Below are 115343 nucleotides of genomic sequence, written 5' to 3'. Positions count from 1 at the left end.
CTGAGGCGGCCTCGCGCCGCCCGCCCGATCCTCACGAGGGGTCCGGCACCCGGGGGCACCGGGTGGCGGGCCCCTCGTCGCGTCCGCGAGGCATGCACGCACCCGTGCGATCGACCGCTCCGGGGGCAGAAGTGTCTCCTCTTCTGCCCACGGAACGCCGGGGGCCACCGCGAGGTGCCGGTTCTGCCCACTGACCCCGCCGCCGCGGTCGGGCCGCGGGGTTCCGCCGCGGGCGCACGGCCCCGACCCGCCGGCGCACCGGTCCGTAGGCTGGGCCCATGCGCACACACCACGGCGAGTACAAGGTGGTCGGCGGCAAGCTGGTGGCCGCTGACCTGACCATCGAGGACGGCCGGATCGTCGCGGCCAGCGTCAACGGCGACTTCTTCCTGGAGCCCGACGAGGCCCTCGAGGACCTCAACGCGGCCGTCACCGGCCTGTCCACGGACGCCGAGCACCGGGCGATCCGCGACGCCGTCCAGCAGGGCCTGCGTCCCGAGGCCGAGCTGTTCGGCGTGGATGCCTTCGCGATCGCCTCCGCCGTGCGCCGCGCCCTCGGCAAGGCGACGACGTGGGAGGACCACGCGTGGGAGATCCTGCCGCCGCAGCCGCTGCCCATCACGCTGACGGTGGCCCTGGACGAGGTCCTCACCCGTCAGGTGGCCGAGGGGCGCCGCAGTCCCACCCTGCGCCTGTGGCAGTGGACCGAGCCGGCCGTGGTGATCGGGGCGTTCCAGTCCCTCGCCAACGAAGTGGACCCCGCCGGCGCCGAACGGCACGGGATCACCGTGGTGCGCCGCATCTCCGGCGGCGGGGCCATGTTCATGGAGGCGGACAACTGCGTCACCTACTCCCTGCACGCGCCCGCGTCCCTGGCGGACGGCCTCGAGACCGCGGAGACCTACCCGTTCCTGGACGAGTGGGTGATGGACGCGCTCTCCCGGATGGGCGTGCAGGCGTTCTACCAGCCGCTCAACGACATCGCCACACCCGAGGGCAAGATCGGCGGCGCCGCGCAGAAGCGGGTGGGCGCGGACGGCCTCCTGCACCACGTGACCATGAGCTATGACATCGACGCGGAAAAGATGCTCGAGGTCCTGCGGATCGGCCGCGAGAAGCTCAAGGGCAAGGGGGTCGCCTCCGCGAAGAAGCGCGTGGACCCGCTGCGCCGCCAGACCGGCCTCTCCCGGCCGGAGATCTGGGAGACCCTGATGGCCGTCTTCGAGGAGGGCCACGGTGCCCGCCGTGCAGAGCTCGACGAGGCCACCCTCGAAGAGGCCCGCGAGCTGGCCCGCACCAAGTTCGGCACCCAGGAGTGGCTCCACCGGGTGCCGTGACGCCCCGTACCGCGACGACGCCGAGGGGCCAGGTCCGTCCAGGACCGGGCCCCTCCGTGTGCGCCGCCGGGCGCGGCCGGGCCCGTCAGCCCCGCGGCTGGGCGGCCTGCACCCGCAGGGACCGCCGCAGCTGGTCGGTGTGCTCCACGACGAGCCTGCGCAGCGCCCCCGGGGCCTCGGGATGGCCGTCGAGCCAGCCCTGGGCCGCGGCGAGCACCGGGTGCCGCTCCTGGGCGTCGACGTCGCCGGCCACGGCGTCCTGGTGCAGCGGGAACAGCCCCGCGATGGCCCGTGAGGCCAGTCCGTTGGACCTGGAGGACCACACGCGTTCCAGCTCCGGGAACAGCCGCGCGGCGTACGGGGCGGTGAGGGCGGCGTCGCCGGCGGCGAAGCCCTCGGCGGTGGCGGAGAGCAGGTCGTTCGAGAGTTCCCCGCCCTCGCCGTCGCGTCCGGCCAGCACGGCGTCCCAGGCCGCGGCCTTCACCGCCGGGTCCGGGAGGGCGTGCACGGCCAGCCGGTGGCCCACCACAGTCCGGGCCGTGCGCCGCTCCGCGAGCGCGGCGTCCAGGGCGGCGCGGTCGACCCGGCCGGTGGCCGCCTGTGCCTGGAGCACCAGCCAGCGGATCTCATCGTCGACGGCCAGGCCGGGGGCGGCGGTCGGGACGTCCGTCAGCAGGGCCTGCTCCGCGCGCGCCGCGAGCGTCGCGTCCCGGCGTGCGACCAGGCCCAGCACGCGCGCGGCGGCACGCTGCCGGTCCGACCCGGCCTCGAGCCCGGCCACGTGCCGCAGGAGGAGGTCCCCGAGGCGTCCGCGCAGGGCCGCCCGCTCCCCGGCCGCCGCGTAGAGCCCCACGGCGGAGCCCGCCTGCGAGAGCACCTGGGTGTACACGCCCACGGGCGCGATGGTGTCCGCAAGCCTCTCGACGGCGGCCACGAACGTGCGCACGGGCAGGTCGCCGGCGCGCACCATGGCCCACAGGGCGGCCCACACGGTCGCCTGCGCGAGCGGGTCCGCCACCCGGTGGGCCAGCACCGCGTCCAGGGACGCCTCGTCGAGGGCAACGGCGGCGTAGGTCAGGTCCTCGTCGTTGGGCAGCACGAGGCGCACGCCGTCGCTCGGCACGGTGAGCCCCACGAGCGGGGTGCGCTCGACGCCGGCCGCCACGTCCGCCCGCACGCTCGAGGTGCGCACGAGGGCGCCGGAGGCGTCCGGCTCGTACAGGCCGACCTGCACCACGTGGGGGCGGCGGATGGGCTCGCCGGTGGTCGGGTCCTCACCCGACTGGACGAGCGCGGCGGCCCCGTCCGGATCGACCTCGACGCGCAGGTGGGGGACGCCCGCCGTGTGGAGCCAGGCCTGCGCCCACGCGGCCATGTCCCGTCCGGAGGCCTCGGAGAGCACCGCGAGGAAGTCCGCGAGCTCCGCGTTGCCCCAGGCGTGGCGGCGGAAGTACATGCGGGCCGCGGCCTCGAACGCGTCCCGGCCCACGAACGCCGCGAGCTGCTTGAGCACCGAGGCGCCCTTCGCGTAGGTGATGCCGTCGAAGTTCTGGCGCGCGGCCTCCAGGTCCACGATGTCCGCGACGATCGGGTGGGTGGTCGGGTACTGGTCCTGCACGTAGGCCCACGCCTTGCGCCGCGACGCGAAGGACGTCCACGCCTCGGTGAAGCCGGCCGACTCGTCCGAGGCCAGCGTGCCCATGTAGTCGGCGAAGGACTCCTTCAGCCACAGGTCGTCCCACCAGCGCATCGTCACGAGGTCTCCGAACCACATGTGCGCCATCTCGTGGAGGATCGTGTTCGCCCGGCCCTCGAGCTGTGCGCGGGTGGGCGCCGTGTCGTGGATGTAGTGCTCGGTGAACATCACCAGCCCCGGGTTCTCCATGGCGCCCAGGTTGTACTCGGGCACGAACGCCTGGTCGTACTTGCCCCACTCGTAGGGGGCGCCGAACAGGTCGTGGAAGAAGTCCAGGCCGTCCTTCGTGACGCGGAACAGGGCGTCCGCGTCCAGGTGCTCCGCCAGCGTCCGGCGGCAGAGCAGACGCAGGTCGACGGCCGCCGCCCCGGTGGGCGAGTGGCCGTCCCAGCGGTCCTCGACCACCGCGTACGGGCCCGCCAGCAGGGCGGTGATGTAGGTGGACTGCGGCCGGGTGGGGGCGAAGGCCACGGTGACCGAGCCGTCGTCGTGGGCCTGCCGGGAGGTCTCCACGCCGTTCGAGGCGAGCACCCAGTCCGCGGGGCCCGTGAGAGAGAAGGAGAACGAGGTCTTCAGGTCCGGCTGCTCGAGGGTGGGGAACACCCGGCGCGCGTCCGCCGGCTCGTACTGCGTGTACAGGTAGACCTCGCCGTCCGCGGGGTCGACGTACCGGTGCAGGCCCTCGCCGGAGCGGGAGTAGAAGGCCCGGCCCGCGATCCGCACCTCGTGGGCGCCGGCGCTGAGGGACGGCAGCACGATGCGGGCGCGGCCGGCGACCCGTGCCGGATCCAGGTGCCGCCCGTCCACGGACACGGCCGTGACGGCGTCGTTGAGGAAGTCCACTCGCAGGTCGGCGCCCTCGGTGAGGACGTCCGCGCTGAGCTCGGTGGTCACGGCGAAGGTGCGCGCGTCCTCGTCGCGGACGCCTGCGAGGTCCACGTGGACGGTCTGGGCGGTGAGCCGGACGGCCGCGGCGCGGGCGCGGGCGTCCTCGCGGGTGAGGGTGGCGTCGTCGAGGGCGGCGGGGGTGGCGGGCGCGGACGAGGGGGGAGTGTGGGGGGTGTCGGACATGGCGCCCATCACATCACACCGGCCCCGCCCTCGGATCGAGGACGGGGTCGGCGGGCGCGGTCCGGCGCGGCGGACGGCGCGCTGGGGTCAGCGCGGGTCGGGCACCCTCTGGCCCTTGGACAGGACGGTCAGGCCGGACTCGGTGACGGTGTAGCCGTTGGCCTCGTCCTCGGCCCGGTCGAAGCCGATGCGGGCCCCCGCCGGGACCACCACGTTCTTGTCCAGGATGGCGTTGCGCACGTGGGCGCCCTCGCCGACGACGACGGAGTCCAGCAGCACGGACTGCTCCACCCACGCCTCGTTCTGGACGCGGACGTCCGTCGAGAGCACGGACTGCGCCACGGTGCCGCCGGAGACGACCACGCCCTGGGACAGGATCGAGTCGCCGGCCGTGCCGGGGCGGCGGGAGGCCGAGCGCACGAGCTTGGCGGGCGGGGACACGGACTGGCGCGTGTACAGCGGCCAGTCCCGGTTGTAGAGGTTGAACTCGGGCCACGGCTGCACGAGGTCCATGTGCGCGTCGTAGTACGAGTCGAGCGTGCCGACGTCGCGCCAGTAGTGCTTGCCGGGCGTGCCGCCCGGGACATCGTTGGTGGTGAAGTCGTACACGCCGGCCTCGCCGCGGGCCACGAAGGCCGGGATGATGTCCCCGCCCATGTCGTTGTCCGAGTCCGGGTCGGCGGCGTCCCGGTTGAGGGCCTCCACGAGGGCGTCCGTGTCGAAGACGTAGTTGCCCATCGAGGCCAGGAACTGGCCCGGGTCGTCCGGCAGCCCCGGGGTGGTCTCCGGCTTCTCCACGAACGCCTTGATGCGCTGCGGGGAGGCGGGGTCGGTCTCGATCACGCCGAAGGAGGGGGCGAGCTCGAGCGGCTGGCGCACCGCCGCCACCGTGGCCTTGGCGCCGGAGGCGACGTGCTGGTCCACCATCTGCTGGAAGTCCATGTGGTAGACGTGGTCCGCGCCGATGACCACGACGATGTCCGGGCGCGCGTCCGAGATCAGGTTCATGGACTGGAAGATGGCGTTCGCGCTGCCCGTGAACCAGTCCTTGCCGCGGCGCTGCTGCGCGGGGACGGTGGCCACGTAGTTGTTGAGCATCGTGGACATGCGCCAGGTCTCGGAGATGTGGCGGTCCAGCGAGTGCGACTTGTACTGGGTCAGGACCACGATCTCCCGGTACCGGGAGTTGACCAGGTTGGACAGGGCGAAGTCGATGAGCCGGTACGTGCCGCCGAACGGGACGGCGGGCTTGGCGCGGTCCGCGGTGAGCGGCATGAGGCGCTTGCCCTCACCACCCGCGAGCACCACCGAGAGGACCTTCTTCTGCACCATCGTGGGACCACTTCCTCGTGACTGGGCGTCGTCGTCGGGCCCGGCCGGACCTGCGCGGACCGGGCCCCGCCAGACTATCGGCCCCCCGGGGCGGGGACTAGGTTGGAGGCGTGCGCATCGACATCGTGACCAAAGAGTTCCCCCCGTCCGTCTACGGCGGCGCCGGCGTCCACGTGGCCGAGCTGACCCGCGTCCTGGCCTCCCGGGCCGACGTCCGCGTCCACGCCTTCGGCGGGCCCCGCGAGGCCGACTACCACGGCGCCACCGTCCACACCTACGGACAGCCGGCCGGGTTCGAGTCCGCCAACGGCGCGGTGCAGACCCTCGCCACGGACCTCTCGATCCTGGAGCCCCTCGAGGGCGCGGACGTGATCCACTCCCATACCTGGTACGCCAACCTCGCCGGGCACCTGGGCGGGCTCATGCACGACACCCCGCACGTGCTCTCCGCCCACTCCCTCGAGCCGCTGCGCCCCTGGAAGGCCGAGCAGCTCGGCGGCGGCTACGCCCTGTCCTCCTGGGCGGAGTCCACCGCCTACCACGGCGCCGCCGCCGTGATCGCGGTGTCCGAGGGCATGCGCAGGGACATCCTGCGCTGCTACCCGGACGTGGACCCGGCGAGGGTCCACACCGTGCACAACGGCATCGACACGCGCCTGTGGGCCCCCCGGACCGGGACCTCGGCCCTCGAGAAGCACGGCATCGACCCGTCCCGCCCGTCCGTGGCGTTCGTCGGACGCATCACCCGCCAGAAGGGCGTCCCGCACCTGCTGCGCGCGGCCCTGCGCCTGCCCGAGGACGTCCAGCTCGTGCTGTGCGTCGGCGCCCCGGACACCAAGGAGCTGGCCCATGAGGTCAACGGCCTGATCGCCCGCCTGCGCGAGGAGCGTGACGGCGTCGTGGTGGTGGAGGGCATGATCCCGCGGGCCGAGGTCATGGAGATCCTCTCCGCGGCCACCGTGTTCGCGTGCCCGTCCGTGTACGAGCCTCTGGGCATCGTCAACCTCGAGGCCATGGCGTGCGGCACCGCCGTCGTCGCCTCCGCCGTGGGCGGCATCCCGGAGGTCGTGGAGGACGGTGTGACCGGCCTGCTCGTGCCCGTGGACCAGGTCGACGACGGCACCGGCACCCCCGTGGACGAGGAGGCCTTCGCCGCCGACCTCGCCGACGCGCTCATGCGGGTCCTGGAGGACCCGGCGCGGGCCGAGGAGATGGGCCGCGCCGGCCGCGAGCGGGCCATCGAGCACTTCTCGTGGGAGTCGATCGCCGACCGGACCCTGGAGGTCTACCGCTCCGTGGCCGCCTGATCCGCCGGCCGGGACGCCGGCGACGACGAGGGCCCCCGCCGCGTGCTGCGGCGGGGGCCCTCGTGCACCGGTGTGTCGGCACAGGCCGACCCGGCGGATCAGCGGCGGGCGGCCTTCTCCCGGTCCCGGAGGACCTTCTCGTCCACCGGGGCCTCGCCCGAGGCGCGCAGGGCCTCGTAGTGGGCGGCGGCCTCGTCCTGGCGCATGCGCTCGGCGTCCGTGGCGATCTCCATCCGCAGGTGCTCCGGCTTCAGCCCGTAAGCGCGGGTCAGCTCCAGGGCGAACGGACGCAGGCGCTCGGCCAGACGGTTGACGTACCCGCGCAGGGCGCGGCCCCGCTGGCTGGACACGCGGCCGTGGGCCACGAACCAGCCCAGGTCGTCCTCGATCAGGCGCAGGGCGAACAGGTCGCGCAGCCACGTCAGCACCGTGCGGGTCTGCTCGTCCTCGAGCGCCTCGACCGCGCGGGTGAAGGCCTCCCACTGGAGCAGCTCGGCGTGCATGCGGGCCACCTCGATCAGCTCGTGCTGGCGGGTGTTGAACGCCGCCGCCTGCTCCGCACGGGAGCGCGACCGCGCGTCCGCCAGGGTGCCGGCGATGTCGGCCACCCGGGTGCGGACCCGGTCGGTGAGGAGGGAGCGCTGGACCTCGGGGTCCTTGAACCAGTTCGCGGAGCGTCGCTCGTCGCCGCGGTCCTGCACGGACTGCACGGCCTTGTGCAGGCCCACCCGATGCAGGGCGTCCGAGGCCTCGGCGACCACGTAGCGGGACACGGCGCCGACCTTGAGGCGGCCGAACTCCCGGGAGTAGTCCGTGAGCAGACGCTTGCCCACGAGCTGCAGCAGGACGTTGTTGTCCCCCTCGAAGGTCACGTAGATGTCCAGGTCGGCGCGCAGCTGGGTGATGCGGTTGCGGGCCATGAAGCCCATGCCGCCGGTGGCCTCGCGGCACTCCTGGAGGGTGTCCAGGGCGTGCCACGTGGTCAGCGGCTTGAACGCCGCCGCGAGCGTCTCCAGCTCCTGCCGGTCATCGTCCGAGGCCTCCTTCGCGGAGAAGACCTGGTCGAACTTCTCCAGCAGCTCGTTCGCGGAGAACTGGTCGGCGTACGTGCGGGCCAGACGGTCGATCAGCCGGCGCTGGTGGTTCTGGTAGTCCATCAGCAGCTCCTCGCGCTCGGGGTCGGTCGCGTTGAACTGCCGGCGCTGCTCGGCGTAGGTGATCGCGCCCTGCAGGCCCAGGAAGGACGCGCCGGTCGCGGACTGCGCGAGCGAGACGCGCCCCTGCACGAGCGTGCCGAGCATGGTGAAGAAGCGGCGCCCGGGGGACGCGATGGGGGAGGTGTACGTGCCGTCCTCGGCGACGTCCCCGTAGCGGTTCAGCAGGTTTGTGCGGGGCACGCGCACGTGGGTGAAGTGCAGCCGACCGTTGTCGATGCCGTTGAGGCCGCCCTTGAGGCCGTCGTCCTCGCCGCCGACGCCGGGCAGGAAGTTCCCGTCCTCGTCACGGATCGGCACGTAGAAGCAGTGGACGCCGTGGTTCACGCCGCCCGTGATCAGCTGGGCGAACACCGTGGCCGCGCGGCCGTGCAGGGCGGCGTTGCCGAGGTAGTCCTTCCAGGCCGCCTTGAACGGCGTGTGGATGACGAACTCCTGGGCGTCCACGTCGTAGGTGGCCGTCGTGGCGATCGAGGCGACGTCCGAGCCGTGTCCGATCTCCGTCATGGCGAACGCGCCGGGGGTGCTGAGGTCCATGGCGCTGGGCAGCCACGCGCGGTGGTGCTCGGCGGTCCCGAGGTGCAGGATCGCGGAGGAGAACAGGCCCCACTGCACGCCGGCCTTGATCTGCAGGGAGGGGTCCGCGAACACGAGGTCCGCGAACGCGGCGATGTTGCCGCCGTGGTCGTCCTCGCCGCCGAACTCGGCCGGGAAGGCCCGGTGCACGGTCTTCTCCTCCACGAGGATGCGGAGCTGGCCCAGGACGCGCTCCCGATGCTCGTCCATGCCGAGCAGCGGGTCGCGGTGCAGCCGCGGGGCGCGGATGATCTCGCGCACGGAGCGGCGGGTGTCGGCCCAGCGCCCCAGGAGGGCGTCCTCCAGGGCCGCCGCGTCGAGCGCGCCCGGCGTGGGGTGCTCGGGGGCGATCTCGTCCACATCGCGGGGGAGGGTCTCCGCCGAGCGGGCGGTGGTGCGGGTGTCGTCCGTGTCGGGACGGGTGGTGGTGGTCATGTCAGTGCTCCTTGATCAGGGGGGGAAATCAGGGCGGGGGCGTGCAGGCCGTCCAGCAGCCAGCGCGTGACGGCGTCGGCGGTCTCGTCACGGCCGGGGCGGTCGTCCGCGGGGACGGCGAGCCAGGCCTCGACGACGGCGCGCACCATGCCGACGGCGCCGCGCGGCCACAGTGACAGCGGCGAGGCCGGCCACAGGCCCTCGCCCGGCAGGGCCCGGGCGAGGCCGTCGGCCAGGACGTGGGACACGCGCTCGAAGAAGGGGCCGAGCACCGGGGCGCCGTCCGCGTCCGGCTCCGCCTCCGTGATGGCGAAGGCGTACACGGCGGGGGAGGAGGAGGCCACGGCGAGGCACTCCGCCACCATGCGGTGCAGGGCGGAGGGGCCGTCCGGCGAGCTGTCCGCGGCCTCGCGCAGGCGCTGCTCGACCCGCTCGGTGACCCGCTCGGCGACGGCCCGGCGCAGGCCGGCACGGTCGCCGAAGTACCGGTAGAAGACGGACTTGGAGGTGCCGGCGTGCGCCGCGATCTCCTCCATGGAGACGCCGGGGCCGAGCTCGTGCACCGCCTCGCGGGCGGCTCGCACCAGCTCGCGGCGGCGCCGAGCGCGGTGCCGGTCCCAACGGGAGCTGCGCCCGTCGCGGACCGCGGGGTCCACTGTGTCTTGTTTCACAAGACCCAATGTATCAGGTACGCTCGGTATCAGTCTTCAGGGCGTGACGATGCGCCCCAGCCGATCCCGGGCGCCGCCCGACGGAAGGACCGCCATGAGCACCGAACCCCGCACCCCCGCCACCGACCGCCCCGCCCTCGCCGGGGGCGCGCTGCGACCCGCCGTCGTGGTGGGCTCCAACCGCATCCCCTTCGCCCGCGCGCACACCGCGTACCGCGAGGTCACCAACCAGGAGATGCTGACCGCCGCGATCGACGGCCTCGTCGCCCGCTTCGGCCTCCAGGGGGAGCGCCTCGGCCAGGTCACCGCCGGTGCCGTGCTCAAGCACCCCCGTGACTTCAACCTCACCCGCGAGTGCGTGATGGGTTCCGCCCTGTCCTCCGAGACGCCCGCCGCGGACGTGCAGGTGGCCTGCGCCACCGGCATGGAGGCCATCGGCACGCTCGCGGACAAGATCCGCCTGGGCCGGATCGACTCCGCCATCGGTGGCGGCGTGGACTCCATCTCCGACTCCCCGGTGAGCTACACCGACGGCGCCCGCCGGGTCCTGTTCGACCTCAACGCCGCCAAGACCCTCAAGGACCGCGTCCGCGCCGTCTCCCGGCTGCGCCCGGGGCACCTGGTGCCCCAGCCCGCCGGCGCCGGCGAGCCCCGCACCGGCATGTCCATGGGCGAGCACCAGGCCCTCACCACCCACGAGTGGGGCATCACCCGCCAGGCCCAGGACGAGCTGGCCGCCGCCAGCCACCAGCGCCTCGCCGCGGCCTACGACGCCGGCGTCATGGACGACCTCGTCACCCCCTTCCGCGGCTTGACCCGGGACAACAACCTCCGCCCGGACTCCTCGGTGGAGAAGCTGGCGAAGCTCAAGCCCGCCTTCGGCCGCCACCTCGGGGACGAGGCCACCATGACCGCGGGCAACTCCACCCCCCTCACCGACGGCGCGTCCGCCGTGCTGCTCTCCTCCGAGGGCTGGGCGGCCGAGCGCGGCCTGCCCGTGCTCGCCGAGGTGGTGGACGTGGAGAACGCCGCCGTGGACTTCGTGGACGGCCGGGACGGCCTGCTCATGGCGCCGGTGTACGCCGTGCCGCGCCTGCTGGACCGCCACGGCCTGACGCTTCAGGACCTCGACTTCGTCGAGATCCACGAGGCCTTCGCCGGCACCGTGCTGGCCACGCTGGCCGCATGGGAGGACGAGTCCTTCTGCCGCGAGCGCCTGGGCCTGTCCGGCGCGCTCGGCTCCGTGGACCGCGCCAAGCTCAACGTGCACGGCTCCTCGCTGGCGGCCGGCCACCCGTTCGCCGCCACCGGCGGCCGCGTCGTGGGCCTGCTCTCCCAGACCCTGCACCAGGCAGGCGAGGGCTCCCTCGGCCTGGTCTCGGTCTGCGCCGCCGGCGGCCAGGGGATCGTCGCCCTGCTCCGCGGGCGCTGAGCGACCCCGCCCCGCCCTCTCCCCTCCCGACCCTGGCCGGCGCGGTCCCCCGCTGGCACTGAAAGGACTGCCATGCCCTCCTCCGACCCCTACGGAGACCTCGTCCGCAGCCCCCTGGGCCGCCGGCTCACCGGTGCCCTCGGTCTGCCCCGCCCCGCGCAGCTGCGCCGCCTCGAGGCGGGCACGCCGGAGTTCGCCGGGGACGTCCTCGTCCTCGGGGAGGGGCCCGGCGCCGAGCAGGCGCGCGCCCTGGTGAGTGCCGTCGGCGCCCGCCCTGTGGGCGACGCGCCCGCTGAGGGCGGCCTGACCGGCGTCGTCGCGTGCTTCGACGCCGTCACCCACCCCGGGGAGCTGTCCGCCACCGCACTGGCCCTGGGCGGGGCGTTGCGCTCGCTCGGTGCCAGCGCCCACGTGGTGACCGTGGTGCGGGATCCCGAGCAGGCGGAGGACGCGGCCGAGCAGGCCGCCCGCGCCGGCGTGATCGGCCTGACCCGCTCGCTGGCGCACGAGATGCGCCGCGGCGGCACCGCCAACGCGCTGCTGCTGCGCGACGGGGCCGCGCTCTCCGACGCCGGCCCCGCCGGGGCGCTGGCGTTCCTGCTCTCGCCGCGGTCGGCGTTCGTCTCCGGGCAGCCGCTGCCGGTGGGCCCGGGCACCCCGGCGCCCTCGTCGCCAGAGGGGGAGTCCGAGGCCCCGCTGGCGGGGCGGGTCGCCGTCGTCACGGGCGCGGCCCGGGGCATCGGCGCGGCCATCCTGCGGACGCTGGCCCGGGACGGGGCCACCGTGATCGGCGTGGACCTGCCCGCGGCGGGCGAGGACCTGATGCGCCTGGTCAATGAGCTGGGCGGCACCGCCCTGGCCCTCGACATCACCGCCCCCGACGCCGGGCGGCGCCTGCTCGAGCACGCGCGGGCCCGCCACGGCCGTCTGGACGTGGTCGTGCACAATGCCGGCATCACCAAGGACCGCATGCTGGCGAACATGGACGCTGCCCGATGGGACGCCGTCCTGGCGGTCAACACCGCCTCCCAGCTGGCGATCAACGAGGTCCTGCTCGCCGAGGACGCCCGCGACACCGTGGCCCGGGACCTGAGGATCGTGGGCCTGGCGTCCATCTCCGGCATCGCGGGCAACCGCGGCCAGACCAACTACGCCGCCTCCAAGGCCGGCGTCATGGGCCTGACCGCCGCCACCGCCCCGGTGCTCGCCGCCCGCGGCGGCGGCATCACCGCGGTGGCGCCCGGTTTCATCGAGACCGAGATGACCGCGCGCATCCCGCTGCTCACCCGTGAGCTCGGCCGCCGCCTGAGCTCCCTGCAGCAGGGCGGCCGGCCGGAGGACGTGGCCGAGGCCGTGGCCTTCCTCGCCTCGCCCGGCGCCTCCGGCGTCAACGGCACCACGCTGCGCGTGTGCGGCCAGGCGATGATGGGAGCATGAGCGTGCAGACCCGCACCCGGGACGCCATGCCCGCGCTGGCCCCGCTGTATGCCGGCGCCGCCGCCCAGGCTGGCCGCGACGCCCTGTCCCGCCGGTCCCGGCCCGCGGAGCTGCCCGGCCTCCGCCTGGTGGTGGCCGACCATCGGATCGATGAGGATGCGCTGCGGCGGTGGCGCGAGGGCGTCGGCCCCGTGGACCCGGACGCCCTGCCCTCCGTGCTGGTGCACACCCAGGTGTTCGGCGCGGCCATGGCGCTCATGGCGGATCCGGAGTTCCCCCTGCCCCTGCCGGGCATGGTGCACCTCACCAACACGGTGACGCACCGCCGCCCCGTGGCCGCCGGACGCCCGTTGACCGTGAGCGCCGAGGCGGTGGGCCTGGTCCCGCATCACGCCGGCACCGCGGTGGACCTGCTGGTGCAGGTGCGGGAGGCGGATGCGGCCGACGACGTCGCGCCGGCCTGGGAGGGCGTCTCCCGGTATCTGGCGCGTGGCGTGCACGTGTCTCCGCTGCGCCCGGAGCGGCCCGCCCGGGACGAGTGGACGGCTCCGGCCCCCACGGCCCAGTGGACCCTCAGCGGCGGGGCGGGGCGGTCCTACGCCCGCGTCTCGGGGGACTGGAACCCGATCCACCTCTCCGGCCCCACGGCGAAGGCCTTCGGCCAGCGCGGGGCGATCGCCCACGGGATGCTGCTGGCGGCCCGCATGCTCCAGAGCCGGGAGCCGGCCGAGGCCGGGTTCCGTTGGGAGATCGGGTTCGAGGCGCCCGTGGTCCTGCCGGCGCGCGTGGCCGTCCGCTACGCCGAAGAGGCCGCGGGGGCCACCGCCGTGACCGGGTGGGACCCCCGCCGCGGCCGGCGGCACTTCACCGGCTCGATCGCACCGATCGGCGGCTGACCCCCACAGCCGGGATCAGCCGCGCGGCAGCTCCCCGAGCGACGTCAGCAGGGACTCCGCCCAGTCGTCCCAGGAGTGGCCGCGGGCGTGGCGGACCGCCGCGGGGGACATGGCGACCCAGGCGGGGCGGTCCCCGCGGACGCGCTCGAGCGCGTCCGCCCACGCCTTGGCGGTGTTCGGGTGCACGAGCACGCCGGAGACGCCGTGCTGGACGGCATGCACGAGCCCGCCCACGCGGTGGGCGAGGACCGGGGTGCCGCACGCCTGCGCCTCCACCGCCACGAGTCCGTAGGTCTCGGAGGCGCTGGGGAGGGCGACGGCGTCGGCGCCCCGCATCTGCTCGGCCAGCCGCGCCGGCGGGACGGGCGCGGACGCGCTGACCAGGTCGGACACGCCGCGCCGGCCGGCCAGGGCGATCACGTCCAGCGTCTCGGGACCGGAGGCCTCCCCGTTGACGTGCACGCGCACGCCGGGGTCCCCGCCTCCGGCCCGGGCGCGCAGCTCGGCGAGCGCCTCGACCAGCAGGTGCGGGCCCTTGTGCCGCTGGACGCGACCGGCGAACAGGACCCGCAGCGGGGACGCCTCGGGGCCGTCCGCATCGCCCTGGGCGTCCGGCCCCGGCCAGGCGGCGGGACCCTCGGGGGTGAACACCTGCAGGTCGACGCCGGGGGGCAGCACCCGCAGCCGCCGGCGGTCCACGCCGAAGGCGCCCTGCAGCTCGCGCGCCTCGGCGGGGGAGTTCACCATCAGGAGGTCGGCTGCGTGCACGAGCGCGGCCTCGGCCTCGAGGCGCTCGCGCGGCTCGGCGTGCCCCTCGTCCTCGACGACCTTGACGGCGCCCGTCGTGTGCATGGTCTGCAGCAGCGGGGCGGCGAGATCCACGGCCAGAGCCTGGGCCGTGGCCGCGGACAGCCAGTAGTGCCCGTGGACGAAGGCCACGCGGCGCGACCGGGCGCGAGCCCCGCCGTCGTCGCCCAGCAGGGCCCCGCCGGGGACGGCGTCCGAGGACAGCCAGGCGCGGGCGGCCGCGGTGAACGCGCCCCGGTGGCCGGCGAGCTCCTCCTTGGCGACCGGCGCGGCGGGACCGGCGGCCAGCTCCACGACGGTGACCGCCGGTGCCCCGTCCTCGGCGGGCAGCTCGGTGACGCGGGCGCCGTCCACCGGCTCCTCCGCCCGGGTCAGCAGGAGCATGCGCAGGCCGCGGCGGGCCAGGGCACGGGCCGACTGCCGCACGTACACGTTCATGCCGCCGGCGTCACCGCGCCCGGGCTGCGCGAGCGGGGAGGTGTGCAGGGACACCACCACGCCGACCGGGACGGCCTCGCGGAGCTCGGCCTCCACGGCGTCGTAGAGACGCGCCACGGACGGGGTGCGCGGCAGGTCCTCGACGGTGAGCGTGCGCCCCTCGGGATCGCCCAGCGGGACCGTCCAGTTCGGATACTGCTCCTGCCGGGTGCCGGGCTGGTTCTGGATGCGCCGCTCGCCCACCGCGTCCACGAGGGACACGCAGTGCAGCGCGGAGGGTGCCTGCGCGAGCAGACGGTGCAGTCCCACCACCTGGTCCTCGCGGGTCTCCGCGCCGTCCGGGCCGGTGGTCTCCAGCAGCCCCCGCTCCCGCGCCGCCGTCAGGAACGCCTCCACCTCGGCTGCGGAGCGCCGGCGCTCCTGGGCGACGTCCACCGTGTAGAGGCCCAGCCGCTCCCGCAGATCCAGGTGGACGCCCTCGAGGTACCCGGCCGTGGGCGGCAGGTCGTGGGTGTTCACGGCGGCCAGGCAGAGCCGGCGGTAGCGCTCCGGCGGAGTGGGCACCCCGTCCTGCTGCTCGAACCAGAGGATGGACGTGCCCAGGATCCCCGCCTCGGCGAGGCGGCGCTGCACCCACGGCTCGAAGGTGCCGAGGTCCTCGCCGATCACCACGACCCCGGCGCGCTCGGCCTCCAGGGTCAGCACGGCCAGCAGGACCTCGTGGTCGTACTCCACGTACGCGCCGTCGGGCGCACCCATGCCCTCCGGGATCCACCACAGGCGGAACAGTCCGAGGACGTGGTCCATGCGCAGCCCGCCCGCGTGGGCGATCACGGTGCGCACCATGTCCCGGAAGGCCGCGTAGCCGGTCTCGGCCAGGCGGACCGGGTGCCACGGGTGCTGGGACCAGTCCTGGCCCAGCTGGTTGAACACCTCGGGAGGGGCGCCCACGGACATGTCGGGCACGAGCACGTCGCCGAGCATCCACGCGTCGGCGGAGCCGCGCGTCGCGCCCACCGCCAGGTCGAGCATGACGCCCAGGCGCATCCCCGCCGCGCGGGCCCGGTGCTGGGCGGCGGCCAACTGGCCGTCGGCGACCCACTGCACCCAGCGGTGGAAGTCGATGTCGTCGGCCCGCTCGGCACGCACGGTCTCGGCCTCGGGCCCGCCGGGGGCCTGCTCCGGGTCCTGCGGGTGCGGGGCGGCGGAGTCGGCGGCCTGGGCCTCGAGCCGCAGGACGGACCACAGGGCGAAGTCGTCCAGGCCCGGGCCCTGACCGCGGCGGAACGCCGCGTAATCGGCCTCCCGCTCCGGGGTGCGGGGCACCTGCCACACGCGCCGCAGGGCCGGCCACAGGGCCGCCGCCGCGGCGGAGCGGTCCACGCGGCCGCCCTCGAGCAGCGCCGCCTGGGCGCGGGCGCCCGCCGCGCGCAGCTCCGCCTGCTCGTGGGCGGGCAGGGCGGCGAACTCGGGGATCCCGGTCACCCGGATCAGCAGGGCGGAGAGGAAGCGCCGGGACACGGGGGAGTAGGGCGAGTCGGTGGGATGCGGCCCCGGCTCGATCGCGTGCAGGGGGTGCAGCAGGACGAAGTCCGCCCCGTGGGCAGCCGCGTGCTCGGCCACCGCGGCGGCGTCCGCGATGTCGCCCATGCCCCACGAGCCCTCGGAGGTCACGGAGTACCCCTGGGCGGCCACGCCCCAGCCGCGGCGGGCCAGGAAGGGGGCCGCCGTGGTGAGCCGGTCCGGGGCGCAGATCAGCGTGGCGGTGTGGACGGACCCGCGGCCGCTGCGGACCTCGATCCGGTGCCAGCCGAGCGGCAGGTCGTCCGGGACCTCCAGGTCGAGGCGCACACGCTCCTGGCCGTCCACGAGCCGGGGCTGCCCGAGGGGGGTCGTCGCCGACAGGCCGCGCTCGCCGCCGTCTTCCAGCCGGACGACCGCGGTGATGTCCGCCCCGGGCGCCACGTGCACCGGGACGGTGGCGCGGTGGCCGCGGCGTACGGCCACGGTGGGCGGCAGCGTGCGGCGCCACGGTGCGAGCTCGGCGTCCTCGAGGGCCGTCGTGAGGCCGGCCACCCCTCGCGCGTCGACGCCCACGCCGAGCGCGGCCAGCACGCGGATGAGCGTCTCGTCCCCCACCGACTGCTCCGAGCCGTCCTGGCCCGTGTACCGGGTCTGCACTCCGTGCGCGCGGGCCAGCCGATGCAGGAGCGTGCGTGCGTTCTCCGCCATGTCCGTGATGTCCTCCGTCGCCGTCGCCGAGTGAGCGCGGTCCCGGGGGCGGCGCACACATGCCTCCACTCTAGGCGGATCCGAGCGCCGCGGCGGGGCTGTCCACCAGGTGCACGACCACGGCCGCGGTTCCGTCGCGACGCGTCGGGAGCCCCGGCGGGCGCGCCCGGGAACGACGACGGCCCCGATCCGCTGGGGACCGGGGCCGTCGTGCTGGTGAGCAGTGCGCGAGGGGGGACTTGAACCCCCACGTCCTTGTGGGACACAGCGACCTCAACGCTGCGCGTCTACCAATTCCGCCACTCGCGCTCATCCGTGTACCGCCGTCGGAACGGCGATCCGAGCGCCTCCGTCCGGCCCCGATCTCTCGGCGTCCTCGGGAAGGCAACTCGAGAACAGTAGCACGGTCCCGGCGGTAGGCTCAAATCCATGGTCGACCACGCCCCCGAGTCCCCGTCCACCCCCGACGCCGACGTCGTGCAGATCTGCCGGGACCTGATCCGGATCGACACGACCAACCGCGGCGGCAACGTCTCCGTCGGCGAGCCCGAGGCCGCCGAGCTCTGCGCGGACCTGATGCGCCGCGCAGGCATGGAGCCACGGCTGTTCGAGTCCTCGCCCGGCCGCGTCTCCGTGGTGGGGCACCTCCCGGGCTGGGACCCGGAGGCCCCGGGTCTCGTGGTGCACGGCCACACGGACGTCGTCCCGGCCGAGGCGGAGGAGTGGTCCGTGGACCCCTTCGGCGCCGAGCTCAAGGACGGCATGGTGTGGGGTCGCGGCGCCGTGGACATGAAGGGCATGGACGCGATGGTCCTCTCGGTCCTGCTCCACCTGGCCCGCACGGGCCGCCGCCCGCGCCGGCCGCTCACCGTGGCCTTCTTCGGCGACGAGGAGGCCGGCGGCGTGTACGGGGCCCGGTGGATCGTGGACCACCACCCGGAGGTGTTCGCCGGCTGCACCGAGGCGATCAGCGAGGTCGGCGGCTTCTCCACGGAGGTGGCCGGCACCCGTGCCTATCTCGTGCAGACCGCGGAGAAGGGCCTGGCCTGGCTGAACCTGCGCGCCGAGGGCGCCCCGGGCCACGGCTCCGCGCCGCACCCGGACAACGCGGTGACCCGCCTGGCCGGAGCGTTGGACCGGATCGGCCGGCACGAATGGCCCCTCTCCTACACCAAGACCACCCGCCAGCTGCTCGAGGCGGTCGCGGAGATCACCGGCACGACGTTCGACGAGGCGGACCCCACGCCGCAGCTCGAGGCCCTCGGCCACGCGCGCACCTGGGTGGCCGGCACCCTGCGCACCTCGTCCAACCCCACGGGCATGAGCGCCGGGTACAAGCACAACGTGATCCCGTCCTCGGCCACCGGCACCGTGGACGTCCGGCTCATCCCGGGCGAAGAGGAGCAGACGATGCGCCGGCTCGCCGAGCTGGCGGGGGAGGGCGTGACGTTCTCCCCCGAGCACCAGGACATCGGGCTGGAGGTGCCCTTCTCCGGCGACCTCGTGGAGCTCATGGTGGACGCCCTCCAGGCCGAGGACCCCGGCGCGGAAGTGCTGCCGTTCATGCTCGGCGGGGGCACGGACAACAAGTCCCTGGCCCGGCTCGGCATCACCGGCTACGGGTTCAGCCCGCTGCGCCTGCCCCCCGACCTCGCGTTCACGTCCCTGTTCCACGGCATCGACGAACGGGTCCCCGTGGACGCCCTGCGCTTCGGCTGCCGGGTCCTCGAGCGGATGCTCGAGCCGCGCTGAGCACAGGACGACGACGTCGCGCCCCGGCGTCGTCGTCCTCCGCCCGTGCTCAGCGCGGGTCCAGCGTGGACGCCACGCGCATGACCCGTCGGCGCATCCAGTGCTGGCGGGCGCCGCCCCGGTAGTGCACGGAGCGCTGGAGCTCCCATCCGCCGTACTCGGCGTGGTCGACGAGGCGGCGGCGGGCATCGCCGAGGGACTCGTGCGGGGCCACGGTGAGGACGAGGTACTCCCACTTCTGGCCGCGGGTGATCGAGTCCAGGGTCGAGGACATGAGCTGCTCACGCATGGCGTCCATGCTGGCAGACGCAGCCCCGTCCGCCGCACCGGCACGGCCGCCCTGGCAGGGGAGCGGAGGGCGGGATACGGTGCCCCCATGAGCTCTGACGCCCGCACCGCCCTCGAGGCCCTCACATCCGCCCTCAACGAGCACCTCGTCGCCGCCCAGAACCGCCGCGGGGAGGACGATCCGGCCGTCGAGGCCGCGTTCTTCGCCGTCGCGGACGCGTTCGAGGCCTATGAGGACGCCCTCTACGCCGAGACCGAGGAGGTCACCCCGCTGGACCTCTTCGACGACGAGGACCAGGACCTCTCCGGCGGCGCCTGACCGCCGCCTCGGGCCACGACGCAGCGGCCCGGCGGCCATGTCCGAGACGCGCGTCACGGCCCCCGGGGGAGCCCGGGGCCATGACGTACAGTGACCCCTCGTGACGTGGATCGAAGCAATCATCCTGGGCCTCGTGCAGGGCCTGACCGAGTTCCTGCCCGTCTCCTCCTCCGCGCATCTGCGGATCGTGGGCGAGTTCCTGCCCTCGGCGGCCGACCCCGGGGCGGCGTTCACCGCCATCACCCAGCTCGGCACCGAGCTGGCGGTCCTCATCTACTTCTGGAAGGACATCACCCGGATCATCGGGCGGTGGTTCCAGGCGGTGGCGGGCCGGATCCCGCACTCCGACCCGGATGTGCGGATGGGCTGGCTGATCATCATCGGCTCCGTGCCGATCGGTGTGCTCGGCCTGCTCCTCGAGGACTGGATCGACACTGAGTTCCGCTCGCTGTGGATCACGGCCACCATGCTGATCGTGTTCGGCGTGCTCCTGGCCCTGGCCGACCGCCTCGGCCGCCAGACGAAGCCGCTGACCCGTCTGACGGTGAAGGACGGCCTCATCTTCGGGTTCGCCCAGGCCCTCGCCCTCATCCCCGGCGTGTCCCGCTCCGGCGGCACCATCACCGCGGGTCTGGCCATGGGCTACACCCGCGAGGCCGCGGCCCGCTACGCCTTCCTGCTGGCCGTGCCCGCGGTCTTCGCCTCCGGCCTCTACAAGCTGGCCCAGGTGATCGTGGAGCCCGGCCAGGACGGCCCCTACGGGATGGGGGAGACCGCCGTGGCCACGGTGATCGCGTTCGTGGTGGGCCTCGCCGTGATCGCGTGGCTGATGAAGTTCATCACCACCAACTCGTACATGCCGTTCGTCTGGTACCGGATCGCCCTCGGCCTGGGCCTCTACGCCCTGCTCGGCGCCGGCCTCATCTCCGCCTGACCCCCGCAGTCGCAGCGACCGCCCGCCCCACCGACGCCCAGAACAGGAGCACCGTGAAGACCTGGTCCACCCCCGCGCCCGCCGCCCTGCCCGTGCAGCCGGACCGCCTGCGGGTCTTCGACACGGCCTCCCAGTCCCTCCGGCATCCCGGCAACGACGCCGAGCGGGCCTCCCTGTACGTCTGCGGGATCACCCCCTACGACGCCACGCACCTGGGCCATGCCACCACGTACGTGTCGTTCGACCTGCTCCAGCGCTACTGGCGGGCGGCGGGCCTCGAGGTGGCCTACACCCAGAACGTCACGGACGTGGACGACCCGCTGCTGGAACGGGCGGAGGCCACCGGCGTGGACTGGCGCGCCCTTGCGGAGGACCAGACCGAGCTGTTCCGCACGGACATGGCCGCGTTGAACGTGCTCGCGCCGGACCACTACGTGGGCGCCACCGAGGCGATCGGCCTCGTGGTGGACGCGGTGCAGGCGATGCTCGCGGACGGCACCGCGTACCGGGTCCCCGGCTGCGACGGGGAGCCCGACGGAGACGTGTACTTCGACGTGCGCGCGGCCGAGGCCCGAGGCGGCTGGCGCCTCGGGGCGATCGGCGCCCTGAGCCCGGCCGAGATGGCCGCGGTGTTCCCCGAGCGCGGCGGCGACCCCGACCGGCCGGGCAAGCGCGACCCGCTCGACCCGCTGCTGTGGCGCGTCCACCGGGACGGCGAGCCCGCCTGGGACGGCCGCACCCTTGGTCAAGGCCGACCGGGCTGGCACATCGAGTGCTCGGTGATCGCGCGTGAGCACCTCCCCGCCCCCCTCACCGTGCAGGGCGGCGGATCCGACCTGCGCTTCCCGCACCACGAGTTCTCCGCCGCGCACGCCACGGCCGTCGACGGGCGTCCCCTGGCCCGCACCTACCTGCACTCGGGCATGGTCGCCCTGGACGGGCAGAAGATGTCCAAGTCCCTCGGGAACCTCGAGCTCGTCTCCCGGCTGCGCGCCCGCGGCGTCGAGCCGGTGGCCATCCGCGCCGCGATCCTGGACCGCCACTACCGCTCCGACTGGGAGTGGTCCGAGGACCTGCTGGCCGCCGCCCAGGAGCGTGTGGCCCGCTGGCGCGCCGCCCTCGACGGGCCGCACGCGGGCGCCGGCCGCACCGTCCTCGCGGCGGCGCACGCGGCCCTGTCCGAGGACCTCGACGCCCCCGCCGCCCTCCGCGTGCTCGACGCGTGGGCTTCGGGCGAGCCGGTCGGCGCGGCGGACGGGGCCGGCGAGGACCCGCTCGACGTCGCCGTGGTGGCCGACGCCCTGCTGGGCTTGGTCCTGCGCTGAGCCGGTCCGCCGGAGGTCGGCCCTGCCCTCCCGGGCGGCGTCAGCGCCCGCCTCGGCCCCGCAGGTAGCGCTCGAACTCCCGAGCGATCTCCTCGCCCGACGCCGCGGGGAGCCCCTCCGCGTCCTGGCTGCGCTCCAGCTGCCGCACGTAGGCGGCCACCTCCGGGTCCTCGCGGGCGAGCTCGTCCACGCCGCGCTGCCATGCCCGCGCGTCGTCAGCCAGCTCGTGCGTCATGACGGGCACGTGCAGCAGGTCCTCGACCGCCTCCACGAGACCCAGCAGGGTCTTGGGCGACGGCGCCTGCGCCACGTAGTGGGGGACCGCGCCCCACAGGGAGATCGAGGCGAACCCTCGGCGCGCCGCCTCGTCCGCCACGACCCCCACGATCCCGGTGGGCCCCTCGTACTCAGGCCGGCCGGCGTCGACCGCGACGCGCACGTCCACCAGTGGCGACGTGGGCCGCGCGCGCAGCGGCCGGGTGTGCGGCACGTCCGCCAGCAGCGCGCCGAGGGTGAGCACGGCGTCGACGTCCTCGCCGGCGGCCATGGTCAGCAGCTCGTCCACGAAGGGCCGCCAGCGCACGTTCGGCTCGACGCCCGAGGCCAGCAGGACGCGCAGGCCGTCCGCGGGAGCGGGCTCATCCAGGAGGGGCCGGCCGCGGGCGTCGAGGTGCGTCTCGTGCAGGTCCAGCGCCGGCCACTGCAACGCGCCCAGTCCGTCCGGATCCCGCCGGACCACGGGCCGGGTCACCTGGTAGTCGTAGTACTCGCCGTCGCACACCCGGCCGGCGTCGGAGGCGTCCCACTGGGCGCGCAGGGCGGCGAGCGCGCCCGTGGCGGCCTCACCGGCATCGTTCCATCCCTCGAAGGCCACCAGCAGGACCGTGGGTGGCCGACGGCCCGCCTCGAGGTCGGGCACCGTGGCCGTCAGGTGCGCGCGAAGGGCGCCGAGGCGGTCCTCGACGTCGTCGGCCGGGAGCCCCTCGAGGGGCTCCCGCGGATCCGGGGCGGGTGCATCGGTCATGCCCGTCACCCTAGGCGGGCCACGCCGCCGGGTCAGCCCCGGCGCCCCGGCCCGCCGCTGGCTCGATAGGATGGGGGGCATGTCCGCCTCTGACGAGCACCCCCGCCTGCCCGCCGCCGTGCTGTGGGACATGGACGGGACCCTCGTGGACACCGAGCCGCTGTGGAACGCCGTCCAGCGCCGTCTCGTGGAAGAGCACGGCGGCCGTTGGTCCGAGGGCCTCGCCGCCTCCCTCGTCGGCCGTCCCCTCGATGTGGGCGCGCGCCGACTCCAGGAGGCGGGCCTCGACCTCCCGGTGGAGGAGATCATCGCGGTCACCATGGGCGAGGTGGCCCGCGGCGTCGCCGACGCCCCGCCGTGGCGCCCGGGCGCGCTGGAGCTCCTCACGGCCCAGGCGGACACCGACGTGCCCGGCGCCCTCGTGACCATGTCCCATGCGCCCCTGGCCCGCGTCCTCGCCGAGCAGGCCCCGGCGGGCGCCCTGCGCGTCGTCGTCACCGGGGACGAGGTGCGGGCCGGCAAGCCCGACCCCGAGGCGTACCGGCTGGCCCTCGCCCGCCTCGGCGAGTTCCTCCCCGGTCTCACGGCCGCGGACTGCGTGGCCGTGGAGGACTCGCCGGTGGGGGTGGGCGCCGCCATGGCGGCGGGGCTGCCCACCGTCGGCGTCCCGAGCGCCCTGCCGCTGGCCTCGGGCGCCGCCACCGTGCAGTGGGACACCCTCGCCGGACGCACGCTCGCCGACCTCGCCGCCGTCCGGCCGGGCGGGCGCGGATGAGCGCCGCCCGCGGCGTCCGACTGGGGAGGGTGGCCGGCGCCCCCGTGGTCCTGGCCCCCGCGTGGGCCCTGGTGGCGGCGTTCGTGGTCCTCGCGTTCGGCCCCCAGGTCGAGCGCGCACTGCCCCAGCTGGGGGCCGGGGCGTGGCTCGTGGCCGGTGCCTACGCCGTCCTCCTCGCCCTGTCCGTGCTGATCCACGAGATCGCCCACGCCGTGGTGGGGCGGGCCTTCGGTCAGCGCCCCCACGAGATCGTGCTCACCCTGTGGGGCGGGCACACCCAGTTCCGCGGACCCCACGCCGGCCCCGGCGGCTCCGTGGCCACCGCCCTGGCCGGGCCCGCGGCCAACCTCGTCCTCGCGGGCCTGGCGTGGGGCGCGGCGGAGGCGCTCGGCGCCCGCGGGGTCACCGGGCTGCTCCTGGACGTGACGGTGTGGGCCAACCTCCTGCTCGCCGCGTTCAACGCGCTCCCCGGCGCCCCCCTGGACGGCGGCCGCATGGTCGAGTCGGCCGTGTGGGCCGCCACCGGCTCCCGTGACCGCGGCGTGGCCGCCGCGGGCTGGGCCGGCCGGGCGGTCGCCGTCGGCCTCGTGCTCGCCGTCCTCGTGGGACCCCTGGTCCGCGGCGAGCGGCCCGGCCTCGTGATGACCGTGCTGCTGGTGTGGGTGGCCCTCACCCTGTGGCGCGGGGCCTCCGAGGCCGTCGAGCGCGGGCGGTGGGGGCGACGCCTCGAGCGGGTCCGCCTGGACGCCCTGCGCCTGCCCGCCGTCGCGGTGCCCCTGGCGGCGTCCGTGGCCGAGGCCCTCGCCGTCGGGGACGCGTCCGCCGCCCGGGTCGCCGTCGACGGCGCCGGCCGGCCCCGCGGCGTCGTCGACCTCACCGCGGTCCAGGCTCTCGAGCCGGCGGACGCCGCCACCACGCCCGTGACCGCCGTGTGCCGTGCGGTCGGACCCGAGGCCATCCTCGACGCCGACGCGCTCCCCGCCGCCGGCGGCGACCTCGTCGCCGCCCTCGCCGCCCTGGACGGCCGCCCCGGTGCATCGCCCCTCACCGACACCCCCGTGTGGGTGCTCACCGACGCGCACGGCACCGTGCGCGGCGTGCTGCCCCGCGAGACCCTCCTCACCGCGCTCACCGACACGCGGCCCACCGACCCCCAGGAGCACCGAGCATGACCGACGCCCCCGCGTCCCCCACCCTTGACGAGTCCGGCGCGCGAGACGTCCCCGCGGGCGTGACTGCACAGGACGTCCCCGCGGGCGTGACGGCCCGACGCGGTCCGCTGCGCGCGGGCCAGCGCGTGCAGATCAAGGACGCCAAGGGCCGGCTCAACACCATCACCCTGCTGCCCGGCGGCGAGTTCCACAGCTACCAGGGCGTGCTGCGCCACGACGACCTGATCGGCGGCCCCGAGGGGGTCGTGGTGCAGAACTCCTCGGGTCACGACTACCAGGTGCTGCGCCCGCTGCTGAACGACTTCGTGCTCTCCATGCCGCGCGGCGCCACGGTGGTGTACCCCAAGGACGCCGGACAGATCGTGCAGCAGGCGGACATCTTCCCTGGGGCCGTCGTCGTCGAGGCCGGCGTGGGCTCCGGCGCGCTGTCCATGTCCCTGCTGCGCGCCGTGGGGGACCACGGCCGGCTGCACTCCTACGAGCGCCGCGCGGAGTTCGCCGAGGTGGCGCGCGGCAACGTCGAGTCCTTCTTCGGCGGCGAGCACCCCGCGTGGTCCGTCCACCTCGGCGACGCCCAGGAGGAGATGCTCACGGTCCACGCCCCGCACTCCGTGGACCGCGTGGTCTTGGACATGCTCGCGCCGTGGGAGTGCCTCGACGCCGTGGCCACGGTCCTCGCCCCGGGCGGGGTGTGGCTGAACTACGTCGCCACCGCCACGCAGCTCTCCCGCGTGGCCGAGGCCATCCGGGACTCCGGGAAGTTCACCCAGGTGGAGGCCAACGAGACCCTCGTGCGCGGCTGGCACCTCGACGGGCTGGCCGTCCGCCCGGACCACCGCATGGTGGCCCACACCGGCTTCCTGCTCACCGCGCGCCGCCTGGCCACCGGCGAGGAGGCCCTGCTGCTGAAGAAGCGCTCCAAGGTGTCCGAGTTCAAACCCGAGGACGTGGAGGCCTGGCAGCCCTCGGACGAGTCCCGCTGGACCCCGCAGGCCCTCGGCGAGCGCCCCGTGACGGACAAGAAGGCCCGCAAGGCGGCCAAGGAGGCGCGCCTCCAGGCCCGGCGTGCCCGCGCCGCCCAGGAGGGCGTGGACCCCCGCACGGTGGGGCAGGACGCCGACGGCCAGAGCCGATGACAGGAGCAGCATGACCGAGCACCCCGCCCGTCCCGCCGGCCCGGACGAGTCCGCCCTGCGGCGCCGCCTCGAGGAGGCGCGCGAGCTGCTGCGCCAGGAGCAGGCCCGCGCCGAGCGCCTGCAGCACCAGCTCGACGCCGCCCAGCGGCACGGCGCCCAGCTCTCGGAGCGTCGCCGCGAGGCGAAGGCCCAGCTGGAGACGGCCGCCCGCAACAACAGGCGCATGGTCGAGCTGCTCGAGGCGACCCGCGGGGAGATCACCACCCTCAAGGAGGCCCTCGACGCCACCACGAAGCCGCCCTTCACGTTCGCCCGGCTCGAGGCGGTCCTGGCCCCGCGCGAACCCGCCGAGGGCGTGGAGACGGGCGCCGTCGTGCGCGGCGGCGCGGACGTCGTCCAGAACGGCCGGCGCCTGCGGGTGGGCGTGTCACCGCTGCTCGAGCCCGCGCGCCTGACCCCGGGCGCCGAGGTGCTGCTGGACGAGTCGAGCACCGTCGTCGGGATCGCGGACCCCAGCCCCGCAGGCCAGCTGCTGCGCGTCAAGGAGGTCCTGGACACCGGCGACCTCGTGTTGGCCGGCACGGCGGACGAGGAGCGCCTGGTGCGCCGCGCACCGGCCCTCGAGGGCGTGCCGCTGCGCCACGGGGACGCCGTCACGGTGGACCCGCGGATCGAGTGGGCCGTGCGCCACGTGGAGCTCTCCGAGGTGGACGACGTCCTCCTCGAGGAGGTCCCGGACGTGACGTTCGAGGACATCGGCGGCCTCGGCCCCCAGATCGAGCGCATCCGCGAGGCCGTGGAGATCCCGTTCCTGCACCCCGAGGTGTACCGCGAGCACGGGCTGCGCGCGCCGAAGGGCATCATGCTCTACGGCCCGCCCGGCACGGGCAAGACCATGCTCGCCAAGGCCGTGGCCAACGCCCTGTCCGCGCGCTCCGCGGACGGCTCCCGGTCCTTCTTCCTCAACATCAAGGGACCTGAGCTGCTGAACAAGTACGTCGGCGAGACCGAGCGGCAGATCCGGATCATCTTCGACCGCGCCCGCGAGCGCGCCGCCGCCGGCTTCCCCGTGGTGGTGTTCTTCGACGAGATGGAGTCCCTGTTCCGCACGCGCGGCTCGGGGGTGTCCTCGGACGTGGAGACGACGATCGTTCCCCAGCTGCTGGCCGAGATCGACGGCGTCGAGTCCCTCGACAACGTGATCGTGATCGGCGCGTCCAACCGCGAGGACATGATCGACCCGGCCGTGCTGCGCCCGGGGCGGCTCGACGTGAAGATCCGCGTGGACCGGCCGGACGCGCGCGGTGCGGTGGACATCATGGCCCGCCACCTCACGGACGACGTCCCGCTGCACGCGGACGAGGTGGCCGCCGCCGGCGACGCCGAGCAGGCTCGCGAGGACCTGATCGCGGCGGCCGTGACGGCCCTGTACGAGCGCTCGCCCCGCACCGCGCTGGCCGAGCTCACGGACGTCACGGGCGCGGCGCACACACTGCACCTGGCGGACCTGGTCTCGGGCGCCGTCGTGGCGGACGTGGTGGACCGCGCCAAGCGCTCCGCCGTGCGCGACCTGCTGGCCGCGGACCTCGCCGACGACGCCCGTGGCCTGCGCCAGGGCCACCTGCTCGACGCGGTGGACGCGGTGCTCGGGGACCAGGCCGACCTGCTGTCCACCGTGGCGCCGGGGGAGTGGGCCCGCACCTCCGGCTGGCGCGGGCCGCGCCTGGCCGGGCTGCGCATGCTGCCCGGCGGCGCGGGGGCCGGCGCATGAGCGCCCCGGGGCGGCTCCCCGGCGGGATCGGGGGACCGGACGCGGAGGGGGCCGGCACGACGGCGGCGGGCACCCCCGCCTTCGACGGCCAGCGCCGGCTGTTCCCGGTGGACGTGACCGCGCCGCCGCTCGGCCGGGACGCCGCCGGCTGGGGCGTGCACCGCGTCATGGGCACCGAGACCGAGTTCGGGATCCACGCGCCCGCCAACCCGGGGGCGCACCACAGCGTGCTCTCGGTGGAGCTGGTCAACGCGTACGCGGACCTGGTGACCCACGGCGGCGGCGCCGTGGCGGGCACGGAGTGGGACTACGCGGGGGAGTCCCCGCTCGTGGACGCCCGCGGCTGGCGCATGCCCCGCTCGGCGGCCCACCCCTCGCAGCTCACGGACCAGGCCCTCGTGGGCCCGGACGGCGAGCCGGTCCACCTGCTGCTGTCCACCGTGCTGCCCAACGGAGCGCGCTGGTACGTGGACCACGCCCACCCGGAGTACTCCTCGCCGGAGACCGCCTCCCCGCGCGAGGCCATGGTGTGGGACGCGGCGGGGGACCGGATCGCCCAGGCCGCCGCCGAGCACATCGGCGCCGCCGAGGGCGCCCCCGAGGTGCTGGTGTACAAGAACAACACGGACGGCAAGGGCCGCTCGTACGGCACCCACGAGAACTACCTCGTGGCGCGCGCCCTCGACTTCGAGGAGCTGACCGCGGTGCTGCTGCCGTTCTTCGCGGCCCGGCAGGTGCTCGTGGGCGCCGGGCGCGTGGGCCTGGGCCCCGAGGGGAAGCGGGCCGGGTTCCAGCTCTCCCAGCGCGCGGACTTCTTCGAGGAGCAGGTGGGCCTGGAGACCACCGTCCGACGGCCGATCGTGAACACCCGCGACGAGCCGCACGCCAGCGCGCACGCCTACCGGCGCCTGCACGTGATCATCGGCGACGCCACCCTGAGCCAGCACGCCACGTGGCTGCGCCTGGGGATGACGTCGCTCGTCCTGGCGCTGGCGGAGGCGGGCACCGCTCCGCGGCTGCGCCTGGCCGACCCCGTGGCCGCGCTCCAGGCCATCAGCCACGATTCCACGCTCCGGGTGCGCGTCCCCGTATGGGCGACCGACGACGACGGCACGCGCCGGACGGAGATGTCCGGGCTCGAGATCCTGGGCGCCTACCACCGCGCCGCGGCGGAGCACTGCGCGCGCTTCGGCGTCACCGACACCGAGACCGCGGACGTGGTCGCGGCGTGGGGTCAGGACCTGGCCGACGCCGCCGAGGACCCGCTGTCCCTGGCGGACCGCGCCGACTGGGCCGCGAAGCTGCGCGTCCTCGAGGGCATGCGCTCTCGGGGCGGCCTCGGCTGGGACGACCCGCGCCTGGCCATGGTTGACCTGCAGTACGCGGACCTGCGCCCGGCGAAGTCGCTGCACGCCCGCCTCGTGGCCGCCGGCGCCCTGCGCGTGCTGGCGTCGGAGGAGGAGGTCGCGGCCGCCGTCGGGACCCCGCCGGCGAGCACCCGGGCGTGGACGCGGGGCAACCTGGTGCGCCGCCACGGGGACCTCGTGGCCGGCGCGGCCTGGGAGTCGGTGCTCCTGCGCGCCGGGGGAGAGGACGGACGCATCCACCGGCTGCACCTCGGTGAGCCCCTCGTGGGCGCGGCTGAGGACCTTCCCGACTGGTGGGTCGGGTCCGGCGAGGACCCCTCGGCGCAGGAGCTCGCTGCGACCCTCGTGCCGCTGCTGCGCCGGGACTGACCGCTCGGGCCGGTCAGCCGGCCAGGCGGCGCCGCACGTCGGCGATCAGCGCGTCGGCGCGGGCGGTGAGCCGATCGGCGCGCTCGATCCCCGCGGTGAGCTCGGCGCCGAGCGCGTCGTCCTTCAGCGGGGCCAGGTTCGTCAGCAGGGTCACGACGGCGGCGGTCAGCCCCGCGCGAGCGCACCCGAGCGCCGTGCCGACGTCGGAGAGGGTGTTCGGGTTGCCGTCCGTGAGGACCTCCTCGACGGCGTCCAGGAGCCGTCCGGCGGCGTCTACGATCGCCTCGGGCGGGCGGACCGCCTCGGCGAGGGCCTCCTGGATGGCCCTCGACCGGTCCGCGCGCTGCCGATCGGTGCCCGTGGGCAGGCCGAAGGCCTCGGCGACCGCTCCGAAGCCCCGCTCGTCCTCGTCGGCCACCGCGAGGCAGTCCCGGATGAGCTCCCCGCAGCGCCGGGACACGTCGTCGCGGTCCGAGTAGTGGGCGGCCATGGAGACCAGGCCGGCTCCCTCGGCGACGGCGAGCGCCCCCGTGGCGCCCCCGCCGGGCGTCGGGTCCCCGGAGGCCAGGCGCTGCAGGTATCCCTCGATGCTCTCGTGGCGGATCATGCGGCCATCCAAGCACGCGGCGGGCGTGTCCGCCCAGGTCAGGGGAGGCGCTGCGGTCAGACCCGCTCCCAGGAGGCCACGGGACCCTCCTCGAGCTCGAACAGGGGGTGGAGGTCCGGGACCGCCACGTGCTCCCAGCGGGCCAGCCACTCCGGGCTGCGGTCGGCGAGCTTGGCCCTCAGGCGGGCCCACTCGTGGTCCCGCTGGCCGGTGGTCGCCGGGATCGGAGCCAGACGGAAGGGCAGGACCAGTTCGCCGGGGACCCCGTCTGCGTCGGGCGCGGTGTCCAGGGGCCGGTCGATGCGGGAGACGTCGAACCGGTACCCGCGGGCGGTCGCCTCGAGGGCGATTCCGGACAGGAACGCGCCGATCGCCGCCGCCGGGTCCCCGTGGTCCCGGAACCGCTCGAGCTGGGGGTGGTTCCGATAGCCCCGCGTACGGCGCGCGAGGGCGGCCTGGGCCAGCAGCGCCTCCCGCCACGCACCGGTCAGGCCCTGGCGGTCGAGGTGCCTCGGGTGCAGGGTCCACAGTCGCATGGCCCCATCCTGGCACCCCGGGGACCGGCTCGGCGTAGGGTCGAGGGGAGCACCGGGCCCCCACGGCCCGTCCCGACCCCAGGAGGAGCATCATGTCCCAGGAGCAGATCCGCCCCCGTCCCGCCGGCGACGACGACGCGGCCGTCGCCGGCCAGGCCCAGGTCAGGCCCCAGACGCAGGACACCGGCCTGGACGGGCTCCTGGACGAGATCGACGCGGTGCTGGAGACCAACGCCGAGGAGTTCGTCAAGGGCTTCGTCCAGAAGGGCGGCCAGTGACCGCCGAGGCCCGGCGGATCATGGGCCTGGAGACGGAGTACGGGGTCCAGCACTGGAACCCGTCCGCCCGGCCCCTGAGCGCCGAGGAGGTGGTGCGCTACCTCTTCCGTCCCGTGCTCGAGTGGGGCCGCTCGTCCAACGTGTTCGTCTCCAACGGCTCCCGCCTGTACCTGGACGTGGGCTCGCACCCGGAGTACGCCACCGCCGAGTGCTCCACGCTGGACGAGCTGATCGCCTCCGACGCCGCTGGCGACCGGATCCTGCAGGACCTGCTCGGCCGGGCCGAGGCCGCCCTGGCCGCGGACGGGATCGGCGGGTCCCTGCACCTCTACCGCAACAACGCCGACTCCTCCGGCAGCTCGTACGGCTCCCATGAGAACTACCTGCTGCGCCGCCGCACGGAGTACCGCCGCCTCACCGAGGCGCTCGTGCCGTTCCTGGTCTCCCGGCAGATCCTGGTCGGCGCCGGGCGCGTGGTGCCGGCGGGGACGTGGCCCGAGGGCACGGGGGAGGCGCACTTCGCGTTCTCCCAGCGCGCCGACTTCGTCCAGGAGGGCGTGTCCTCCTCCACCACGCGGTCCCGCCCCATCATCAACACCCGCGACGAGCCGCACGCGGACGCCTCCCTGTACCGGCGCCTGCACGTGATCGTGGGGGACACCAACCTCTCCGAGCCCACGCACCTGCTGCGCTTCGGGGCCACGGACCTGATGCTGCGCATGATCGAGGCGGGCTTCCCGCTGGGCGACCACCGCGTCACCCACCCGACGCTGGCCGTGCGGCAGGTCTCGCACGACCTCACGGGCACCGCCCGGATCGCCCTGCGCGAGGGCGAGGCCAGCGCCCTGGACCTGCAGAGCCACTACCTCGAGGCGGCGCACCGGTTCGTCGACGCCGAGGGCGCGCACCACGAGCGGGTGGCCGAGGTGCTGGACCTGTGGGGCACCGTGCTCGACGCCGTCCGGTCGCAGGACTTCGGCCCGATCGAGGACACGATCGACTGGGCGGTCAAGCTGCGCCTGCTCGAGCGGTTCCGCGAGCGCGACGGTCTCGACTGGTCGGCCCCCCGGATCGCGCAGCTGGACCTGGCCTTCCACGACATCGCCCCCGGCCAGGGGCTCTTCGCGATGCTGCGGGAGCGCGGCGCCGTGCGCCGGATCCTCGCCGACGGCGCGGTCGCGGCCGCCGTCGACGCCGCCCCGACGACCACGCGCGCGGCGGTGCGGGCGGAGTTCATCGCCCGGGCCCGCGAGCGCGGGATGGACTACGCGGTGGACTGGACCACGCTGAAGCTCACCGACCATCCCCTGCACACGATCAGCCTCAAGGACCCGTTCGACACCGCCCTCGACGCCGTGGACGCGCTCTTCGCGCGCGTGGGCTGAGGCGACGTCCAGACAGCGTCGGTAGGGTGGGCGCCATGACCTCGATCGCCTCCTCCGCGACGGCCGTGCCCCGCCGTCGCCGTCCCCTGACCGCCCTGACCCTCGGCGTGGCCGGCCTGCTGCTGGCCACCGCGTGCAGCGCCGGCGGGTCCGAGGAGGGCGCCTCGTCCTCGGCGGGCGAGGGGGCGTCGTCCTCGACCGCGCCCGAGCAGTCGTCCGCCGCGACCGAGGGCGCCGGCCAGGGCGATCCGGCGGCCCTGGAGGGGGTCTCCCTCACCGTCGCGGAGGACGGCACGCCGAGCGTGGACGTGGGCGGCGGGGTCGAGACCGATCAGACGACCACCCGCGTCCTGGACGCCGGCGAGGAGCCGACGCTGGACCACGGCTCGATCGCCCGGCTGCACTTCCTGACCGCGGATCCGACCACGGGCGACGTCCAGGCGGAGTCGTTCACGCAGGACCCGCAGACCGTCATCCTGGACGACCAGCTGAAGCAGGCGAACCCGGAGATGTACGAGCTGCTCACGGGCGTGGGCGTGGGCGGGCAGATCGCCGCCTACGTGCCGTCCCAGGAGATCCCCGCCCCGGCCGCGCCGTCGGCCTCGGAGGGCGCGTCGGCGTCGACCACCAACGTGCCGGCCCAGCTGTTCGTCTACTCGGTCGCCGAGCGGCTGCCCACCGTGGCCCAGGGCGAGGAGGTCGCCGAGCGCGACGAGCGCCTGCCGGAGGTCACCGTCCAGGACGACCGCCCCGTCATCGCGACGCCCGAGGGCGAGGCCCCCGAGGCGCTGGTCGTCCAGCCGCTCATCCAGGGTGAGGGCCGCGAGGTCACGGTCGAGGACACCGTGACCGTGCATTACACGGGCGTGACGTGGTCCGACGGGTCCACCTTCGACTCGTCGTGGGAGCGCGGCGCCCCGACGACGTTCCCGCTCTCCGGCGTGATCGCGGGCTGGTCCGAGGGCCTCGAGGGCCAGAAGGTCGGCTCCCGCGTGCTGATCTCGATCCCCTCCGAGCAGGCCTACGGCGAGCAGGGCACACCGACGGGGGACCTGAAGAACGAGGACCTGCTCTTCGTCGTCGACATCCTCGACGCCCAGGCCCCGGCTCCCCAGAACTGACCCACCCACCCCGACCCCAGGAGGAGACACCATGTCCTTCGGACAGCGCGACTACGACCGCACCAAGCCCGAGATCGACTTCCCCGGCGACACCCCGCCCGAGGAGCTCGTCGTCGAGGACCTGATCGAGGGCTCCGGCCCCGCCGTGGAACGCGGCTCCCGCGTCCAGGTCCACTACGTGGGTGTGGCCTGGTCCACCGGCGAGGAGTTCGACGCCTCGTGGAACCGCGGCACCCCGCTGCCGCTGACGGTGGGCGTCGGCCAGGTGATCGCCGGCTGGGACCAGGGCCTGCTCGGGATGAAGGTGGGCGGCCGCCGCCGCCTCGAGATCCCGCCGCACCTGGGCTACGGGGCGCAGGGCGCCGGCTCGGCGATCGGGCCGAACGAGACCCTGATCTTCGTGTGCGACCTGGTCTCGGTCGACTGACCCGGGACGCGGCATGACCGTCGCCCGGCCCCGCTCCGCGGATGAGCCCGCCGAACGGATCATCTCCCTCCTGTGGCTGCTCCTCCACGAGCCGCGCGGCTACGCCCGGGAGCAGATCCGGCGGCTCGTCGTCGGCTACGAGGGGCTGGGCGACGGCGCGTTCGAGAAGCTCTTCCAGCGTGACCGCCGCGCGCTGCGCGCCGTCGGGGTCCCGCTCACCGTGGTCGGCGGCGAGGATGCGGACGACGACGGCCCCCGCTACCGGGTGGACCGCGACTCCCTCCTGCTGAAGGACCTGGACCTCACCCTCGACGAGCGCCGCGCCCTCGTGCGCGCCCGCCGGCTCTGGGGGGACTCGCCGCTGCGGGACGAGGTGGTCCGCGCCGTGGGGGTGCTCCTGCACCCCGGCGAGCTCTCGGGCCAGGACGAGCTCGAGGGCTACCACACGGTCATGCCCCGCGCCGACCCCCGCCTCGAGGCGCTGACGGAGGCGGCCGCCGAGCAGGCCCTCGTGCGCTTCGCCTACCGGGACGCCGCCGGCGCCCTGACCGAGCGCACCGTGCGGACGTGGCTGCTCACGCTCGTGCGCGGCCGGTGGTACCTCACCGGGTGGGACGTGGACCGGGGGGCCGAGCGCTCGTTCCGGCTCTCCCGCCTCGAGTCCGACCCCGTGGTCCTCGAGCAGGCGCCCACCGCGGCCGCCCGCAGCGCCCCCCGACGTCCCGCCGATCACGACCACGCCGCGCTGCGCGCCCGCCTGGCCGGACGTGCCGAGGCCGAGACCGTCCGCGTGTGGCTGGCCCCCGGGCGAGGTCAGGGGTTCCGGGTGGCCGGCCGCCCGGTGGATCCGCGCCCGGCCGACGGACCCGCGCCGGGGGAGGGCTGGGAGCTGTGGGAGTCCGCGATGGGCCGCACCGAGGACGGGGTGGTCGCCGAGGCCGCCACGGCCGCCGGGCACGCGCTGTTCCCCGTCTCGGAGCCCGACCCCGCCCGGCGCCTGGCGGAGGCCCTCACCGCGGCCGCGGACCTGCATGCCGGGAGCGCCGACCCCGCGTGGGCCGGCGTGCGCCTCACCGCGCCGGTCCGGCGCCGCGTGCGCACCTCGAGCGAGGACCTCGTCGGCCGGCTCCTGGACATCGTGGGTCTGGCCAACCGCGCCGAGGGCATCGACCGTGCGGAGCTGCGGGAGCGGCTCGGCGTGGCCGAGGCGGACCTGGGCCGGGACCTGGAGGTGCTGCGCTACTGCGGCATGCCCGAACGCGAATTCCCCGGGTTCCAGTTCGACGTGGACGAGGCCGACGGGCGGGTGTACGTCCACCAGGCCGCGGAGCTCGCCGGCCCCGTGCGGCTGACCCTGCCGGAGGCCCACACCCTGGTGGCCACCCTGCAGACGGTGGCCGAGATGACCGTCCTGACCGACGCCGACCGCGACGCCGCCCGCTCCGCCCAGCGTCGGATCCGGGCCTGCCTGGTGGACGCCGGCCAGGACGTGGCCGACGACGCCCCCGCGGCCTCGACCGGGGAGGGCGGGCCGACCGCGGACGGGGGCGCCGTCGTCGCCCACTGGGACGTGGCCGTGGACCCGGAGACGGTGCGGGCGCTGCTGGCGGCCATCGCCGAGCGCGCAGTGCTGCGCCTGCGATACCACGGGGTGCGCACGGACCAGGTGACCGAGCGGGACGTGGAGCCGCTCGCCGTGGTGCAGGAGCGCACCCGCCTGTACCTGCAGGCCTGGTGCCGCCGCGCCGAGGGGCTGCGCGTCTTCCGCGTGGACCGGGTGGGCGCGGTCCGTCGCACGGGGGAGACGTTCCGGACCCGGGCCCGTCCGGGCCGCTGGCGACTGCATCCCGAGGGGGAGGGGGTCTCCGCGCTGGTGCGCTGGGACCACGCCGTCCGCGACGCCGCCGAGGCCTACCGCCCCACGGCGGCCGCCACGCTCGACGACGGCACTGCCCTGACCCGGCTGACGCTGCTGGACGAGGAGGCCGCCGTCGCCCTGGCCGCCCGTCACGGCGGACGCGTCGAGGTGCTCGAGCCCGCGGACCTCCGCGACGCCGTCGCCGCGCGCCTGGGCCGGGCCGCCCGTCTGGCCCGCGGCGCGGTAGCCTAGACCGCAGGACCCCCATCGAAAGGACCACCCATGTTCGCTGGACTGAACGGATGGCAGCTCGTCATCATCATCGTGCTCGTGGTGCTGCTCTTCGCGGCGCCGAAGCTGCCCTCCATGGCCCGCAACCTCGGCCAGTCCATGCGCATCTTCTCCTCGGAGGTGAAGCAGATGCGCACCGAGGACAAGGAGCGCACGGCCGACGTCGACACCTCGGGCGCCGGCTCCCGCCCCGCTGAGCCGGTCGAGCCGGTGGAGGGCCGCGTCGTCGAGCGCGACGACCGCGACGTCCGCTGACGCCCGGGAGACCGACCCCATGACCACCGTGGAGGAGACGGCGCGCCGGCGGCGGCGCGGCAGCCGGCGCGCGAAGAACCCGAACGGGGAGATGCCGCTGCGCGAGCACCTCTCGGAGCTGCGCAACCGGATCGTCAAGTCGCTGCTCGCCATCGCCCTCGGCGCGGTCGGGGGGTTCTTCCTGTACCAGCCGCTCATGGCGGCCCTGACCGAGCCGGTCCGTGCGGCGGCCGACGCCGGCGCCCTCGCGGCGGTCTCCTTCACCACCATCGCGTCGCCCTTCGACATGATGCTCAAGGTGGCGCTGTTCATCGGGGTCGTCGTCTCCAGCCCGATCTGGCTCTACCAGGCCTGGGCCTTCGTGGCGCCCGGCCTGAAGCGCACGGAGAAGAAGTACGCCGTGATGTTCCTGGCCGCCGCGGTGCCCCTGTTCCTGCTGGGCGTGGCCCTGGGCTGGCTCGTGATGCCCCAGGCGGTGCTGTTCTTCATCGGCTTCACCCCGGAGGGCTTCGCGAACTTCCCCGACGCGCAGACCTACATCGACTTCCTGCTGCGCCTGTTCCTCGCGTTCGGCGTCTCGATGCTGCTGCCGGTGGTCCTGGTGGGACTGAACATGCTGGGCCTGCTGCCGGCCGCCACGATCATGAAGCACTGGCGCATCACCGTGTTCGTCATCGCCCTGATCGCCGCGCTGGCCGCCCCCGGCGGCGACGCGATCACCATGTTCTATCTCGCGGCGCCCCTGTTCCTGCTCTTCGCCGTCGCCATCCTGCTGTGCTGGCTCAACGACCGGCGGCGTGCCCGGAAGGCCGCCAAACACGAGGTCGACCTCGAGGCGGAGATCGCCGCCGGCCCCCGGCCCCTGCACGAGATCTGACGCCCGGCGGCCACCGCCGTCGTCGCGTCCGCGCCCCGCTCCGTTCGCCCGGAGCGGGGCGCGGTGCGTCCGGGCCCTGTGCTGTCCGCCGCGCCCGTACGCTGGGCTCATGTCCCCCCACCCCTCGACCGACACCCTCGCCGGCCCGCCCGAGGAGCCGCGCCTGAGCCCCGCCGAGCGCTACGCCCAGGCCCGCCGCGAGCGCCACCACGCCGGGTCCGAGCTGGCCGCGTTCGCCGCGCGGCTGGACTTCCCGCTGGACGAGTTCCAGCGCGAGGCCTGTCGGGAGGTCGAGGACGGCCACGGCGTGCTCGTGGCCGCGCCCACGGGCGCGGGCAAGACCGTGGTGGGGGAGTTCGCCGTCCACCTCGCGCTGGCCCGAGGGCGCAAGGCGTTCTACACCACGCCCATCAAGGCGCTCTCGAACCAGAAGTTCCTGGACCTGGGGCGCGTGCACGGGGCGGAGAACGTCGGCCTGCTGACGGGTGACACGTCCGTGAACGCGGACGCGCCCGTGGTGGTGATGACCACCGAGGTCCTGCGGAACATGCTCTACGCGGACTCCGAGGCCCTCACGGACCTGGGCTACGTGGTGATGGACGAGGTGCACTACCTCGCCGACCGGTTCCGCGGCCCGGTGTGGGAGGAGGTCATCATCCACCTGCCCGAGCACGTGCAGCTGATCTCCCTGTCCGCCACGGTGTCCAACGCGGAGGAGTTCGGCTCCTGGCTGGACACCGTGCGCGGGGCCACCACCGTGGTGGTCTCCGAGCATCGCCCCGTGCCGCTGTGGCAGCACGTCATGGCCGGCGGGCGCCTGTACGACCTGTTCGCCGAGGACGTCGCCTTCGAGGACACCGCCGACGCCGACGGCACGCCGCTGCTCAACCCGGAGCTGGAGCGCCTCGCGCGCGACGCCGAGCGCGGCGGACAGCGCCCCGACTGGGGGCGGCCCGGCCGGGGCCGCCGGGACGAGGGCGGACGCAGCGGCGCGAAGGGCCGCGGGGGGCGTTCCGCGGGCCGGGACCGTGGCCGCGGCGGCGCCCGTGGCCGTGGAGGCCGGGACGCCCGTCCCGACGCCGGGCGCGCCTCCGGCTGGGACCGGGACCGCGGCACCGGCGCCTCCCTGGCAGCCGCCGGCGGCGGCCGGGACCACCGGGACGGCCGCGGACCCGGCCTGCTGACCTCCCGCCCGGAGATGATCCGGGTCCTGGACCGCGAGGGGCTCCTGCCCGGCATCACGTTCATCTTCTCCCGGGCCGGCTGCGACGGTGCGGTGGAGCAGTGCCTGCGGGCCGGCCTGGACCTCACCACCGCCCAGGAGAAGAGGACCATCGCGGCGCGCGTGGACGAGGCGGCTCAGCTCCTGCCGGCCGAGGACCTGGACGTGCTCGGGTTCTGGGCGTGGCGGGACGGACTCTCCCGGGGCTTCGCCGCGCACCACGCCGGCATGCTGCCGCCGTTCAAGGAGGCGGTGGAGGACCTGTTCGCCGCCGGTGTGCTCAAGGCCGTGTTCGCCACCGAGACCCTGGCCCTGGGTGTGAACATGCCGGCCCGCTCCGTGGTGCTGGAGAAGCTGGTCAAGTTCAACGGCGAGTCCCACGTGGACGTCACCCCGGGGGAGTACACCCAGCTGACGGGCCGTGCGGGCCGCCGCGGGATCGACGTCGAGGGCCACGCCGTGGTCATGTGGCGCCCCGGCCTGGACCCCGCGGCGGTGGCCGGTCTCGCCTCGCGCCGCACGTATCCGCTGAAGTCGTCCTTCCGGCCCACCTACAACATGTCCGTGAACCTGCTGGCGCAGGTGGGAGCCGAGCGTGCCCGCGGGATCCTGGAGTCCTCCTTCGCCCAGTTCCAGGCGGACCGCTCGGTCGTGGGCCTGGCCCGAGAGGTGCGCGCCAAGCAGGGCACCCTGGAGAAGTACGAGGCGGCCATGGCGTGCGACCGCGGCGACTTCGCCGAGTACCTCGCCCTGCGCAAGGAGGTGGCCTCCGCGGAGAAGTCCGGCTCGCAGGGTCGTCGGCGCGCGCACATCGCCGCTGTGAAGGAGTCCCTCGCGGACCTCGCCGTGGGGGACGTCATCGAGCTCGACGCCGGCCGCCGCCTCGGGCGGGCCGTCGTCGTGATGCCGGCCGGCAACCCGCAGAACCCGCGCGTCGGGGTGGTGACGGACTCCGCGCAGCTGCGCCGCATCACCCTCGACGACCTCGCCGCCCCCGTGGAGCCGGTGGCCGGCGCCGACCTGGGCCAGACCGTCCAGGTGAAGACCCCGTCCCAGCGCAAGGACGTGGCCGCACGCATGCGCGAGGCCGTGCGCACCCACCGTCCGCCCACCGGCGGCACCCGGCGGGGGACCGGCTTCCGGCTGCGGGAGGAGGAGGACTCCCCGCGCCTGGAGGAGCTGCGCCGTCGACTGCAGGCCCATCCGTGCCACGCGTGCCCGGACCGGGAGGACCACGCCCGGTGGGGCGAGCGCTGGTGGGGCATGCGCCGGGAGGTGGGGCTCCTGCGCGAGCGGATCGCCGGACGGACCAACACCATCGCCCGCACGTTCGACCGCGTGGTGGACCTGCTGAACCGGTACGGGTACGTGGGGCCGGATCCGGACGTGCCCGCCGAGGCGCTCTCGGATCGGGGGCAGACGCTGCGCCGCGTGTACGGGGAACGGGACCTGTTGACCTCGCTGGTGCTGCACGACCCGGCCACCGCGCACCTGGGCCCCGAGGACTGGGCGTGTGTGGCCGCGCTGCTCGTGTACCAGGGCAAGGGCGAGTCCCGGGGCCTGCCGGTGGCCATGCCCAACGCCCGACTCCAGCGGGTGGCCGAAGCCGTCGAGGAGCTCGAGGAGCGGCTGCGCGCGGACGAGGCCGCCGCCCGGATCGAGCCCACCCCGCCCACCGACCTCGGGCTCGTGGGACCCGTGCACCGCTGGGTGCGCGGGGGGACCCTGCGGGAGACCCTGCAGGGCGCCGACCTGGCCGCCGGGGACTTCGTGCGCTGGGCCCGTCAGGTGATCGACGTGCTCGACCAGATCGCCCAGGTGCCCGGGGACGCCCACCGCTCCCGGAACTGCCGCCGCGCGGCCGGGCTGGTGGCCCGCGGCGTGGTGGCCACCTCGCTGCCCGCGGCGGCGGCCGAACCCGAGGCGTGACACCGGCGGGGACTAGGGTGGAGCGGTGACCATGACCCTCCTGCACAGCGCCGTCGTCCACTCCGTCACCGACCCCTACGCCACCGCCCTGCTCGTGGCGGACGGGGTCGTGGCCTGGCTCGGGGAGGACGCCTCGGCCCAGACCGTGGTCGACGCCGCCGCCCCGCGCATCGACCTCGCGGGGGCCGTGGTGGCCCCCGCCTTCGTGGAGCCGTGCGCCCGCCCCGCCGAGGCGCGCGCCGCCGTCGGGCGGGGCACGGCCGTGGTGACCGTCCTGGCCGAGCCGGGCCGGTCCACCGCGCAGACCCGGGCGGACGGCCCCGCCGCCGTGCAGGCCGTGGTCTACCGCGCCGCTGAGACCGTGGACCCGGAGGCGGCCGGCGTGTGGCTCGCCGCGGGGGAGACCGAGCGCCCGGCCCTCGCGGCCCTCGTGGTCGCCTCCACGCGCGTGGGGGAGCAGGTGTACCTCGTGCCCCCGGCCGGCGCGGACGAGACCGCCCGTGCCGAGGCCCAGCGGGACGCCCTGGCGGCCCTGCGCGCGGCCGCCGAGGAGCTGGACGTCGCCGCCCTGGGCCGCGTCCGCCACCGCCTCGTGCTCACCGACCCGGTCACCGCGGAGGACCGTGCGTTCCTGGCCGCCGCCGCCGTCTCCGTGACGGTGCTCCCGGACGAGGACGGCATCCTCCGTGCGCCGCTCGGCACCCTCCTGGCGGACGCCGTCCCCGTGTGCCTGAGCACCCGCGGCGGCGCGAGCCCGTGGGCGGCCGTCCGCGCCGCGCTGTCCCACTCGGACGCCGGGGAGCGGATCTCCGCCCGCTCGGCGTTCACCGCGGCCACCCGCACCCCGCTGCGCGCCCTCCCCGACGTGCCCGCCGCCGTCGTCCGGGCCGCCCCGCGCCTCGCCGTGTCCAGCCCCGCCACGTTCGCCGTGTGGCGCGCCGACGCGGTCGCGGTGCAGTCCCCGGACGGCCGTGTGGCGGCCTGGAGCACCGACACCCGCGCCGGCACGCCGCTGCTGCCCGCCCTCGACTGCCAGACGCCGCTGCCCACGTGGGCCGGCACATGGGTGGACGGGACGGCGCTCTCAGACTGAGCGCGGCGCTCCGCCGGAGTTCCTATACTCGAACGGATTCCTGGGCCCCGCGTCGTGCTGTGGGCCTCCCCGACCTCGGAAGGCGAGACCACCGCATGCACGTGCTCACCATCATCCCCACCTACAACGAGATCGAGTCACTGCCGATCACCCTCGGCCGGCTCCGCGACGCGGTGCCAGACTCGGACGTGCTCGTGGTGGACGACGCCTCCCCGGACGGCACCGGTGCCTGGGCGGATGAGCGCGCGGCACAGGATGCGAACGTGCACGTGCTGCACCGCTCCGAGAAGAACGGCCTGGGCGGGGCCTACATCGCCGGCTTCCGCTGGGGGCTGGAGCGGGGCTACGACGTCCTCGTGGAGATGGACGCGGACGGCTCCCACCAGCCGGAGCAGCTGCCGCGCCTGCTGGAGGCCGTGCGCACCGCGGACCTGGTGATCGGCTCGCGTCGCGTGCCCGGCGGCAAGATGGTCAACTGGCCCGCCTCCCGCAAGCTCATCTCCGCTGCCGGCTCGCTGTACCCGCGGATCATGCTCGGCCTGCGGCTGACGGACATCACCGCCGGCTACCGCGCCTACCGGGCGGACACCCTGCGGAAGATCGACCTGGACGCCGTGCAGTCCAAGGGCTACGGCTTCCAGGTGGACATGACCTTCCGGGTGGCCCGGCTCGGCCTGCGCATCGTGGAGGTGCCCATCACGTTCGTGGAGCGTGAGCTGGGGGAGTCCAAGATGAGCGGCGGCATCATCGGCGAGGCCGTGGTCAACGTGACCAAGTGGGGCGCACAGGCGCGCTGGGAGGCCCTCACCGGCCGCTCCGGCCGCCGCTGACCGCCCCGGACGGCGCCCCAGACGACGACGGGGCCCGACCTGGCAGGTCGGGCCCCGGCGTCGCGCGGGGCTGGCGGGAACCCCCGTCGGTCACCCGGAGGTGGTCAGTCGTCCTCACCGCGCGAGGCGCGCAGCTTCGTGAGCTGGACCTGGAACGTCTCCTCGAGGTCCTCCATGGAGCGGCGCTCGAGCAGCATGTCCCAGTGGGTGCGGACCGGCTTGCCCTCGCTCTGCTCCGGCTTCTCGCCGTCCACGCGGAGGGCCTCCTTGCCGGTCTTCGAGGTCCACGTCGCCGGGACGTCCGCCTCGACGGCGAAGGTCACGAACACCTGCTCGCCGTCCTCTGTGCGGTACTCGACCCGCTGGCGGGGCGCCGGCTCGACGCCGGCCTCGGACTCCAGGGACTGCGCCCCCAGGCGCATGCCGCGCAGGCTGCGATCGCTCATCTGACCTCCTCCTCGGGCCGCGGCGCCGGGGCCCCGTGCGGGGCGCCCCCGGGCCGCCGCGGCGGCTCACTTCTTCCTCGGTGCAACCACCGATCCTCTCATGCCATTCCCGGGCCGCGGCGGCGCTCGGGGTCGACGGCGGGGAGGGGGTCCTCGAGGCCGGCCGGCGTGGCCAGGGCCTCGTCCAGCGTGGTGTCCTGCAGCGCCTCCGGCACCGCGGTGCCCGCCGTCAAGGCCTCGGGCACGCCCGCAGCGCGCAGCGCCTCAGCGGTGGTCGGTCGGCCCTCGCGCGGGCCGCGGGGCCGGTCCTGGCCCCGGGTGGAGGAGCCCCGCCCGGTGCGGCGGGCCGGGCGCGCGTCGCTGTCATCGGACGCCGGAGAGGAGGAGGAGCCGGCGTCCCTGCCGGGGCCGAACGCGTCCCCCAGCCCCTCAAGGGCGCGGGTGAGCTCGGCCGGGACCACGAACATGGTGTTCGAGGTGCCCTCGGCGATCCGGGGCAGCTGCTGCAGGTACTGGTAAGCGAGGACCTCGGAGTCCGCCTCGCCCTCGTGGATCGCGTCGAACACCACCTGGATGGCCTCGGCCTCGGCGTTGGCGCGGAGCACCCTCGCCTGGGCGTCGCCCTCGGCCGCCAGGATCTGCGCCTGGCGCTCGCCCTCGGCGGTGAGGATCGCGGCCTGCTTGGTGCCCTCGGCGGTGAGGATCGCGGCACGGCGGTCGCGCTCGGCCCGCATCTGCTTCTCCATGGAGTCCTGGATGGACAGGGGCGGGTCGATCGCCTTGAGCTCCACCCGGGAGACGCGCAGGCCCCAGCGGGTGGTGGCGTCGTCGAGGACGCCGCGCAGCTGGGAGTTGATCGAGTCGCGCGAGGTCAGCGCCTCCTCGAGGTTCATGCCGCCCACCACGTTGCGCAGCGTGGTGGTGGTCAGCTGCTCGACGGCCTGGATGTAGTTGGCGATCTCGTAGGTGGCGGCCTTGGCGTCCGTGACCTGGAAGTAGACCACGGTGTCGATCGAGACCACGAGGTTGTCCTCGGTGATCACCGGCTGCGGCGGGAAGGAGACCACCTGCTCGCGCATGTCCACCTGCGGGAGCATGCGGTCGATGAACGGGATGATCAGGGTCAGGCCGGCGCCGGCCGTGCGCTGGTACTTGCCCAGGCGTTCGATGTTCGCGGTGCGGGCCTGGGGGATGATCTTGACGGACGACGCCAGCACGATGACGACCAGGACGGCCAGCACCGCCAGCAGGATGAGTGTCTCCATGGGGTTCCCTTCGATGGGGTGGTCGGGGGCTGTTCGGAAACGGGTCAGGCGCGAGGTCCGTCCCAGTCGATGACGGGGACGGCGCGGACCACCAGGTGCGCGCCTGCCACGTCGAGGACGGTGACCTCCTGGCCGGGGGCGGCGGGGCGGGCGCCGGGCTCGATCCGGGCGGACCAGGTCTCGCCGTCCACGGTGAGGACGCCCTGCTCCTCGGTCACGGGCGAGTCGGCGGTGAGGCGGCGGCCGACCAGGCCGTCGAGGTACGAGGCGGAGGCACCGGTGTCCGTGCGGAGGTGACGCAGGGCCACGGGGCGCACGGCGGCCAGCATGAGCAGGCTCGTGGCGGCGAACACCGCCACCTGGACGCCGAGGCCCGCGCCCGCCAGCGCGGCCGCCCCGGCCGCAGCGGCACCGGCGGCGAGCATGACGAGCACGAGGTCCAGCGTCAGCAGTTCGACGCCGGCCAGCACGACGGCGACCACGAACCACAGCCATCCCGCGTTCGCCTCGAGCCACTCCACGTGATCACCCTTCCGTCCGTTGCGCCGATGCGGGCCCCGCACCCGCGGTCATGTCCTCAAGCCCGGTCCCTGTGCGCCGCCCGTGGGCGGGCCTGGTCGGATCCGTGACCACCATCCTGCCCCACAGCGGCCCCCGGCGCACCCGCCGGAGTGCGGCCGGTGGACCGTCCAGCCGGTGGGCGGCGGGACCGGGGGCGCGGCGCTAGTGTGTCGGGCATGACTTCGTCGACTGAGACCGACTCCCCGCTCCTGCAGCCGATCACGGTGCGCGGGACGACCCTGCCGAACCGCGTCGTCATGGCGTCGATGCACCTGGGACTGGAGGATCGCGCGGCGGATCTGCCCGCCCTCGCCGCCTTCTATGCCGAGCGCGCGGCGGGCGGGGTCGGGCTCATCGTCACCGGCGGCCTGGGCGTCACGCCGGAGGGTGCCGTGACTCCGGGAGCGGGCTTGCTCGCCACAGAGGAGGACGCCCGCGCGCACCGGACGGTCACGGACGCCGTCCACGCGGCCGGCGGGCGGATCCTCGCCCAGCTGCTGCACACGGGCCGGTACGCGCGCGGTGAGGACCTGGTCTCCGCCTCCGCGACGCGGGCCCCGATCTCCCGGTACACCGCTCATGCGCTGACGGTGGGGGAGATTGCGGGCCTCGTGGCCGCCTACGCCCGCTCCGCTGCACTGGCCCGGGCGGCCGGCTACGACGGCGTCGAGGTGATGGCCTCCGAGGGATACCTGCTCAACCAGTTCCTGGCCCCGGCCACGAACCGCCGCTCGGACGCCTACGGCGGGGACGCCGCGGGCCGGCGCCGGTTCCCCGCGGAGGTGGTGGCGGCCGTGCGCGCCGCGCTGGGGGAGGACGGGCTGCTGTCCGTCCGCACCTCCGTGACGGACCTCGTGGCCGACGGCCAGGACGGCCACGAGGTCCTGGATGCGGCCGCCGCGTTCGAGGCCGCGGGGGCCGACCTGCTGATGACGGGCGTGGGCTGGCACGAGTCGCGGGTGCCCACGGTGCTCACCTCCGTCCCGCGGGCCGCCTTCCTGGAGGCCACGGCGCGGGTGCGCGCCGCCGTCGGGATCCCCGTGATCGCGGCCAACCGGCTGACCACCCCGGCCGACGCCGAGGCTGCCCTGTCCAGCGGCGCGGCCGACCTCGTGGGCCTCGCCCGCCCCCTGCTGGCCGACCCGGAATGGGTGCGCAGCATCGGGCGGCCCGGAGCAGAGCACCTCACCCCGTGCATCGCCTGCAACCAGGCGTGTCTGGACCACGCCATGGTCGGGCGGCCGGTGAGCTGCCTGATGAACCCGCGCGCCGGCCGGGAGACCGACCCGCGCTATGCCGCGCCCGTCCCCGTGCCGATCGGGCGTCGGCGGCGCATCGCCGTCGTCGGAGCGGGACCGGCGGGGCTGACGGCCGCCCACCGAGCCGCCGGCTTCGGCCACGACGTCGTGCTCTACGAGGCCGAGGACGAGGTCGGCGGGCAGTTCCGTCTGGCCCGCCGGATCCCCGGCAAGGAGGAGTTCGCGCCGGCCCTGGAGCATCTGCGTGCCCGTGCTGTCGCCGCCGGGGTGGACCTGCGCAGCGGGACGGCGGTCACTGCCGCCATGCTCCTGACGGACGGCGGCGCTCCCGCGTTCGACGAAGTCCTCGTGAGCACCGGGGTCCGGCCGCGCGCCCTCGACCTGCCGGGGGCGGGGGAGCCGGGCGTCCCGGCCGTGCACGCCTACGACGACGTCGTCGCCGGGCGCGTCTCGTGCGGGCCCCGCGTGGCGGTGGTCGGCGCCGGGGGCGTGGGGGTGGACGTCGCGCAGCTGCTCGCCGCCCCCGAGGAGGAGCGGCCGGGGGAGCCGGAGACCGTTGAGGCATGGCGCGCCCGCTGGGGCGTCACGGACGACCCGTCCGTGCGCGGCGGCCTGACGGACGGCGCACCACGCGTCCCGGCCCGCGACGTGGTGCTGCTGCAGCGCTCGCCCGAGCCGATCGGGGCCCGGCTGCGCCCCACGTCCGGGTGGGTGCACCGCGCGGAGCTGGCCGCTCTGGGGGTGGAACGGGTGAGCGGCGTGACGTACGACCGGCTCTCCGCCGACGGGCTGCACATCACCGTGCCGGGTGACGGCCCTGACGATCGGGTGTCCCGGGTGCTGGAGGTGACGGACGTGGTGGTGTGCGCGGGCCAGGAGCCGGTGGCCGGGCTCGCCGGGGATCTCCTGGCGGCCGGCTATCCGGCCGAGGCGGTGCGCACGGTGGGGGGCGCGGAGGACGCGCGGGAGCTGGACGCCTACCGGGCCATGGACGCGGCCGTGCGCGCCGTCTCCGGCTGACCGGCGGCCCGTCCGGGCCGCCGCCCGGCCGGGACGTCAGCGACCTGGCCGCGGCCCGCCTGGTCCGGCGGCGCGCTCGCGCACCCCGGCCACCACGGCGTCGAGCCAGGTACCCACCGAGGCGCGGGCGGCCTCGGTGTCCGGGTAGCGGCATCGCAGGTGCAGACCGGCGCCGTCCGAGACGAACCACACCATCACGCTGTCCGTCCGGATCCGCGCGCTGACCAGCTCGGCCTGCACCTGCCGCGAGTCCACCGCCACCGGCAGCCGCCGCAGGTCCCGCCAGGAGGGGGCGAACATGCCGGGCACGGCGCCGGCGTCAGCGTAGCGGGACAGCACCGGGTCGAGGCGGGGTCGGCCCAGCCCCGCGGATCGAGTCGCGTGTGCACGGGGAACAGGGCGCGCAGCGGCGACCCGGCCAGGCGTCGGGTCACCTCAGCGAGCACCGAGATGACGAGGGCGAGGGCCGACACCTCCTGGGCGGCCGCCGCGTCGGTCAGGGCCTCGTTGCCGACCACGTCCAGCACGTCCAGGACCTCGACGCGCTCCGGCGCGGGGGAGTCCGCCCCGAGCGGGAGGGGGAACACGGGGAAGTGGCCCTCGCACTCGTCGAGCAGGCCGTGCGCAGCGTGCCGTGCCGTTCCACCACCGCGTGCCACGCGCCGGACAGGACCTCGCGCGGGACGGGCGTGGGCAACCGGAAGGCCAGGGCCATCCAGGAGCCCGGTCGAGGGCCCTCGCCGATGTGCCGGGCCTGCTCCGTGGACAGGGGAAGCGCCGCACCCGGAGGGCCGACCTCGAGCCGATAGGTCCACAGGGGACCGAACGGCAGACGCAGGTGGACCACGTGGGTCAAGCGCACGGCGCTCGTCTAGAGCGCCAACGAGAGCACCGAGGAGGCCCGGCATGGCACGGTTCGAGACGTCCGGGGCGGTCCTGGACCATTCGACGGTCGGCGCGCGCGGGCCGACGGCGGTGCGCCTGCACGGGCTGACCTCCTCCCGTCGACGCGACGCCGTGCTGGGGGTGGACGTCACCCGGGAGCTGGGGGACCGTCGGGTGCTGGCGTACGACGCCCGCGGGCACGGCCGATCCACGGGCCGGCCCGTGCCCGACGGCTACCGGTGGAGCGCCCTGGCGAGCGACCTCGCCGACCTGCTCGACGACGTCGCGCCTGGCGAGGCCGTGGTCGGCGCGGGCGTGTCCATGGGGTCCGGGACGCTGATGCACCTGGCGGTCCGTGAGCCGGAGCGGTTCCGCGCCCTCGTGCTGACGCTGCCGCCGACCGCCTGGGCCACGCGCGCTGCGAAGGCCGGGACCTACGAGGCGGCGGCTCGGGTCGTGGAGACACACGGATGGCACAGGTTTCTCGGGGCGGCGCAGGCCGCGCATGTGCGCGCGCCGGCAGCCCTCGGCCCCGACCACACGACACCCGAGGTCACCGAACGGCTGCTGCCGTCCGTGTATCGCGGGGCGGCCCTGAGTGACCTGCCGGCGCCGGTCGACATCGCAGCCCTGCAGATGCCGGTGCTCATCCAGGCGTGGGTGGACGACGTCACGCATCCGCTGAGCACGGCCGAGCAGGTGCACTCGCTGATCCGGGGCAGCGAGCTGACGGTGGCGCGCACCCCGGACGACACGCGGGACTGGCCGCGCCGCACGGCCCTGTGGCTGGACGACGTCGTCGGGTGACGAGCCGACCTGCCGACCGCGGGGGTCGCGGCAGGTCGCGACCGTGCCGCGCGCCGGCGTGCATACGCGCCGATAATATACATTATGTCAACTCGACGCCGCCGATGCTCCCCTGATCTCTCCTACGCGTCGCGACTGGCCCCGGGCCCCTCCGTGCCGCAGAGTGGAGGCATGAACCCGAAGACCCTCGCCGCCGCGGCCGCCTCCGCTCTCGCCGCCGGTGTCACCGGCGTCGCCGTCAACGACGCGTTCCAGAAGCAGCACGCCCTGCGCCGCAACTTCCCCGTGCTCGCCCGCGCCCGCTACGCGCTCGAGCGCATCGGCCCCGAGCTGCGCCAGTACATCGTGGCCAGCAACAACGAGGAGCGACCGTTCAGCCGCGACCAGCGCAGCTGGGTCTACTCCTCCGCGAAGGGGGCGAACAACTACTTCGGATTCGGCACGGACAACGACGTGGAGAACTCGACGTATCCGGTGGTCAAGCACCGGACGTTCTCCGAGGTCGCGCCCCTGTCCTCGCTCGCGCTGGATCCCTCTGAGACGCTGCCGTGCGCCAAGGTGCTGGGCGGCCCCCGCGGCCGCCGGCACGCGTTCCGCCCGCGGTCCGTGGTGAACGTGTCCGCCATGTCCTTCGGGTCGCTCAGCGCCCAGGCCATCTCCGCCATCAACCAGGGCGCGGCGCAGGCCGGCTTCCTGCACAACACCGGCGAGGGAGGCCTGTCCGACCACCACCGTCAGGGCGGCGAGCTCATGCTGCAGATCGGCACCGGCTACTTCGGCTGCCGCGACGAGCATGGCGACTTCGACCTCGAGCGCCTGGCCGCCGTCGTCGAGTCCGCCCCGGTGCGGGCCATCGAGATCAAGCTCAGCCAGGGCGCCAAGCCCGGTCTGGGCGGGCACCTGCCGGGGGCCAAGGTCACGGAGGAGATCGCAAGGATCCGCGGGGTCGAGCAGGGCCGGGACGTGGCCAGCCCCTCCCGGCACTCGGCCTTCTCCTCCGTGGACGAGATGCTCGACTTCGTGGAGCGCATCGCCGACCGCACCGGACTGCCCGTGGGCATCAAGTCGGCCGTGGGCGAGCGTGACTTCTGGGTCGAGCTCGCGGACCTGATGTCGGACGGCACCCGCGGCGTGGACTTCATCGCGATCGACGGCGGCGAGGGCGGCACCGGCGCCGCTCCCCTGGTCTTCTCCGACAGTGTGGCGTTCCCCTTCCGCGTGGCGTTCACCGAGGTCTACAAGATCTTCGCCTCCCGCGGTCTGCAGGACCGGGTCACCTGGATCGGTGCGGGCAAGCTGGGCCTGCCGGACAACGCGATCGTGGCGTTCGCCCTGGGCGCGGACATGGTCAACGTGGCGCGGGAGGCCATGCTGGCCGTCGGCTGCATCCAGGCGCAGAAGTGCCAGACGGACAAGTGCCCCGCCGGCGTCGCCACGCAGAACCCGTGGCTTGCCCGCGGTCTCGTCCCCGAGGACAAGGCCCCGCGCCTCGCGAGGTATGTCCAGACCCTGCGCCGGGACCTCCTGAAGGTCTCCGAAGCGGCGGGGGTGCCCCATCCGGGGCTGCTCGGCCCCGACGACGTGGACTTCGTGCAGCACACCCGCGAGCACGTGTCCCTACGCGAGGTCTACGGGTACGAGGACGGCTGGGGCGTGCCCGGGGCCGAGATCGCCGCCGAGATCACCCGGATCATGGTCAAGTCCGAGGGCGACCGGGCCGGCGAGGACCACGTCGTCCAGCACCAGCCGCTGCCCGAGGACGACGACGGCGACACCACCACCCAGTAACCGACTGGCCGACGCCGAACGGGGCGCACGGGGCTCACTCCCCCGTGCGCCCCAGCCGTTCGAGGAGCGGCAGCAGCCCGTCGAGGGCCAGCCGGGTCTCGTTCCAGAGCCCGTGCCGGAGACGGGAGTGCACCGCCTGCTGGCTCACCCCGAGCTCCGCGGCGGCCTCCCGCTGGCTGAGGCCGGCGTCGACGAGCCGCCCCGCGGCCTGCTGCGGTCCCGAGCGGCGCGCCTCCAGCACGGCGACCAGGTCCAGGGTGGCCTCCACGGACCGCAGGTCCGACTGCAGGTCCGGGTCTCCCGCAGCGCTCTCCCCCACCACGCCGGTCAGCGCCACCGCGGTGTGCCCGCTACGCCGCGCTGCGCGCGCCACCGCGGGCCCCGTCTCGCGGGGCGGCTCGGCGATGTCGTCGCCGGGTGCGCCGACCACCCGTGTCCGCCCCTCGATGACGAGGGCGCCGACCCATCGCCGGGACCGCACAGCGCTCAGCAGCACCCCCACGGCGTCCGGCGCTTCCGCCATGCGCCCCCCGAGGACGCTCCCGCTGACGGCGTCGACCTGGACGGTCCGGAACGGGCCGACCGTGCCGCCGGCCGCCGTCCGGCCGTTCAGTGCGTCCAGCAGTCTGGCGTTCTCCCCCTCCGGGCCGTGCAGCGCGACGTAGAACACCTTGTCCTCCTATGACAACGAAAGACCCTTGTCTCGTCCATCATAGGAGGCGGTCGGCGGAGGCACGAGACGGTGCGCGGCGATGCGGGAGAATCGATGCATGGACACCGCCCGCCCCGCCTCGCCAGCAGGTCGAGACCGTCACCCCGACGCTCATCCGGACATCAGCCGACCGCCGGCCCGCCGGTCCGCGCGGCCGTGGCTGGCGCTGACGGCGGACGTGGCACTCGTCGTCGGATTCGTGGCCGCCGGCCGGCAGGAGCACGGCACGGTCGACGGGCTCCCCGGACTCCTCGTGACCGCGTCGCCCTTCCTCGTGGGTCTCCTCGCAGGCTCGCTCCTCACGCGCTTCCCACGGACCTGGGCCTGCCTGTGGCCCCACGGGGCCATCGTGTGGCTGACCACTCTGGGACTCGGTCTGGCCTTGCGGGTGTGGTGGGGCCTGGGCGGCGCTCCGCTCTCCTTCGTCCTCGTCGCGGCCGGTGTGCTGGCGGTGACCCTCCTGGGCCGTCGGGCGGCGTCTCGAGTCGTAGGATCGAGATGACCCCGGCCCCGACGGAAGGCACCCCATGGTCACGGCCATCGTGATGATCAAGACGGACAAGTCCTCCATCCCGGAGACGGCGGAGACGCTGGCCGCGCTGGACGGGGTGAGCTCGGTGTACTCCGTCACCGGCACGTGGGACCTCGTCGCGATGGTCCGGCTGAAGCGCTACGAGGACCTGAGCGACGTCATCGCCGACCAGCTCTCCAAGGTCGAGGGGATCCAGGACACGGAGACGATGCTCGCGTTCCGCACGTACTCGTCCGAGGACCTCGGCGAGGGGTGGGCCCTGGGGTTCGACGGCTGACCGCCATCGTTCAGCTGCGGCTGAAGCGGACCCAGCGGTCCAGGACGTCCGCTGCGGCTCCGGAGTCGATCGACTCGGCCGCACGCTCCATGTTCCCGGCGAGACGGTCCATCAACGGACTGCCGGCCTCGGCGTCCCACGCGGTCAGCCCCGCGGCGGCATTGAGCAGCACGGCGTCCCGCACCGGCCCCCTCTCCCCCGCCAGGAGCGCCCGGACGACCGTCGCGTTGTGGGAGCCGTCCCGGCCGGCGAGGGCCTCGACCGGCGCCAGGTCCACGCCGAGGTCGCGGGGATCCAGCTCGTGGACCGTGACCCCGCCGCGCACCTCGAGGATGGTGGAGGGCCCGGACGTGGTGATCTTGTCCCGCCCGTCCGACCCGCGGAACACGAACCCCCGGACGCCGCGGTCTGCCAGGACCTGGGCCAGCAGCGGCACCATGGCGGCACTCGAGCAGCCCAGCGCCTGCGCGGAGACCTGTGCCGGATTGCTCAGCGGGCCCAGGAAGTTGAAGACGGTGGGAACACCCAGCTGCTTGCGCACCGGGGCCACGTGCTTCATGGACGGGTGGTAGTGCTGGGCGAACAGGAACGTGATGCCGACGGCCTCCGCGCACTCCTCTGCCTTGGCGGTGGGCATGGACAGGTCCACGCCGAGCGCCTCGATCACGTCCGCGGCGCCCGCGGTCGAGGATGCCCCGCGGTTGCCGTGCTTGACGACGCGGACACCGGCACCCGCGGCCACGAGCGAGGACATGGTCGACAGGTTCACCGTGCCCAGACGGTCGCCGCCGGTGCCCACGATGTCCAACGTCTCCCCCGGCACGTGGACAGGTCGGGCCCTGGCCACCATGGCGTCGGTGAGGCCGCGCAGCTCGGCGACGGCCGCGCCCTTGGCGGCGAGGGCCAGCAGGAACGCCCCCACCTGGGCCTCGGTGGCGTCGCCGGACATCATGTCCCCCATGGCCCAGGCGGCCGTCCGGTCATCGAGATCCTCGCCCAGTGTCAACCGGCGGAACACCTCGGGCCATGTGGCATCAGGGATCTCGCGGTTCTCGTCTGCAGTGCTCACCCCTGGACCCTATCCCCGAGGAGCGAGACCGCAGGGCGTGCGACGTATGGCGGCCGACCTGGGCGCATGCTGGACATCCGCCCCGGGTTCTCTCCGAGATGGTCGGCGGGAGGCTTCGGACGTGGCGCGACACGATACGTTCTGGTTACCCGGTGGCGCGTGTTTGGGGCCATAATGGCGGTGTGACCACTGCAACCTCCACTCTCCACACGCCCACCACGGGGCTTCCGAGCCGGCCGAACATGGTTCAGGTCGGGACCATGGTGTGGCTTGCCAGCGAGCTCATGTTCTTCGGTGGGCTCTTCGCCATGTACTTCACCCTGCGCTCCACCTCTCCGGCGCTGTGGGCGGAGAACACCGCGATCCTCAACGTGCCCCTCGCGGCCGCCAACACCGTGATCTTGGTCCTGTCCTCCTTCACCGCCCAGTTCGGCGTCTTCGCGGCTGAGCGGCTCCAGCCCCGTCGCACCGGCGGCCTCCTCTCCTTCAGGAGCTGGGGCATGGTGGAGTGGTTCATCCTCACCGTCCTCATGGGCTCCGTGTTCGTGGCCGTGCAGGCCTTCGAGTACGCCACCCTGGTGACAGAGGGCGTGACCATCGCCGCCAACGCGTACGGCTCGGCGTTCTACATCACCACCGGCTTCCACGCGCTCCATGTGACCGGCGGTCTCATCGCGTTCCTCTTCATCATCGGACGCGCCTTCCTGGCCCGCCGCTTCGGCCACCACGAGGCCACGTCCGCGATCGTCGTGTCCTACTACTGGCACTTCGTGGACGTCGTCTGGATCGCCCTGTTCTTCATCGTCTACTTCCTCAAGTAAGACACCCCCACTGCACCGACCAGAGGTACGGGCACGGATGGGGCGGCATCGCCCCCGCGCCCGGAAGACACACGATAGGAAACCCCGTGAAGGCACTTTCGCAGAACCGCCGCCATCCTCTGATGGGGCTGGCGCTCCTCCTGCTGGGACTCCTGGTGACCGGCGGACTGTACTCCGTCGCGAGCACCGTGAACCAGGCGCAGGCGGCCACGCAGGTCACCGCGGCCGCCTCGGCTGATGACATCGCCGAGGGTGAGAAGCTGTTCAACGCGAACTGTGCCTCCTGCCACGGGACGGGCGCCGCTGGCGGCCCCGCCGGCCCGTCCCTCGTGGGCGTGGGTGCGGCCTCCGTCGACTTCCAGGTGGGGACCGGTCGCATGCCGATGCAGATGAACGGCCCCCAGGCCCAGCGCAAGTCCACCCAGTTCTCCGAGGAGCAGACCGCGCAGCTCGCCGCCTACGTCGCCTCGCTCGGCGCCGGTCCCGGCGTGCCGGAGGACGAGTACCTCGACATCGACGCCGAGGGCGTCGACATCGCGAAGGGCGGCGACCTGTTCCGCATCAACTGCGCCATGTGCCACAACGCGGCCGCCGCCGGCGGTGCCCTGACCCGTGGCAAGTACGCCCCGAGCCTCCAGGACGTCTCGGCGAAGCACATCTACGAGGCCATGGAGACCGGCCCGCAGAACATGCCCGTCTTCTCGGACTCCAACCTCAAGCCGGAGGACAAGCGAGACATCATCGCGTATCTCAAGACCATCGAGACCAACGGGTCCCCCGGCGGCCTTGCGCTGGGCTCGCTCGGCCCCGTGGCCGAGGGCCTGTTCATCTGGACGGCCGGCCTCGCGCTGATCGTCGGGTTCATGGTCTGGCTCACCAGCCGCTCCTCCTGATCCCGCCGGCGCCCCGGGCGCCCCGCACACGTCACGACATTCATCACTCAAGCAAAGGAAACTGGTCATATGGGCGAGAAAGGCTTCGAAGGGACCGAGGAACACTCGGGTGCCCTCGAGCACGCCGGGGGGGATACGCCTCGGTATGCCATCGAGAACCCGGGCCTTCCCCCGCACCGTCCGCGTCTCGCCGACGAGGACCCGCGGGCTGCGAAGCGCGCCGAGCGCCAGGTCTCCGTCTTCTTCCTGATCTCCGTGCTCGGCACGGTGCTGTTCTTCATCGGCTACTTCGGTGTCGGACAGATCGGCAACGACGAGGACTTCGGGCTCCTGTTCCTGCAGAACCTGCTGCTGGGTCTCGGCGTCGCGCTGGCGATGCTGGGCATCGGCATCGGCGTCGTCCACTGGGCCAAGACGCTCATGCCGGACCACGAGACCATCGAGGAGCGCCACGAGATCCGATCCGAGGCCGATCGGGCCGCCGCGCAGGGCATGATCGCCGACATCCTCGACGAGTCGCAGATCAAGCGCCGCCCGCTCCTGCGGAACACCCTGATCGGCGCGGCCGTCCTGGCCCCGCTGCCGTTCATCTTCGCCTTCCGGGACCTGGACAACACGGACAACTTCTCCGACCAGGCAGCGGAAAACTTCGGCCCCGAGCGCCTGCGCCACACCATGTGGGCCGAGGGCGTCCGCCTCGTGCGCGACCCCACCGGCTCCCCCATCAAGGCCTCCGACGTCACCCTCGGCTCCGCCATGCACGTAATCCCCGAGGGCCTCAACGAGGTCGAGCACGGCAAGCTCAATGAGAAGGCCAAGGCCGTGGTGCTCGTCATGCGCCTCGACCCGTCGAAGGTGGACATCACCCCGGGCCGTGAGGACTGGAACGTGGACGGCATCTTCGCCTACTCCAAGGTGTGCACGCACGTGGGCTGCCCCATCGCGCTGTACGAGCAGCACACCCATCACCTGCTCTGCCCCTGCCACCAGTCGACCTTCGACCTCACGCAGGAGTGCAAGGTGATCTTCGGCCCGGCCAGCCACGCGCTGCCCCAGCTGCCGATCACCGTCGACGATGAGGGCTTCCTCGTCGCTCAGAGCGATTTCCATGAGCCCGTCGGGCCTGTCTACTGGGAGCGTGGCTGACCCCTATGAGCACTGCAACGAATCAGTTCCAGCCGGCCACGACGACGGGCCGCCTCGCGAACTTCATCGACACCCGCACCGGCGCGTCGCCGATCGTCAAGTTCTTCGCGCGGAAGATCTTCCCCGACCACTGGACGTTCATGTTCGGCGAGGTCGCCCTGTACAGCTTCGTCATCCTGCTGCTGTCCGGTGCCTTCCTCACCTTCTTCTTCGATCCGTCGATGTCCCACGTCACGTACAACGGCGCCTACGCGCCGCTGCGCGGCATCGAGATGTCCGCGGCCTACGCCTCGTCCCTCGACATCTCGTTCGACATCCGCGGCGGCCTGTTCATGCGTCAGCTGCACCACTGGGCGGCGCTCATGTTCGTCATGGCCATGTCCGTGCACATGCTGCGCATCTTCTTCACCGGCGCGTTCCGGCGGCCGCGTGAGCTCAACTGGGTCGTCGGCTGTTTCCTCCTGATGGCGGGCTGGGCCGCCGGCTTCACCGGCTACTCGCTCCCGGACGACGTGCTCTCCGGCAACGGTCTGCGCATCATCGACGGCATCCTCAAGGCCCTGCCCCTGGTGGGCTCCTACCTCTCCGCCTTCCTCTTCGGCGGCGAGTTCCCGGGCTATGCCGTGATCGGTCGCCTGTACGCCCTGCACATCATGATCGTGCCCGCCGCGATCCTGCTGCTGATCGGCATCCACCTGTTCATGGTGGTCGTGCACAAGCACACCCAGTACCCCGGCCCCGGCCGGACCGAGAACAACGTGGTCGGCTACCCCGTGGGCCCGGTGTACGCGGCCAAGGCCGGCGGCTTCTTCTTCATCGTGTTCGGCATCCTGGCCCTCATCGCCTCGACCGTCACCATCAACGCGATCTGGAACTACGGTCCCTACGACCCGTCGCCGGTTCAGGCCGGCACCCAGCCCGACTGGTACATCGGCGTGTTCGACGGCGCCCTGCGCCTCATGCCGGGCATGATCGGTGACTTCTCCTTCCTGTGGAACATCCCGATGCCGTGGGGTGCGAGCGTCTCGCTCCCCATGGGAGTGCTGATCCCGTTGATCCCTGTCGGCCTCCTGATCGTCGGCATGGTCGCGTGGCCGTGGATCGAGCGCTGGATCACCAAGGATGATCGTGAGCATCACATCCTGGACCGCCCGCGCAACGCCCCGACCCGCACCGGCATCGGTGTGGCGGCGGTCGTCTGGTACTCCGTCATGATGATGGCGGCCTCCTCGGACCTGATCGCCACGCACTTCCATGTGGCCTTCAACGACGTGCTCTACACCTTGCGTGCGCTGTTCTTCCTCGGCCCGGTGCTGGCGTTCATCATCACCCGCCGCATCTGCCTGTCCCTGCAGCGCCGGGACCGTGAGACCGTCCTGCACGGCCACGAGGCCGGCGTGATCGAGATGTCGCCGGAGGGCGGCTTCCATGAGCGTCACCGACAGCTGGACGACTTCGAGCTCTACCGCCTCGTGTCCTTCGACGACACCCGTCCGACTCCGGCAACTCCGGGACGCAACGGGAAGATCTCCGGTCTCGAGAAGGCCCGTGCCGGCCTGAACCGGATGTTCTACGAGGAGCGCGTGTCCCCCGTGACCCGCGAGGAACTTGTCGAGTCCCGCCTGCATGGCGGTCACGGCGATCACCTCGAGCCGGTCGGCGTCGGTGCTCGCAACGGCGGCTCGAACCCGGAGATCGCCCACTGACCACAGGCGCGGCTCCCCCCACGAAGGCCCCCGGCATCCGCGGATGCCGGGGGCCTTCTGTCTCTGCCGCCACCGACGCCCCGTGCAGGACGGGCCTCGATGCCGCCACACCCGCGGGGGCTGCCCATCGTGAGGGCGTCGACGAACCAGCGTGGTCGACGGTCCGCCGGCCACCCGCCGAAGCGTAGAGCACCACCATGCCGGGGCCGGTCAGCGGCGAGCCCAGGCCCGTCGGATGCGGTGACCCCGGCGCAGGCACCGACGTCGCGCACAGGCGGCGGTCCGCGACCATGCGGCAGGGGCCTCACGCCCGAGCGGATGTCCCGTCTCCCCGCCGCCCCGGCCGAGCCTGGCAGCACGGGCTTCCCCTCGTGGCGGACCGCGAGGACCGTGGTTCCCTCCGCCCTGCAGGACATGCACCCGAGGATCGGGCCCGCACGCGGAACACGGTCCTGCTCTGCGTGACGAGGAGGGTCCTTCACGTGCGAGCCGTCTCGCGGTGATCTCCGCGGCCCCCTGCTGGATGGCGCCCAGACGGTGCTTGACCGCGGCTCGCCGCCTCGATGGCTCGAGGGCCTGTTCTCGACCAGTGGCCATCTGCTGGGCTCGTCGGTGTTCTGCGGCCCAGGCAGAGCGAACTGAGGGGTGGCGACCGGGCAGATTCCGTCCAGGCCGCGCTCGGACTGCCTCAGGTGTAGAGTCCCCCGCACTCGGTCCCGGGTGACTGCTCCCGGTCAGCGGCTCTCGTCAGTGCCCCGTTGATCGGCTCGGGCGGCATGGACGGTGAGAGGGCTCGTCGAGGCACGTTCCAGCCGCGACGAGCCGCGCTCGGGTGGAGAAAGGCCTCGGGCGGCTCCCCTGCAGGGGAGCCGCCCGAGGCGGTGGTGTCGCTCTGAGAGTCAGTGCGCGTACTTGCCACGCGAGAACTGGTACACCCAGCCGAAGGTGAAGTACACACCGGCCAGGACGCCGAGCAGGAGGATCCACCAGTCGATGGCGAGGCCCGTGACGATCAGGGCACAGGCCGTGGCCACACCCAGCGGCCACCAGCTCGAGGGGGCGAAGACGCCGTATGTGCCGGCGTAGTCGGTGATCTCGCCGTCCTCGTCATCGGCCGGGCCGAGGCCGTGGCGCTTGTCCGTGGACTGCACGTACCACGCGATCATGAACGACATCGCAGCGACCGCGTAGATCGCGGGAATGCCCGCCCATTCGGTCCACTCGACCCAGAATCCATACAGAGTGGCAGCGAACAGGAAGAAGATCCCGATCACCCAGAAGACCTTGGCTCCGACCTTCACGACGACACCTTCTCTCCGAACGCCTCAGGCTCGGCCTGCGGCGAGTAGTGGGACAGCTCCGGGTGGTGCAGGTCCAGCGCGGGACGCTCCGACCGGATCCGCGGCAGCGCGTGGAAGTTGTGACGCGGGGGCGGGCACGAGGTGGCCCACTCGAGCGAGGCGCCGAAGCCCCACGGGTCGTCGACGGTGACCTTCTTGCCGTAGCGGCTGGTGATGTAGACGTTCCAGAAGAACGGGATCAGCGAGGCGCCGAGGATGAAGGAGAAGACCGTGGAGAACGCGTTCATGGTGGCGAAGTTGTCCTCCACCATGTAGTCGGCGTAGCGGCGCGGCATGCCCATGACACCCAGCCAGTGCTGAATGAGGAACGTGCCGTGGAAGCCCACGAACAACAGCCAGAACTGGATCTTGCCCAGACGCTCGTTCAGCATCTTGCCGGTGAACTTGGGCCACCAGAAGAAGAAGCCGGCGAACATCGCGAAGACCACGGTTCCGAAGATGACGTAGTGGAAGTGCGCGACCACGAAGTAGGTGTCGGACACCTGGAAGTCCAGCGGCGGGGACGCCAGGATGACGCCCGTCAGACCGCCGAAGAGGAAGGTCACCATGAAGCCGAGGGTCCACAGCATGGGGTTCTCGAAGGTGATGGAACCGCGCCACATGGTGCCGATCCAGTTCACGAACTTCACGCCGGTGGGGACCGCGATGAGCATGGTCATCACCGAGAAGAACGGGAGCAGCACGGAGCCGGTCACGTACATGTGGTGGGCCCACACGGTCACGGAGAGCGCCGCGATGGCCGTCGTCGCGAAGACGAGCGACTTGTAGCCGAAGATCGGCTTGCGGGAGAACACCGGGACGATCTCGGAGACGATGCCGAAGAACGGCAGCGCGATGATGTACACCTCGGGGTGGCCGAAGAACCAGAACAGGTGCTGCCACAGGATGGCACCGCCGTTCTCCGGGTTGAAGATGTGGCCGCCGAAGCGGCGGTCCATGCCCAGCGCGAAGAGCGCCGAGGCCAGCGGCGGGAACGCCATCAGGATCAGGATGCCCGTGATGAGGGTGTTCCAGGTGAAGATCGGCATGCGCCACATCGTCATGCCCGGGGCACGCATCGTCAGGATCGTGGTGATGAAGTTGACGCCGCCCATGATCGTGCCGAAGCCCTGGAGCGCCAGGCCGAAGACCCAGAGGTCGCCGCCCACGCCGGGCGAGAACGTGGTGTCCGAGAGCGGGGCGTACGCGAACCAGCCGAACGAGGCGGCACCCTGAGGCGTGAGGAAGCCGGCGCACGCGATGAGCGAGCCGAACAGGAAGAACCAGAAGGCCAGGGCGTTCAGGCGCGGGAAGGACACGTCCGGAGCGCCGATCTGCAGCGGCACCAGCACGTTGGCGAAGCCCACGAAGAGCGGGGTCGCGAACATCAGCAGCATGATCGTGCCGTGCATCGTGAACAGCTGGTTGTACTGCTCCTTCGTCTGCAGGATCTGCATGCCGGGCTCGAAGAGCTCCGCGCGGATCATGAGGGCCATCACGCCGCCCACGCAGAAGAAGACGAAGGACACGATCAGGTACATGTACCCGAGGATCTTGTGGTCGGTCGTCGTCAGCCAGCTGACGGCGATCTTGCCCAGGGAACGGGGCACCACGCGAGGCTGCGCGTGGGAGCGCACCTCGTCCGTTGCGTACTCGTAAGTGGTCATCAGTGGCTACCTCCACCGCGGGGGGTCTGGAGGTCGACCTCCATCTCCCGGGCGCCGTCAGGGTTGTTGTTGGGGTTGCGGTTGTACTCGTCGCCCACCAGGCCCGGCTCCATCTCGTCGAGGCGCTGCACGAACTCCGCCTGGTCCACGACCTCGACGTTGAACAGCATCTCCGAGTGGAACTCACCGCAGAGCTCGGCGCACTTGCCGTCGAAGGAGCCCTGCTCCTGCGGGGTGAGGTACAGGTGGTTGGTCTTGCCGGGGAGCATGTCGCGCTTCTGCAGGAACTGCGGGATCCAGAAGGAGTGCGCGACGTCGCGGGACTTCAGCTCGAAGTGCACCGGTACGTCCTCGGGGAGGTACAGGGTGGGAAGCGTCTCCTGGACGCCCTCAGCGCCGTCGAGCTGGGCCTGAATGCCCTGGTAGTGGGCCTCGGTCACCTCGCCGTTCGGCTGCCGGTAGGAGTACGAGAAGTCCCAGGACCACTGCTTGCCGTGCACCTGGACGGTGAGCGGCGAGTCGTCCACGGGCTGGTCCACCTCGACCTGGACCCGGTTCGTGAAGCCCCACAGGGTGAAGACCATGAGGATCGGCAGGACCGTGAACATGGTCTCGATCGGCACGTTGTAGGCCGTCTGCTTCGGGAACCCCTGGTCGTTCTTCCGCCGGCGGTAGGCCACCATGCACCAGATCATGGCCGCCCACGCGAGCAGGCCGACGGCCAGGGCCGCGATCCAGGAGTTGACCCACAGGTCGGTGAGCTGCGCGTTGTGGTTGGTGGTCTCCCGGGTGCCCGGGAGCCAGCCACGCTGTGCCTCTGCCGAACAGCCGGACAGCACGACCATCGCCGTGGCCCCGAGGGCCCCAGCGGTGATGCGGCGGCGAGTCCGACGTCCGGCGTCATTCTGTGCTCTCACAGACGGCCTTCCTCTTCATCTCGTGTGCGAGTGGGCGCCGCCCCCAGAATCCTGCGAGGTTTCGCAGGTTCCTGTCGATAGGGACGGGTATGCCCTGACGATTCAGGAGCCAGTCTAAGCCGACCGGGCCGGTTTGGCCGCACCGAGACACGCAGGGCCGTATCCCGCCTGACCCGGAACGAAGTCGGGCCGCACCCCTGTGTGGAGATGCGGCCCGACGATGCGACGGTGAGGGCTCAGTGGAAGGAGTCCCCACAGGCGCAGGAGCCCACCGCGTTGGGGTTGTCGATCGTGAAGCCCTGCTTCGAGATGGTGTCCTCGAAGTCGATGGTGGCCCCCATCAGGTACGGGACGCTCATCTTGTCCACGATCACCTCGACGCCGTCGTAGTCGCGGACGGTGTCCCCGTCGAGCACGCGCTCGTCGAAGTAGAGCTGGTAGATCAGGCCGGAGCAGCCGCCCGGCTGGACGGCCACACGCAGGCGCAGGTCCGTGCGACCCTCCTGCTCGAGCAGGGCGCGGACCTTGGCCGCCGCGACGTCGGTCAGCTCGACCTCGTGGGTCGGCAGCCCGGCGGCGTCCTCGGTGGCGCCGATCTCGACGCCGGTCTCCTCTGCGGACAGAGCCATCGTGGCCTCCTGTGGGTGGTGCGGAGCACGGCCATGTGGGGCGGGCCGCGCGTGGTCAGCCAGGACAACAGCGGCGGGCGCCGGGTCATTCCCCGACGCCGGCCTCCGGGCGCCGGCGGGTCAGCGCGCGGCGGGCGCGGTCACCCCGGCCAGGCCGGCGAGCCACAGGGTCTCGGCCACGATCGCCCGGCGGAAGTCCTCCAGGTGCAGGGACTCGTTGGCGGAGTGCGCCCGCGAGTCCGGATCCTCCACACCGGTGATCAGGATGGTGGCGTCGGGGAACAGCTCCTGCAGGTCCGCCGTGAAGGGGATGGACCCCCCGAGACCGGTCTCGCGGGCCGGGGTGTCCCACGCGGCGCCGAGGGCGGCCATCATGGCCGCGGCGGCCGGGGCGGAGGTGTCCGTGGCGAAGGGCTGACCCTGCTCCCCCGGCTCGAACGTGATCTGCGCGCCCAGAACGGCCTCCGACTGCGCCTCGAGATGGCGGCGCAGCGCGTCCTGGGCATCCGCCGGGTCCATGCCCGGGCCCAGACGCAACGAGATCTTGGCGCGCGCGGAGGACTGGATGGTGTTCGACGCGGTGTCCACGGAGGGCACGTCGATGCCGATCACGCTCAGCGCCGGGCCGTTCCACAGGCGGTCGGCCACTGTGCCGCGTCCCGCGAGGCGCACGCCCGGCAGCACACCGGCGTCGGCGCGGAACACGGCCTCGTCGTAGTCCACGTCCGCGTGCTGCCGCGGCTCGAGACCAGGCACGGCCACGGCGCCCTCGGCGTCGTGCAGGGTGGCGATCAGGCGGGAGAGCAGCACGACGGCGTCCAGCACGGGCCCGCCGAACATGCCCGAGTGGACGGAGTGGTCGAGCACACGGACGGTGACGGTGCCGCTGGTCACGCCGCGCAACGAGGTGGTCAGGGCGGGCTCACCGACGGCCCAGTTGGACGAGTCCGCCACCACGATCGCGTCCGCCTGGAGGCGGTCCCGGTGGCGCTCCAGGAACGGGCGGAAGGTCGGCGAGCCGGCCTCCTCCTCCCCCTCGACGAACACGCGGACGCCGAGGTCGGCGTCGGGAGCCACCTCGTCCAGGGCGGCCAGCGCGGCGAGGTGGACCATGACGCCCGCCTTGTCATCGGCGGCACCGCGGCCGTACAGACGGCCGTCGCGCTCGGTGGCCTCCAGCGGCGGGGTGTCCCACAGGGACTCGTCGCCGATCGGCTGCACGTCATGGTGGGCGTACAACAGGACAGTCGGCTTGTCAGAAGCGCCCGTCCGGCCACCGATGACGGCGGGGCCGCCAGACGTGCCGTCCTCACGGTCCTCGACGGCGATCTCCACGTCCTCGAGGCCGGTCTCGCGGAGCAGGCCGGCCACGGTCTCGGCGGAGCGCTCCAGCACGGAGCGGTCGGCGGTGTCCCAGGCCATGCCGGGGATCGCGACGAGATCCTTGAGGGTCTGCAGCGTCTGCGGGAAGCGGGCGTCCACGGCAGCGCGGACGGCGGCCACCAGGTCCGGATCCGGGACGGCGGCGGGGGCTGTACGGGGGGCATGCTGGGTCATGGGCCTCAGCCTACGACGTGTCCCGCACTACACTGATGCGGTGCTGAAACGCTGGAAGAAGACCGAGACCGACGCCCTGCCGCCCACCCACGGCTCCACTGCGCTGCCGGCCGCGCCCGAGGCCCGTCCCGCCGGGCAGGCGGAGACGCGCCGGGACCGCGCACAGGGGAAGAACGCCCCCACGCCCCGCCGCAAGGACCAGGAGGCCGCGCGGCGTCGCACCCTGGTGCCCGAGGACCGCAAGGCCGCCCGCCGCGCTGAGCGGGAGGCCGCGGCCCATGAGCGGATGCGCCAGCGTCACGCCCTCGAGACCGGCGACGAGCGCAACCTCCCGGCACGTGACCGCGGGCCCCAGAAGCGGTTCGTGCGCGACTACGTGGACGCGCGCACGGGCATCGGCGAGTGGCTGATGCCCGTGGTCCTGCTGTACGTGGTGGCCATGGTGATCCCCGGCGCTCGGGTGCAGCTGGTCCTGATGATCTCGCTCTACGTGCTGGTCGCCCTCGTGATCGCCGAGAGCTTCTACCTCTCCCGCCAGCTCAAGAAGCGACTCACCGGGAAGTTCGGTGCGGCCGAGCCGGGGACGGGCTTCTACGGCGTCATGCGGGCGCTGCAGTTCCGACGCCTGCGCCTGCCCAAGCCCCAGGTGAAGCGCGGCCAGTTCCCCGCGTGATCCGCAGGCCACCCCTCAGCGGCCGCGCACCCGGCGGGCCAGGCCCGCATTGATCCGGCCGGCCCAGAACGGCCCCTCGTAGAGGAACGCCGTGTACCCCTGGACCAGGTCGGCGCCGGCGTCCAGGCGCATGACGACGTCCTCGGCTGTGGTCACGCCGCCCACGCTCACCAGTGCGGTGGCGGGCGGCAGCGCCGAGCGCAGCACGGCGAGAACCTCGACCGAACGCTCCTTCAGCGGCGCGCCGGACAGACCGCCGGCGCCCAGGGCCTCGACCTCGGCGGCGGGGGTGGCCAGGCCCGCGCGGGACACGGTGGTGTTCGTGGCGATCACGCCGTCGAGCCCGATCCGCCCGGCCAGCGCGGCGACGGCGCGCACGTCCTCGTCCGCGAGGTCCGGGGCGATCTTGACTGTCAGAGGCACCCGGCGGTCGGCGACGACTCGGTCCGCCTCCTCCCGGACGGCCGCCAGGATGGGCTCGAGGGCGGAGATCTCCTGCAGCTGGCGCAGCCCCGGGGTGTTCGGGGAGGACACATTGACCGCCAGATAGTCGGCGTGCGGGGCGAGCAGGCGCGTGGCGCTCCGGTAGTCCTCGGCGGCGCCCTCGAGCGGGACCGCCTTGGTCTTGCCGATGTTCACTCCGAGAACGGGCCGCACCGCCCCGAACCTCTCCGTGAGGACGCGCCGGGTCGCGGCCAGGCGGGGGGCGACGGCCGCGGCGCCGTCGTTGTTGAAGCCCATCCGGTTCACCAGGGCGCGGTCCGCGGGGAGACGGAAGAGGCGAGGGGCCGGGTTGCCGGGCTGAGCCTGGGCCGTGATCGTGCCGACCTCGATGTGCCCGAACCCGAGCTCCGCGAGGGCGGTGGTGCCCACGCCGGTCTTGTCGAAGCCCGCGGCCAGGCCGAACGGGGAGGGGAAGCGCAGGCCCATCACGGTGCGGGCCAGGCCGAGGTCCGGGGCCATCGCGGCACGCAGGGCACGGGAGGCTCCGGTGCGTTCGGCGGCACGGATGCCGGCGAACCCCACGTGATGCGCCCGCTCGGCGTCCATGCCGGAGAAGACGGCACGGAAGAGGGCCGGGTAGGCGCGGGGGGCGGAGGAGTCGAGCACGGACTGGACGCGGGCGCGGGGGTCGGGCAGCTGCATGGCGCCATTTTCCCACGGTCGCCGCCACCCACAGCCCTCCCGCGCGCGGCCCGGGCGGACGGCCTACAGTGGCGGGCATGCTCCTGCGCGACCACCTGCGCCTGCCGCGCCGCCCCACCGTGGAGGCCACCACCGCAGACCTGCGCGACGTCCATGCCGCTCTCGTGGCCGACGCCCCCGGCGGCGGATGGGTCCGGGACGGGATGGCCGGGTTCGAGCGCCTGACCCTCGGCCTCGACGCGGACAGACAAGGCCAGAACATTGTCACACTGGTTCGCCGACGCATCCCCAAGGACAGGCGTGACCCTGACCGACGTCCGGTCCTCGCGATCCACGGGTGGAGCGACTACTTCTACAACGCCCCGCTCGCCGAGGCGTTCGAGGACGCCGGCTACGCCTTCCACGCCGTGGACCTGCGCCACTACGGGCGATCACTCCGCCCCGGACAGACGCCGGGCTGGACGGACGACCTGCGACGGTACGACGCCGACATCGAGGCAGCCCTCGCGGCCGTCGCCCGTGACCACCCCCTGCCCCCGGTGGTGCTGGGCCACTCGACCGGCGGCCTCGTGGCCTCCCTCTGGGCGGACCGGAACCCCGGCCGCCTCGCCGCCCTCGTGCTCAACAGCCCCTGGCTGCAGACCCACGGCGGCACGACGGCGCGCGCAGTCGCCCGCCTCGCCACCCGGCCCCTGGCCCGCGCCCGGCCCTACGGGACGCTGAGCCTGCCGCGCATCGACTTCTACTGGCGGAGCCTCTCTTCCGAGGCGGACGGCGAGTGGGACCTGGTGCCCGCCTGGCGAACGCGCTGGTCCTTCGATCTGCCCCACGCCTGGCTGGACGCCGTCTTGGCCGGACACGCACGCGTGGCACGTGGCCTGTCGATCGACGTGCCCGTCCTCGTGCTGGTCTCCGACACCGGCCACCGCGGCCTGCGCTACGGCGAGGCCATGCTCGCCGCGGACATCATCCTGAACCCCTCCGCCATGGCCCGCCGGGCCCTCCGGCTGGGCCGCGAGGTCACCGTGCAGCAGCACGCCGGCGCCCTCCACGACGTCTACGCCTCCTCCGAGCCGGTGCGCTCGCGGGCCATGGCGGACACCCTGCGGTGGCTGGCACCGGTGGCCCCGCCCCGCGAGGAGTGAGGCGCGGGGCCGCCGTCGGGTGGGCTCAGCCGCCCGCGGCTCCCCCGATGGCGTCCGCCTGCGGCGCGTCCACCGCGCCGCCATACCGCCGGTCCCGGCGCGCATAGGCCTCCACCGCCGCGTAGAGGGTGCGCCGGTCCACGTCCGGCCAGAGCACGTCGAGGAACAGCAGCTCGGCGTAGGCCGACTGCCAGAGCAGGTAGTTGGACAGGCGCTGCTCGCCCGAGGTCCGCAGGAAGAGGTCCACGTCCGGGGTGACGTCGATGTCCCTGTCCCCGGAGCGGTACGCACGGTCCAGCCAGCGGGTGAGCGTGGCCTCGGAGATGTCCCCCGGGTCCATGCGCCCGGCGCGCACCTCTTCGGCGATCGCCTGGACGCCGTCGAGGATCTCGGCGCGGGAGCCGTAGTTGACGCACATGTGCAGGGTGGTGCCGGTGTTGTCCCGGGTGAGGTCCTCGGCCTCGCGCAGCTCACGGATGACGGGCGTCCAGAGGCGCGGCGCGCGCCCGTTCCAGCGGATGCGGACATTCCACGAGTCCAGGGTGTCCCGCTGCCGGCGCAGCACGTCCCGGGAGAAGCCCATCAGGAAGCGGACCTCGTCCGCGGAGCGGGACCAGTTCTCCGTGGAGAAGGCATACGCGGACACGTGCCCGATCCCCAGCTCCACCGCCCCCGCGACGACGTCCAGCAGTGCCGCCTCCCCCGCCCGGTGGCCCTCGGTGCGGGGCAGGCCGCGCTGGTTGGCCCACCGGCCGTTGCCGTCCATCACCACGGCCACGTGGCGCGGGATGAAGCGCGAGCCCATGGCGGGGGCGACGGCGCCCGAGGGGTGCGGGGGCGGGCTCACCTTGGCGACGTCGGACATGGCCTCAGGGGCTCCTCTCGGCGGGGGTGACGGACACGGCGGGACCGGGGGGTGCCGCGGCGGCCCGGCGGGCGGCGGGCGGGGCGATCTCCTGGTCCAGGACGGACAGGGACACGAGCCGCCGCTCGGCGTGGAACTGCAGGTACGCGGACACGATACCGGCCGCCTCCCGCCGGGCGAGGGCGCCGGCCGCGTCCACCACCTCCCAGTCCCCCGCGGTCAGCGCGTGCAGCAGCGCGAACGTCTCGGGCGCCGGGCTGGCCGACCCCGGGGGCCGGTGCTGCGCGCACACCGCCCCGCCGAGGGCCACGTTCACCGAGGTGTGCGGACCCGGCGCTCCGCACCGGGCGCAGCGGTCGAAGGACGGGGCCCAGCCCGCCTGGACCAGGGAGCGGAGCAGGAAGGAGTGGAGGACCATGCGCGGGTCGTGCCGTCGGCGGGCGAGGGCGGCCAGCGCTCCGTGGAAGAGGCGCCACTGGGCGAGGCGTCCGTCGTCGTCGACCGCGACGATGCGCTCCGCGCCCTCGGCGAGGGCGGCCGCCACCGTGTAGGCCTCGTAGTCCTCCGCCACCATGGTGGCGTAGGGGTGGATCAGCTGAGCCTGCGTGATGGTCTTGAGCTCGCCGCGGCCGTGGGCGATCTGCAGGGTGGAGTGCATGAACGGCTCCACCACCGAGCCGAAGCGGGAGGAGGACTTCCGCACGCCCTTGGCCACGCACCGCAGGATGCCGTGCTCCGGGGTGATGACCTCCACGATCCGGTCCGCCTCCCCCAGGCGGTGGGTGCGGAGCACGATCCCCTCCGTGCGGAACGAGTTCGCGGCGTAGCCTCCATGGCGCCCGCCTCCCTGCCGCCCGCCCCCGGAGCGTCGGGCGTGGGCGGCAGCGTCGTCGGAGACGGGCGGCACGGGCGGCCGTCAGTCCCGCAGGGCGCGGTTCACCGCGGAGATCAGGGCCTTGAGCGAGGCCGTGGTGGTGTTGTGGTCCAGGCCCACGCCCCACAGGACGCGGTCCCCGACGGCGGCCTCCACGTAGGCGGCCGCCATGGCCGAGCCGCCCTCGGACAGGGCGTGCTCGGTGTAGTCGAGCACGCGGACGTCCTGGCCGTCCTCACCGAGGATCTTGAGGAACGCGTCGATCGGGCCGTTGCCGGCAGCGGTGCGGGTCTGGAGCTCGCCGTCGACGAGGATCTCCGCGGTCATGCGGAACGCACCGTCTTCCCCGGACTCCGAGTTCAGCGAGCGGACGCGGTAGCGGCCCCAGGCCTTCTCCTTGTTCTCCGCCGGCAGGTACTCGTCCTGGAACACGCGCCACAGGTCGGCGCCGGAGACCTCGCCGCCCTGGGCGTCGGCCAGATCCTGGATGACGTGGGAGAACTCGATCTGCGCGCGGCGCGGCAGGTCCAGGTTGTGCTCGGACTTGAGCAGGTAGGCGACGCCGCCCTTGCCGGACTGCGAGTTCACGCGGATGACGGCCTCGTAGGAGCGGCCGATGTCCTTCGGGTCGATGGGCAGGTACGGGACGGCCCACTCGATCTCGTCGACGTGCTTGCCGGCGGCGGCCGCGTCCGCGTCCATGGCCTCGAAGCCCTTCTTGATGGCGTCCTGGTGGGAGCCGGAGAAGGCGGTGAACACGAGGTCGCCGCCCCACGGGGAGCGCTCGGGCACGGGCAGCTGGTTGCAGTACTCCACGGTGCGGCGGATGTGGTCCATGTCCGAGAAGTCGATCATGGGGTCGATGCCCTGGGAGTAGAGGTTCATGCCCAGGGTCACGAGGTCCACGTTGCCGGTGCGCTCGCCGTTGCCGAAGAGGCACCCCTCGATCCGGTCCGCGCCGGCGAGGTAGCCGAGCTCGGCGGCGGCGACGCCGGTGCCGCGGTCGTTGTGGGGGTGCAGGGACAGGATGATCGAGTCGCGGTGCTCGAGGTGGCGGTGCATCCACTCGATGGAGTCGGCGTACACGTTGGGGGTGGCCATCTCCACGGTGGCGGGGAGGTTGAGGATCATCTTGCGGTCCGTGGAGGCCTCGAGGACGTCCGCGACCTCGTCGGAGATCCGGCGGGCGAACTCGAGCTCGGTGCCGGTGTAGGACTCGGGCGAGTACTCGTAGGTGATCTCCGTGCCGGAGAGCTGCTCCTCGAACTTCTTGACCAGGCGGGCGCCGGTGGTGGCGATGTCCACGATCCCGTCCTCATCCTGGCGGAACACCACACGGCGCTGCAGCATGGACGTGGAGTTGTAGAGGTGCACGATGGCCCGGTCCGCGCCCTCCAGGGACTGGAAGGTCCGCTCGATCAGGTGCTCGCGGGCCTGGGTGAGGACCTGGATGGTGACGTCGTCCGGGATGTGGTCACCCTCGATCAGCTGACGGACGAAGTCGAAGTCCGTCTGCGAGGCGGAGGGGAAGCCGACCTCGATCTCCTTGTAGCCCATCTGGACGAGGAGCTGGAACATGCGCAGCTTGCGTTCGGGGCCCATGGGGTCGATCAGCGCCTGATTGCCGTCCCGCAGGTCGACGGCGCACCAGCGCGGCGCCTCGGTGATGAGCTTGTCCGGCCACGTGCGGTCCGGCAGGTGCACCTGGATCTGCTCGTGGTACGGCACGTACCTGCCATGCTTCATGCCCGAGGGCTGCTGCAGATTGCGCATGTGCGCATCACCTCTTCCTCTGCGGCGGCGGGGTGGGCCGCCGACGCGTCGACTGTCCGGGCCGGGGTGTCCAGCATGGTCCGGGCCACTCCCCCATTCCACACCCTCCCGACGCGCGGGGCGGGCAGGTCCCTGTCAGCGTCTCACCTTGTGAGCGCCCGGGTCCGAGAGGACCGACGGCCCGTCTCCACGACCCCTCACTCGTCCCGAGCGGGGCGTCCTGCGCCGCCTCCGTCCCGTCTCACATCCCCAGCCGGTTCAGGTGCCGCGGATCCCGCTGCCAGTCCTTCGCCACCTTCACCCGCAGATCCAGATGCACCGGGGTGCCGAGCATCTTCTCGATCCCCTGCCGCGCCTGGGTGCCGATCTGCCGCAGCCGGGAGCCGCCCTTGCCGATGATGATCCCCTTCTGGCTGTCCCGCTCCACGTACACGTTCGCGAAGACGTCCAGCAGGGGTCGGTCCTTCGGCCGGCCCTCGCGGGCGTTCATCTCGTCCACCACCACGGCCACCGAGTGGGGCAGCTCGTCGCGGACGTCCTCCAGGGCAGCCTCGCGGATGAGCTCGGCCACCATGATCGCCTCGGGCTCGTCCGTGAGCTCGCCGTCCGGGTACAGGGGCGGGCCCGCCGGCAGGAGCCCGGCCAGGACCTGCTCCACGTCCTCCACCTGACGCCCGGCCACCGCGGAGACCGGAACGACGGCGGCGAACCCCCGCCCGCCGTTGTCCGGACCCAGGACCTCGTCGCCCAGCGCGGTCACGGCCAGCAGCTGCTCGGCCACCCGGGCGGGGTCCGCCTTGTCCGTCTTCGTCACGAGCGCCACCACGGGGGTGCGCCGCAGCGCCGCCAGCTGCTGGGCGATGAACCGGTCCCCCGGGCCGATCCTCTCGTCCGCCGGCAGGCAGAAGCCCACCACATCCACCTCGGAGAGGGTCTCCGCCACGAGGGCGTTGAGCCGCTCGCCCAGCAGGGTGCGCGGGCGGTGCAGGCCGGGGGTGTCCACCAGCACCAGCTGGAAGTCGGGCCGGTGCACGATCCCGCGGATGGTGTGCCGCGTGGTCTGCGGCTTGGAGGAGGTGATGGCCACCTTCTCCCCCACCAGGGCGTTGGTCAGCGTGGACTTGCCGGCGTTGGGCCGGCCCACCAGGCAGGCGAAGCCGGAGCGGTGCCCCTCGGGGACGGTGGGGTCGATCAGCGAGGTCATTCGGTCTCCTGTGGGGTGGGGCGCATGCGGGCGGGGCGGTGCTCGGTCTCCTCCACGCGGAGGCGGGCCACGCGGTTGCGTCGGGGCTCGAGGGTGTCGGCCCGCAGCACGAGACCGTGGACGGTCACCTCGGAGCCCTGGATGGGCACCCGGCCCAGCTCCTTGGCGAGCAGGCCGCCGACGGTCTCGACGTCGTCGTCCTCGTCCTCCCCCTCGGGGAGCTCGAACTCCTCGCGGAAATCACCGATGCCCATGCGGGCGTCCACGGAGAACACGCCGGGTTCGAGCTGCTCCACCTCGGGGCGGTCGGGACGGTCGTCCTCGTCGTAGATCTCGCCGACGATCTCCTCGATGAGGTCCTCCAGCGTCACCAGGCCAGCGGTGCCGCCGTACTCGTCCACCACGATCGCCACGTGCGTGGACTCCCGCTGCAGCTCCTGGAGCAGCGGGGCCACGGACTTGGACTCCGGCACGAAGCGCACGTCCCGCATGGTGCCCGTGACCGGGTCCGAGGGCAGGGCCCCGTCCCGGTGCAGGGCGCGGGTGACGTCCTTGAGGTAGAGCATGCCGCGGATGTCGTCCGAGTCCTCACCGATCACGGGGATGCGGGAGTTGCCCGAGCGCAGGAACAGGTCCATGGACTGGCGGAGGGTGTGGTCGGCGTCGATGGTCACCACGTCCGTGCGCGGGACCATCACCGAGCGCACGAGGGTGTCCGTCATGCCGAACACGGACTCGATCAGCTCGGCCTCCGAGTCGGCCAGCACGTCGGCGTCGTGGGCGCGGGCCACCACCTCGCGCAGGTGGCGCTCCTGGAAGTCGTCCTCGTCCGCCATCTGGTCCTCCGAGCGGCGGCGGTCCTGGCCGAGGCGGCTGCCCACCGGGCCGAGGACGCGGCGCAGACCCGAGACCAGCCCCGCGGTCCGGGCCGCGACGGCGGCCTCGTTGCGCGAGCCGATGGGCCGCGGGCTCCACACGCCCAGCGCCGCGCCCACGGCCACGATCACCACGGCGGCCACGCCGAGGGCCGGCCACACGGAGTCGTCGAGCTCCGGCCACAGCAGGTCCGTGAGCCGGTGCACGCCGGCCACGAGGCCCATGGCCGCGAACGCCTCCGTGACGAATCGCCACAGGCGCAGGGCGCCCAGGTGGCTGTCGAGGTCCGCGGTGACGTCCAGCACGCGCGTGTCCGGGCGCTGGCGGGCGATGTCCTCGGCGTCCCGGCGGGGCAGGTAGGTGAACGCGGACTCGGCCAGCGCGAGCACCCACGTGCAGATGATGAAGACCAGGAAGAGGGCGATCAGCAGGACAGGGGTCAGCATGGCGTGGGGGTCAGTCCTCGATGGTGGGCGCGGGCGCGGGACGGCCCAGCACCTCGGAGACGAGGCGGTCCTGCAGCGCGAACATCTCCGCGCGCTCGTCCGCCTCCATGTGGTCGTAGCCGAGCAGGTGGAGCATGCCGTGGGTGAGCAGCAGCATCAGCTCGTCGTCACGGGTGTGCCCGCCGCGGGCGGCCTGCTCCGCGGCCACCTCGGGGCACAGCACGACGTCGCCCAGCACCCCCTCGCTCGGCGCGCCCTCACGCCCGGGGCCGAGCTCGTCCATGGGCAGGCTCATGACGTCCGTGGGGCCCTCCAGACCCATCCACTCGACGTGCAGCTCGGCCATGCGCTCCGCGTCCACCACGGTCACCGCCGTCTCGGACAGCTCGTGCACGTGGAGGGACGCGTAGACGTGCCGCGCCATGCGCAGCAGCTCCTGCTCCGGGACCTCGATCCCGGACTCGTTCACGATCTCAACGGCCACGGCCGACCCCCGGCTTCCCCCGGCGCGGCGCCCGGGCGGGCCTGGTCGTAGGCGTCCACGATCGCGCTCACCAGGGAGTGGCGGACCACGTCGGAGGAGTCGAACCGGACCATCTCCAGCCCGTCGATCCCCTCGAGCACCTCCACCGCCTGGGCCAGCCCGGACTGCGTGCCGCGCGGCAGGTCCACCTGGGAGGTGTCCCCCGTGACCACCATGCGGGCGCCGAAGCCCAGGCGGGTGAGGAACATCTTCATCTGCTCCGGCGTGGTGTTCTGCGCCTCGTCGAGGATCACGAACGCGTCGTTGAGCGTGCGCCCGCGCATGTAGGCCAGCGGGGCCACCTCGATGGTCCCGGCCTCCATCAGCCGGGGGATGGACTCGGGCTCGATCATGTCGTGCAGCGCGTCGTAGAGCGGGCGCAGGTACGGGTCGATCTTCTCGGAGAGCCCGCCGGGCAGGAAGCCCAGGCGCTCGCCGGCCTCCACCGCGGGGCGGGTGAGGATGATCCGGTTGACCTCCTTGGCCTGCAGCGCCTGGACTGCCTTGGCCATGGCCAGATACGTCTTGCCGGTGCCGGCCGGACCCAGGCCGAACACCACGGTGGACCGGTCGATCGCCTCCACGTAGTCCTGCTGGTGCAGGGTCTTGGCGCGGATCTTGCGGCCGCGGCCGGAGAGGATCGAGTCCAGGTGCAGGGCGCCGGCCCCGCGTCCGGCCGAGCCGCCGCGCACCAGGATGACCACCTGCTCCATCACCTCGGGGGTGACGGGGGCGTCCCGCCGGGCCAGGGAGCGCAGGTCCTCCACCACACGGCGGGCCTGGCCCACGGCCTCGGCCGGGCCGCGCAGGCCCAGCGCCTGGTCCCGGACGGAGATGTCCACCGCCGGGAACACGCCGCCGAGGATGCGCAGCAGCGCGTCCTGGGCGCCGAGGGTCCGCACCATGATCTCGGCGGACTCGAAGCTGACGACCTCCTCCGCGGACGCGGTGGGGGTGAGGGGGACGGGCAGGACGCTCACGATGCGGCGGATCACCTTCGGTGCCGGGGACGGGTGGGGCCGGACGGCGCACCGCCCGGCCCGCCCAGTCTAGGGCCGGTGCCACCCTGCACGGGGGCGGTCCCGCGAGCCGCCGCCGGAGTTCACCACCGGCCGAGCCGGTGCTGCAGCACGGCCAGTGCCGCCGGGCCCGCGGTGGAGGCCCGCAGCACGTGCGGTCCCAGCAGGACCGGGCGCGCGCCGGCGTCGACGGCGGCCGCCAGCTCCGCCTCGGAGACCCCGCCCTCCGGCCCGACGACGAGCAGCACCTCGGACGCGCCCGCCAGCTCCGCCCCGGGCACCGCGGACAGGCCCTCGTCCGCGGCCTCGTGGAGGACGAGGACGAGGCGGGTGCCGCCGTCGTGAGCGGGAGTGCGGGCGAGCTGTTCCACGCGCGCGCCGGAGACCGCGCCGCGGACCTCCGGGACGCGGCCACGGCGGGCCTGCTTGGCGGCGGCGCGCACGGTGTCCTCCCACTTGCGGTGGGCGCGGTCCGCCTTGGCGCCCTTCCACCGCACGATGGACCGCTCGGCCTCCCACGGCACCACGGCGTCCACCCCGAGCTCCGTGGCGGCCTGGACCGCCATGAGGTCCCGATCCCCCTTGGACAGGGCCTGCACCAGCACCAGGCGCGGCGTGGACACCCGCTCGGGCGTCAGCTCCTCGACCCGCACCCGGACCTCGTCCGGGGCGGCCGCCGCCACGGTGCCGCGGGCACGCGCACCCACGCCGTCCGCGACGAGGACCTCCTCCCCCGCCGCCAGGCGCATCGAGGCGCCGGCGTGCCGGGCCTCGGTCCCGGTGAGGACGACCTCCCCGCCGGGGACCACGCCGTCGAGCGCGCCCGGCGCGAGGAGGAAGAGCGGGGCCGTCACAGGTTCTTCAGGTTCTCGCGCAGCCGGGCGAACATGCCCTTGGACTGCGGCGGTGCGCCGTGTTCCACCTGCTCCCCGCGCGAGGCGGCGAGGGCCTCCAGCAGCTCACGCTGCTCGGCGGTGAGGTCGGTGGGGGTGGTGACCACGACGTCCACCTTGAGGTCGCCGCGGCCGGTGCCGCGCAGCCGCCCGACGCCGAGACCCCGCACGGTCTCCACGTGCCCGGACTGGGTGCCGGGCTCGATCTCGACCTCCTGGGGGCCGTCCAGGGTCTCCAGGGTGATGGAGGTGCCGAGCGCGGCGGCCGCCATGGGGACGGTGACGGTGGTGGCCAGGTGGTCCCCCTCGCGGCGGAACACCGGGTCCGGGCGCACCTGGACCTCCACGTAGAGGTCGCCGTTCGGACCGCCGCCGGGGCCGGCCTCGCCTCGGCCGGCCAGGTGGATGCGCGTGCCGTCGTCCACGCCGGCGGGGATCCGCAGGGTGAGCGGGCGCTCGGCGCGGACGCGGCCCTGGCCGGAGCATTCCACGCACGGGTGCGGCAGCACCGTGCCGAAGCCCTGGCACACGTGACAGGACTCCGTGGCCATGACGGTGCCGAGCATGGAGCGCACGGGGCGCTGGGTCATGCCCTGGCCGCGGCACGTGGAACAGGTCTCCGGCTGGGTGCCCGGCTCGCAGCACGTGCCGTGGCAGCGCCCGCACGGCACGGCGGTGTCCAGCTGGAGGGTGGTCTCCCCGCCGAACACGGCGTCCTTGAGCTCGATCCGCGCCGTGACGAGCGCGTCCTGGCCGCGGCGCGCTCGCGGCACCGGGCCGCGGCCGGCACCGCCCGCGGCGTTCATGAACGTCTCGAAGATGTCCGCGAACCCGCCGAACCCCGGGCCCCCGAAGCCTCCCCCACCGAACCCTCCGGCCGTGCCGTTCTCATTGCCCGTGGCGTCGTAGATCCGGCGCTTGTCCTCGTCCGAGAGCACCTCGTACGCGTGGGAGATGCGCTTGAACTCCTCGGCCGCCTCCGGGCCGGGGTTCACGTCCGGGTGGTGGGTGCGGGCGAGCTTGCGGTAGGCGCGCTTGATCTCCTCTGCGCTGGCGTCGCGGCCGACGCCGAGGGTCTCGTAGTGGTCTGCCATGGGGTGGGGTCCCTTCGGTCGGGTCGGGTCGGGTGGGGGGCGCGTGAGGCGCTCACATGGTGAGGATGCGGGAGAGGTAGCGGGCGATCGCCCGGACCGCGGCCATGGTCCCGGGGTAGTCCATGCGGGTGGGGCCGATCACGCCGACCTTGGCCACGGCGCCGGGCCCGTAGGCGGCGGCCACCACCGAGGTGTCCGACAGGGAGGCGCCGTTCTCCGCGCCGATCCGCACGGACACCCCGTGGGCGTCCTGCTCCATCTCGGTGAGCAGGCGCAGCAGCACCACCTGCTCCTCGAGGGCCTCCAGGATGGGGCCGATCGAGGACCGGAAGTCCTGGGGGCTGCGGGCCAGGTTGGCCGTGCCGGCCAGCACGATCCGATCCTGCCGGCCCGCCTCGAGCAGGCTCCGCACCGCCGCCACGACGACGTCGGCGCTCGCCCGCCGCGGCGGCGGCACCCGGTCCGCGGCCGCGTCCAGGACGGCCGACGCCTGGAGGGGGCCGAGGCCGTCGATCAGGGAGAGCAGCAGGGCCCGCAGCACAGCGAGGTCCTCGTCCGCCACGGGCTCGTCGAAGGTGACGAGCCGCTGGTCCACACGGCCGGTGGAGAGGATGAGGACCACCAGTGCGCGCGTGGGGGCGAGCGAGACGAGGTCCAGGTGCCGGACGGTGGAGCCGTCCTCGTGCGGGACCTGGGCCACGGCCACCTGGTGGGTGAGCTGCGCGAGCAGCCGCACGGTGGTCTCCATCATGTGCTCGGTGTCCGCCTCCGAGTCCAGGAGCGTGCGCACGGCGCGGCGCTCGGCGGCGGAGAGCGGCTTGACCTCGGAGATCCGGTCCACGAACACGCGGTAGCCCTTGTCCGTGGGCACGCGGCCGGCCGAGGTGTGCGGGGCCACGATCAGCCCCTCCTCCTCGAGCGCGGCCATCTCGTTGCGCACCGTGGCCGAGGACACGCCCAGGCCGTGCCGCTCCACGAGCGCCTTCGAGCCCACCGGCTCCCGCAGGGAGACGTAGTCCTCCACGATGGCCTGCAGCACCTGCAGGCGGCGCGGCTGGTCGGTCACGGGGGTCTCCTTCCGGGGCTGACGGGCGGACGGGCACGGACGTCCGCTGGCACTCGGCGCGGACAAGTGCCAATGCTAGCGACCGCCCCCGCCCGGCGTCGCGGCGGGCGCGCCCGTTCCGCCCACAGGCGAGCGGACGGGTTCCTGGCGATTGCTAGCGTGTGTCCCCATGGACTGGAGCAGCTGGGGGCCGGGGGCCCACGAGGACCTGACCCGCCCGGCCGGTCGCGCCGCCGTCGAGGCCCAGGCCCGCCCGGGCACCGTGGTGGAGGACGTCACGAGCGGGTTCGTGGGCGCCGTCGTCGCCCTGGAGCGCTCCGGCGGGACGCACGTGGTGGTGCTCGAGGACCGCCGGGGTGTGCGCCGGGGCTTCCCGCTCGGCCCGGGCTTCTGGATCGACGGCGAGCCCGTGGTGCTGGTGCCCCCGCGCGCGTCCGCGCCCGCCGCCCCCGCTCGCACCGCCTCCGGCTCCCGCCGGGTGGCCGGCACGCGCGCTCGCACGGCCCGCGCCTCCCGGATCTGGGTGGAGGGCGTGCACGACGCCGAGCTCGTGGAGAAGGTCTGGGGCGAGGACCTGCGCCTGGAGGGGATCGTGGTGGAGCCCCTGCACGGCGTGGACGACCTCGCCGGGGCGATCCGTGACTTCTCCCCCGGCCCCGGCCGTCGCCTCGGCATTCTCGTGGACCATCTCGTGGCCGGGTCCAAGGAGGAGCGGATCGCCGCGGAGGCCATGCGCGTGCCCGGCGCCGCCGGCAACGTGCTGATCCTCGGCCACCCGTACGTGGACGTGTGGCAGGTCATCAAGCCGGCCGTGCTCGACATCGAGGCGTGGCCCGTGGTGCCGAGGGGCCAGGACTGGAAGACCGGCGTCCTGCGGGGCCTCGGCTGGCCGCACGGCACCAAGGAGGCCACGGGCCTGGGCTGGAAGCGGCTCCTCTCCCACGTCTCCACCTACGCCGACCTCGAGCCGGCGCTGCTGGGACGGGTCGAGGAGTTGATCGACTTCCTCACCGCGCCGGGGTCCTGACCGTCGTCCCCGCTCCGGGTGGCACTCCGGAGCGGGCGGGCGCCGTCGGTACACTGGGCTGGCCCGGACGCCGCGCGCGTCCCCTCACGCACGAGGCGCCGGGGCCGTCCGATCCGACGAGGAGCACCGTGGTCACCACCGACAGCAGCCGCACCCCCGACGCCGCGGCCCCCGCCGCCCCGCCGCGCGGGGCCGGCCCCGAGGCCCCGGCCTGGCTGCACGACGCCGCCGGACGCCGTGGGCCCCTGACCGCCAAGCAGGACCGGGACCGCGCCGCCCTGGCCCACCTCTCCCTGGCCCTGACGGCCGTGGGTCCCCTCGTGGTCTGGCTGCTCTACCGGGACCGCGGACCGTTCACCGCGCAGGAGTCCAAGGAGGCGCTGAACTTCTCCCTGGCCCCCACCCTCGTGCTGCTGCTGCTGTTCTTCCTCAGCGGCATCCCCCACATCGGGGACCTCCTGGCGATCCTCGGCGGCCTCGTCTGGATCGCCCTGGCGCTCTACGGCGTCATGGGCGCCTCCCACGTGGCCAAGGGCCGCCCCTTCCGGTACCCGTTCAACCTGCGCCTGCTGCGCTGACGCGCCCGGGCGCAGGCCGGCTCAGAACCCGGCCAGGTCCCGCACGATCCGGTCGTTCTGCAGCCGCCCGGCCAGCGTGGGCACCACGGTCCCGGCCAGCGCGGCCGGCCCGTCCACCAGCCCGTCGGCGATCAGCGCCGCCACCCGGGTGCGCAGCGTCTCCGGGTCCATCCCGTCCCGCACCTCGGCCAGGGGCAGGCCCTCCACCGTCCGCGCGGCGAGCATGATGCGCTCGAGGCGGCGCGCGTCGTCGTCGGGGATTTCCCGTCCCACCGCGGGGGTGACGCCCGTGGCCAGGCGCTGCGCGTAGGCGGCCGGGTGCTTGGCGTTCCAGAACCGCACGCCGGCCAGGTGCGAATGGGCGCCGGGGCCGACGCCCCACCAGTCCTGGTCCCGCCAGTACGCCACGTTGTGCCGGGCCCGGTGCACACCGGCGCCCTCCGGGTCGTGCGCCCAGTTGGACACCTCGTACCACCGGAAGCCGGCCGCGGAGAGCAGCTCCTCCGCCAGCAGGTACTCGTCCGCCTGCAGGTCCGGGTCCACGTCCGGCACCTGCCCGCGCGCCACCTGCGCGCCGAACCGGGTGCCCTCCTCCACGATCAGTGAGTACGCGCTCACGTGGTCCGGGGCCATGGCCACCGCCGCCTCCAGCGTGGTGCGCCAGTCCGCCAGGGACTCCCCCGGCGTGCCGTAGATCAGGTCCAGGGACACCTCCAGCCCCGCCGCCCGCGCCGCCGCCACCGCGGCCGGCACGTTCGCCGGGGTGTGCGTGCGCTCCAGCGTGGACAGCACGTGCGGCACGACGGACTGCATCCCCACGGACAGGCGCGTGAACCCGCCCTCGGCCAGCTCCGCCACGTACTCCGGGGTGAGCGTGTCCGGGTTCGCCTCCGTGGTCACCTCCGCGCCCTCGGCCAGGCCGAAGCGCTCGCGGGCCTCCGCCAGGATGCGCACCAGGTGGGCGGCCGGCAGGAGCGTGGGCGTGCCCCCGCCGACGAAGACGGTGTGCAGCGGGCGCGCGGGCACCCCCGAGCGCTCCAGGGCGGCGACGGCGTGGTCCAGTTCCGCCACGGCGGACTCCCAGTAGTCGCCGCGGCCGGCGCCCGGACCGAACGTCTCCGCCGTGTAGGTGTTGAAGTCGCAGTAGCCGCATCGCACGGTGCAGAAGGGCACGTGCACGTAGAGGCTGAACGTGCGGGGCTCCCCCGCCTCCGCCGCGGCGCGCACGCGCGCGGCGACCTCGGGAGGCAGCGTGCCGTCGTCGGGCACGGGCTGGCCCAGCGGCAGGACGGCGGGCACTTACTTCTTCGCCGGCTCGGCGCCGTCCGAGGACAGGGCGGCGATGAACGCCTCCTGCGGCACCTCGACGCGGCCCACCATCTTCATGCGCTTCTTGCCCTCCTTCTGCTTCTCCAGCAGCTTCCGCTTGCGGGAGATGTCGCCGCCGTAGCACTTGGAGAGCACGTCCTTGCGGATCGCGCGGATGTTCTCGCGGGCGATGATGCGGGAGCCGATCGCCGCCTGGATCGGCACCTCGTACTGCTGGCGCGGGATGAGCTCCTTGAGCTTGCCCGTCATCATGGTCCCGTAGGAGTACGCGTTGTCCTTGTGGGTGATGGCCGAGAACGCGTCCACCTGCTCGCCCTGGAGCAGGATGTCCACCTTCACGAGGTCCGCCACCTGGTCCCCGTCCGCCTTCCAGTCCAGCGAGGCGTACCCCTTGGTGCGGGACTTGAGCTGGTCGAAGAAGTCGAACACGATCTCCGCCAGCGGGATCCAGTAGCGGATCTCCACGCGCTCCTCGGACAGGTAGTCCATGCCGCGCAGGTGGCCGCGCTTGGCCTGGCAGAGCTCCATCACGGAGCCGATGTACTCGCTGGGCACGATCACCGTGGCCGAGGCCATCGGCTCCTTGACCTCGAGGATCTTGCCCTCGGGGAACTCGGAGGGGTTGGTCACCGTGACGACCTCCCGGTCCTCCCGCATGACGTCGTACACCACGTTCGGCGCGGTGGAGATGAGGTCCAGGTCGAACTCGCGCTCGAGGCGCTCGCGCACGATCTCCAGGTGCAGTAGACCGAGGAAGCCCACCCGGAACCCGAAGCCCAGCGCCACGGAGGTCTCCGGCTCGTAGACGAGGGCGGCGTCGTTGAGCTTGAGCTTGTCCAGGGCATCGCGGAGCACCGGGTAGTCTGAGCCGTCGATCGGATACAGGCCGGAGAACACCATGGGCTTGGGGTCCGCATAGCCGCCGATGTTCTCCGACGCCGGGCGGGCGTTGTTGGTGACCGTGTCGCCCACCTTGGACTGGCGCACGTCCTTCACGCCCGTGATCAGGTAGCCGACCTCGCCCACCGAGAGGCCCCGGGTGGGAACCGGCTCCGGCGAGGACACGCCGATCTCCAGCAGCTCGTGCGTGGCGCCCGTGGACATCATCCTGATCTTCTCGCGCGGGGAGAGCCTGCCGTCCACCACGCGCACGTAGGTCACGACGCCTCGGTACGTGTCGTACACCGAGTCGAAGATCATGGCGCGGGCGGGGGCGTCCGCGTCCCCCACGGGGGCGGGCAGGCGCTCGACCACACGGTCCAGCAGCGCCTCGACGCCCTGGCCGGTCTTCCCGGAGACCCGCAGCACGTCGTCGGGCTCGCAGCCGATGAGGTTGGCGATCTCCGCGGCGTAGCGCTCCGGGTCCGCCGCGGGCAGGTCGATCTTGTTGAGCACCGGGATGATCTCGAGCTCGTTCTCCATGGCCAGGTAGAGGTTGGCCAGGGTCTGCGCCTCGATGCCCTGCGCGGCGTCCACGAGCAGGATGGCGCCCTCGCACGCGGCCAGCGAGCGGGAGACCTCATACGTGAAGTCCACGTGCCCGGGGGTGTCGATCATGTTCAGGGCGTAGTTGACCCCGTCCCGCTCCCACGGCATGCGCACGGCCTGGGACTTGATGGTGATGCCGCGCTCACGCTCGATGTCCATGCGGTCCAGGTACTGCGCCTTCATCTCGCGCGGCTGGACGACGCCGGTGGCCTGCAGCATGCGGTCGGCCAGGGTCGACTTGCCGTGGTCGATGTGGGCGATGATGCAGAAGTTGCGGATCACCGAGGGGTCGGTGGCGGCGGGGACCGGGGGCTGGGACGCCAGGGGCGACACGGGCACATCCTCGTGGTGACTCGGGAGCGGGGGACACTGGCCGCCCATTCTTCCATGCGGGAGCGCGCCGGATAGATTCGGCGCCATGGCCTTCGACTTCCACCGCGCCCTGTCCCTCGGCCGCCGCGCCTACCGCCTGTTCACGGCGGTCCAGGAGATGCGCGGCGCCCGCCCCGACTCCCCCGCCCGTCCCGCACCGCCCCGGCGGCACGACGGGGGCGCACCGCTGCCCGACTTCACGGGCCGTGCGCGCGTGCAGTACGCGCCGCTGCCCGGCCCGGCCGCCGGTCCCGGCGAGGTCGTGTGGACGTGGGTGCCGTACCAGGAGATGGACGGCCGCGGCAAGGACCGTCCGGTGCTCCTCGTGGGCCGCGAGGGCGAGCACCTCCTGGGCCTCATGCTCACCACGCGGGACCGCAACGACGGCGTGCGCACGGACGCGGACTACGTGGACGTGGGCTCCGGCCCCTGGGACCGCCGCGGTCGCCCCTCCGAGGCCAAGCTGGACCGCGTGCTCCGGGTGGACCCGGCCCGGGTGCGCCGCGAGGGCGGCGTGCTGGACCCTGCCCGGTTCGAGGCGGTGGGCGACGCGCTCGCCCGCGTCCAGGGCTGGGAGCGCTGACCCTGCGCCACGGGCGCGGACCCGCGTGTCCGCCTCCCGGCTCCACGGGCCGCGGATGGTAGGGTTGTCCGCATTGTGTCCGCCGGTCGACGGGCACCCCCGGGACGTTCACACCTGGTGTTCCCCACGCCGCTCAGTCGACGGACCCGGGCACCCTCCACGACCCCCTGTTCATCCGGCGCGCGGACCCCTCCGCGTGCCTGCAGACGAAGGACCCGATTTGGCTAACATCAAGTCCCAGAAGAAGCGCATCCTCACCAACGAGAAGGCGCGCCAGCGCAACGTGGCGGTGAAGTCCGAGCTGAAGACCGCCATCCGCGCCGTCGAGAAGGCCGTGGCCGCCGGCGAGGCCGACGCCGCCGTCGCCGCCCTGCGCACCGCCTCCCGCAAGCTGGACAAGGCCGCCTCCAAGGGCGTCATCCACAAGAACAACGCCGCGAACCGCAAGTCCGGCATCGCCGCGCGCGTGAAGGCCCTCACCGCCTGATCCTCCCGCGCAGGCGACAACGGCCCCCGACCTCTCGGTCGGGGGCCGTTGTCGTACCGGTGGCGCCGCCCCTGCGGGCGCGGGCCGGGTCAGCGGCGCACCGCGGTGGCCACGCGGATCACCGCGCGCTCGACCGCGAAGTCCGGGTTGCGCGAGCCGCCCTTGACCTCCGCGTCCGCCTGGGCGATCCACTCGACCGCCTGCGCGATGCCCGCCGGGCTCCAGTGCCGCGCCGTCTGTTGGACGAACCGCACCTGGAACGGCGCGACCCCCAGGAGCGAGGCCAGCTCGTCCTGGCCGGCCCGCGCGTCGATCATCCGCGCCACCTGGCGGGCCTTGAGCGCCAGCGCGGAGGTGACCAGCACGGGGTGCACGCCGGTGGCGAGGGCGTGGCGCACGAGGGAGACGGCCCGCGCCGCATGCCCGTCCAGGGCCGCGTCCGCCACCGCGAAGCTCGTGGCCTCCACCCGACCGCCGTAGTACGTCTCCACCGCCTCCTCGGTGACGGGTCCCTCCACGTCCTCGATCAGCTGTCGGCACGCCGAGGCCAGATCCGTGAGGGAGGACCCCGCGGCCCGCAGGAGGGCGCGTGCGGCGTCCTCGTCGATCCGCTTCCGGGCCTCCCGGAACTCGGCCTGCAGCAGGGCGAGGCGGTCCTCGTCCCGCTTCAGCGCCGGGCACTCCACCACCGTGCCGGCCTTCGCGACGGCGTCGATCAGCTTCTTGCCCCGGTTGCCGCCGGCGTGCCGCATCAGGACGGTGACGTCGTCCGCGCCGGGGCCCGCCTCGACCAGGCGGAGGGCGTCCTCGAGGAAGGCGTCGTTCATCGACTCGAGCCCGTCCACGCGGATGAGGGTGGGCTCGGCGAACAGGGACGGACTCGCGGCCTGAGCGAGCTGGCCGGACTGGTACTCCCCCGCCCGGAACGTGTGGGTCTCCAGGGACCCGTGGTGCTCGTGCAGCGCGGCGAGGACCCGGTCCGTGACCCAGCGGGCCGCGTAGTCCTCGGGGCCCCGCAGCAGCATCAACGGCCCCGGCTGGGCCTGGCGCCAGGCGAGCGGATCGGCGCCGCGGGCACCGCGGGAGGGACGGGAGCTGCGTGCGGCGGACATGGTCTCCATCCTAGGCGGGGCGGTCGGCGGTCCTTCGATGTGGGTGGGCTGTGCCGGAGGCTCTCCTACCCCCGTCTTCGAGGCTCATCTGGGGTGGCGATGTAGTGGTGGTAATCCTGTACGGGTAAAACCTCTATCCGCTGTCCGAACACCGTTCGTCAATAATGAACATTGTTTTCTCGCGCACCGCGCGTCAGGGTGCTCCAGCCGGTGCCCGCACGGTCACCGCACGCACGGACCCGTCCGAGGCGGGCACCAGGGCGAGGGTGCCGTGGAGGTCGGTGCGCGCCACCGGCCCGAGCCGCTCGAGACCGGAGATCGTCACCGGGTGGGGATGGCCGTAGTCGTTGTCCGCGCCCACGGACACCACATGCAGGCGCGCCCCCACCGCCTCGGGGACGTCCAGGCCGCCGTTGCGGGCCCCGTGGTGGGCCACCTTGAGCACGTCCACCCGCGGGGGCGGGGAGGCATCGGACCGGCGCCCGGCCGCCCACGCCGCGCTCGCGGTCTCCTCCAGGTCCCCCGTGACGAGCGTGCGGACCGCTCCCCCGTCCCCCTCCACCGTGACCAGCAGCTGGGCCGAGGCGTCGTTGTGCTCGGCGGCCCGCGGGTCTGCCAGCAGGACCTCCCATCGCACCTCCCAGCCGGTCCGCCCCGCCGCACCCGCCTGTCCCGTGGCCAGCGGCACCGACCCCACCGGCGGCGGCATCCCCGGCTCCTCCCGTCCGGCCCCGCCGCTGCCCGACCACGCCCCGTGGCGCACCTCCGCCGGCGCGAGGCCCCCCGAGAGTCCGGCTGCCCCGGCGGCGTGGTCGGCGTGCAGATGCGTCACCAGGAGGGCGTCCACCTGTTCCACGTGCAGGTCCTCCAAACACCGCCGCGCCGCGTCGGGATCCGGGCCGGCATCCACCACCACGGCCGACGCCGGGCCCGAGCGGAACACCGCCATGTCCCCCTGGCCGACGTCGCAGAACGCCAGTGCCCAGCCCTCCGGCGTTACCCCCGCCGGACGCGGCACCACGACGGCGGCGCCCGTCCCCAGGGCGGCCGTCACCAGCACTCCGGTGAGCACTCCCCCCGCGGGCAGCCGGTCCCGCGCCGGCGGGGCGGAGCGGCCGACCCGGCGGACCGGGGCCCGCGGGGTGCGCTCCAGGACCAGCACGAGCCGGAACCCGGCCAGCGTGGCCACCGTCAGCAGCACGCCCAGGGAGAGGCCGAGGGCTCCCCCGGGCCATGGCCGGACCGCCCCCGGAACGTCGGCGGCCGTCAGGGCCACCGCCCCGATCCAGGCCGCCGGCCACTGGATGACCGCCACCAGCGCCCCGGCCAGCGCCGGAGCGGGCAGCACGACCGCGGCGGCGAGGGTGCCCAGCACCGTCACCGGCGCCACGGCCGGGGCCGCGACGAGGTTCGCCGGGACGGACCATGTGCTGACGGTGCCGGTCATGGCCAGGAGGATCGGCTGGCACGCCAAGTGCGCCGCCACGGTCACGGCGAGGGAGGACGAGAGCCAGCGGGCCGGCACGTCGGGCAGGACGCGGACGAGGTGGCCGTGCAGCCACCCGTCGGCCGGCGCGGCGGCGAGGACGATCCCGGCGGTGGCCGCGAGCGAGAGGTGGAAGGCGACCTCGCCGGCCAGGGAGGGTGCCGCCACGAGCAGGACGGTGCCGCCCGCGCTGAGCAGGGAGAACGCCTGCCGACCCCGCCCCAGGAACACCGCGAGCGCGCCGAGCCCGCCCATGACGGCGGCGCGGAGCACGGAGGGTTCGGGCCCCACGATGACGACGAACACGGCCAGGGAGCCGAGGGCCGCGGCGGTGACGGCGGCGCGGGGCAGGCGGAGGGTGCGCAGGAGCAGGGTGACGGCGCCCATGAGGAGGGCGCAGTTGGCCCCGGAGACGGCGGAGAGGTGGGAGAGGCCGGCGTCCTTCATGGCCTGATCGAGCTCCGGGGACTGGGCGGTGCGATCCCCGAGGACGAGGCCGGGGATGAGCTGGGGCGCGGTGCCCACGCCGTCGGCGGCGGCATGGCGCAGGGCGGCGCGCAGGGCGTCCCGGCCGGTGGTCGTGGGGGTGTCGGTCCCGGGGTTGGTGGTCCCGCAGGCGCCGGCGGTGGGGGTGGCCTGTGCGGCGACGAACACGGTGCCGTCGCGCGCCTCGGGCACGCCGACCAGGCACAGGCGCGGGGTGCGGGTGGGGGCGGTGCCGGGGCCGGTGAGGACGACGTCGACGGCGGGGGCGAGGGTTCGGGGCGGGTGGCCGAGGCGTTCCACGCGAGCGGGCTGGTGCCAGCGGGGCCCGAAGCGGGCGTCGGAGGCGGTGGGCTCCCCCGTGGGCACGACTTCGAGGCGGAGGGCGCGGGCGTCGGCCACCGCCTGGGGCCAGCCCACGTGTTCGGCTCCCGCGCGGTCGAGGGAGACGTGCTGGACGAGAAGGGCGCTGGCGGCCCCGGCCAGGACGCAGGCGGTGAGCAGTCCACGCCGTCGCCCGTCCGGGTGGGGGCGGCCGAGGGCCAGGCGGAGTCCGGCCGCCGCCGCGAGCGCCAGGCAGCCGACCGAGACGACGGCGGAGGCCCCGGACGGCCACGTCGGCGCGGCCTGCCCGAGGAGGAGGCAGGTCAGCAGGGCGGGGACCCATCGGGCGTCGACGGGTGCGGGGGCGCGGTCGGCCATGGGTGCCGTTCACCACGTGACGTGGTCGGCCAGCCGGTCCAGGGTCGCGGGGCCGATCCCGGGGACGGCGTCGAGGTCCTGCAGGCCGGTGTAGGGGCCGACGGACTGACGGTGGTCGATGATCTTCTCCGCGGTGGCCGGGCCGACCCCGGGGAGGGTCTCGAGGGCGGCGGCGTCGGCCGTGTTGAGGTCCACGCGGTCGTCGCCGGGGGCCGCCGCGGCTCCTCCGGTTCCCCCGGCTGTGGAGCTGTCGGTGCTCCCGGGCCCGGCGGCGGCATCGGCGGCCGCACCGGGGCCGGCGGTGTCGGGTGTGAGGTCGGTGTCCGCGTCGGGGACCACCACCTGTTGGCCGTCGGCCACGGGGGCGGCCAGGTTGATCCTGTCGGTGCGTGCGTCTCCGCTCGCTCCGCCGGCGGCGGCGACCGCGTCGGACACCCGGGCGCCGGGGGTCAGCTCGACGACGCCGGGGCGGCGGACCTGACCGACCACGTGGACGCGGAGGACCGCGGGACCGGTGGCCGCACCCGGGCCACCGGCGGGCCCGCTCGGGTCTGCGGCCGCCGGGTCGGAGCCCGCGGCCGAGGCTGCGGTGCCTGCGCTGGCCCCGGCGTCTGCGCCGGCCGCGGCGGAGGGCGCCGCCGGGACACCGGGAACCCCGGGTGATGCTGGGGCCGGCGCGGCCGGCGCCGCCGCGGAGGGTCCCGCCACGGACGGCGGCACGGGCGAGGTCAGCCAGCGCACCGCCCACCAGGCCGCGGCGGCGACCAGGACGAGGAGCAGGGCCGTGCCGGCGGCGCGCCAGCGCAGCAGTGGGGCACGGTCCGGGGGCCGCTCCCAGTCCGGGGAGACCGGACGGAGGTCGGCGGCGGTGACCGGCGGGTCGGCGGGGGCGCCGGGGCGGGACGGGTCGAGGAGGGGGGCGCTCACGGAGCCAGCGTGCGCTCCGGTGCGTCTCCTGCGCCCCTCCCGCACCCGGCACGGTGGACGCCCCGCCCGGGCGGGGCGCCTGTGCAGGAGTGGTCAGCCCTCCGGAGCGGTGTCCGGGTCGAGGGGCACGGCCACCACGGCCAGCGCGCCGAGGCCCACGTGGGCGGCGAGCACGGCCGGCAGCGGGACGGCGGGCACGGGGGTGGCCGAGTGCGGCTGGAGCCGCTCCACGAGGGTCTGCGCGCCGACCTCGTCGCCGTAGGTGTGCACGGCCACGCGCAGCCGCGAGCGCGCCGCGCGGTCGGCCACGAGCTCCACCATCCGGTCGATCGCCCGCGCCGTGGTCCGGGGCCGGTCCGCCAGGTGCAGGGCGCCGTCGTCGAGGGACAGCACGGGCCGGACCTGCAGGAGCGTGCCGAGCAGGGAGGACACCGCGCCCACGCGGCCGCCGCGGCGCAGCGGCTCGAGACTGGGGACCGTCACCAGCACGGTGGCCCCGGTGACCGCCGCCCGCGCCCGCGCCACGACCTCGTCGACCGGGCGGCCGAACCCGGCTTCGACGGCGGCGTCCATGACCCCCATGCCCAGGGCGAGCCCCGCGGTCCGGGAGTCCACCACGCTGACGGGGCACGGCGCGTCCACCGCGGCCAGGCTCGCGGCCTCCACCGTGCCGGAGAGCTCCCCGGACAGGTGCACGGACACGATCCGTGCGTAGCCGGCGCGGGCGAGGTCGGCGTACACGGCCCGGAAGGCCCCGGGTGAGGGGCGGGAGGTCCGCACCGGCGTGCCCGCGGCCAGGGCGAGCGGCAGGTCGAGGGCGAGGTCGTCGTCGCCCTCGGTGTGGATCTGGTCCCCGACCATCACGGCCAGCGGGACCTGCCGGATGCCCGCGGCGAAGGGGTGGGCGAGCACCGCGTCCGGCAGGGCCGCGGAGGAGTCGGTGACGATCGCGGTGCGGTCCCGGCGCGGGGGGCGCAGCCCGTAGCGGGCGCGACCCACGAGCTGGCCGCGGCGCGCCCGCAGGCGTTCGACGGCGTCGTCCCGCCAGGCCTCGATGCTCGCCATGCCCGTCTCCTTCCGCGGTCGGGGGCCTGGGTCAGCGGATCACGAGGTTCACGAGCTTGGGCTCGCGCACGATCACCTTGACGATCTCCGCGTCCCCGATGAAGTTCCGCACCTTCTCCGACGCCCGGGCGCGCTCCTCGAGGTCCGCGGCGGTGATGTCCGCGGGGACCTGCAGCTGGTCGCGGACCTTGCCCTTGACCTGGACCACCGCGGTGACGGTGTCCTCCACCAGGAGGGACTCGTCCACGGCCGGCCAGCCGGCGCGCACCACCGAGGGCTCGTGGCCGAGCATGACCCACATGTCCTCGGCGGCGTACGGGGCCACGAGGGACAGCAGGATCGCCACGGCCTCGGCGGCCTCGCGCACGGCGGGGTCGCCCGCGCCGGCGCCGGCGTCGATCTCCTTGCGGGCCGCGTTGACGAGCTCCATGGTCTTGGCCACCACCACGTTGAACTTGTGGTCCTCCACCAGCTTCGCGGCGTCGTGCAGGGTGCGGTGTGTGACGCGGCGCAGCGCCAGGGCGCCGTCGGCGGGATCGCCCGCCTGCCCCCCGGACGCGCGCACGTCCCGGGCCAGACGCCAGGCGCGCGCCAGGAAGCGGCCGGCGGCGGCGGGGGCGACGTCGGCCCAGTCCACGTCGTCCTCGGGCGGGGAGGCGAACACCATGGTGGTGCGCACCGCGTCCACGCCGAACTCGTCCAGCTGCCGGCCCAGGTCCACGCCGTTGCCGAGGGACTTGGACATCGCCTTGCCGCCGTTGAGCACCTGGCCCTGGTTGAGCAGGGCGCGGAAGGGCTCGGTGAACGGCACCAGGCCCAGGTCGTGCAGGGCCTTGGTGAAGAACCGGGCGTAGAGCAGGTGCAGGATGGCGTGCTCCACGCCGCCGACGTACTGGTCCACCGGCAGCCAGGTCCGCACCAGCTCGGGGTCGAACACCCGGTCCTCGTCCCACGGGGACGCGTAGCGCAGGAAGTACCAGGAGGAGTCCACGAAGGTGTCCATGGTGTCCGAGTCGCGCTTCGCCGGCGCCCCGCACTCCGGGCACGGCACGTTCACCCAGTCCTCGGCGGCCGCCAGCGGCGACTGCCCCTTGGGGGCGAGCTGCTCGCCCTTGAGGTCGGTGGGCAGGGTGACGGGCAGCTGGTCCTCGGGGACGAGGACCTCGCCGTGCTCGGGGCAGTGGATCACGGGGATGGGGGTGCCCCAGAAGCGCTGGCGGGACAGGAGCCAGTCGCGCAGGCGGTACGTGGTGGTCCCCCGGCCGGTGCCCCTGGCCTCGACGATCTCCACGGCGCGCGCGATCGCGTCCGCCCTGCTCAGCCCGTCCAGCTCGCCGGAGTTCACGAGGGTGCCCTCGCCCGTGGTGGCGACGCCGGTCTCGGCCGGGTCCTCCTCGCCGGTGTCCAGGACCACGCGCACGGGCAGGTCCATGGCACGGGCGAAGTCGAGGTCGCGCTGGTCGTGCGCGGGCACGGCCATGATGGCGCCGGTGCCGTAGTCGGCCAGCACGTAGTCCGAGGCCCACATCGGCAGGCGCTCACCGGTCAGCGGGTTCACGGCGTGCCGGCCCAGGAACACGCCCGTCTTGGGGCGGTCCGTGGCCTGGCGCTCGATGTCGGAGGCCTTCTTCAGCTCCTCGCGGTACGCCTCGAGGTCGGCGCGGTGGGCGTCGTCGACCAGCTCGAGGGCGAGCGGGGCGTCCGCGGCCACCACCATGAAGGTGGCCCCGTGCAGGGTGTCCGGGCGGGTGGTGAACACCGGCACCACGGGCCCGTCCTCCATCTGGAACTCCACGGTGGCGCCCTCGGAGCGGCCGATCCAGTTCCGCTGCATGGCCAGCACGCGCTCGGGCCAGTGGCCGGTGAGCTGGTCCATGTCGTCCAGCAGGGCGTCGACGTACTCGGTGATGCGGAAGTACCACTGGTTCAGGGTGCGCTTGGTGACCTCGGCGCCGCAGCGCTCGCAGGCGCCGTCCACGACCTGCTCGTTGGCCAGGACCGTCTGGTCCTGCGGGCACCAGTTCACGGGCGAGTCCTTGCGGTACGCCAGGCCCTTCCTGTGCAGCTGCTGGAACAGCCACTGGGTCCACCGGTAGTACTCCGGGTCCGAGGTGTGCAGCTCCCGGGACCAGTCCACGGCGATCCCGTACCGCTGGAACGAGCCCTTCTGGGTCTCGATGTTCGCGTACGTCCACTCGGCCGGGTGCGCGTTGCGCTTGATCGCGGCGTTCTCCGCCGGCAGCCCGAAGGAGTCCCAGCCGATCGGGTGCAGGACGTCGTACCCGCGCTGCATCCAGTAGCGGGCCATCACGTCGCCCATGGCGAACGCCTCGGCGTGGCCCATGTGCAGGTCGCCGGAGGGGTACGGGAACATGTCCACGACGGTGCGGGTCTTGGTCCCGTCGCCGCGCGGGGTGAAGGTCCCCGCCTGCTCCCACCAGCCGGCCCAGCGGGCCTCGACGTCGGCGAAGGAGTACTCGGCGTCCGCGGGGATCTGCGGGGTGGCCGGGGTGGCGTTCGGGAACGTCTCGCTCACGCTGTTCGGTGTCCTTGCTGCTCGAGGGAGTGGGTGGGGGCGTCCGGCCCCGGGCACGGGGCGGACCCGGCCATCCTACGTGCCGGCCCGCGGCCCCCGCCGGAGGCGGCGCGGCCGTTCGCCGCAGTGGACCCGGACGACGACGGCGCCCCCGTCCCACCCGGGACGGGGGCGCCGTGGCGCCGGTGGGTGGTGCGTCAGCGGGCCAGGTGGCGCGCCAGCGGTCCGGTGATCAGATAGGTGCAGTCGCTCTGGACGTTCGCGAAGAGGGTGCCGCCCATGCCGAAGCAGGGACCGGCCCACTCGCCGCGCTCGGCTAGGTCCTTGGCGAGCGCCACGGAGCCGGTGCGCTCGGTGAAGGCCACCAGGTGGTTCGGGTCGGAGCCGTCCTCGGCGATGACCACGCCGCCCCACGGGGAGACCGTGATGTTGTCCGGGGAGTCGACGTAGTCGCCCACGGCCCAGTGCTCGACCAGCGTCATGGTCTGCTCCGCGAAGGAGTAATAGACGACCATGCCCTGGTCCGCCACGACGCCCGGGAACTCGCCCTCGGAGGTGCGGGACAGCGTGAAGAACAGGCCCTGGCCGTCGGCAGCGGTCCAGACGCCCTCGATCTTGCGGTGCTGTGTGGCGCCGGGGAACTGGGTGCGCAGCTCGGACTCCTGCGCCTGGCGGTCCTCGCCGCCGTCGATCCAGCGCACGGGGTAGGCCTTGCCGAGGTCGGCCTCGGTGAGCTGGCCGCAGTGGCCCAGGGCCTCGCCGTCGCGCACCAGCTGCGCGGCCTGCAGGACGCCGTCCTGCGGGCCGAGCTGGTCGGCGATGCCGGCGTGCAGGGTGACGCCCGCGGGGGCGGTCCAGCGGTAGAACAGGCCGCCCTTGGTGTCCTCGGTGAGGTACGCGGAGGCGCGGTCGGGGCCGATCTCGGCGCCCTCCCACACGGCGCGGCCCCACGCGGTGATGGGGCGCGGCACTTGGCGGGACACCTCGGCGGGGAAGACCTCGAACACGTAGCCGTGATCCTTCTGCAGGGTGTAGGTGGCGCCGTCGACGGAGCTGGTGACCTGCTCGCCGGCGCGCTGGGTGGTCTCCTCGCAGGAGAGCCAGGAGCCCCACGGGGTGGTGCCAATCACGGAGCCGCCGCGGTCGTCCAGCAGCGGCTCGACGCCGATGGTGCTGACGCGCACGGCCTTGAAGCCGCGCGGCATGGCGACCATGCCGTCCTCGGACAGGGCGGGCAGGCGGACACCGTCGGCGACCGCGGTGGCGCCGTGGCGGGCGGAGGCGGCGCCGCGACGGCCCGGGGCGGCGGAGGCGACGGGGGCCGCGGTGACGGCGGCGGCCAGGGCGGCGCCGGTGCCGGCGACGAAGGAGCGACGGGTGAGATCCATGGCGGTGGTCCTCTCGTGGGTGGTGCTCTGACGGGACGCCTCCCCTGAGACCCGTCGCGGGTGACCAGACCCCGGTCCCGCGCTGAACCCGTCCCCACCTGCGGATGAGCCGCAGACGACCCCGTCCGCGGCCCGGCCGTGCCGCGCGGCTAGCCTGGACGAGTGCGCCTCCTCCCCCGCCGCCCGGATCCCGAGCGCCCGCCCCGCGTGCGACTCCGGGACCTGATGCTGATCCCGCGGCCCCACGCCTCCTCGACCGCACTCACGGGCTCCCCCGCGCGGACCCTCCGGCGCCGGGACGTCCCCGTCCCCGATCCGGTGAGCGGCGCCGTCGTGCCCGTGGCCGTATGGGAGGACGGACCGGCCGGGCCGGGCACGGCCACGGACGGGGCGGAGGGTCCGAGACCGCCGCTGGTCCTCGTGCACGGATTCCGGGGCGACCATCATGGTCTGGCACTGGTGGCGGACGCCCTGCCCGAGTTCGCCGTCCACGCGGTGGAGCTGCCGGGCTTCGGCGACTCCGCGCCCTTCCCGGCCGCGCCGCACACGGTGGCGCACCACGCCGCCGCGGTCCGGGACGCCGTCGACGCCCTCGGCCTCGCGGAGCCGCCCGTGCTCGTGGCGCACTCGTACGGCACGATCGTGGCCGCGCACCTCGTGGCCGCGGACCCGGCGCGCTGGCGTGCGCTCGTCCTGCTCAACCCCATCGCCGAGCCGGCCCTGGGCGCCTCGGGGTCCCTGCTCGCCCGCGCCGCCGCGGCGGCCGTCCAGGGGTACTACGAGCTCGCGGCGCGGCTGCCCGAGCGTGCCGGACGCGCCCTGCTGGGCGCGCCCCCCATGGTGTGGGCCACCACGGTGCTGATGACCCGCACGGACGACCGGCGCGTGCTCGCCCACACCCACGACCAGCACCGGCGGCACTTCTCCCGGTTCGCCTCCCGGCGCATGCTCACCGAGGCCTACCGCGCCTCCACCACGTCCAACGTCGCCGAGGCGGCCGGCGGCCTGGTCCTGCCGGTGACCCTCGTCGCAGGGGTCGAGGACCCCCTCGGCTCCCCCGCGGCGCAGCGGTCCCTGGCCGCCGCGATCGACGCGGCCGGCGGCACGGCGGACCTGCACCTGCTCGAGGGAGTCGGCCACCTGCTGCACTACGAACGGCCCGTGGAGTGCGCCGCCCTCATCCGCCAGGCGGCGCGCGCCACCTGAGGTGCCCCCCGGGGGTCTGGATCAGAGCACGCCGGGCGGGTCCAGGCGCAGGCGCACCGGCGGCTGCTCCCGGCGGGCGCTCGCGGCGGCGCGGGCCGCCCGCAGCACGACAGCCGTCTCCGCGGCGGCCGCGTACGGGAACAGCAGCAGTGCCCGGTGGCGGGTCTCGTCCGCGCTGTCCGGGACGGGGCCGATCCACGGCAGGGGCGGCAGCGCCGGAGCCGGGGCGCCGGCGTCGCCTGCGGCGGCACGGCGCTCGCGACGGGCGGCCTCCACGAGCTCGAGGTACTCGGCCACGGCGGCGGCCGTCCCCGTGACCTCCGCGATCCGCCAGGCCGGCGGCAGGCGCAGCTCGCGGCGCTCGGCCAGGAGCCGGCCGGCGAAGCCCTGCGGATCGCGCCGGACCAGGGCCCCCACCACCGCCTCGTGCTCCGCGGTGACCACCACCACGCCCCCCTGGTGGGCCGGCCGCACGAGCGCGGCCGCGGCCAGCCAGCGGGAGAGCACCTGCGCGGGGACGTCCAGTCCCTCCCGCTGCAGCTGGACGTCGCCGTCCAGGAGCAGGGCCGCCGCGTAGCCGCCCTCGGCGCGCGGCTCGGCGCCCACCGTGGCCACCACGAGCGCCGGCCCGTCCCCCACGGTGCCCAGCCGGTGGTCCGCCGAGGAGGAGTGCACCGGCACCCGGGGGAAGGCCCGCCCCAGCTCCTCGGCGGTGCGGTCCACGCCGCGCGCCCCGGCGCGCACCCCCGCGGCGCCGCACTCGGTGCAGCGGAAGCCCCGCTCCCGGGTGCCGCACCAGCGGCAGGCAAGCTCGCCCCGGGCGGCCGCGGCGCGGTCGCGGAAGGCCAGCGGGCCGGCGCACGCCCGGCACCGGGCGGGGGTGCGGCACCGGTCGCAGACCACGGCGGGGATGAAGCCGGCCCGGGCCACCTGCACGAGCACGGGGCCCGGAGCCGGACCGGTCAGCGCCGTGCGCGCGGCCTCCCACGCCGCGTGCGGCAGCCGGGCACGGCGGGCGAAGGGGTCCCGGGCCGCCTCCCACGAGTCCGCGGAGGCCACCACACGCGGGCCGGCCTCGCGCTGGGCCGGGCGCAGGGCGGACATCTCCAGCAGCCACCCCGACTCCACGAGCCGCTGCACGGGCACGGAGCGGGACGGCCCTGCGCACAGCACCGCGGCCCCCTCCTGGCGGGCCCGCTCGAGCACCGCCTCCCGGGCGTGGAAGTACGGGGCGCGCGGCTCGGCGTAGGCGTCGTCGGCGTCGTCCCACAGGACCACCAGGCGCAGGTCCGGCACGGGCGCCCAGGCCGCGGCCCGCGTGCCCGCGGCCACGCGCACCCGCCCCGTCACGAGGGACAGGTGGGCCCGGTAGCGCGGGGTGTTCCCGTCCTCCGAGCCGATCCGCACGAACCCCTCCGGTCCGAGCTCCGCCGCGAGCGCGGCGGAGAGCCGGTCCAGGTCCCGGTGGTCCGGGACCAGCAGCAGGACGCCGCCGCCCGCGTCCGCCACCACGCCGGCCAGGGAGGCCAGGGCCGCGGCCTCGTCCCACTCGCCCAGCCGGGACGGGACGACGGCGGCGGCCCGGACGGCGTCGCCGGCCACGGCCGACGCCACGAACGCGGTGCCGCCCTCGAGCGACTCCCACACCGTCGGCGCGGTCCGCGCGGTCGCGGCGCCGGGGGTGTCCGAGGCGGCGTCCTCGGAGACCGGGTGGTCCGTGACGGGTCCGGTGTCCGCGGCGGCGAGGAACTCCCTCTCCACACCCGCCACACGCACGGGCACGGCGGAGCGCAGGACGTCCGTGACGACGCCGGCCTGCCGCGCGGCCACGGCCCGTGCCGCCGCCAGGACCTCCTCGGTCAGCGGGGGGATCGCCGTGGGCACCGCGGACAGCGCGGTGAGCTGGGCGCCGGTGGACGGCTGCGCCACGCGCGCCACGAGCCAGCCGGTCATCTCCCGCCCGCCGAAGCGCACGGTGACGCGGGAGCCTGGCACGGCTCGCGCGTCGAGGGCGGGCGGGACGAGGTAGTCGAACTCGCGGTCCAGGTGCGGGACGGGCGTGTCGATCAGCACCCGGGCCACCGGGTCCTCCGGCCAGCCCTCGGCGGACTCAGGCAGCCGGGGGGCGTCCTGGGCCTCGGTGAGGCTGAACAGCGCGTCCGTGGCGGCTCACACCCCGGCGGCGCGGCGCAGCTCGTCCACCCGGTCGGTGCGCTCCCACGTGAAGTCCGCCTCCTCACGCCCGAAGTGACCGCTCGCGGCCGTCTTGCGGTAGATGGGCCGCAGCAGGTTCAGCGCCTTCACGATCGCGGCCGGACGCAGGTCGAAGACCTCGTTCACGGCGGCGATGATGGTGTCCTCCGGGACCGTGGCGGTGCCGAAGGTGTCCACGTACAGCCCGACGGGACGGGCCGAGCCGATGGCGTAGGCCACCTGGAACTCCGCGCGGGCCGCGAGGCCGGCGGCGACCACGTTCTTGGCCACCCAGCGCAGTGCATAGGCGGCGGAGCGGTCCACCTTGGACGGGTCCTTCCCGGAGAAGGCGCCTCCGCCGTGCCGGGCCATGCCGCCGTAGGTGTCCACGATGATCTTGCGGCCGGTCAGGCCGGCGTCCCCCACCGGCCCGCCGATCACGAACTTGCCACCCGGGTTGATGATGAACCGGGTGGCGGAGACGTCCAGTCCGGAGTGCTCGAGCACGGGCCGGATCACGTGCTCGGCCACGTCCTCGCGCAGCTGCTCCTGGGACACCACGTCGTGGTGCTGCGTGGAGACCACCACGGTCTCCACGGTGCGGGGGCGATGGTCGGCGTCGTAGCCCACGGTGACCTGCGTCTTGCCGTCCGGCAGCAGGTACGGCAGGGGCGAGTTCGCCATGCGGCGCACGGCCGTGAGCCGCTCGGAGAGCCGATGGGCCAGGTGGATGGGGGTGGGCATCAGGGTGGGCGTCTCATCCGAGGCGTAGCCGAACATGATGCCCTGGTCCCCCGCGCCCTGCTCGTCAACGGTGTCCGCGGAGCCCTGCTCGCGGGCCTCGAGGGAACGGGTGACCCCCGCGAAGATGTCCGAGGACTGCTGGCCGATGGAGATGTTCACGCCGCACTGGGCGCCGTCGAAGCCGTTGGCCGAGGAGTCGTAGCCGATGTCCAGGATGGTCTCGCGGACGATCTTCGGTATCTCCACGTACGCGGACGTGTTGACCTCGCCGGCCACCTGCACCAGGCCCGTGGTGGAGAGGGTCTCCACCGCCACCTTGGCGGAGGGGTCCGCGGCGAGGATCGCATCCAGGATGGCGTCCGAGATCTGGTCGCACATCTTGTCCGGGTGGCCGGCGGTCACGGACTCGGAGGTGAACAGGCGCAGCTCGCCGCCGCCCACGCCGCGGTACGGCTCGGCGACGGTGGAGGGGCTCGACGGGGCGGTTTCGGTCATGCCGCCCAGTCTAGATCAGCGCCCGGGCGCCGGATCGGCGCCTCGCCGGGCCAGCACGCCCGCCAGCGCCTGCAGGACGGCTCCGGCGGCCTCCGCCTTGGTGCCGGTGCGGGTGATGGGCGGGTCACCCGCGGCGGAGAGGACCGTGACCTCGGTCTCGTCCTGACCGAACACCAGGCCGTGGCCGACCTCGTTGACCACGAGCAGATCGCAGCCCTTGCGGGCCAGCTTGGCGCGGCCGTACGCGAGCGGTGTGGTGTCCGCGTCCCCGGTCTCGGCGGCGAATCCGACGACGACCGGCGCCATGGGCCCGCCCGCGTCGCGGACCCGCACCGCCGTGGCGAGCACGTCCGGGGTCCGCTCGAGGACGAGGGTGGGGGCGCCGCCGTCGTCCGTCTTCTTGATCTTGTCCTCGGCCACGTGCGCCGGACGGAAGTCCGCCACCGCCGCCGCCATGACGAGCGCGTCCGCGTCCGCGGCGCGGTCCAGGACGGCCTCCAGCAGCTCCTGCGTGGACTCCACGTGCGTCACCTCCGCGCCGGCGGGCGGATCCACGCTCATGGTGCCCGCGACGAACCGCACATGCGCCCCCGCGGCCAGGGCCGCCTCCGCGAGGGCCACCCCCTGCTTGCCGGAGGAGCGGTTGCCCAGGTACCGGACGGGGTCGAGGGGCTCGCGCGTCCCGCCCGCGGTGATCACCACGGTGCGCCCGGCCAGGGGCGCCAGGGCGGGGTCCGGGGCGTGGCCGCCGTCGACACCGCCCTCCGCCGCAGCCTGCGCCGCGGCCCAGATGGCCGCGGGCTCCGGCAGGCGGCCGGGCCCGGAGTCCGCGCCGGTGAGGCGACCCGAGGCGGGCTCGACCACGGTGACCCCGCGGCCGCGCAGGGTGGCGACGTTGGCCCGGGTGGCGGGGTGGAGCCACATCTCCGTGTGCATCGCCGGGGCGAGCACCACGGGGCAGGTGGCGGTGAGCAGGACATTGCCCAGCAGGTCTGGGGCCATGCCGGCCGCAGTGCGGGCGAGCAGGTCGGCGGTGGCCGGTGCGACCACCACGAGGTCCGCACGGCGGCCGAGGTGGACGTGCTGGACCCGGTCCACCTCCGTGAACGTGTCCGACTGCACGGGCCGGCCGGACAGCGCCTCCCACGTGGGGGCGCCCACGAAGCGCAGGGCGTTCTCCGTGGGCACCACCGTGACGGCGTGCCCGGCCTCCGTCATCAGACGCAGCAGCAGGGCGGCCTTGTAGGCCGCGATCCCGCCGCTGACACCGAGCACGACCTCCATGGGACGGTCAGGCGTCCTCGTCGGCGACGTCGACGCCCTCGGTGACGTCCTCCTGCACCTGCGCCTCACGCTCCACACGCGACGGCTCGTACGCCTCGGGCTCCACGCCCTCGATCGTCGGCTCCTCGACGGTCAGATCCGCGGCGAACGGGTCGTCGTCCCCGGGCAGGTGGAAGTCGCCGAACTCCTCGTCGGCCAGTTCCGCGACACCCTGGTGGGCATGCTCCTCGCGCATCACCAGGACGTCCGACTCGACCTCGCGCAGGGCGATGGACAGCGGCTTCTCGTTCAGGTGCGTGTCGACGAGCGGGCCGACGTACTCGAACAGGCCCTCGTGGAGCTGCGAGTAGTAGGCGTTGATCTGGCGGGCCCGCTTTGCCGCGAACAGCACCAGGGCGTACTTCGAGTCCACCCGCTCCAGGAGGGAGTCGATGGGCGGGTTGACGATGCCTTCGTACTGGTCGGTCACGTGGGTCTCCAGAGGGTCTCGCGGTCGGTCGGTCTGCTGCGGCGTGAGGGGGTCGGCGCACGCGGGGCCGGGCGACTCAGGCGGCTGGCGCGCCGGACGCGGGGTCCAGCCCCATGAGCCTCACGAGCTCGGCCGCGGCGCGCTCCACCGTGTCGTTGACGACGACGGCGTCGAACTCCGGCTCGGCAGCGAGCTCCAGTCTAGCCGTTTCCAGACGACGACGCTGTTCGGCGGGCCCCTCCGTGCCGCGGCCGACCAGACGGGCGACCAGCTCATCCCAGCTGGGCGGTGCCAGGAACACGAACGTCGCCTCGGGCATGCTGCGGCGCACCTGGCGCGCCCCCTGGAGGTCGATCTCCAGCAGGACGGGGCGGCCGGCGGCCACCGCGTCCATGACACGGTCGCGGCGCGTGCCGTACCGGTGGGCCCCGTGCACGAGCGCCCACTCGAGCATCTCGTCCCGCTCCACCAGGCCGTCGAACTCCTCCGGGGTGGTGAAGAAGTAGTGCACCCCGTCCTCCTCGCCCGGGCGCGCCGCGCGGGTGGTGGCGGAGACGGACAGCCACACCTGGGGGTAGTGCTCGCGGATGTAGGCGGACACGGTTCCCTTGCCGACGGCGGTGGGCCCGGCCAGCACGGTCACACCGGCCCCCGGGGCCGGGGGACGGGAGGGTGCGCGCTCGCCGGGGACGGGGGGAACCGGGCCGAGGTCGTCGAGGGTGCTCACGCGGTCTCCTGGGTCACGGGCGCACGATGGCCCGCCGGGAGCGGCCCCGCGCCGCGGGTGGGATGGTCACCGGCCAATATAGGCGATCAGCGCCTCCCGCTGACGGCGGCCGAGCCCCTTGAGCCGGCGTGCCGGGGAGATCTCGCAGGAGGCCATCATGGCCGTGGCGCGGACGGCGCCGACGCCCGGCAGGGCCTGCAGCAGGTCCGCCGTGCGTAGCCGGCCGATGGCCGGGTCCCGGTCCGCACGGTCGAGCACCTCCGCGAGGGAGACCTCGCCCGCGGCGAACGCGGACTTGACCTCCGCACGCTCCTGCCGGGCGCGCAGCGCCTTCGCCCGGGCCTCCGCCCGCTCCTCCGTGCTCAGCTGCCGCAAGGCCATCCGGCCACCCGCCTCTCCTCGTCCCGACCGGGCGCTCACGCCACCGGTTCCGCCGTCAACCCACCGAAAATCGTTCGGTCAGAAGGGGAAACTACCACCCGTTATCTGACGCGTCATGTTCCTCGTCCCGACGTCAGCCGGCGGCCAGCTCCGCCCGCGCGGCCTCGATGGCCCGGGCGAGCGCTCCGGCCTCCGGACCCTGCCGGAGGATGCCCCGCGAGGAGGTGGCGAGCACCAGCGGCCACGCGGGTCCGAACCCGACCCTCATGCCGGCCGCGGTGGCCCCCTGGGCCCCGTAGCCCGGGGCCAGCAGCGCACCCCGCAGGACCGCCAGGTCCACGCCCAGCGCCGCTGCCCGGTCTGCCACCGTGGCGCCCACGACGAGTCCGACCGGCCCCCAGTCGTCCCCCGTGGCGAGGCGGGCGTTGTCGGCCGCGGCCGCCGCCACGATCCGTGCCGCCACGGCCCCCTCGGCCTCGGTCGCGCCCGCGTGCTGGACCGAGACGCCCTCGGGATTGGACGTCAGCGCGAGGACGAACACGCCCCGGCCGACGCCGTGGGCGCGCTCGACCGTGGCCGCCAGCGTCCCGTACCCGAGGTACGGGCTGAGGGTGACCGCGTCCGCGGCCAGCGGGGAGGCCGGATCCAGCCAGGCCGCGGCGTAGCCGTCCATGGTGGAGCCGATGTCCCCGCGCTTGGCGTCGGCGATCGTCAGCACGCCGGCGTCCCGGGCCCGGGCCAGCAGGCGCTCGAGGACCGCCACCCCGGCGGAGCCGTGGCGCTCGTACAGGGCCACCTGCGGCTTGAGGGCCGCCACCCGGGGGGTCCCCTCCCCCGCCGCGGCCTCGAGCGCTCGCGCGGAGAACTCCTCGAGACCGGCGGGGGTGTCCCTCAGGCCCCACGCGGCGAGCAGGCTCGGATGCGGGTCCACGCCCAGGCAGAGGGGCCCGGCCTCGGCCATGGCCTCGGCCAGGCGCCGGCCGAAGGGCGCGGGGGCGCCGTCGGTTCCGTTCACGCGCGGGCCTCGGCGACGGCGTCGGCGAGGCGGACCTCGTGCTCCTGGAGGGAGGTGACCGACCACTCGTAGGTGCGCATGGCCTCGATGGCCTGCAGGCACGCGGCGAACTCCGCCGTCGTGGTGATCACCGGCACGCCGAGCGAGGTCGCGGCCGCACGGATCTCGTAGCCGTCCGTACGGGCCTCACCGCCGGAGGGCGTGTTGAGCACGAGGTCCACGCGTCCGGCGTGCAGCTGCTCGAGCACGGTCCCGGCGCCGTCGGCGTCCGTCGCGGCCGCGATCTTGACGACGACCTCCGCGGGCACGCCGTTGCGGCGCAGCACCTCGGCGGTGCCCCCGGTGGACACGATATCGAAGCCGAGGTCCACCAGGCGCTTGGCCAGGCCCACCACGGTGCGCTTGTCCCGGTTGGCCACGGACACGAACACCCGTCCCTCGGTGGGCAGGGGGCCGCCGGCCGCGGCCTGGGATTTGGCGAAGGCCGTGTCGAAGTGCTTGTCGATGCCCATGACCTCGCCGGTCGAGCGCATCTCCGGCCCGAGCAGCGAGTCGACCACGCGTCCCTCCGCGGTGCGGAACCGGGTGAAGGGCAGCACGGCCTCCTTGACGGCCACGGACGCGCCCAGCGGGAGGGCGCCGCCGTCGTAGTCCGACGGGATCCGGCCCTCGGCGCGCAGGTCCGCGAGCGTCCAGCCCATGCCGATCAGGGCGGCGGCCTTGGCCAGCTGGACGCCGGTGGCCTTCGAGACGAAGGGCACCGTGCGCGAGGCGCGCGGGTTGGCCTCGATCACGTAGAGCACGTCCGAGGCCAGGGCGAACTGGATGTTGATCAGGCCTCGCACGCCGACGCCGGCCGCGATCTTCTCCGTGGCGGTGCGGACGCGCTCCAGCACGTCGGGGCCGAGGGTGACCGGCGGCAGCACGCAGGCGGAGTCCCCGGAGTGGATGCCGGCCTCCTCGATGTGCTCCATGACGCCGCCCAGGTAGAGCTCGGTGCCGTCGTAGAGGGCGTCCACGTCGATCTCGATCGCGTCCTCCAGGAAGCGGTCCACGAGCATCGGCTGGCTCGGGGTGATCTCCGTGGCGTGGCGCACGTAGTGGGCCAGCGCCTCCTCCGTGTAGACGATCTCCATGCCGCGCCCGCCCAGCACGTACGAGGGGCGCACGAGCACCGGGTAGCCGATCTCGTCCGCCACGCGCTTGGCGTCCTCGAAGGACACCGCGGTGCCGTTCTTCGGGGCGATCAGGCCGGCGTCGTCCAGGACGCGGGCGAACTCGCCGCGATGCTCCGCCAGGTCGATCGCGACGGGCGAGGTGCCCAGGACCGGCACGCCGGCGTCCTCGAGCTGCTGGGCCAGCTTGAGCGGGGTCTGGCCGCCGAGCTGGACGAACACGCCCGCCACGCCGCCGGAGGCCTCCTCCGCGGCGATCACCTCGAGGACGTCCTCGAGGGTGAGCGGCTCGAAGTACAGGCGGTCCGAGATGTCGTAGTCGGTGGAGACCGTCTCCGGGTTGCAGTTCACCATGACGGTCTCGTACCCGGCCTCGCGCAGGGCGAGCGTGGCGTGCACGCACGAGTAGTCGAACTCGATGCCCTGGCCGATCCGGTTGGGCCCGGAGCCGAGGATCACCACGGACTCCTTCTCATGCGGCTGCACCTCGGTCTCCCGGTCGTAGCTGGAGTACCGGTACGGCGTGAACGCCTCGAACTCGGCGGCGCAGGTGTCCACGGTCTTGTAGACGGGGCGCACGCCCAGGGCGTGACGCACGCCGCGCACCACCGCCGCGTCCATGTGCCGCAGCGAGCCGATCTGGGCGTCGGAGAAGCCGTGGCGCTTGGCGCGGCGGAGGACCGCCTCGTCCAGCTGCGGGGCCGTGCGGATCTCGTCGGCGATCTCGTTGACCAGCATGAACTGGTCCAGGAACCACGGGTCGATCCTGGTGGCCTCGAACGCCTGCTCGAGCGTGGCGCCCGCGTACAGCGCCTGCTGGGTCTGGGTGAGGCGGTGCGTGGTGGCGGTGCGGGCCTGCTCCAGGAGGGCGGCCGGGTCGGCGTCGCGGTCGAAGGCCAGCTCCGAGCCCTTCTGCTCGAGCGAGCGCAGGGCTTTCTGCAGGGCCTCGGTGAAGTTGCGGCCGATCGCCATGGCCTCGCCCACCGACTTCATGGTGGTGGTCAGGGTCGGGTCCGCGGCAGGGAACTTCTCGAACGCGAAGCGCGGGACCTTCACCACCACGTAGTCGAGCACCGGCTCGAACGACGCCGGGGTCTTCCGCGTGATGTCGTTGGGGATCTCGTCCATCGTGTAGCCCAGGGCCAGCTTCGTGGCGATCTTGGCGATCGCGAAGCCGGTGGCCTTCGAGGCCAGCGCCGAGGAACGGGACACGCGCGGGTTCATCTCGATGACGACGACGCGCCCGTCCTCCGGGTTCACGGCGAACTGGATGTTGCAGCCGCCGGTGTCCACGCCGACCTCACGGATGACGTTGATGGAGATGTCGCGCAGCTTCTGGTACTCGCGGTCCGTCAGGGTCATGGCCGGGGCCACGGTGATGGAGTCGCCGGTGTGGACGCCCACCGGGTCCACGTTCTCGATCGAGCAGACCACCACGACGTTGTCGTTGCGGTCCCGCATCATCTCGAGCTCGTACTCCTTCCACCCGAGGATGGACTCCTCCAGGAGCACCTCCGAGGTGGGCGAGTACTGCAGGCCGGCGCCGCAGATGCGGCGCAGGTCGACCTCGTCGTAGGCCATGCCGGAGCCGAGGCCGCCCATGGTGAAGGACGGGCGCACGACCACGGGGTACTTCAGGTCCTCGACGGCGGCGAGGGCCTCGTCCATGGTGTGCACGATGTGCGAGCGGGCGGACTCGCCGCCGGAGCGCTCGACGACGCCCTTGAACTTCTCGCGGTTCTCGCCCAGCTCGATCGCGGCGATGTTCGCGCCGATCAGCTCGACGCCGAACCGCTCGAGGACGCCGTCCCTGTCCAGGGCGATCGCGGTGTTCAGCGCGGTCTGGCCGCCGAGGGTGGGCAGCACCGCGTCCGGGCGCTCCTTCTCGATGATCTTGGCGACCACCTCGGGGGTGATGGGCTCCACGTAGGTGGCGTCGGCCAGCTCCGGGTCGGTCATGATCGTGGCCGGGTTGGAGTTGACGAGGACGACGCGGACGCCCTCCTCCTTGAGCACGCGGATGGCCTGCGTGCCGGAGTAGTCGAACTCCGCGGCCTGGCCGATCACGATGGGGCCGGAGCCGATGACCAGGACGGACTTCAGGTCGGTGCGCTTGGGCATGGATCAGGCTCCCTCGGTGGTGGCGGACGCGGCGGTGCCGGCGCGGCGCTCGGCGAGCGCCTGCGCGAAGCGGTCGAAGAGGCCGAGCGAGTCGTGCGGACCGGCGGCGGCCTCGGGGTGGAACTGGACGGAGAAGGCGGGGCGGTCGAGCAGGCGCAGGCCCTCGACCACCTGGTCGTTGAGGGACCAGTGGGAGACCTCGACGCGGCCGTAGCGGGCCTCGGGGGCCTCGACGACCTCCCCGAGGGGCGCGTCGACGGCGAAGCCGTGGTTCTGCGACGTGATCTCCACCCGGCCGGTGGCCTTGTCCATCACGGGCTGGTTGGGGCCGCGGTGGCCGAAGGGCAGCTTGTAGGTGCCGAAGCCGAGGGCGCGGCCGAAGATCTGGTTCCCGAAGCAGATGCCGAAGTACGGCAGCCCGGCGTCGAGCACCTGGCGCAGCACGGCCACCTGCTCGTCCGCGGTGGCGGGGTCGCCCGGGCCGTTGGAGAGGAACACGCCGTCCGGCTGCACGGCCCGGATCGCGGCGAAGTCCGCGTCCGCGGGCAGCACGTGCACGCGGATGCCGCGGGCGGCCAGATGCCGCGGGGTGGCGGCCTTGATGCCCAGGTCCAGGGCGGCGACCGTGGCGATCGGCTCCCCCTCCCATCCGTGGTCGGCGGGCTCGACGACGTAGGCCGCCTCCGCGGTGACGGTCTCGGCCAGGCGGGCGCCGGCCATGGAGTGCTGGCTGCGGACCTCGTCGAGCAGCTCGGTCTCGGGGCGCTGCGCGTCCGCGCCGGAGAAGATGCCGGCCTTCATGGACCCCTCGGTGCGCAGTGCGCGGGTGATCGCTCGGGTGTCCACGTCCTGGATGCCCACGACGCCGTGGGCGGCGAGCTCCTCGTCCAGGGTGCGCTCGGAGCGCCAGTTGGACGGCCGGCGGGCGGCGTCGCGGACCACGTAGCCGGCCACCCAGATGGCGCGGGACTCGGCGTCCTCGCTGTTCACGCCGGTGTTGCCGATGTGGGGGGCCGTCTGGACCACGATCTGGCGGGCGTAGGAGGGGTCGGTGAGGGTCTCCTGGTACCCGGTCATGCCGGTGGTGAAGACGGCCTCGCCCAGGGTGGTCCCGCGCGCGCCGTAGGGCCGGCCGCGGTGCACGGTGCCGTCCTCGAGCACGAGCACGGCGGTCTCGGGGGTCGGGGTGCTCATCGGGCGTCCTCCTGTCCTGCGCGGACGGGGGCCGCGCGGTCGATGATGGTCTGCAGGGCCGCCAGCAGGCGTGCCCGGTCCTCGGGGCGGCGGGGGCGGAAGGCGGAGGTGAGGTCGGCGTCGCCGAGGCGCCAGCCCCATGCGATCAGGCCGCCGGGCTCCGTGAACTTGCCGGCGATCCCGGCGGAGAGGCCGGCCTCCACCAGGTGCGGGGCAGGCACGAACAGCGGGGTCACGTGCGGGCGCAGCACGAGGAGGCCGGGCCGGTCACCCGCGGTGTGGACCTCCAGCACCGCCTCGGAGCGCAGACCGAGCCCGTGCACGGCCACGCGGTCCAGGCGGTCGCGCCCGGACACGGTGCCCACGAACATGCCGTCGGAGCGCTCCGCGGGCTCGCGCTCGAGGACTTCGGCGGGCACCGGCGCGGGCGCGGGGACGCCGGCCTGGCGGCGGCGCCGGCCGCGCCAGCCCCACCACAGCAGCGAGAGCAGCAGGGCGATCACGGCCAGGGTGCCCAGGGTCAGCGGCAGCCACACGTCCCCGTAGTCCTTCATGGGGGTCCGCGGCGCCACGGGGCGCACGCCGGCCAGGGCGGCCGCCGTCGTCGTCAGCGAGGTCGGGGCGATCACGCCGCGCTCCCCTCCGCCGGGTGCCGCACCGGCTCGGCGAGAGCGCCGTCCGTGACCACGGCCCGGCCGCGGTAGACGGTGTGCACGACGGCGCCGGGCAGCTCCATGCCGCGGTAGGGGCTGTTCCGCGAGCGCGTGGCGTGGGTCTCGGGGTCGACGGCGCGGCGCACGGCGGGGTCCCAGAGGACGAGGTTGGCGGGGGCGCCGACGGTGGGCACGCCGGCCTCGTCCGCCTGGCCCTGCTCAGGGAGGCCGCCGATGCGGGCCGGGGCCACGGACATCGCCCGCGCCACGCCGGACCAGTCCATCAGGCCGGTGTCCACCATGGCGTGCTGCACCACGGACAGGGCGGTCTCCAGGCCGGTCATGCCCATGGCCGCCACGGTCCACTCGCACTGCTTGGATTCGGCGGTGTGGGGGGCGTGGTCGGTGCCGACCGTGTCGATCGTGCCGTCCGCGAGCGCCTCGCGCAGGGCGCGCACGTCGGACTCGCGGCGCAGCGGCGGGTTGACCTTGAACACGGGGTCGTAGCTGCGGACGAGCTCCTCGGTGAGGAGCAGGTGGTGGGGGGTGACCTCGGCGGTGACCTTCACGCCCTGCTCCTTGGCCCAGCGGATGAGCTCGACGGACCCGGCGGTGGAGACATGGCAGACGTGCAGGCGGGAGTCCACGTGCCGGGCGAGCAGGACGTCCCGGGCGATGATCGCCTCCTCGGCGACGGCGGGCCAGCCGGTCAGGCCGAGGACGCCGGAGAGCTCGGACTCGTTCATCTGGGCGCCGGCGGTGAGCTTCGGCTCCTGCGCGTGCTGGGCCACGAACCCGTCGAAGGACTTCACGTACTCGAGGGCGCGGCGCATGATCACGGCGTCGTGGACGCACATGCCGTCGTCGGAGAACATCCGCACGGCCGCCTGCGAGTCGGCCATCGCGCCGAGGTCGGCGAGGGCCTCCCCCGCCAGGCCGACGGTCACGGCGCCCACCGGGTGCACGTCGCACCAGCCGGCCTCGCGGCCGAGCCGCCACACCTGCTCGACGACGCCGGCCGTGTCCGCCGTGGGCGTGGAGTTGGCCATGGCGTGCACGGCGGTGAAGCCGCCGAGGGCGGCGGCGCGCGTGCCGGTCTCGACCGTCTCGGCGTCCTCCTTGCCGGGCTGGCGCAGGTGGGTGTGCAGGTCCACGAGGCCCGGGAGCAGCACGAGGCCCTCGGCCGGGATCTGCCGGGCGTCGCGGGCGAGGTCGGGCTCGGCGTCGCCGACGGCGGCCACGCGGCCCTCGGCCACGAGGACGTCGGCGGTGTCCCCGGAGGCGAGAGTGGCGCCGCGGAAGAGGAGGGCGGGCAGGTCGGCGGTGGGGGTGCTCACGGGCGGTCCTCCTGGGCGGGGGCGGGCGGGGCGGGGGCGGTGGCGTCCTGGTTCAGCACGAGGTGCAGCACGGCCATGCGCACGGACACGCCGTTGGCCACCTGCTCCAGGACGGTGTTCCGCGGGGAGTCGGCGGCGGCGTCGCAGATCTCGAGGCCCCGGTTCATGGGGCCGGGGTGCATCACGAGGGGCTCCGCGAGCGCGCCGCCGGGACGGGCGCACAGGCGGGCGAACCGCTCCGGGGTGAGGCCCCACGTGCGGGTGTACTCCCCCGCCGAGGGGAAGAAGGCCCCACCCATGCGCTCGCCCTGCACGCGCAGCATCATGACGGCGTCGGGGGCGTCCTCGAGCGCCTCGTCCAACGAGTAGGTGACCCGGGCCGGCCACGCGGCCACGCCCACGGGCAGCAGGGTGGGCGGGGCGGCGAGGGTGACGCGCGCGCCCAGCAGGGCCAGCAGCCACACGTTGGAGCGCGCGACGCGCGAGTGGAGGATGTCGCCCACGATCACCACGTGCATTCCGGCCAGGTCCGTCCCCTCGGGGCGGCGGCCGGCCTCGGCGGCGAGGTGGCGGCGCAGGGTGAACGCGTCCAGCAGCGCCTGGGTGGGGTGGGCGTGGGTGCCGTCGCCGGCGTTGACGACGGCGGAGCGCACCCAGCCGGAGTCCGCCAGCTGGCGGGCCGCGCCCGAGGACCAGTGACGCATGACGATCGCGTCCGCGCCGATCGCCTCGAGGGTCTGCACGGTGTCTTTGAGGGACTCGCCCTTGGAGACGGAGGAGCCCTTGGCGGAGAAGTTGATCACGTCCGCGGAGAGCCGCTTGGCGGCGGCCTCGAAGGAGATGCGGGTGCGCGTGGAGTCCTCGAGGAAGAGGTTGACCACCGTGCGGCCGCGCAGGGCCGGCAGCTTCTTGACCTCGCGGTCGTTGACGGCGGCCATCTCCCCGGCCGTGTCGAGGATGGAGAGGGCCTCGGGGCGGGTCAGGTCGGCGGTGTCGAGCAGGTGGCGCACGGCTCAGCCCTCCCGGGAGGCGGCGGCGGTCTCGGCCGCGGCGTCGGCGATCCGGACGGCGTCCTGGCTGTCCTGCCCGCCGGCCTCGGGTCCGTCCACCTCCACGAGGCGGACCTGGACGCGCTCGGCGGTGGAGGTGGGCAGGTTCTTGCCCACGAAGTCCGCGCGGATCGGCAGCTCACGGTGCCCGCGGTCCACGAGGACGGCCAGGCGGACGGCGGCGGGGCGGCCGAGGTCGGCGAGCGCGTCGAGGGCCGCCCGGACGGTGCGGCCGGAGAACAGGACGTCGTCCACGAGGACCACCACGGCGCCGTCGATCGGGGTGCGCGGCAGCCGCGTGGGCGCGGGGGTGCGCGCGGCGCCCCGGCGCAGGTCGTCGCGGTACAGGGTGACGTCCACCTCGCCCACGGACGCGTCGGCGTCGAACGCGGGGTCGATCCGGTGCAGGACGGCGCTCAGGCGGCGGGCCAGCGGCACGCCGCGGCGGGGGATGCCCATCAGCACCAGACCCGCCGGGCCCTTGTTCGCCTCGAGGATCTCGTGGGCGATGCGCGTGAGGGCGCGGTCGATCTCTGCGGATGTCAGGACGGTGCGTGCAGCACGAGGTGCGGCCGGGGTCTGACCCATGCCGGCGCCTCCTTCCCCGCCTCACAGGACGGTCGTTAAAGGATGCGGTGCGCGCCCGCCGCGCCGGCGCGGGGCCGGGCTCGGGCGCATGTCCGAGGGTACCAGCGCTGCCCGGGGCCGGCGTCGCGGATGACGCCGGCCCCGGGCCGCGGAGTGGGAGCCCACGGGCTCAGGCGAGCAGGGTGGGCTTGACCTGCTGCAGGCGGCCCAGGAGGCCGTTCACGAACTCGGGCGAGTCGTCGGTGGACAGCGCCGCGGCGAGGGCCACGGCCTCGGACACGGCGACGCCGTCCGGCACATCGTCCTGGAACAGCAGCTCCCACGCACCGACGCGGAGGATGGCACGGTCCACGGCGGGCATGCGGTCCAGGGGCCAGCCCCGCGAGTACGAGGTCAGGGCCTCGTCCAGGCGCTCCTGGTCCGCGATCACGCCCTCCACGAGCCGCTGGGTGTACTCGTTGACCTGCAGGTCCGTGCTCTCCCGGCGCGTGCGGATGCCCTCGAGGACGCTCGACCCGCGGGCCTCGGCCTCGAAGAGGATCTCCACGGCGCGCTGCCGGGAGCGGCTGCGGGCCGTGGTCCCCCGCTTCGCGGCGGACGGGGAGGGGGTGTCAGTCATTCACGCGGCCCAGGTAGTCGCCGGAGCGGGTGTCCACCTTGACGCGGGTGCCCTGCTCCACGAACAGCGGCACCTGGATCTCGGCGCCGGTCTCCACGGTGGCGGGCTTGGTGCCGGCCGAGGAGCGGTCGCCCTGGAGGCCCGGCTCGGTGTAGGTGATCTCCAGGACCACGGACGCCGGCATCTCGAGGTACAGCGGGGTGCCCTCGTTCAGGGCGATGACCACCTGGGTGTTCTCCAGCATGAACCGGGCGGCGTCGCCCACGACGGCGGCGGGCACCGTGATCTGGTCGTAGTCCTTGACGTCCATGAAGACGTAGTCCTCGCCGTCCTGGTACAGGTACTGGTAGTCCGAGCGGTCCACCGTGGCGAAGTCCACCTTCGCACCGGCGTTGAAGGTCTTGTCCACGACCTTGCCGGTGGTGATGTTCTTCATCTTGGTGCGCACGAAGGCACCGCCCTTGCCGGGCTTCACGTGCTGGAACTCGATGACGTTCCAGAGCTGGCCCTCGAGGTTCAGCACGGAGCCGTTCTTGATGTCGTTGGTGCTCGCCACGCGGTCTCTCCCGATCTGCTGCGGGCCACGCCGGGCCCGTGTCCTTGTCTGTCAGTGTGCGCCTGCCAGTGTACTGGCGAGGCTCATTCGGCGATCTCCTGGTAGGCCGCGAACAGCAGCGACGCGTCGGGGATGTCCACGGTGACCGGCCGGCCCAGCCCCTCGAGCAGCACGAAGCGCAGCTGGTCGCCGCGGTTCTTCTTGTCCCGGCGGATGCCGTCCAGGAGGGACTGCCAGCGGTCCCCCCGGTAGGAGACGGGCAGGCCCAGCGCCTGCAGGACGGACCAGTGACGGTCCGCCGTCGCGTCGTCGAGCCGGCCCAGCGAGCGTGCCAGCTCCGCGGCGAACACCAGGCCCACCGAGACCGCGGCGCCGTGACGCCACTGGTACCGCTCGGCCAGCTCGATCGCATGGCCCAGGGTGTGGCCGTAGTTCAGGGACTCGCGGGGGCCGGACTCGCGCAGGTCCTCGGACACCACGCGCGCCTTGACGGCGATCGATCGCTCGATCAGCTCGCGCAGCACGGCCGAGTGGGGGTTCTGCGCCTGGACCGGGTCCGCCTCGATCAGGTCGAGGATCTCCGGGTCCGCGATGAAGCCGCACTTGACGACCTCGGCCAGGCCGGAGACCAGCTCGTTGGCCGGCAGGGTCAGCAGCGTGTCCAGGTCCGCCAGCACCCCGGCCGGCGGGTGGAAGGCGCCCACGAGGTTCTTGCCCTCGGACGTGTTGATGCCCGTCTTGCCGCCCACGGCGGCGTCCACCATGCCCAGCAGGGTGGTGGGCATGTGCACCACGCGCACGCCGCGCAGCCACGTGGCGGCCACGAAGCCGGCCAGATCCGAGACGGCGCCGCCGCCCACGGACACCACCGCGTCCGAGCGGGTGAAGTCGTTCTGGCCCAGCACCTGCCAGCAGAAGCCGGCCACCTGCAGGTGCTTGCCCTCCTCGGCGTCCGGGATCTCGGCGGTGAGGGAGACCAGGCCGGCCGCCTCGAGGTCGTTCTTGACGACGTCGCCCGTGGCGCGCAGGGCGCGCGGGTGGATCACGAGGACCCGGCGGACGTGGGGGCCGAGCATGGCGGGCAGCCGCGCGAGCAGGCCACGGCCCACCACCACGTCGTAGCCGCCCGAGGCCTCCGCTGCGGAGCCCCCGGACACGGGGATCACGGTGACCTCCGCCCCGTCTGCGGCGGGTGCGGCGTCGGCGGACGGCGCGGTCTCGATCGGTTCCGGCTGGATGTCCGTCATGGGCGCGTTCGACTCCTCGGGGTCGGGGGGATCATCAGGTCCACGATACGCGAGGCGGCCTCGGACGGGGGTCGGCCGGTGCCGTCCACCTCCGCCCCGGCGACCGCCCGGTACAGGGGGGCACGCTCGGCGAGGATCCGGCGCCACGTGCCCGCGGGGTCACCCGCGAGCACGGGCCGGCCCGCGCCGCCGCCCACCCGGCGCAGCGCCTCCTCCTCCGCCACGGTGAGGCTGACCACGAGGGCGGGGGACGCCGTCAGGCGCCGGCGGGTGGCCGCGCTCAGCACGGCCCCGCCCCCGCAGGCGAGCACGCAGGGCTCGGACTGCTCCAGGACGTGGGCGACCACCCGCTCCTCCTCCCTCCGGAAGGCCGGCTCCCCGTGCTCGGCGAAGAACGCCGGGATGGGGCCGTGGGCGCGCACGAACAGGTCGTCCGCATCAATGAACGCCAGGGACAGCCGCTCGGCCACGAGGCGGCCCACCGTGGTCTTGCCCGCGCCCATCGGACCCACCAGGACGACGCCGACCCCGACCGCCGGCTCCCCGGCGGCACCCTCGCGCCGCGCCCGGGCGGCGGCCAGCCGTGCGTCCATCCCCCGGACCATGGCCTCCCAGGAGGGGGCGAGGTCCACGGGCGAGGGCGCGTCCGTCATGACAGCGGATCGCCCATGGGGCCCTCGCCCCCGCCCTCGGCCGGCGCGTCCGGCAGGGTCGGCAGGGACGCGGTGAACGCCGTGACGTTGCGGCGGGTCTCGGCCACCGAGTCGCCGCCGAACTTCTCCAGGAGCGCGTCCGCCAGCACGAGCGCCACCATGGCCTCCGCCACGATGCCGGCCGCGGGCACGGCGGCGACGTCGGAGCGCTGGTGGTGCGCGGTGGTCTCGGCCCCGGTGGCCACGTCCACCGTGGGCAGCGCCCGCGGGACGGTGGCGATCGGCTTCATGGCCGCGGACACGCGCAGGACCTCTCCCGTCGACATGCCCGCCTCGATGCCGCCGGCGCGCTCGGTCACGCGCCGCGGCCGCCCGTCCTCGCCCCTCGCGATGGCGTCATGGGCCTGCGAACCGCGGCGGGCGGCCGTGGCGAACCCGTCCCCCACCTGCACGCCCTTGATGGCCTGGATGCCCATGAGAGCGCCCGCCAGGCGAGCGTCCAGCCGACGGTCCCAGTGCACATGCGAGCCCAGCCCCACGGGCACGCCGTAGGCCAGGACCTCCACGACTCCACCGAGGGTCTCCCCCGCCTTGTGGGCGCCGTCCACCTCCGCGACCATCGCGGCGGACACCTCGGGGTCCAGGCAGCGCACGGGGTCCGCGTCCAGCCGGTCCTGGTCCTCGGGCCGGGGGAAGGCGTGGTCCTCCGGCAGGGCGACGGCACCGAAGGACACGGTGTGGGAGACGATCCGCACCTCCAGCTCGGCGAGGAACGAGCGGGCCACCGTGCCGAGGGCCACGCGGGCGGCGGTCTCTCGCGCCGAGGCGCGCTCCAGCAGCGGGCGCGCTTCGTCGAAGCCGTACTTCTGCATGCCGGTGAGGTCCGCGTGGCCCGGGCGCGGGCGCGTGAGCCTGGCGTTGCGGGCGAGTCCGGCGAGCTCCTCCGCCGGGACCGGGTCCGCGGCCATGACCTTCTCCCACTTGGGCCACTCCGTGTTGCCCACCTGGATGGCCACCGGGGAGCCGAGGGTCAGGCCGTGCCGGACGCCCCCGAGGATGGTCACCGCGTCCTGCTCGAACGACATGCGCGCGCCGCGGCCATAGCCGAGACGACGGCGCGCGAGCGCGTCCTGCACGTCCTGCGTCGTCACCGGGATCCCGGCGGGCAGTCCTTCGACGATTCCTGTGAGCGCGGGGCCGTGAGACTCGCCCGCTGTCAACCAGCGCACCATGCGCCCGATCCTCTCATGCGCCCCCACGCGTCCCCCGCCGTGTGACCCCACCCGGCAGGGCCGCGGAGCGGAGGGCCTGAGCGGCGGCGCGCGTGACGGCGTCCCAGTCCGGCTCGGGGACGCACCGCTCCCGGCGCGGGCGCTCGGTGAACAGGCGCACCTGCTCCACCCCCTGGTGCAGGAGCATCGCCACGCCGGAGACCACGGTGCCCCCGGCCTCCGACCAGGCGCGGGCGAGCGCGGAGGGCCACGGGTCGTAGGCCGCGTCCAGCAGCGGGGGCAGCGCGGCGTCGGCGACCGCCTCCGCCAGCGGATCCGCCGCGCGCGGCGGCAGGGTGGCCACCACGGCGCGCAGCCGGCCCGCCCCGGCCACGAGCTCCTCCTGCCCGCACGCGACGGCCTCCATCCCGAGGCCGCGGGCCAGCCGGACGACGTCGGCGGCCCGCCCGGGCTCTCGCACCCCGAACCGCACGGCGTCCGCCCCGAGGGCGTGGGCCGCGGCCACGGCGGCCGAGGCCGTGCCCCCGTTCCCGAGGACGCCCACCGTGCCGCCACGGGCGGAGGCGTCCAGGCCGCCGTCGGCCAGGGCACGGACGATCCCGTCCACGTCCGTGTTGTGGGCGAGGATGCGCCCCGGGTGGTCGGGGTGGTCCCGCACCAGCGTGTTGGCCACGCCCAGGGCGCTCACGCGGGCCGTCCGCTCGTCGGCGGCGGCCACCACGGCGGCCTTCAGGGGCATGGTCACGGAGCAGCCCAGCCAGTCCTCGCCGTCGCCGAGGGCGGCGGGCGCCGCGGCGCAACCCGGCGCGCCCAGCCGGTGCGCGAGGAACCCGGCCACCTCGTCCTCGCCCAGGTCCTCGCGGGTGTAGTCCACGTCCAGGCCGAGCACGGCGCACGCAGCGCGGTGCAGGACCGGGGAGAGCGAGTGGGCCACCGGGCGGCCCAGGACCGCCGCGCGCAGGCGGGGGGCGGCCGCCGGGCTCACGAGCAGATCTCCGGGTTCTGGGCGCAATACCGGCGGAACTCCTCCTGGTACTCCCGGTGCTGCTCGTAGGTCTGGGAGAACTCCGTGCGTCCGGTGGCGATGTCCACGGTCACCCAGTAGAGGTCGTCCGAGGTCACCGGGTCCAGGGCGCCCTCCACCGCGGCGTCCGAGGGCATCCCGATGGGCCCGGGCGGCAGGCCCCGGTGCTGGTAGGTGTTGTACGGGTTGGACTCGTCCGCGCGCTGGGCGGAGGTGAACTGCAGGTTCCGGCGGCCGAGGCCGTAGTTGACGGTGGAGTCCACCTGGAGCAGGCCCCGGGTCTCCGCGTCCACGTCGGCCAGGCGGTTCTCGATCACGCCGGCCACGCGGGGGTAGTCCTTCGGCAGGGCCTCGGCCTCCAGGATGGAGGCGACGGTGACCACCCGCTGCTGCTCGGCCGGGTCCGTCACCCCGTGCTGCTCAAGGAACGCCAGGCGGGGCTTGACCAGTTCGGCCAGGATGTCCTCGGCGCCCGCGTCCACGGGCGGATAGTGCTCGCCGGGGTCCAGCCAGCCCTCGAGGCTCGGGGCCTCGGCCGGCACGCCGTACGCCGTGGGGTCCGCCGCGGCCGCGTCGAACTCCGCCCGCGGGATGCCGGTGGACTCGGCCAGGGCGTCGAGGGCCTCGTCGAGCCACTGGCCGCGGCCCACGAGCACGTAGTGGGCGGCGCCGTCGGCCCGGCCCTGCAGGACCGCCAGCGCGTCCGCCGCGGGCATCCGCTCGCGCAGGACGTAGTCCCCCGCCCCGACCGAGGTCTCGCCGGCCTCCTCCGCGGCCGCCAGCACCGCGCGGTCCGAGGCCACGATGCCGCGCTCGTCGAGCCGGGCGGCGATCGAGCCCAGGTCCTCCCCGGGTCGGACGGTGAACGTGACGTCCTCGCCCGAGGCCTCGGGACGGTCCGCCGGCGCGAACAGCCCGCGCGTCAGCCACGCCGCCCCCAGCACGACGGCGAGGGCCACCAGACCCAGCACGAGCGCGGTGCGCAGCCCGCGGCCGGAGCGGCCGCCTCGGGCGTAGGCCCCGTGGCCGGCCGCGGGGGCCGCTCCGGAGGCCCGCCCGCGCGCCGGGGCCACGCGGGCCACCGCGTCCCGGGTGCGCGCGG

The 115343-nt window shown here is 74.1% G+C and carries 99 protein-coding genes and 1 tRNA gene; 40 read left to right on the top strand and 60 right to left on the bottom strand.

Going from position 1 to position 115343, the window contains the following annotated elements; translation table 11 throughout:
* Positions 1-278 precede the first annotated feature (278 nt).
* On the top strand, positions 279-1337 hold the full coding sequence (locus MA879_RS02935) for a lipoyl protein ligase domain-containing protein (RefSeq protein WP_248123343.1): 1059 nt from the start codon (positions 279-281) through the stop codon (positions 1335-1337).
* Between the two features lie 85 nt (positions 1338-1422).
* Here the strand turns inward: MA879_RS02935 and pepN are convergent, their stop codons facing one another.
* A complete protein-coding gene (gene pepN / locus MA879_RS02930; protein WP_248123341.1) occupies positions 1423-4104 on the bottom strand; it encodes an aminopeptidase N in 2682 nt (893 codons plus the stop codon).
* 87 nt (positions 4105-4191) lie between these two features.
* On the bottom strand, positions 4192-5436 hold the full coding sequence (glgC, locus tag MA879_RS02925) for a glucose-1-phosphate adenylyltransferase (protein WP_248123339.1): 1245 nt from the start codon (positions 5434-5436) through the stop codon (positions 4192-4194).
* A 110-nt stretch (positions 5437-5546) separates the two neighbouring features.
* Between glgC and glgA the strand changes: the two genes are divergently transcribed.
* On the top strand, positions 5547-6743 hold the full coding sequence (gene glgA / locus MA879_RS02920; RefSeq protein WP_248123337.1) for a glycogen synthase: 1197 nt from the start codon (positions 5547-5549) through the stop codon (positions 6741-6743).
* 98 nt (positions 6744-6841) lie between these two features.
* On the opposite strand, the gene MA879_RS02915 is transcribed toward glgA, so the two are convergent.
* Positions 6842-8968 carry an acyl-CoA dehydrogenase family protein gene (locus MA879_RS02915; RefSeq protein ID WP_248123334.1) on the bottom strand — a complete coding sequence of 709 codons (2127 nt, stop codon included), beginning with the start codon at positions 8966-8968 and terminating at the stop codon, positions 6842-6844.
* On the bottom strand, positions 8965-9639 hold the full coding sequence (locus MA879_RS02910; protein ID WP_248123332.1) for a TetR/AcrR family transcriptional regulator: 675 nt from the start codon (positions 9637-9639) through the stop codon (positions 8965-8967). Before MA879_RS02910 ends, MA879_RS02915 begins: the two co-directional genes overlap by 4 nt.
* 94 nt (positions 9640-9733) lie before the next feature.
* On the opposite strand from MA879_RS02910, the gene MA879_RS02905 reads away from it, so the two are divergent.
* The 3 genes from MA879_RS02905 (at position 9734) to MA879_RS02895 (ending at position 13404) form a co-directional block, all read left to right on the top strand.
* A complete protein-coding gene (locus MA879_RS02905) occupies positions 9734-11071 on the top strand; it encodes an acetyl-CoA C-acetyltransferase (RefSeq protein ID WP_248123330.1) in 1338 nt (445 codons plus the stop codon).
* 72 nt (positions 11072-11143) lie between these two features.
* Positions 11144-12508, top strand: a complete 1365-nt coding sequence (locus MA879_RS02900; protein ID WP_248123328.1) for a 3-oxoacyl-ACP reductase — start codon at positions 11144-11146, stop codon at positions 12506-12508.
* Positions 12505-13404: a MaoC/PaaZ C-terminal domain-containing protein gene (locus MA879_RS02895; protein WP_248123326.1), complete on the top strand. Its 900-nt coding sequence runs from the start codon at positions 12505-12507 to the stop codon at positions 13402-13404. The genes MA879_RS02900 and MA879_RS02895 overlap by 4 nt, the downstream gene beginning before the upstream one ends.
* Before the next feature lie 15 nt (positions 13405-13419).
* Here the strand turns inward: MA879_RS02895 and malQ are convergent, their stop codons facing one another.
* Positions 13420-16881 (bottom strand): 4-alpha-glucanotransferase, encoded by a 3462-nt coding sequence (gene malQ / locus MA879_RS02890; RefSeq protein ID WP_248123324.1) that lies wholly within the window; start codon positions 16879-16881, stop codon positions 13420-13422.
* 224 nt (positions 16882-17105) lie between these two features.
* Positions 17106-17190: transfer RNA gene (locus MA879_RS02885), tRNA-Leu, on the bottom strand.
* A 120-nt stretch (positions 17191-17310) separates the two neighbouring features.
* On the opposite strand from MA879_RS02885, the gene MA879_RS02880 reads away from it, so the two are divergent.
* Positions 17311-18633: a M20/M25/M40 family metallo-hydrolase gene (locus MA879_RS02880; RefSeq protein WP_248123322.1), complete on the top strand. Its 1323-nt coding sequence runs from the start codon at positions 17311-17313 to the stop codon at positions 18631-18633.
* A 49-nt stretch (positions 18634-18682) separates the two neighbouring features.
* Here the strand turns inward: MA879_RS02880 and MA879_RS02875 are convergent, their stop codons facing one another.
* Positions 18683-18922: a DUF5703 family protein gene (locus MA879_RS02875; protein ID WP_248123320.1), complete on the bottom strand. Its 240-nt coding sequence runs from the start codon at positions 18920-18922 to the stop codon at positions 18683-18685.
* An 87-nt stretch (positions 18923-19009) separates the two neighbouring features.
* On the opposite strand from MA879_RS02875, the gene MA879_RS02870 reads away from it, so the two are divergent.
* From MA879_RS02870 to mshC, 3 genes are all read left to right on the top strand, one after another.
* Complete coding sequence (locus tag MA879_RS02870) at positions 19010-19240, top strand: hypothetical protein (protein WP_248123318.1); 231 nt, start codon at positions 19010-19012, stop codon at positions 19238-19240.
* 100 nt (positions 19241-19340) lie between these two features.
* Positions 19341-20174 carry an undecaprenyl-diphosphate phosphatase gene (locus tag MA879_RS02865; protein ID WP_248123316.1) on the top strand — a complete coding sequence of 278 codons (834 nt, stop codon included), beginning with the start codon at positions 19341-19343 and terminating at the stop codon, positions 20172-20174.
* A 53-nt stretch (positions 20175-20227) separates the two neighbouring features.
* Positions 20228-21499 (top strand): cysteine--1-D-myo-inosityl 2-amino-2-deoxy-alpha-D-glucopyranoside ligase, encoded by a 1272-nt coding sequence (gene mshC / locus MA879_RS02860; protein ID WP_248123314.1) that lies wholly within the window; start codon positions 20228-20230, stop codon positions 21497-21499.
* 40 nt (positions 21500-21539) lie between these two features.
* Here the strand turns inward: mshC and MA879_RS02855 are convergent, their stop codons facing one another.
* Positions 21540-22523 (bottom strand): proteasome assembly chaperone family protein, encoded by a 984-nt coding sequence (locus MA879_RS02855; RefSeq protein WP_248123312.1) that lies wholly within the window; start codon positions 22521-22523, stop codon positions 21540-21542.
* Between the two features lie 79 nt (positions 22524-22602).
* On the opposite strand from MA879_RS02855, the gene MA879_RS02850 reads away from it, so the two are divergent.
* Genes MA879_RS02850 through dop form a run of 5 tightly spaced genes read left to right on the top strand, consistent with a single transcriptional unit; the run spans position 22603 to position 29113 of the window.
* Positions 22603-23298: an HAD family hydrolase gene (locus MA879_RS02850; protein ID WP_248123310.1), complete on the top strand. Its 696-nt coding sequence runs from the start codon at positions 22603-22605 to the stop codon at positions 23296-23298.
* Positions 23295-24470, top strand: a complete 1176-nt coding sequence (locus MA879_RS02845; protein WP_248123308.1) for a site-2 protease family protein — start codon at positions 23295-23297, stop codon at positions 24468-24470. The genes MA879_RS02850 and MA879_RS02845 overlap by 4 nt, the downstream gene beginning before the upstream one ends.
* Entirely contained in the window at positions 24467-25606 is a 1140-nt protein-coding gene (locus MA879_RS02840; protein ID WP_248123306.1) for a tRNA (adenine-N1)-methyltransferase, read from the top strand. The genes MA879_RS02845 and MA879_RS02840 overlap by 4 nt, the downstream gene beginning before the upstream one ends.
* Before the next feature lie 10 nt (positions 25607-25616).
* On the top strand, positions 25617-27377 hold the full coding sequence (arc, locus tag MA879_RS02835; RefSeq protein WP_248123304.1) for a proteasome ATPase: 1761 nt from the start codon (positions 25617-25619) through the stop codon (positions 27375-27377).
* Positions 27374-29113, top strand: a complete 1740-nt coding sequence (gene dop, locus MA879_RS02830; RefSeq protein ID WP_248123302.1) for a depupylase/deamidase Dop — start codon at positions 27374-27376, stop codon at positions 29111-29113. The genes arc and dop overlap by 4 nt, the downstream gene beginning before the upstream one ends.
* 13 nt (positions 29114-29126) lie before the next feature.
* Here the strand turns inward: dop and MA879_RS02825 are convergent, their stop codons facing one another.
* The gene (locus tag MA879_RS02825) at positions 29127-29720 is read right to left on the bottom strand and encodes a cyclodeaminase/cyclohydrolase family protein (protein ID WP_248123300.1); all 594 of its coding nucleotides are present in this window, start codon (positions 29718-29720) and stop codon (positions 29127-29129) included.
* Between the two features lie 56 nt (positions 29721-29776).
* Positions 29777-30256: a pyrimidine dimer DNA glycosylase/endonuclease V gene (locus MA879_RS02820; protein ID WP_248123298.1), complete on the bottom strand. Its 480-nt coding sequence runs from the start codon at positions 30254-30256 to the stop codon at positions 29777-29779.
* 92 nt (positions 30257-30348) lie between these two features.
* Between MA879_RS02820 and MA879_RS02815 the strand changes: the two genes are divergently transcribed.
* The 10 genes from MA879_RS02815 to MA879_RS02770 all read left to right on the top strand — a co-directional run bounded on the left by MA879_RS02815 (position 30349) and on the right by MA879_RS02770 (position 41822).
* Positions 30349-30534, top strand: coding sequence for a ubiquitin-like protein Pup (locus MA879_RS02815; protein WP_248123295.1), 186 nt, complete (start codon positions 30349-30351; stop codon positions 30532-30534).
* 20 nt (positions 30535-30554) lie between these two features.
* On the top strand, positions 30555-31919 hold the full coding sequence (gene pafA, locus MA879_RS02810; protein WP_248123476.1) for a Pup--protein ligase: 1365 nt from the start codon (positions 30555-30557) through the stop codon (positions 31917-31919).
* Positions 31920-31954: 35 nt separating this feature from the next.
* Complete coding sequence (locus MA879_RS02805) at positions 31955-33040, top strand: FKBP-type peptidyl-prolyl cis-trans isomerase (RefSeq protein ID WP_248123288.1); 1086 nt, start codon at positions 31955-31957, stop codon at positions 33038-33040.
* A gap of 31 nt (positions 33041-33071) precedes the next feature.
* Positions 33072-33467 (top strand): FKBP-type peptidyl-prolyl cis-trans isomerase, encoded by a 396-nt coding sequence (locus MA879_RS02800; RefSeq protein ID WP_135027441.1) that lies wholly within the window; start codon positions 33072-33074, stop codon positions 33465-33467.
* Positions 33468-33480: 13 nt separating this feature from the next.
* Entirely contained in the window at positions 33481-35577 is a 2097-nt protein-coding gene (locus MA879_RS02795) for a helix-turn-helix transcriptional regulator (protein WP_248123286.1), read from the top strand.
* A 30-nt stretch (positions 35578-35607) separates the two neighbouring features.
* Complete coding sequence (tatA, locus tag MA879_RS02790) at positions 35608-35871, top strand: Sec-independent protein translocase subunit TatA (RefSeq protein ID WP_248123284.1); 264 nt, start codon at positions 35608-35610, stop codon at positions 35869-35871.
* Positions 35872-35890: 19 nt separating this feature from the next.
* Positions 35891-36748 (top strand): twin-arginine translocase subunit TatC, encoded by an 858-nt coding sequence (gene tatC, locus MA879_RS02785; RefSeq protein WP_248123282.1) that lies wholly within the window; start codon positions 35891-35893, stop codon positions 36746-36748.
* Between the two features lie 109 nt (positions 36749-36857).
* Positions 36858-39899: a DEAD/DEAH box helicase gene (locus MA879_RS02780; protein ID WP_248123280.1), complete on the top strand. Its 3042-nt coding sequence runs from the start codon at positions 36858-36860 to the stop codon at positions 39897-39899.
* 31 nt (positions 39900-39930) lie between these two features.
* Positions 39931-40992, top strand: coding sequence for a hypothetical protein (locus MA879_RS02775; RefSeq protein ID WP_248123278.1), 1062 nt, complete (start codon positions 39931-39933; stop codon positions 40990-40992).
* 95 nt (positions 40993-41087) lie between these two features.
* Positions 41088-41822 (top strand): polyprenol monophosphomannose synthase, encoded by a 735-nt coding sequence (locus MA879_RS02770; protein ID WP_248123276.1) that lies wholly within the window; start codon positions 41088-41090, stop codon positions 41820-41822.
* 104 nt (positions 41823-41926) lie between these two features.
* Here the strand turns inward: MA879_RS02770 and MA879_RS02765 are convergent, their stop codons facing one another.
* From MA879_RS02765 to MA879_RS02755, 3 genes are all read right to left on the bottom strand, one after another.
* Positions 41927-42268, bottom strand: a complete 342-nt coding sequence (locus MA879_RS02765; RefSeq protein WP_248123274.1) for an RNA polymerase-binding protein RbpA — start codon at positions 42266-42268, stop codon at positions 41927-41929.
* A 98-nt stretch (positions 42269-42366) separates the two neighbouring features.
* The gene (locus MA879_RS02760; protein WP_248123272.1) at positions 42367-43533 is read right to left on the bottom strand and encodes an SPFH domain-containing protein; all 1167 of its coding nucleotides are present in this window, start codon (positions 43531-43533) and stop codon (positions 42367-42369) included.
* A 44-nt stretch (positions 43534-43577) separates the two neighbouring features.
* Positions 43578-44054: an NfeD family protein gene (locus MA879_RS02755; RefSeq protein WP_248123270.1), complete on the bottom strand. Its 477-nt coding sequence runs from the start codon at positions 44052-44054 to the stop codon at positions 43578-43580.
* A 216-nt stretch (positions 44055-44270) separates the two neighbouring features.
* Here MA879_RS02755 and MA879_RS02750 point away from each other — a divergent pair, with 216 nt between their 5' ends.
* On the top strand, positions 44271-46373 hold the full coding sequence (locus tag MA879_RS02750; RefSeq protein ID WP_248123268.1) for an oxidoreductase: 2103 nt from the start codon (positions 44271-44273) through the stop codon (positions 46371-46373).
* Positions 46374-46409: 36 nt separating this feature from the next.
* On the opposite strand, the gene MA879_RS02745 is transcribed toward MA879_RS02750, so the two are convergent.
* Entirely contained in the window at positions 46410-46712 is a 303-nt protein-coding gene (locus tag MA879_RS02745) for a hypothetical protein (protein WP_248123266.1), read from the bottom strand.
* A 567-nt stretch (positions 46713-47279) separates the two neighbouring features.
* Between MA879_RS02745 and MA879_RS02740 the strand changes: the two genes are divergently transcribed.
* Together MA879_RS02740 and MA879_RS02735 are read left to right on the top strand one after the other, a co-directional pair.
* A complete protein-coding gene (locus MA879_RS02740) occupies positions 47280-48065 on the top strand; it encodes an alpha/beta fold hydrolase (protein WP_248123257.1) in 786 nt (261 codons plus the stop codon).
* A gap of 171 nt (positions 48066-48236) precedes the next feature.
* Complete coding sequence (locus MA879_RS02735) at positions 48237-49853, top strand: FMN-binding glutamate synthase family protein (protein WP_248123255.1); 1617 nt, start codon at positions 48237-48239, stop codon at positions 49851-49853.
* Between the two features lie 34 nt (positions 49854-49887).
* Here the strand turns inward: MA879_RS02735 and MA879_RS02730 are convergent, their stop codons facing one another.
* Positions 49888-50523, bottom strand: a complete 636-nt coding sequence (locus MA879_RS02730) for a winged helix-turn-helix domain-containing protein (RefSeq protein WP_248123246.1) — start codon at positions 50521-50523, stop codon at positions 49888-49890.
* 100 nt (positions 50524-50623) lie between these two features.
* On the opposite strand from MA879_RS02730, the gene MA879_RS02725 reads away from it, so the two are divergent.
* Positions 50624-51067, top strand: coding sequence for a DUF3054 domain-containing protein (locus MA879_RS02725; RefSeq protein ID WP_248123244.1), 444 nt, complete (start codon positions 50624-50626; stop codon positions 51065-51067).
* Positions 51068-51092: 25 nt separating this feature from the next.
* The gene (locus MA879_RS02720) at positions 51093-51374 is read left to right on the top strand and encodes an Lrp/AsnC family transcriptional regulator (RefSeq protein ID WP_248123242.1); all 282 of its coding nucleotides are present in this window, start codon (positions 51093-51095) and stop codon (positions 51372-51374) included.
* Positions 51375-51384: 10 nt separating this feature from the next.
* On the opposite strand, the gene trpD is transcribed toward MA879_RS02720, so the two are convergent.
* Entirely contained in the window at positions 51385-52443 is a 1059-nt protein-coding gene (gene trpD, locus MA879_RS02715; RefSeq protein WP_248123240.1) for an anthranilate phosphoribosyltransferase, read from the bottom strand.
* A gap of 182 nt (positions 52444-52625) precedes the next feature.
* Between trpD and ctaE the strand changes: the two genes are divergently transcribed.
* The 4 genes from ctaE (at position 52626) to qcrB (ending at position 57009) form a co-directional block, all read left to right on the top strand.
* Positions 52626-53264 (top strand): aa3-type cytochrome oxidase subunit III, encoded by a 639-nt coding sequence (gene ctaE, locus MA879_RS02710; RefSeq protein ID WP_470365343.1) that lies wholly within the window; start codon positions 52626-52628, stop codon positions 53262-53264.
* Between the two features lie 86 nt (positions 53265-53350).
* Positions 53351-54157, top strand: coding sequence for a cytochrome bc1 complex diheme cytochrome c subunit (qcrC, locus tag MA879_RS02705; RefSeq protein WP_248123238.1), 807 nt, complete (start codon positions 53351-53353; stop codon positions 54155-54157).
* A gap of 69 nt (positions 54158-54226) precedes the next feature.
* The gene (gene qcrA / locus MA879_RS02700; RefSeq protein WP_248123236.1) at positions 54227-55303 is read left to right on the top strand and encodes a cytochrome bc1 complex Rieske iron-sulfur subunit; all 1077 of its coding nucleotides are present in this window, start codon (positions 54227-54229) and stop codon (positions 55301-55303) included.
* Positions 55304-55308: 5 nt separating this feature from the next.
* Positions 55309-57009: a cytochrome bc1 complex cytochrome b subunit gene (qcrB, locus tag MA879_RS02695; RefSeq protein WP_248123233.1), complete on the top strand. Its 1701-nt coding sequence runs from the start codon at positions 55309-55311 to the stop codon at positions 57007-57009.
* 899 nt (positions 57010-57908) lie between these two features.
* Here qcrB and MA879_RS02690 read toward each other — a convergent pair.
* The 5 genes from MA879_RS02690 to MA879_RS02670 all read right to left on the bottom strand — a co-directional run bounded on the left by MA879_RS02690 (position 57909) and on the right by MA879_RS02670 (position 63119).
* Positions 57909-58310: a cytochrome c oxidase subunit 4 gene (locus MA879_RS02690; protein WP_248123231.1), complete on the bottom strand. Its 402-nt coding sequence runs from the start codon at positions 58308-58310 to the stop codon at positions 57909-57911.
* On the bottom strand, positions 58307-60016 hold the full coding sequence (gene ctaD, locus MA879_RS02685; protein WP_248123223.1) for an aa3-type cytochrome oxidase subunit I: 1710 nt from the start codon (positions 60014-60016) through the stop codon (positions 58307-58309). The genes MA879_RS02690 and ctaD overlap by 4 nt, the downstream gene beginning before the upstream one ends.
* Entirely contained in the window at positions 60016-60933 is a 918-nt protein-coding gene (ctaC, locus tag MA879_RS02680; protein ID WP_248123220.1) for an aa3-type cytochrome oxidase subunit II, read from the bottom strand. Before ctaC ends, ctaD begins: the two co-directional genes overlap by 1 nt.
* Before the next feature lie 236 nt (positions 60934-61169).
* Positions 61170-61562, bottom strand: coding sequence for an iron-sulfur cluster insertion protein ErpA (erpA, locus tag MA879_RS02675; RefSeq protein ID WP_248123218.1), 393 nt, complete (start codon positions 61560-61562; stop codon positions 61170-61172).
* Between the two features lie 120 nt (positions 61563-61682).
* The gene (locus MA879_RS02670) at positions 61683-63119 is read right to left on the bottom strand and encodes a dipeptidase (protein WP_248123216.1); all 1437 of its coding nucleotides are present in this window, start codon (positions 63117-63119) and stop codon (positions 61683-61685) included.
* Between the two features lie 40 nt (positions 63120-63159).
* Between MA879_RS02670 and MA879_RS02665 the strand changes: the two genes are divergently transcribed.
* Positions 63160-63792 (top strand): DUF3043 domain-containing protein, encoded by a 633-nt coding sequence (locus MA879_RS02665; RefSeq protein WP_248123215.1) that lies wholly within the window; start codon positions 63160-63162, stop codon positions 63790-63792.
* Positions 63793-63807: 15 nt separating this feature from the next.
* Here MA879_RS02665 and MA879_RS02660 read toward each other — a convergent pair whose 3' ends face one another.
* Positions 63808-64938: a quinone-dependent dihydroorotate dehydrogenase gene (locus MA879_RS02660; RefSeq protein WP_248123213.1), complete on the bottom strand. Its 1131-nt coding sequence runs from the start codon at positions 64936-64938 to the stop codon at positions 63808-63810.
* 77 nt (positions 64939-65015) lie between these two features.
* On the opposite strand from MA879_RS02660, the gene MA879_RS02655 reads away from it, so the two are divergent.
* The gene (locus MA879_RS02655) at positions 65016-66083 is read left to right on the top strand and encodes an alpha/beta hydrolase (protein ID WP_248123211.1); all 1068 of its coding nucleotides are present in this window, start codon (positions 65016-65018) and stop codon (positions 66081-66083) included.
* Positions 66084-66108: 25 nt separating this feature from the next.
* Here the strand turns inward: MA879_RS02655 and uppS are convergent, their stop codons facing one another.
* From uppS to hrcA, 10 genes are all read right to left on the bottom strand, one after another.
* Positions 66109-66948 carry a polyprenyl diphosphate synthase gene (uppS, locus tag MA879_RS02650; protein ID WP_248123209.1) on the bottom strand — a complete coding sequence of 280 codons (840 nt, stop codon included), beginning with the start codon at positions 66946-66948 and terminating at the stop codon, positions 66109-66111.
* A 4-nt stretch (positions 66949-66952) separates the two neighbouring features.
* Complete coding sequence (gene recO / locus MA879_RS02645) at positions 66953-67855, bottom strand: DNA repair protein RecO (RefSeq protein ID WP_418001208.1); 903 nt, start codon at positions 67853-67855, stop codon at positions 66953-66955.
* Positions 67856-67864: 9 nt separating this feature from the next.
* The gene (leuA, locus tag MA879_RS02640; protein WP_248123205.1) at positions 67865-69595 is read right to left on the bottom strand and encodes a 2-isopropylmalate synthase; all 1731 of its coding nucleotides are present in this window, start codon (positions 69593-69595) and stop codon (positions 67865-67867) included.
* A 241-nt stretch (positions 69596-69836) separates the two neighbouring features.
* Complete coding sequence (gene era / locus MA879_RS02635; RefSeq protein WP_248123203.1) at positions 69837-70799, bottom strand: GTPase Era; 963 nt, start codon at positions 70797-70799, stop codon at positions 69837-69839.
* Positions 70796-72121, bottom strand: a complete 1326-nt coding sequence (locus tag MA879_RS02630) for a hemolysin family protein (RefSeq protein WP_248123201.1) — start codon at positions 72119-72121, stop codon at positions 70796-70798. Before MA879_RS02630 ends, era begins: the two co-directional genes overlap by 4 nt.
* A 10-nt stretch (positions 72122-72131) precedes the next feature.
* Positions 72132-72605: an rRNA maturation RNase YbeY gene (gene ybeY, locus MA879_RS02625; RefSeq protein ID WP_248123199.1), complete on the bottom strand. Its 474-nt coding sequence runs from the start codon at positions 72603-72605 to the stop codon at positions 72132-72134.
* Positions 72587-73624: a PhoH family protein gene (locus tag MA879_RS02620; protein WP_248123191.1), complete on the bottom strand. Its 1038-nt coding sequence runs from the start codon at positions 73622-73624 to the stop codon at positions 72587-72589. The genes ybeY and MA879_RS02620 overlap by 19 nt, the downstream gene beginning before the upstream one ends.
* A 122-nt stretch (positions 73625-73746) precedes the next feature.
* Positions 73747-74517, bottom strand: a complete 771-nt coding sequence (locus MA879_RS02615) for a 16S rRNA (uracil(1498)-N(3))-methyltransferase (RefSeq protein WP_248123189.1) — start codon at positions 74515-74517, stop codon at positions 73747-73749.
* Positions 74514-75650 (bottom strand): molecular chaperone DnaJ, encoded by a 1137-nt coding sequence (gene dnaJ, locus MA879_RS02610; protein WP_248123187.1) that lies wholly within the window; start codon positions 75648-75650, stop codon positions 74514-74516. Before dnaJ ends, MA879_RS02615 begins: the two co-directional genes overlap by 4 nt.
* Positions 75651-75702: 52 nt before the next feature.
* The gene (gene hrcA, locus MA879_RS02605; RefSeq protein ID WP_248123185.1) at positions 75703-76716 is read right to left on the bottom strand and encodes a heat-inducible transcriptional repressor HrcA; all 1014 of its coding nucleotides are present in this window, start codon (positions 76714-76716) and stop codon (positions 75703-75705) included.
* A 169-nt stretch (positions 76717-76885) separates the two neighbouring features.
* On the opposite strand from hrcA, the gene MA879_RS02600 reads away from it, so the two are divergent.
* A complete protein-coding gene (locus MA879_RS02600) occupies positions 76886-77743 on the top strand; it encodes a DUF3097 family protein (protein WP_248123183.1) in 858 nt (285 codons plus the stop codon).
* 128 nt (positions 77744-77871) lie between these two features.
* A complete protein-coding gene (locus MA879_RS02595) occupies positions 77872-78321 on the top strand; it encodes a DUF4870 domain-containing protein (protein ID WP_248123181.1) in 450 nt (149 codons plus the stop codon).
* Positions 78322-78342: 21 nt separating this feature from the next.
* Here the strand turns inward: MA879_RS02595 and hemW are convergent, their stop codons facing one another.
* The gene (hemW, locus tag MA879_RS02590) at positions 78343-79620 is read right to left on the bottom strand and encodes a radical SAM family heme chaperone HemW (protein ID WP_248123179.1); all 1278 of its coding nucleotides are present in this window, start codon (positions 79618-79620) and stop codon (positions 78343-78345) included.
* On the bottom strand, positions 79621-81471 hold the full coding sequence (gene lepA / locus MA879_RS02585) for a translation elongation factor 4 (protein WP_248123177.1): 1851 nt from the start codon (positions 81469-81471) through the stop codon (positions 79621-79623).
* 85 nt (positions 81472-81556) lie between these two features.
* Here lepA and MA879_RS02580 point away from each other — a divergent pair, with 85 nt between their 5' ends.
* Both MA879_RS02580 and rpsT read left to right on the top strand, forming a co-directional pair.
* Positions 81557-82093, top strand: a complete 537-nt coding sequence (locus MA879_RS02580; protein ID WP_248123175.1) for a type II toxin-antitoxin system PemK/MazF family toxin — start codon at positions 81557-81559, stop codon at positions 82091-82093.
* A gap of 220 nt (positions 82094-82313) precedes the next feature.
* The gene (rpsT, locus tag MA879_RS02575; protein WP_135030856.1) at positions 82314-82580 is read left to right on the top strand and encodes a 30S ribosomal protein S20; all 267 of its coding nucleotides are present in this window, start codon (positions 82314-82316) and stop codon (positions 82578-82580) included.
* Between the two features lie 89 nt (positions 82581-82669).
* Here rpsT and holA read toward each other — a convergent pair whose 3' ends face one another.
* The 6 genes from holA to MA879_RS02545 all read right to left on the bottom strand — a co-directional run bounded on the left by holA (position 82670) and on the right by MA879_RS02545 (position 92279).
* Positions 82670-83692: a DNA polymerase III subunit delta gene (holA, locus tag MA879_RS02570; protein ID WP_248123173.1), complete on the bottom strand. Its 1023-nt coding sequence runs from the start codon at positions 83690-83692 to the stop codon at positions 82670-82672.
* A 193-nt stretch (positions 83693-83885) separates the two neighbouring features.
* Positions 83886-86363 (bottom strand): ComEC/Rec2 family competence protein, encoded by a 2478-nt coding sequence (locus MA879_RS02565; RefSeq protein ID WP_248123171.1) that lies wholly within the window; start codon positions 86361-86363, stop codon positions 83886-83888.
* A gap of 9 nt (positions 86364-86372) precedes the next feature.
* Positions 86373-87290: a ComEA family DNA-binding protein gene (locus MA879_RS02560; protein WP_248123169.1), complete on the bottom strand. Its 918-nt coding sequence runs from the start codon at positions 87288-87290 to the stop codon at positions 86373-86375.
* Between the two features lie 93 nt (positions 87291-87383).
* Entirely contained in the window at positions 87384-88355 is a 972-nt protein-coding gene (locus MA879_RS02555; RefSeq protein WP_248123167.1) for a DegV family protein, read from the bottom strand.
* A gap of 31 nt (positions 88356-88386) precedes the next feature.
* Positions 88387-90891 carry a leucine--tRNA ligase gene (gene leuS / locus MA879_RS02550; RefSeq protein ID WP_248123158.1) on the bottom strand — a complete coding sequence of 835 codons (2505 nt, stop codon included), beginning with the start codon at positions 90889-90891 and terminating at the stop codon, positions 88387-88389.
* 197 nt (positions 90892-91088) lie between these two features.
* The gene (locus MA879_RS02545) at positions 91089-92279 is read right to left on the bottom strand and encodes an alkaline phosphatase PhoX (protein ID WP_248123156.1); all 1191 of its coding nucleotides are present in this window, start codon (positions 92277-92279) and stop codon (positions 91089-91091) included.
* 162 nt (positions 92280-92441) lie between these two features.
* Between MA879_RS02545 and MA879_RS02540 the strand changes: the two genes are divergently transcribed.
* Positions 92442-93485 carry an alpha/beta fold hydrolase gene (locus MA879_RS02540; protein WP_248123154.1) on the top strand — a complete coding sequence of 348 codons (1044 nt, stop codon included), beginning with the start codon at positions 92442-92444 and terminating at the stop codon, positions 93483-93485.
* A 21-nt stretch (positions 93486-93506) separates the two neighbouring features.
* Here MA879_RS02540 and MA879_RS02535 read toward each other — a convergent pair whose 3' ends face one another.
* The 20 genes from MA879_RS02535 to MA879_RS02440 form a co-directional block, all read right to left on the bottom strand.
* Complete coding sequence (locus MA879_RS02535; RefSeq protein ID WP_248123152.1) at positions 93507-95567, bottom strand: primosomal protein N' family DNA-binding protein; 2061 nt, start codon at positions 95565-95567, stop codon at positions 93507-93509.
* Positions 95568-95654: 87 nt separating this feature from the next.
* A complete protein-coding gene (metK, locus tag MA879_RS02530; protein ID WP_282447529.1) occupies positions 95655-96917 on the bottom strand; it encodes a methionine adenosyltransferase in 1263 nt (420 codons plus the stop codon).
* 15 nt (positions 96918-96932) lie between these two features.
* Positions 96933-98201 carry a bifunctional phosphopantothenoylcysteine decarboxylase/phosphopantothenate--cysteine ligase CoaBC gene (coaBC, locus tag MA879_RS02525; RefSeq protein ID WP_248123150.1) on the bottom strand — a complete coding sequence of 423 codons (1269 nt, stop codon included), beginning with the start codon at positions 98199-98201 and terminating at the stop codon, positions 96933-96935.
* A 7-nt stretch (positions 98202-98208) separates the two neighbouring features.
* Positions 98209-98670 carry a DNA-directed RNA polymerase subunit omega gene (gene rpoZ, locus MA879_RS12740; protein ID WP_248123149.1) on the bottom strand — a complete coding sequence of 154 codons (462 nt, stop codon included), beginning with the start codon at positions 98668-98670 and terminating at the stop codon, positions 98209-98211.
* Positions 98671-98746: 76 nt separating this feature from the next.
* Positions 98747-99397: a guanylate kinase gene (gmk, locus tag MA879_RS02515; protein WP_418001207.1), complete on the bottom strand. Its 651-nt coding sequence runs from the start codon at positions 99395-99397 to the stop codon at positions 98747-98749.
* A gap of 66 nt (positions 99398-99463) precedes the next feature.
* On the bottom strand, positions 99464-99778 hold the full coding sequence (gene mihF, locus MA879_RS02510; RefSeq protein ID WP_248123147.1) for an integration host factor, actinobacterial type: 315 nt from the start codon (positions 99776-99778) through the stop codon (positions 99464-99466).
* Positions 99779-99911: 133 nt separating this feature from the next.
* The gene (pyrF, locus tag MA879_RS02505; protein ID WP_335342029.1) at positions 99912-100793 is read right to left on the bottom strand and encodes an orotidine-5'-phosphate decarboxylase; all 882 of its coding nucleotides are present in this window, start codon (positions 100791-100793) and stop codon (positions 99912-99914) included.
* Positions 100790-104089, bottom strand: a complete 3300-nt coding sequence (gene carB, locus MA879_RS02500) for a carbamoyl-phosphate synthase large subunit (RefSeq protein ID WP_248123145.1) — start codon at positions 104087-104089, stop codon at positions 100790-100792. The genes pyrF and carB overlap by 4 nt, the downstream gene beginning before the upstream one ends.
* Positions 104090-104092: 3 nt before the next feature.
* Positions 104093-105283, bottom strand: a complete 1191-nt coding sequence (gene carA, locus MA879_RS02495) for a glutamine-hydrolyzing carbamoyl-phosphate synthase small subunit (RefSeq protein ID WP_248123143.1) — start codon at positions 105281-105283, stop codon at positions 104093-104095.
* Positions 105280-105912, bottom strand: coding sequence for a PH-like domain-containing protein (locus tag MA879_RS02490; protein ID WP_248123134.1), 633 nt, complete (start codon positions 105910-105912; stop codon positions 105280-105282). Before MA879_RS02490 ends, carA begins: the two co-directional genes overlap by 4 nt.
* The gene (locus MA879_RS02485) at positions 105909-107273 is read right to left on the bottom strand and encodes a dihydroorotase (RefSeq protein ID WP_248123132.1); all 1365 of its coding nucleotides are present in this window, start codon (positions 107271-107273) and stop codon (positions 105909-105911) included. The genes MA879_RS02490 and MA879_RS02485 overlap by 4 nt, the downstream gene beginning before the upstream one ends.
* On the bottom strand, positions 107270-108283 hold the full coding sequence (locus MA879_RS02480) for an aspartate carbamoyltransferase catalytic subunit (protein WP_248123130.1): 1014 nt from the start codon (positions 108281-108283) through the stop codon (positions 107270-107272). Before MA879_RS02480 ends, MA879_RS02485 begins: the two co-directional genes overlap by 4 nt.
* Positions 108284-108286: 3 nt before the next feature.
* Positions 108287-108910: a bifunctional pyr operon transcriptional regulator/uracil phosphoribosyltransferase PyrR gene (pyrR, locus tag MA879_RS02475; protein ID WP_248123128.1), complete on the bottom strand. Its 624-nt coding sequence runs from the start codon at positions 108908-108910 to the stop codon at positions 108287-108289.
* A gap of 169 nt (positions 108911-109079) precedes the next feature.
* A complete protein-coding gene (nusB, locus tag MA879_RS02470) occupies positions 109080-109529 on the bottom strand; it encodes a transcription antitermination factor NusB (protein WP_135030973.1) in 450 nt (149 codons plus the stop codon).
* Positions 109522-110085, bottom strand: a complete 564-nt coding sequence (efp, locus tag MA879_RS02465) for an elongation factor P (protein ID WP_248123120.1) — start codon at positions 110083-110085, stop codon at positions 109522-109524. Before efp ends, nusB begins: the two co-directional genes overlap by 8 nt.
* A gap of 83 nt (positions 110086-110168) precedes the next feature.
* Positions 110169-111332 carry a 3-dehydroquinate synthase gene (gene aroB, locus MA879_RS02460; RefSeq protein WP_248123118.1) on the bottom strand — a complete coding sequence of 388 codons (1164 nt, stop codon included), beginning with the start codon at positions 111330-111332 and terminating at the stop codon, positions 110169-110171.
* The gene (locus tag MA879_RS02455) at positions 111329-111985 is read right to left on the bottom strand and encodes a shikimate kinase (RefSeq protein WP_248123117.1); all 657 of its coding nucleotides are present in this window, start codon (positions 111983-111985) and stop codon (positions 111329-111331) included. Before MA879_RS02455 ends, aroB begins: the two co-directional genes overlap by 4 nt.
* Entirely contained in the window at positions 111982-113217 is a 1236-nt protein-coding gene (gene aroC / locus MA879_RS02450) for a chorismate synthase (RefSeq protein ID WP_248123116.1), read from the bottom strand. The genes MA879_RS02455 and aroC overlap by 4 nt, the downstream gene beginning before the upstream one ends.
* Positions 113218-113230: 13 nt before the next feature.
* Positions 113231-114202 (bottom strand): shikimate dehydrogenase family protein, encoded by a 972-nt coding sequence (locus MA879_RS02445; RefSeq protein WP_248123114.1) that lies wholly within the window; start codon positions 114200-114202, stop codon positions 113231-113233.
* The coding region (locus MA879_RS02440; RefSeq protein WP_248123112.1) for an endolytic transglycosylase MltG at positions 114199-115343 on the bottom strand (1145 nt) is incomplete at its 5' end. The genes MA879_RS02445 and MA879_RS02440, both read right to left, overlap by 4 nt.

This window comes from Micrococcus lacusdianchii (assembly GCF_023155805.1).
Classification (GTDB): Bacteria; Actinomycetota; Actinomycetes; order Actinomycetales; family Micrococcaceae; genus Micrococcus; species Micrococcus lacusdianchii.
Note: the sequence above shows the minus strand (reverse complement) of the source record. Positions and strands in the feature narration are given on the sequence as shown.

What these genes read in the sequence shown, in the direction of transcription:
- mihF (WP_248123147.1), bottom strand. Translation starts at nt 99,778, where the DNA reads ATGGCCTTGCGGCAGCTGAGCACGGAGGAGCGGGCGGAGGCCCGGGCG.
- MA879_RS02760 (WP_248123272.1), bottom strand. Translation starts at nt 43,533, where the DNA reads ATGGAGACACTCATCCTGCTGGCGGTGCTGGCCGTCCTGGTCGTCATC.
- MA879_RS02840 (WP_248123306.1), top strand. Translation starts at nt 24,467, where the DNA reads ATGACCGACGCCCCCGCGTCCCCCACCCTTGACGAGTCCGGCGCGCGA.
- carB (WP_248123145.1), bottom strand. Translation starts at nt 104,089, where the DNA reads ATGCCCAAGCGCACCGACCTGAAGTCCGTCCTGGTCATCGGCTCCGGC.
- aroB (WP_248123118.1), bottom strand. Translation starts at nt 111,332, where the DNA reads ATGACGGACATCCAGCCGGAACCGATCGAGACCGCGCCGTCCGCCGAC.
- metK (WP_282447529.1), bottom strand. Translation starts at nt 96,917, where the DNA reads ATGACCGAAACCGCCCCGTCGAGCCCCTCCACCGTCGCCGAGCCGTAC.
- MA879_RS02630 (WP_248123201.1), bottom strand. Translation starts at nt 72,121, where the DNA reads ATGCTGACCCCTGTCCTGCTGATCGCCCTCTTCCTGGTCTTCATCATC.
- MA879_RS02775 (WP_248123278.1), top strand. Translation starts at nt 39,931, where the DNA reads ATGACCCTCCTGCACAGCGCCGTCGTCCACTCCGTCACCGACCCCTAC.
- MA879_RS02600 (WP_248123183.1), top strand. Translation starts at nt 76,886, where the DNA reads ATGGACTGGAGCAGCTGGGGGCCGGGGGCCCACGAGGACCTGACCCGC.
- arc (WP_248123304.1), top strand. Translation starts at nt 25,617, where the DNA reads ATGACCGAGCACCCCGCCCGTCCCGCCGGCCCGGACGAGTCCGCCCTG.
- MA879_RS02855 (WP_248123312.1), bottom strand. Translation starts at nt 22,523, where the DNA reads ATGACCGATGCACCCGCCCCGGATCCGCGGGAGCCCCTCGAGGGGCTC.
- MA879_RS02875 (WP_248123320.1), bottom strand. Translation starts at nt 18,922, where the DNA reads ATGCGTGAGCAGCTCATGTCCTCGACCCTGGACTCGATCACCCGCGGC.
- holA (WP_248123173.1), bottom strand. Translation starts at nt 83,692, where the DNA reads ATGTCCGCCGCACGCAGCTCCCGTCCCTCCCGCGGTGCCCGCGGCGCC.
- MA879_RS02720 (WP_248123242.1), top strand. Translation starts at nt 51,093, where the DNA reads ATGGTCACGGCCATCGTGATGATCAAGACGGACAAGTCCTCCATCCCG.
- MA879_RS02850 (WP_248123310.1), top strand. Translation starts at nt 22,603, where the DNA reads ATGTCCGCCTCTGACGAGCACCCCCGCCTGCCCGCCGCCGTGCTGTGG.
- MA879_RS02825 (WP_248123300.1), bottom strand. Translation starts at nt 29,720, where the DNA reads ATGATCCGCCACGAGAGCATCGAGGGATACCTGCAGCGCCTGGCCTCC.
- pyrR (WP_248123128.1), bottom strand. Translation starts at nt 108,910, where the DNA reads ATGGGTCAGACCCCGGCCGCACCTCGTGCTGCACGCACCGTCCTGACA.
- MA879_RS02795 (WP_248123286.1), top strand. Translation starts at nt 33,481, where the DNA reads ATGACCGTCGCCCGGCCCCGCTCCGCGGATGAGCCCGCCGAACGGATC.
- malQ (WP_248123324.1), bottom strand. Translation starts at nt 16,881, where the DNA reads ATGGCGGAGAACGCACGCACGCTCCTGCATCGGCTGGCCCGCGCGCAC.
- pepN (WP_248123341.1), bottom strand. Translation starts at nt 4,104, where the DNA reads ATGTCCGACACCCCCCACACTCCCCCCTCGTCCGCGCCCGCCACCCCC.
- MA879_RS02805 (WP_248123288.1), top strand. Translation starts at nt 31,955, where the DNA reads ATGACCTCGATCGCCTCCTCCGCGACGGCCGTGCCCCGCCGTCGCCGT.
- coaBC (WP_248123150.1), bottom strand. Translation starts at nt 98,201, where the DNA reads ATGGAGGTCGTGCTCGGTGTCAGCGGCGGGATCGCGGCCTACAAGGCC.
- MA879_RS02545 (WP_248123156.1), bottom strand. Translation starts at nt 92,279, where the DNA reads ATGGATCTCACCCGTCGCTCCTTCGTCGCCGGCACCGGCGCCGCCCTG.
- MA879_RS02580 (WP_248123175.1), top strand. Translation starts at nt 81,557, where the DNA reads ATGGCCTTCGACTTCCACCGCGCCCTGTCCCTCGGCCGCCGCGCCTAC.
- qcrB (WP_248123233.1), top strand. Translation starts at nt 55,309, where the DNA reads ATGAGCACTGCAACGAATCAGTTCCAGCCGGCCACGACGACGGGCCGC.
- MA879_RS02845 (WP_248123308.1), top strand. Translation starts at nt 23,295, where the DNA reads ATGAGCGCCGCCCGCGGCGTCCGACTGGGGAGGGTGGCCGGCGCCCCC.
- MA879_RS02555 (WP_248123167.1), bottom strand. Translation starts at nt 88,355, where the DNA reads ATGGCGAGCATCGAGGCCTGGCGGGACGACGCCGTCGAACGCCTGCGG.
- MA879_RS02870 (WP_248123318.1), top strand. Translation starts at nt 19,010, where the DNA reads ATGAGCTCTGACGCCCGCACCGCCCTCGAGGCCCTCACATCCGCCCTC.
- dnaJ (WP_248123187.1), bottom strand. Translation starts at nt 75,650, where the DNA reads ATGGCAGACCACTACGAGACCCTCGGCGTCGGCCGCGACGCCAGCGCA.
- MA879_RS02815 (WP_248123295.1), top strand. Translation starts at nt 30,349, where the DNA reads ATGTCCCAGGAGCAGATCCGCCCCCGTCCCGCCGGCGACGACGACGCG.
- leuA (WP_248123205.1), bottom strand. Translation starts at nt 69,595, where the DNA reads ATGCGCAATCTGCAGCAGCCCTCGGGCATGAAGCATGGCAGGTACGTG.
- ctaD (WP_248123223.1), bottom strand. Translation starts at nt 60,016, where the DNA reads ATGACCACTTACGAGTACGCAACGGACGAGGTGCGCTCCCACGCGCAG.
- MA879_RS02895 (WP_248123326.1), top strand. Translation starts at nt 12,505, where the DNA reads ATGAGCGTGCAGACCCGCACCCGGGACGCCATGCCCGCGCTGGCCCCG.
- MA879_RS02750 (WP_248123268.1), top strand. Translation starts at nt 44,271, where the DNA reads ATGACTTCGTCGACTGAGACCGACTCCCCGCTCCTGCAGCCGATCACG.
- nusB (WP_135030973.1), bottom strand. Translation starts at nt 109,529, where the DNA reads ATGACTGACACCCCCTCCCCGTCCGCCGCGAAGCGGGGGACCACGGCC.
- MA879_RS02800 (WP_135027441.1), top strand. Translation starts at nt 33,072, where the DNA reads ATGTCCTTCGGACAGCGCGACTACGACCGCACCAAGCCCGAGATCGAC.
- MA879_RS02655 (WP_248123211.1), top strand. Translation starts at nt 65,016, where the DNA reads ATGCTCCTGCGCGACCACCTGCGCCTGCCGCGCCGCCCCACCGTGGAG.
- tatA (WP_248123284.1), top strand. Translation starts at nt 35,608, where the DNA reads ATGTTCGCTGGACTGAACGGATGGCAGCTCGTCATCATCATCGTGCTC.
- MA879_RS02660 (WP_248123213.1), bottom strand. Translation starts at nt 64,938, where the DNA reads ATGCAGCTGCCCGACCCCCGCGCCCGCGTCCAGTCCGTGCTCGACTCC.
- tatC (WP_248123282.1), top strand. Translation starts at nt 35,891, where the DNA reads ATGACCACCGTGGAGGAGACGGCGCGCCGGCGGCGGCGCGGCAGCCGG.
- MA879_RS02765 (WP_248123274.1), bottom strand. Translation starts at nt 42,268, where the DNA reads ATGAGCGATCGCAGCCTGCGCGGCATGCGCCTGGGGGCGCAGTCCCTG.
- MA879_RS02915 (WP_248123334.1), bottom strand. Translation starts at nt 8,968, where the DNA reads ATGACCACCACCACCCGTCCCGACACGGACGACACCCGCACCACCGCC.
- pafA (WP_248123476.1), top strand. Translation starts at nt 30,555, where the DNA reads ATGGGCCTGGAGACGGAGTACGGGGTCCAGCACTGGAACCCGTCCGCC.
- MA879_RS02905 (WP_248123330.1), top strand. Translation starts at nt 9,734, where the DNA reads ATGAGCACCGAACCCCGCACCCCCGCCACCGACCGCCCCGCCCTCGCC.
- MA879_RS02880 (WP_248123322.1), top strand. Translation starts at nt 17,311, where the DNA reads ATGGTCGACCACGCCCCCGAGTCCCCGTCCACCCCCGACGCCGACGTC.
- MA879_RS02900 (WP_248123328.1), top strand. Translation starts at nt 11,144, where the DNA reads ATGCCCTCCTCCGACCCCTACGGAGACCTCGTCCGCAGCCCCCTGGGC.
- era (WP_248123203.1), bottom strand. Translation starts at nt 70,799, where the DNA reads ATGACCTCGCTGATCGACCCCACCGTCCCCGAGGGGCACCGCTCCGGC.
- MA879_RS02725 (WP_248123244.1), top strand. Translation starts at nt 50,624, where the DNA reads ATGGACACCGCCCGCCCCGCCTCGCCAGCAGGTCGAGACCGTCACCCC.
- aroC (WP_248123116.1), bottom strand. Translation starts at nt 113,217, where the DNA reads ATGGTGCGCTGGTTGACAGCGGGCGAGTCTCACGGCCCCGCGCTCACA.
- uppS (WP_248123209.1), bottom strand. Translation starts at nt 66,948, where the DNA reads ATGTCCGACGTCGCCAAGGTGAGCCCGCCCCCGCACCCCTCGGGCGCC.
- qcrA (WP_248123236.1), top strand. Translation starts at nt 54,227, where the DNA reads ATGGGCGAGAAAGGCTTCGAAGGGACCGAGGAACACTCGGGTGCCCTC.
- MA879_RS02780 (WP_248123280.1), top strand. Translation starts at nt 36,858, where the DNA reads ATGTCCCCCCACCCCTCGACCGACACCCTCGCCGGCCCGCCCGAGGAG.
- erpA (WP_248123218.1), bottom strand. Translation starts at nt 61,562, where the DNA reads ATGGCTCTGTCCGCAGAGGAGACCGGCGTCGAGATCGGCGCCACCGAG.
- MA879_RS02670 (WP_248123216.1), bottom strand. Translation starts at nt 63,119, where the DNA reads ATGACCCAGCATGCCCCCCGTACAGCCCCCGCCGCCGTCCCGGATCCG.
- MA879_RS02735 (WP_248123255.1), top strand. Translation starts at nt 48,237, where the DNA reads ATGAACCCGAAGACCCTCGCCGCCGCGGCCGCCTCCGCTCTCGCCGCC.
- carA (WP_248123143.1), bottom strand. Translation starts at nt 105,283, where the DNA reads ATGAGCACCCCGACCCCCGAGACCGCCGTGCTCGTGCTCGAGGACGGC.
- dop (WP_248123302.1), top strand. Translation starts at nt 27,374, where the DNA reads ATGAGCGCCCCGGGGCGGCTCCCCGGCGGGATCGGGGGACCGGACGCG.
- MA879_RS02740 (WP_248123257.1), top strand. Translation starts at nt 47,280, where the DNA reads ATGGCACGGTTCGAGACGTCCGGGGCGGTCCTGGACCATTCGACGGTC.
- MA879_RS02455 (WP_248123117.1), bottom strand. Translation starts at nt 111,985, where the DNA reads ATGACGGACGCGCCCTCGCCCGTGGACCTCGCCCCCTCCTGGGAGGCC.
- glgC (WP_248123339.1), bottom strand. Translation starts at nt 5,436, where the DNA reads ATGGTGCAGAAGAAGGTCCTCTCGGTGGTGCTCGCGGGTGGTGAGGGC.
- MA879_RS02935 (WP_248123343.1), top strand. Translation starts at nt 279, where the DNA reads ATGCGCACACACCACGGCGAGTACAAGGTGGTCGGCGGCAAGCTGGTG.
- MA879_RS02820 (WP_248123298.1), bottom strand. Translation starts at nt 30,256, where the DNA reads ATGCGACTGTGGACCCTGCACCCGAGGCACCTCGACCGCCAGGGCCTG.
- MA879_RS02770 (WP_248123276.1), top strand. Translation starts at nt 41,088, where the DNA reads ATGCACGTGCTCACCATCATCCCCACCTACAACGAGATCGAGTCACTG.
- MA879_RS02565 (WP_248123171.1), bottom strand. Translation starts at nt 86,363, where the DNA reads ATGGCCGACCGCGCCCCCGCACCCGTCGACGCCCGATGGGTCCCCGCC.